General features: G+C 64.2%; 107 protein-coding genes, 1 tRNA gene and 2 riboswitches (2 of these 110 only partly in view). Of the genes, 61 read left to right on the top strand and 47 right to left on the bottom strand.

Going from position 1 to position 111,697, the window contains the following annotated elements; all coding sequences use genetic code 11:
• Window positions 1-182, top strand: partial view of a GNAT family N-acetyltransferase gene (locus tag ACSQ3E_RS16255; protein WP_436123500.1) — the end only. The gene continues 376 nt to the left of window position 1, outside the view; only the last 182 of its 558 coding nucleotides appear in the window; the start codon falls outside the window, past its left edge; its stop codon occupies window positions 180-182.
• Here the strand turns inward: ACSQ3E_RS16255 and ACSQ3E_RS16250 are convergent.
• A complete protein-coding gene (locus ACSQ3E_RS16250) occupies window positions 162-734 on the bottom strand; it encodes a transglutaminase-like cysteine peptidase (RefSeq protein WP_436123499.1) in 573 nt (190 codons plus the stop codon). The genes ACSQ3E_RS16255 and ACSQ3E_RS16250 overlap by 21 nt on opposite strands.
• A gap of 175 nt (window positions 735-909) precedes the next feature.
• On the opposite strand from ACSQ3E_RS16250, the gene ACSQ3E_RS16245 reads away from it, so the two are divergent.
• The 6 genes from ACSQ3E_RS16245 (at window position 910) to ACSQ3E_RS16220 (ending at window position 5,550) form a co-directional block, all read left to right on the top strand.
• Window positions 910-1,398: a hypothetical protein gene (locus ACSQ3E_RS16245; RefSeq protein WP_436123498.1), complete on the top strand. Its 489-nt coding sequence runs from the start codon at window positions 910-912 to the stop codon at window positions 1,396-1,398.
• 337 nt (window positions 1,399-1,735) lie between these two features.
• Window positions 1,736-2,407 carry an amino acid ABC transporter permease gene (locus tag ACSQ3E_RS16240; protein ID WP_436123497.1) on the top strand — a complete coding sequence of 224 codons (672 nt, stop codon included), beginning with the start codon at window positions 1,736-1,738 and terminating at the stop codon, window positions 2,405-2,407.
• Complete coding sequence (locus ACSQ3E_RS16235) at window positions 2,407-3,078, top strand: amino acid ABC transporter permease (protein WP_436123496.1); 672 nt, start codon at window positions 2,407-2,409, stop codon at window positions 3,076-3,078. Before ACSQ3E_RS16240 ends, ACSQ3E_RS16235 begins: the two co-directional genes overlap by 1 nt.
• Complete coding sequence (locus tag ACSQ3E_RS16230) at window positions 3,079-3,810, top strand: amino acid ABC transporter ATP-binding protein (protein ID WP_436123495.1); 732 nt, start codon at window positions 3,079-3,081, stop codon at window positions 3,808-3,810.
• A 1-nt stretch (window position 3,811) separates the two neighbouring features.
• Window positions 3,812-4,735, top strand: coding sequence for an isoaspartyl peptidase/L-asparaginase (locus ACSQ3E_RS16225; protein ID WP_436123494.1), 924 nt, complete (start codon window positions 3,812-3,814; stop codon window positions 4,733-4,735).
• A 17-nt stretch (window positions 4,736-4,752) separates the two neighbouring features.
• Window positions 4,753-5,550: a transporter substrate-binding domain-containing protein gene (locus tag ACSQ3E_RS16220; RefSeq protein WP_436123493.1), complete on the top strand. Its 798-nt coding sequence runs from the start codon at window positions 4,753-4,755 to the stop codon at window positions 5,548-5,550.
• Window positions 5,551-5,597: 47 nt separating this feature from the next.
• Here the strand turns inward: ACSQ3E_RS16220 and ACSQ3E_RS16215 are convergent, their stop codons facing one another.
• Window positions 5,598-6,596, bottom strand: coding sequence for a LacI family DNA-binding transcriptional regulator (locus ACSQ3E_RS16215; RefSeq protein ID WP_436123492.1), 999 nt, complete (start codon window positions 6,594-6,596; stop codon window positions 5,598-5,600).
• Between the two features lie 84 nt (window positions 6,597-6,680).
• Here ACSQ3E_RS16215 and ACSQ3E_RS16210 point away from each other — a divergent pair, with 84 nt between their 5' ends.
• Entirely contained in the window at window positions 6,681-7,595 is a 915-nt protein-coding gene (locus ACSQ3E_RS16210; RefSeq protein ID WP_310320087.1) for an ROK family protein, read from the top strand.
• Entirely contained in the window at window positions 7,588-8,313 is a 726-nt protein-coding gene (locus tag ACSQ3E_RS16205) for a copper homeostasis protein CutC (protein ID WP_436123491.1), read from the top strand. The genes ACSQ3E_RS16210 and ACSQ3E_RS16205 overlap by 8 nt, the downstream gene beginning before the upstream one ends.
• A 1-nt stretch (window position 8,314) precedes the next feature.
• Here the strand turns inward: ACSQ3E_RS16205 and ACSQ3E_RS16200 are convergent, their stop codons facing one another.
• Genes ACSQ3E_RS16200 through ACSQ3E_RS16190 form a run of 3 tightly spaced genes read right to left on the bottom strand, consistent with a single transcriptional unit; the run spans window position 8,315 to window position 13,169 of the window.
• Window positions 8,315-9,871, bottom strand: a complete 1,557-nt coding sequence (locus ACSQ3E_RS16200; protein WP_310320083.1) for a SpoVR family protein — start codon at window positions 9,869-9,871, stop codon at window positions 8,315-8,317.
• 9 nt (window positions 9,872-9,880) lie between these two features.
• Entirely contained in the window at window positions 9,881-11,197 is a 1,317-nt protein-coding gene (locus ACSQ3E_RS16195) for a YeaH/YhbH family protein (protein WP_436123490.1), read from the bottom strand.
• A 22-nt stretch (window positions 11,198-11,219) separates the two neighbouring features.
• A complete protein-coding gene (locus tag ACSQ3E_RS16190; protein WP_436123489.1) occupies window positions 11,220-13,169 on the bottom strand; it encodes a PrkA family serine protein kinase in 1,950 nt (649 codons plus the stop codon).
• Between the two features lie 403 nt (window positions 13,170-13,572).
• Between ACSQ3E_RS16190 and ACSQ3E_RS16185 the strand changes: the two genes are divergently transcribed.
• The 10 genes from ACSQ3E_RS16185 to ACSQ3E_RS16140 all read left to right on the top strand — a co-directional run bounded on the left by ACSQ3E_RS16185 (window position 13,573) and on the right by ACSQ3E_RS16140 (window position 24,226).
• Window positions 13,573-14,010 (top strand): OsmC family protein, encoded by a 438-nt coding sequence (locus ACSQ3E_RS16185; protein ID WP_436123488.1) that lies wholly within the window; start codon window positions 13,573-13,575, stop codon window positions 14,008-14,010.
• Between the two features lie 136 nt (window positions 14,011-14,146).
• Entirely contained in the window at window positions 14,147-15,097 is a 951-nt protein-coding gene (locus ACSQ3E_RS16180) for a sugar-binding transcriptional regulator (RefSeq protein WP_310320075.1), read from the top strand.
• Window positions 15,098-15,300: 203 nt separating this feature from the next.
• A complete protein-coding gene (locus ACSQ3E_RS16175) occupies window positions 15,301-16,611 on the top strand; it encodes an ABC transporter substrate-binding protein (RefSeq protein ID WP_154384584.1) in 1,311 nt (436 codons plus the stop codon).
• Window positions 16,612-16,704: 93 nt separating this feature from the next.
• A complete protein-coding gene (locus ACSQ3E_RS16170) occupies window positions 16,705-17,577 on the top strand; it encodes a carbohydrate ABC transporter permease (RefSeq protein ID WP_067965772.1) in 873 nt (290 codons plus the stop codon).
• Window positions 17,578-17,587: 10 nt separating this feature from the next.
• Window positions 17,588-18,412: a carbohydrate ABC transporter permease gene (locus ACSQ3E_RS16165; RefSeq protein ID WP_436123487.1), complete on the top strand. Its 825-nt coding sequence runs from the start codon at window positions 17,588-17,590 to the stop codon at window positions 18,410-18,412.
• A 21-nt stretch (window positions 18,413-18,433) separates the two neighbouring features.
• Window positions 18,434-19,432: an ABC transporter ATP-binding protein gene (locus tag ACSQ3E_RS16160; protein WP_436123486.1), complete on the top strand. Its 999-nt coding sequence runs from the start codon at window positions 18,434-18,436 to the stop codon at window positions 19,430-19,432.
• Window positions 19,429-20,205: an L-iditol 2-dehydrogenase gene (locus ACSQ3E_RS16155; RefSeq protein ID WP_436123485.1), complete on the top strand. Its 777-nt coding sequence runs from the start codon at window positions 19,429-19,431 to the stop codon at window positions 20,203-20,205. The genes ACSQ3E_RS16160 and ACSQ3E_RS16155 overlap by 4 nt, the downstream gene beginning before the upstream one ends.
• A 175-nt stretch (window positions 20,206-20,380) precedes the next feature.
• Window positions 20,381-21,859, top strand: coding sequence for a mannitol dehydrogenase family protein (locus ACSQ3E_RS16150; RefSeq protein WP_436123484.1), 1,479 nt, complete (start codon window positions 20,381-20,383; stop codon window positions 21,857-21,859).
• A gap of 157 nt (window positions 21,860-22,016) precedes the next feature.
• The gene (locus tag ACSQ3E_RS16145; RefSeq protein ID WP_436123483.1) at window positions 22,017-23,588 is read left to right on the top strand and encodes an FGGY-family carbohydrate kinase; all 1,572 of its coding nucleotides are present in this window, start codon (window positions 22,017-22,019) and stop codon (window positions 23,586-23,588) included.
• A 44-nt stretch (window positions 23,589-23,632) separates the two neighbouring features.
• A complete protein-coding gene (locus ACSQ3E_RS16140; RefSeq protein ID WP_436123482.1) occupies window positions 23,633-24,226 on the top strand; it encodes an isochorismatase family protein in 594 nt (197 codons plus the stop codon).
• Window positions 24,227-24,238: 12 nt separating this feature from the next.
• Here ACSQ3E_RS16140 and ACSQ3E_RS16135 read toward each other — a convergent pair whose 3' ends face one another.
• The 4 genes from ACSQ3E_RS16135 to ACSQ3E_RS16120 all read right to left on the bottom strand — a co-directional run bounded on the left by ACSQ3E_RS16135 (window position 24,239) and on the right by ACSQ3E_RS16120 (window position 27,011).
• A complete protein-coding gene (locus tag ACSQ3E_RS16135) occupies window positions 24,239-24,403 on the bottom strand; it encodes a hypothetical protein (RefSeq protein WP_436123481.1) in 165 nt (54 codons plus the stop codon).
• Between the two features lie 166 nt (window positions 24,404-24,569).
• Window positions 24,570-24,962: a hypothetical protein gene (locus tag ACSQ3E_RS16130; RefSeq protein WP_067954780.1), complete on the bottom strand. Its 393-nt coding sequence runs from the start codon at window positions 24,960-24,962 to the stop codon at window positions 24,570-24,572.
• 70 nt (window positions 24,963-25,032) lie between these two features.
• Window positions 25,033-26,658 carry a chaperonin GroEL gene (gene groL, locus ACSQ3E_RS16125; RefSeq protein WP_436123480.1) on the bottom strand — a complete coding sequence of 542 codons (1,626 nt, stop codon included), beginning with the start codon at window positions 26,656-26,658 and terminating at the stop codon, window positions 25,033-25,035.
• Window positions 26,659-26,696: 38 nt separating this feature from the next.
• Window positions 26,697-27,011, bottom strand: coding sequence for a co-chaperone GroES (locus tag ACSQ3E_RS16120; RefSeq protein WP_436123479.1), 315 nt, complete (start codon window positions 27,009-27,011; stop codon window positions 26,697-26,699).
• 260 nt (window positions 27,012-27,271) lie between these two features.
• On the opposite strand from ACSQ3E_RS16120, the gene ACSQ3E_RS16115 reads away from it, so the two are divergent.
• On the top strand, window positions 27,272-27,499 hold the full coding sequence (locus ACSQ3E_RS16115) for a hypothetical protein (RefSeq protein WP_436123652.1): 228 nt from the start codon (window positions 27,272-27,274) through the stop codon (window positions 27,497-27,499).
• 342 nt (window positions 27,500-27,841) lie between these two features.
• Here ACSQ3E_RS16115 and ACSQ3E_RS16110 read toward each other — a convergent pair whose 3' ends face one another.
• The 4 genes from ACSQ3E_RS16110 to ACSQ3E_RS16095 all read right to left on the bottom strand — a co-directional run bounded on the left by ACSQ3E_RS16110 (window position 27,842) and on the right by ACSQ3E_RS16095 (window position 33,533).
• A complete protein-coding gene (locus ACSQ3E_RS16110) occupies window positions 27,842-28,684 on the bottom strand; it encodes a ChaN family lipoprotein (protein ID WP_436123478.1) in 843 nt (280 codons plus the stop codon).
• A 5-nt stretch (window positions 28,685-28,689) separates the two neighbouring features.
• Window positions 28,690-29,415 carry a hypothetical protein gene (locus ACSQ3E_RS16105; protein ID WP_436123477.1) on the bottom strand — a complete coding sequence of 242 codons (726 nt, stop codon included), beginning with the start codon at window positions 29,413-29,415 and terminating at the stop codon, window positions 28,690-28,692.
• 9 nt (window positions 29,416-29,424) lie between these two features.
• On the bottom strand, window positions 29,425-31,161 hold the full coding sequence (locus tag ACSQ3E_RS16100) for an ABC transporter ATP-binding protein/permease (RefSeq protein ID WP_436123476.1): 1,737 nt from the start codon (window positions 31,159-31,161) through the stop codon (window positions 29,425-29,427).
• Window positions 31,162-31,226: 65 nt separating this feature from the next.
• Window positions 31,227-33,533 (bottom strand): TonB-dependent hemoglobin/transferrin/lactoferrin family receptor, encoded by a 2,307-nt coding sequence (locus ACSQ3E_RS16095; protein ID WP_436123475.1) that lies wholly within the window; start codon window positions 33,531-33,533, stop codon window positions 31,227-31,229.
• A gap of 386 nt (window positions 33,534-33,919) precedes the next feature.
• Between ACSQ3E_RS16095 and ACSQ3E_RS16090 the strand changes: the two genes are divergently transcribed.
• Window positions 33,920-35,653, top strand: coding sequence for a peptidase domain-containing ABC transporter (locus tag ACSQ3E_RS16090; RefSeq protein ID WP_436123474.1), 1,734 nt, complete (start codon window positions 33,920-33,922; stop codon window positions 35,651-35,653).
• Window positions 35,654-35,727: 74 nt separating this feature from the next.
• Window positions 35,728-35,940: riboswitch (cobalamin riboswitch) on the top strand.
• A 75-nt stretch (window positions 35,941-36,015) separates the two neighbouring features.
• Here the strand turns inward: ACSQ3E_RS16090 and ACSQ3E_RS16085 are convergent.
• Window positions 36,016-36,468 (bottom strand): hypothetical protein, encoded by a 453-nt coding sequence (locus tag ACSQ3E_RS16085; protein ID WP_436123473.1) that lies wholly within the window; start codon window positions 36,466-36,468, stop codon window positions 36,016-36,018.
• 145 nt (window positions 36,469-36,613) lie between these two features.
• On the opposite strand from ACSQ3E_RS16085, the gene metH reads away from it, so the two are divergent.
• From metH to ACSQ3E_RS16070, 3 genes are all read left to right on the top strand, one after another.
• Window positions 36,614-40,423 carry a methionine synthase gene (gene metH, locus ACSQ3E_RS16080; RefSeq protein ID WP_436123472.1) on the top strand — a complete coding sequence of 1,270 codons (3,810 nt, stop codon included), beginning with the start codon at window positions 36,614-36,616 and terminating at the stop codon, window positions 40,421-40,423.
• Window positions 40,424-40,510: 87 nt separating this feature from the next.
• Window positions 40,511-40,718: riboswitch (cobalamin riboswitch) on the top strand.
• A 117-nt stretch (window positions 40,719-40,835) separates the two neighbouring features.
• Window positions 40,836-42,083, top strand: coding sequence for an aromatic ring-hydroxylating oxygenase subunit alpha (locus tag ACSQ3E_RS16075; RefSeq protein WP_436123471.1), 1,248 nt, complete (start codon window positions 40,836-40,838; stop codon window positions 42,081-42,083).
• Window positions 42,084-42,105: 22 nt separating this feature from the next.
• Entirely contained in the window at window positions 42,106-43,203 is a 1,098-nt protein-coding gene (locus tag ACSQ3E_RS16070; RefSeq protein WP_436123651.1) for a 2Fe-2S iron-sulfur cluster-binding protein, read from the top strand.
• A gap of 50 nt (window positions 43,204-43,253) precedes the next feature.
• Here the strand turns inward: ACSQ3E_RS16070 and ACSQ3E_RS16065 are convergent, their stop codons facing one another.
• The 16 genes from ACSQ3E_RS16065 to exbB all read right to left on the bottom strand — a co-directional run bounded on the left by ACSQ3E_RS16065 (window position 43,254) and on the right by exbB (window position 61,188).
• Window positions 43,254-44,012 carry an iron ABC transporter ATP-binding protein gene (locus tag ACSQ3E_RS16065; RefSeq protein WP_436123470.1) on the bottom strand — a complete coding sequence of 253 codons (759 nt, stop codon included), beginning with the start codon at window positions 44,010-44,012 and terminating at the stop codon, window positions 43,254-43,256.
• Complete coding sequence (locus tag ACSQ3E_RS16060) at window positions 44,009-44,890, bottom strand: iron chelate uptake ABC transporter family permease subunit (protein WP_436123650.1); 882 nt, start codon at window positions 44,888-44,890, stop codon at window positions 44,009-44,011. The genes ACSQ3E_RS16065 and ACSQ3E_RS16060 overlap by 4 nt, the downstream gene beginning before the upstream one ends.
• Window positions 44,891-44,942: 52 nt before the next feature.
• Window positions 44,943-45,905 carry an ABC transporter permease gene (locus ACSQ3E_RS16055; protein ID WP_436123469.1) on the bottom strand — a complete coding sequence of 321 codons (963 nt, stop codon included), beginning with the start codon at window positions 45,903-45,905 and terminating at the stop codon, window positions 44,943-44,945.
• Window positions 45,905-46,810 carry a siderophore ABC transporter substrate-binding protein gene (locus ACSQ3E_RS16050; protein ID WP_436123468.1) on the bottom strand — a complete coding sequence of 302 codons (906 nt, stop codon included), beginning with the start codon at window positions 46,808-46,810 and terminating at the stop codon, window positions 45,905-45,907. Before ACSQ3E_RS16050 ends, ACSQ3E_RS16055 begins: the two co-directional genes overlap by 1 nt.
• A gap of 72 nt (window positions 46,811-46,882) precedes the next feature.
• Window positions 46,883-47,728: a sugar phosphate isomerase/epimerase family protein gene (locus ACSQ3E_RS16045; protein WP_436123467.1), complete on the bottom strand. Its 846-nt coding sequence runs from the start codon at window positions 47,726-47,728 to the stop codon at window positions 46,883-46,885.
• On the bottom strand, window positions 47,725-49,026 hold the full coding sequence (locus tag ACSQ3E_RS16040; protein ID WP_436123466.1) for a DUF6005 family protein: 1,302 nt from the start codon (window positions 49,024-49,026) through the stop codon (window positions 47,725-47,727). Before ACSQ3E_RS16040 ends, ACSQ3E_RS16045 begins: the two co-directional genes overlap by 4 nt.
• Window positions 49,026-50,294, bottom strand: a complete 1,269-nt coding sequence (locus ACSQ3E_RS16035; protein WP_436123465.1) for an AMP-binding protein — start codon at window positions 50,292-50,294, stop codon at window positions 49,026-49,028. The genes ACSQ3E_RS16040 and ACSQ3E_RS16035 overlap by 1 nt, the downstream gene beginning before the upstream one ends.
• 10 nt (window positions 50,295-50,304) lie before the next feature.
• A complete protein-coding gene (locus ACSQ3E_RS16030; protein ID WP_436123464.1) occupies window positions 50,305-52,017 on the bottom strand; it encodes an IucA/IucC family protein in 1,713 nt (570 codons plus the stop codon).
• Window positions 52,001-53,782 carry an IucA/IucC family protein gene (locus ACSQ3E_RS16025; protein ID WP_436123463.1) on the bottom strand — a complete coding sequence of 594 codons (1,782 nt, stop codon included), beginning with the start codon at window positions 53,780-53,782 and terminating at the stop codon, window positions 52,001-52,003. The genes ACSQ3E_RS16030 and ACSQ3E_RS16025 overlap by 17 nt, the downstream gene beginning before the upstream one ends.
• Window positions 53,783-53,874: 92 nt before the next feature.
• Window positions 53,875-54,159, bottom strand: a complete 285-nt coding sequence (locus tag ACSQ3E_RS16020; protein ID WP_310319988.1) for a DUF2218 domain-containing protein — start codon at window positions 54,157-54,159, stop codon at window positions 53,875-53,877.
• A 57-nt stretch (window positions 54,160-54,216) separates the two neighbouring features.
• Window positions 54,217-56,478, bottom strand: a complete 2,262-nt coding sequence (locus ACSQ3E_RS16015) for a TonB-dependent receptor (protein WP_436123462.1) — start codon at window positions 56,476-56,478, stop codon at window positions 54,217-54,219.
• Window positions 56,479-56,609: 131 nt separating this feature from the next.
• Window positions 56,610-57,581, bottom strand: coding sequence for a FecR family protein (locus ACSQ3E_RS16010; RefSeq protein ID WP_436123461.1), 972 nt, complete (start codon window positions 57,579-57,581; stop codon window positions 56,610-56,612).
• A 114-nt stretch (window positions 57,582-57,695) separates the two neighbouring features.
• Complete coding sequence (locus tag ACSQ3E_RS16005; protein ID WP_436123460.1) at window positions 57,696-58,199, bottom strand: RNA polymerase sigma factor; 504 nt, start codon at window positions 58,197-58,199, stop codon at window positions 57,696-57,698.
• Window positions 58,200-58,574: 375 nt separating this feature from the next.
• Window positions 58,575-59,486, bottom strand: coding sequence for a TonB family protein (locus tag ACSQ3E_RS16000; RefSeq protein ID WP_436123459.1), 912 nt, complete (start codon window positions 59,484-59,486; stop codon window positions 58,575-58,577).
• Complete coding sequence (exbD, locus tag ACSQ3E_RS15995; RefSeq protein WP_436123458.1) at window positions 59,483-59,944, bottom strand: TonB system transport protein ExbD; 462 nt, start codon at window positions 59,942-59,944, stop codon at window positions 59,483-59,485. The genes ACSQ3E_RS16000 and exbD overlap by 4 nt, the downstream gene beginning before the upstream one ends.
• An 11-nt stretch (window positions 59,945-59,955) precedes the next feature.
• Window positions 59,956-61,188 carry a tonB-system energizer ExbB gene (gene exbB / locus ACSQ3E_RS15990; protein WP_436123457.1) on the bottom strand — a complete coding sequence of 411 codons (1,233 nt, stop codon included), beginning with the start codon at window positions 61,186-61,188 and terminating at the stop codon, window positions 59,956-59,958.
• Window positions 61,189-61,536: 348 nt separating this feature from the next.
• Between exbB and ACSQ3E_RS15985 the strand changes: the two genes are divergently transcribed.
• The 7 genes from ACSQ3E_RS15985 to ACSQ3E_RS15955 all read left to right on the top strand — a co-directional run bounded on the left by ACSQ3E_RS15985 (window position 61,537) and on the right by ACSQ3E_RS15955 (window position 67,581).
• Window positions 61,537-61,932 (top strand): cupin domain-containing protein, encoded by a 396-nt coding sequence (locus ACSQ3E_RS15985; protein WP_436123456.1) that lies wholly within the window; start codon window positions 61,537-61,539, stop codon window positions 61,930-61,932.
• 29 nt (window positions 61,933-61,961) lie between these two features.
• Window positions 61,962-62,957: a hypothetical protein gene (locus ACSQ3E_RS15980; RefSeq protein WP_436123455.1), complete on the top strand. Its 996-nt coding sequence runs from the start codon at window positions 61,962-61,964 to the stop codon at window positions 62,955-62,957.
• A gap of 10 nt (window positions 62,958-62,967) precedes the next feature.
• A complete protein-coding gene (locus ACSQ3E_RS15975) occupies window positions 62,968-63,660 on the top strand; it encodes an HpcH/HpaI aldolase family protein (RefSeq protein ID WP_436123454.1) in 693 nt (230 codons plus the stop codon).
• On the top strand, window positions 63,657-64,007 hold the full coding sequence (locus ACSQ3E_RS15970; protein ID WP_310319964.1) for a RidA family protein: 351 nt from the start codon (window positions 63,657-63,659) through the stop codon (window positions 64,005-64,007). The genes ACSQ3E_RS15975 and ACSQ3E_RS15970 overlap by 4 nt, the downstream gene beginning before the upstream one ends.
• A 106-nt stretch (window positions 64,008-64,113) precedes the next feature.
• Window positions 64,114-65,274 (top strand): Gfo/Idh/MocA family protein, encoded by a 1,161-nt coding sequence (locus tag ACSQ3E_RS15965; RefSeq protein WP_436123453.1) that lies wholly within the window; start codon window positions 64,114-64,116, stop codon window positions 65,272-65,274.
• Window positions 65,271-66,098 carry a sugar phosphate isomerase/epimerase family protein gene (locus tag ACSQ3E_RS15960; RefSeq protein ID WP_310319961.1) on the top strand — a complete coding sequence of 276 codons (828 nt, stop codon included), beginning with the start codon at window positions 65,271-65,273 and terminating at the stop codon, window positions 66,096-66,098. Before ACSQ3E_RS15965 ends, ACSQ3E_RS15960 begins: the two co-directional genes overlap by 4 nt.
• A gap of 13 nt (window positions 66,099-66,111) precedes the next feature.
• Window positions 66,112-67,581: an amidase gene (locus tag ACSQ3E_RS15955; protein WP_436123452.1), complete on the top strand. Its 1,470-nt coding sequence runs from the start codon at window positions 66,112-66,114 to the stop codon at window positions 67,579-67,581.
• Window positions 67,582-67,584: 3 nt separating this feature from the next.
• Here the strand turns inward: ACSQ3E_RS15955 and ACSQ3E_RS15950 are convergent, their stop codons facing one another.
• From ACSQ3E_RS15950 to ACSQ3E_RS15930, 5 genes are all read right to left on the bottom strand, one after another.
• Window positions 67,585-69,288: a glycoside hydrolase family 3 N-terminal domain-containing protein gene (locus ACSQ3E_RS15950; RefSeq protein ID WP_436123451.1), complete on the bottom strand. Its 1,704-nt coding sequence runs from the start codon at window positions 69,286-69,288 to the stop codon at window positions 67,585-67,587.
• 122 nt (window positions 69,289-69,410) lie between these two features.
• Window positions 69,411-70,211 (bottom strand): ABC transporter permease, encoded by an 801-nt coding sequence (locus ACSQ3E_RS15945; RefSeq protein WP_436123450.1) that lies wholly within the window; start codon window positions 70,209-70,211, stop codon window positions 69,411-69,413.
• On the bottom strand, window positions 70,204-71,124 hold the full coding sequence (locus tag ACSQ3E_RS15940) for an ABC transporter permease (protein ID WP_436123449.1): 921 nt from the start codon (window positions 71,122-71,124) through the stop codon (window positions 70,204-70,206). Before ACSQ3E_RS15940 ends, ACSQ3E_RS15945 begins: the two co-directional genes overlap by 8 nt.
• Window positions 71,121-72,170, bottom strand: a complete 1,050-nt coding sequence (locus ACSQ3E_RS15935; RefSeq protein WP_436123448.1) for an ABC transporter ATP-binding protein — start codon at window positions 72,168-72,170, stop codon at window positions 71,121-71,123. Before ACSQ3E_RS15935 ends, ACSQ3E_RS15940 begins: the two co-directional genes overlap by 4 nt.
• Window positions 72,171-72,200: 30 nt before the next feature.
• Window positions 72,201-73,262 (bottom strand): ABC transporter substrate-binding protein, encoded by a 1,062-nt coding sequence (locus tag ACSQ3E_RS15930; protein WP_436123447.1) that lies wholly within the window; start codon window positions 73,260-73,262, stop codon window positions 72,201-72,203.
• A gap of 686 nt (window positions 73,263-73,948) precedes the next feature.
• On the opposite strand from ACSQ3E_RS15930, the gene ACSQ3E_RS15925 reads away from it, so the two are divergent.
• Entirely contained in the window at window positions 73,949-74,101 is a 153-nt protein-coding gene (locus ACSQ3E_RS15925; protein WP_310319940.1) for a hypothetical protein, read from the top strand.
• Between the two features lie 39 nt (window positions 74,102-74,140).
• Here the strand turns inward: ACSQ3E_RS15925 and ACSQ3E_RS15920 are convergent, their stop codons facing one another.
• Window positions 74,141-74,824, bottom strand: coding sequence for a TetR/AcrR family transcriptional regulator (locus tag ACSQ3E_RS15920; protein WP_436123446.1), 684 nt, complete (start codon window positions 74,822-74,824; stop codon window positions 74,141-74,143).
• Between the two features lie 355 nt (window positions 74,825-75,179).
• Between ACSQ3E_RS15920 and ACSQ3E_RS15915 the strand changes: the two genes are divergently transcribed.
• From ACSQ3E_RS15915 to ACSQ3E_RS15900, 4 genes are all read left to right on the top strand, one after another.
• Entirely contained in the window at window positions 75,180-75,668 is a 489-nt protein-coding gene (locus ACSQ3E_RS15915; protein ID WP_436123445.1) for a RidA family protein, read from the top strand.
• 324 nt (window positions 75,669-75,992) lie between these two features.
• On the top strand, window positions 75,993-76,202 hold the full coding sequence (locus ACSQ3E_RS15910) for a cold-shock protein (RefSeq protein ID WP_115729494.1): 210 nt from the start codon (window positions 75,993-75,995) through the stop codon (window positions 76,200-76,202).
• Window positions 76,203-76,337: 135 nt separating this feature from the next.
• On the top strand, window positions 76,338-76,556 hold the full coding sequence (locus ACSQ3E_RS15905) for a hypothetical protein (RefSeq protein WP_310319930.1): 219 nt from the start codon (window positions 76,338-76,340) through the stop codon (window positions 76,554-76,556).
• Window positions 76,557-76,760: 204 nt separating this feature from the next.
• Window positions 76,761-77,930, top strand: a complete 1,170-nt coding sequence (locus tag ACSQ3E_RS15900; RefSeq protein WP_436123444.1) for an aminotransferase class I/II-fold pyridoxal phosphate-dependent enzyme — start codon at window positions 76,761-76,763, stop codon at window positions 77,928-77,930.
• Window positions 77,931-77,971: 41 nt separating this feature from the next.
• Here ACSQ3E_RS15900 and ACSQ3E_RS15895 read toward each other — a convergent pair.
• A tRNA-Ser gene (locus ACSQ3E_RS15895) sits at window positions 77,972-78,061 on the bottom strand.
• A 350-nt stretch (window positions 78,062-78,411) separates the two neighbouring features.
• Here ACSQ3E_RS15895 and ACSQ3E_RS15890 point away from each other — a divergent pair.
• From ACSQ3E_RS15890 to ACSQ3E_RS15870, 5 genes are all read left to right on the top strand, one after another.
• Window positions 78,412-79,125 (top strand): hypothetical protein, encoded by a 714-nt coding sequence (locus tag ACSQ3E_RS15890; protein ID WP_310319925.1) that lies wholly within the window; start codon window positions 78,412-78,414, stop codon window positions 79,123-79,125.
• Window positions 79,126-79,195: 70 nt separating this feature from the next.
• Entirely contained in the window at window positions 79,196-79,516 is a 321-nt protein-coding gene (locus ACSQ3E_RS15885) for a hypothetical protein (RefSeq protein ID WP_310319922.1), read from the top strand.
• A gap of 53 nt (window positions 79,517-79,569) precedes the next feature.
• Window positions 79,570-80,235: a peptide-methionine (S)-S-oxide reductase MsrA gene (gene msrA, locus ACSQ3E_RS15880; protein ID WP_436123443.1), complete on the top strand. Its 666-nt coding sequence runs from the start codon at window positions 79,570-79,572 to the stop codon at window positions 80,233-80,235.
• Window positions 80,236-80,429: 194 nt separating this feature from the next.
• Complete coding sequence (locus ACSQ3E_RS15875; RefSeq protein WP_184770036.1) at window positions 80,430-81,419, top strand: BMP family lipoprotein; 990 nt, start codon at window positions 80,430-80,432, stop codon at window positions 81,417-81,419.
• Window positions 81,420-81,504: 85 nt separating this feature from the next.
• A complete protein-coding gene (locus ACSQ3E_RS15870) occupies window positions 81,505-81,876 on the top strand; it encodes a VOC family protein (RefSeq protein WP_436123442.1) in 372 nt (123 codons plus the stop codon).
• A 36-nt stretch (window positions 81,877-81,912) separates the two neighbouring features.
• Here the strand turns inward: ACSQ3E_RS15870 and ACSQ3E_RS15865 are convergent, their stop codons facing one another.
• Window positions 81,913-82,122 carry a SlyX family protein gene (locus tag ACSQ3E_RS15865; RefSeq protein ID WP_067954658.1) on the bottom strand — a complete coding sequence of 70 codons (210 nt, stop codon included), beginning with the start codon at window positions 82,120-82,122 and terminating at the stop codon, window positions 81,913-81,915.
• A 167-nt stretch (window positions 82,123-82,289) separates the two neighbouring features.
• Between ACSQ3E_RS15865 and ACSQ3E_RS15860 the strand changes: the two genes are divergently transcribed.
• From ACSQ3E_RS15860 to deoA, 6 genes are all read left to right on the top strand, one after another.
• Window positions 82,290-83,822 (top strand): ABC transporter ATP-binding protein, encoded by a 1,533-nt coding sequence (locus ACSQ3E_RS15860; RefSeq protein WP_310319904.1) that lies wholly within the window; start codon window positions 82,290-82,292, stop codon window positions 83,820-83,822.
• The gene (locus ACSQ3E_RS15855; protein ID WP_436123441.1) at window positions 83,819-84,961 is read left to right on the top strand and encodes an ABC transporter permease; all 1,143 of its coding nucleotides are present in this window, start codon (window positions 83,819-83,821) and stop codon (window positions 84,959-84,961) included. The genes ACSQ3E_RS15860 and ACSQ3E_RS15855 overlap by 4 nt, the downstream gene beginning before the upstream one ends.
• A gap of 1 nt (window position 84,962) precedes the next feature.
• Complete coding sequence (locus ACSQ3E_RS15850; RefSeq protein ID WP_214392146.1) at window positions 84,963-85,934, top strand: ABC transporter permease; 972 nt, start codon at window positions 84,963-84,965, stop codon at window positions 85,932-85,934.
• Between the two features lie 2 nt (window positions 85,935-85,936).
• Window positions 85,937-86,329, top strand: a complete 393-nt coding sequence (gene cdd, locus ACSQ3E_RS15845) for a cytidine deaminase (protein ID WP_436123440.1) — start codon at window positions 85,937-85,939, stop codon at window positions 86,327-86,329.
• Window positions 86,326-87,132 carry a purine-nucleoside phosphorylase gene (locus tag ACSQ3E_RS15840; RefSeq protein ID WP_310319893.1) on the top strand — a complete coding sequence of 269 codons (807 nt, stop codon included), beginning with the start codon at window positions 86,326-86,328 and terminating at the stop codon, window positions 87,130-87,132. Before cdd ends, ACSQ3E_RS15840 begins: the two co-directional genes overlap by 4 nt.
• Window positions 87,133-87,369: 237 nt before the next feature.
• A complete protein-coding gene (deoA, locus tag ACSQ3E_RS15835; protein WP_436123439.1) occupies window positions 87,370-88,689 on the top strand; it encodes a thymidine phosphorylase in 1,320 nt (439 codons plus the stop codon).
• A gap of 33 nt (window positions 88,690-88,722) precedes the next feature.
• Here deoA and ACSQ3E_RS15830 read toward each other — a convergent pair whose 3' ends face one another.
• Window positions 88,723-89,937: an MFS transporter gene (locus tag ACSQ3E_RS15830; RefSeq protein ID WP_436123438.1), complete on the bottom strand. Its 1,215-nt coding sequence runs from the start codon at window positions 89,935-89,937 to the stop codon at window positions 88,723-88,725.
• Between the two features lie 75 nt (window positions 89,938-90,012).
• Between ACSQ3E_RS15830 and ACSQ3E_RS15825 the strand changes: the two genes are divergently transcribed.
• Window positions 90,013-90,969: an AraC family transcriptional regulator gene (locus ACSQ3E_RS15825; protein ID WP_436123437.1), complete on the top strand. Its 957-nt coding sequence runs from the start codon at window positions 90,013-90,015 to the stop codon at window positions 90,967-90,969.
• Between the two features lie 3 nt (window positions 90,970-90,972).
• Here ACSQ3E_RS15825 and ACSQ3E_RS15820 read toward each other — a convergent pair whose 3' ends face one another.
• From ACSQ3E_RS15820 to ACSQ3E_RS15810, 3 genes are all read right to left on the bottom strand, one after another.
• The gene (locus ACSQ3E_RS15820; RefSeq protein ID WP_436123436.1) at window positions 90,973-91,515 is read right to left on the bottom strand and encodes a TIGR02281 family clan AA aspartic protease; all 543 of its coding nucleotides are present in this window, start codon (window positions 91,513-91,515) and stop codon (window positions 90,973-90,975) included.
• Window positions 91,516-91,615: 100 nt separating this feature from the next.
• Window positions 91,616-92,242 carry a uracil phosphoribosyltransferase gene (gene upp, locus ACSQ3E_RS15815; protein WP_067954623.1) on the bottom strand — a complete coding sequence of 209 codons (627 nt, stop codon included), beginning with the start codon at window positions 92,240-92,242 and terminating at the stop codon, window positions 91,616-91,618.
• A gap of 102 nt (window positions 92,243-92,344) precedes the next feature.
• The gene (locus tag ACSQ3E_RS15810; protein WP_436123435.1) at window positions 92,345-93,319 is read right to left on the bottom strand and encodes an adenosine deaminase; all 975 of its coding nucleotides are present in this window, start codon (window positions 93,317-93,319) and stop codon (window positions 92,345-92,347) included.
• A gap of 110 nt (window positions 93,320-93,429) precedes the next feature.
• On the opposite strand from ACSQ3E_RS15810, the gene ubiE reads away from it, so the two are divergent.
• From ubiE to gstA, 6 genes are all read left to right on the top strand, one after another.
• Window positions 93,430-94,206 carry a bifunctional demethylmenaquinone methyltransferase/2-methoxy-6-polyprenyl-1,4-benzoquinol methylase UbiE gene (gene ubiE / locus ACSQ3E_RS15805; RefSeq protein ID WP_436123434.1) on the top strand — a complete coding sequence of 259 codons (777 nt, stop codon included), beginning with the start codon at window positions 93,430-93,432 and terminating at the stop codon, window positions 94,204-94,206.
• Window positions 94,207-94,219: 13 nt separating this feature from the next.
• A complete protein-coding gene (ubiB, locus tag ACSQ3E_RS15800; protein ID WP_436123433.1) occupies window positions 94,220-95,794 on the top strand; it encodes a 2-polyprenylphenol 6-hydroxylase in 1,575 nt (524 codons plus the stop codon).
• 69 nt (window positions 95,795-95,863) lie between these two features.
• Window positions 95,864-96,139, top strand: coding sequence for a FitA-like ribbon-helix-helix domain-containing protein (locus tag ACSQ3E_RS15795; protein ID WP_436123432.1), 276 nt, complete (start codon window positions 95,864-95,866; stop codon window positions 96,137-96,139).
• A complete protein-coding gene (locus ACSQ3E_RS15790) occupies window positions 96,139-96,540 on the top strand; it encodes a type II toxin-antitoxin system VapC family toxin (RefSeq protein WP_436123431.1) in 402 nt (133 codons plus the stop codon). The genes ACSQ3E_RS15795 and ACSQ3E_RS15790 overlap by 1 nt, the downstream gene beginning before the upstream one ends.
• Before the next feature lie 9 nt (window positions 96,541-96,549).
• Window positions 96,550-97,767, top strand: coding sequence for a bifunctional phosphopantothenoylcysteine decarboxylase/phosphopantothenate--cysteine ligase CoaBC (gene coaBC / locus ACSQ3E_RS15785; protein WP_436123430.1), 1,218 nt, complete (start codon window positions 96,550-96,552; stop codon window positions 97,765-97,767).
• Between the two features lie 126 nt (window positions 97,768-97,893).
• Window positions 97,894-98,499 carry a glutathione transferase GstA gene (gene gstA / locus ACSQ3E_RS15780; RefSeq protein ID WP_310319856.1) on the top strand — a complete coding sequence of 202 codons (606 nt, stop codon included), beginning with the start codon at window positions 97,894-97,896 and terminating at the stop codon, window positions 98,497-98,499.
• A 60-nt stretch (window positions 98,500-98,559) separates the two neighbouring features.
• Here the strand turns inward: gstA and ACSQ3E_RS15775 are convergent, their stop codons facing one another.
• From ACSQ3E_RS15775 to ACSQ3E_RS15765, 3 genes are read right to left on the bottom strand one after another with little or no spacing between them, the layout of a single operon-like run.
• The gene (locus tag ACSQ3E_RS15775; RefSeq protein WP_436123429.1) at window positions 98,560-99,135 is read right to left on the bottom strand and encodes a TetR/AcrR family transcriptional regulator; all 576 of its coding nucleotides are present in this window, start codon (window positions 99,133-99,135) and stop codon (window positions 98,560-98,562) included.
• Window positions 99,132-99,770, bottom strand: a complete 639-nt coding sequence (locus tag ACSQ3E_RS15770; RefSeq protein WP_436123428.1) for a GNAT family N-acetyltransferase — start codon at window positions 99,768-99,770, stop codon at window positions 99,132-99,134. The genes ACSQ3E_RS15775 and ACSQ3E_RS15770 overlap by 4 nt, the downstream gene beginning before the upstream one ends.
• Window positions 99,767-100,318: a hypothetical protein gene (locus ACSQ3E_RS15765; RefSeq protein ID WP_436123427.1), complete on the bottom strand. Its 552-nt coding sequence runs from the start codon at window positions 100,316-100,318 to the stop codon at window positions 99,767-99,769. The genes ACSQ3E_RS15770 and ACSQ3E_RS15765 overlap by 4 nt, the downstream gene beginning before the upstream one ends.
• Window positions 100,319-100,389: 71 nt before the next feature.
• Here ACSQ3E_RS15765 and ACSQ3E_RS15760 point away from each other — a divergent pair, with 71 nt between their 5' ends.
• The 7 genes from ACSQ3E_RS15760 to ACSQ3E_RS15730 are packed head-to-tail and all read left to right on the top strand — an operon-like array spanning window position 100,390 to window position 108,704.
• Window positions 100,390-100,698, top strand: coding sequence for a hypothetical protein (locus ACSQ3E_RS15760; protein WP_436123426.1), 309 nt, complete (start codon window positions 100,390-100,392; stop codon window positions 100,696-100,698).
• 11 nt (window positions 100,699-100,709) lie between these two features.
• Window positions 100,710-100,799: a K(+)-transporting ATPase subunit F gene (gene kdpF / locus ACSQ3E_RS15755; RefSeq protein ID WP_067954606.1), complete on the top strand. Its 90-nt coding sequence runs from the start codon at window positions 100,710-100,712 to the stop codon at window positions 100,797-100,799.
• Window positions 100,800-100,830: 31 nt separating this feature from the next.
• Window positions 100,831-102,534 (top strand): potassium-transporting ATPase subunit KdpA, encoded by a 1,704-nt coding sequence (kdpA, locus tag ACSQ3E_RS15750; RefSeq protein WP_436123425.1) that lies wholly within the window; start codon window positions 100,831-100,833, stop codon window positions 102,532-102,534.
• 37 nt (window positions 102,535-102,571) lie between these two features.
• Window positions 102,572-104,644, top strand: coding sequence for a potassium-transporting ATPase subunit KdpB (gene kdpB / locus ACSQ3E_RS15745; protein ID WP_436123424.1), 2,073 nt, complete (start codon window positions 102,572-102,574; stop codon window positions 104,642-104,644).
• Window positions 104,645-104,656: 12 nt separating this feature from the next.
• The gene (gene kdpC, locus ACSQ3E_RS15740; RefSeq protein WP_436123423.1) at window positions 104,657-105,226 is read left to right on the top strand and encodes a potassium-transporting ATPase subunit KdpC; all 570 of its coding nucleotides are present in this window, start codon (window positions 104,657-104,659) and stop codon (window positions 105,224-105,226) included.
• Between the two features lie 56 nt (window positions 105,227-105,282).
• The gene (locus ACSQ3E_RS15735) at window positions 105,283-108,015 is read left to right on the top strand and encodes a DUF4118 domain-containing protein (protein WP_436123422.1); all 2,733 of its coding nucleotides are present in this window, start codon (window positions 105,283-105,285) and stop codon (window positions 108,013-108,015) included.
• Window positions 108,012-108,704 (top strand): response regulator transcription factor, encoded by a 693-nt coding sequence (locus ACSQ3E_RS15730; RefSeq protein WP_436123421.1) that lies wholly within the window; start codon window positions 108,012-108,014, stop codon window positions 108,702-108,704. Before ACSQ3E_RS15735 ends, ACSQ3E_RS15730 begins: the two co-directional genes overlap by 4 nt.
• Window positions 108,705-108,791: 87 nt before the next feature.
• On the opposite strand, the gene ACSQ3E_RS15725 is transcribed toward ACSQ3E_RS15730, so the two are convergent.
• A complete protein-coding gene (locus tag ACSQ3E_RS15725; RefSeq protein ID WP_436123420.1) occupies window positions 108,792-109,427 on the bottom strand; it encodes a Pr6Pr family membrane protein in 636 nt (211 codons plus the stop codon).
• 133 nt (window positions 109,428-109,560) lie between these two features.
• Window positions 109,561-111,697, bottom strand: the 3' portion of a protein-coding gene (gene gyrB, locus ACSQ3E_RS15720; protein ID WP_310319815.1) for a DNA topoisomerase (ATP-hydrolyzing) subunit B. It continues 311 nt past the right edge of the window; 2,137 of the gene's 2,448 nt are visible here — the last part of the coding sequence; the start codon falls outside the window, past its right edge — the gene reads right to left on this strand; its stop codon occupies window positions 109,561-109,563.

The raw sequence follows: 111,697 nt of genomic DNA, 5'->3' as shown, positions 1-111,697 counted from the left end.
TGCGCTGGGCCGATAGCCGATTTGTTGGCCACACTGTCTGCATCATCGATCCGGAAAACGGTGCATCACTGCGTGTCGCCGAGAAGAACGGCTACCGCGAGATCGGCCGGACCACCTATCATGGTCCGACCATCCTGCTCGAGCGGAAAGGCTCGGTCGGGTCAGCCGCCCACGGCGGTTGACGTGACCGGCTTGGCGCCACCGATGCGTTCCCAGCTTCGGCCGTTGCCCTGGGCCTGGCGGGCGAAGTAGTTGTAAGGCGTGCTGGACCAGTCGCGGATCGAGCTGGTCAGGTTGTCGAGGATCAGGTCGCCCTCGTTGGTGCGCACGGTAAGCACCGTGTGACCCTGGCCGCGATAACGCGCCACCGTCAAAAGCAGTGCCGAGGCTGGCCAGCCGCGCTTGAGCAGCTCGCGCTTCTTCAGGATGGCAAAATCCTCGCAATCGCCGGAGGAGACGGGCACGCGCCAGTCGTCGCCGGTGTCGTTGCGTTCCTTGATGCGCGAATTGACGGAGCGGTTGACCTGCTTGAGCTGTTCATGCAGCTCCGGCTGCAAGGTCACGACCTTTTTACCGCCCGATGTGCTGCACAGCCGAGGCTCGCGCGCACAGAACGGAGAGAAGGCGGGCGGCGCGAAAGCCGGTCCGGCGGTTGTCATCAGCGTACCGGCCTGAGCGGCAAAAGTGCAGGCAAACGACGCCGATAACGCGATCAGCGCGACAAAACGTTTCACAGTGATAGTCCCCGATGCGTGATTCTAAGGATGGGCTAATGCGGTTAATGAGCGGTTGCTAAAATGACGTCGGGGCCGAAAAGTGTCCAAATCCTTAACAAATTGTAACTTGAATACATAACATTTGAAGCAGTTAGATAATTGCGGTTGCGGCGCAGTCCCATGGAGACAGGCAATGTCTGCAATCCGGAAATCCGTAGCTGAAGCCTTGTTCGTAGTGCTTTCGCTGTCGACTTCTTCATTTTACTTGGCGGGGCATGCCCAAGCGGCGGTTCGACCGATGATGTCGGCCGCAAAATGCAGCCCGCTGACCGGTTCCAACTATCAAAGCTGTTGCATTGCTTTGAACAGGAGCCAGATCCTCACCCCTTACGAGCTTAATCAATGTCCGCCCCTGACGACGGCGGTCATCGGCGTGGCCAACAGCCCGTCCGGCGACGATGAGCGCTCGAGCGGCGATGGTAACCGTCCTTCGGGCGGGACCAGTGGCGGCGGTGATAATGGCGGCACCAGCGGCGGCGGCGACAACGGCGGTGGCGACAATGGCGGCGGTGACCACCATCACGACCACCACCATGATCACGACCACCACGGTGGTGGCGACGATCATCATGGCGGTGGCGATGATCACCACGAAGGCGGCGATCAGGGCCACAACAAGTAGGCTCGTTGCAGCCGGCTAGGGATCAATCAGTCATAGATGCGGACTAGTTCCGCAGCCCGCCGTTGGGCAACTGTTGAGCCGGCCTGTAGCGAGTGTCTTGCTTGAGGGGAGCGCTCTGCCGGGCGTCCGGTCACCCGAGGCAATTCGAGGAGCTTCGGTGGACGCCCGGTTGATCGTCTTCATGCTGGCCGGTCTGAACCCGCCAGTGATGTTGGGGCGCCCGTGCAGTGGCGCATTTCTTTCCCTGAAAAACTGATCGCATGGCCGTTCCAGGCGTTGACATCGTCTTGGCCGTTTTGCAGAGTGAAACCGGTTTCACTCTCTGGGAACGTGCCGCTTGAAGTTCGACCTGTCGATCCTCGCCAAGCATATCCCCTTCCTGCTGGAAGGGGCGTGGCTGACGTTGCAGGCCTGTGCGCTTGCCGTTGTCGGCTCGCTGGTGCTGGGTCTCGTTGTCGGCGCGATGCGCACCTCGGCCTCGCCGCTGCTCAACCGGCTGGCGGCCATCTACATCGACATTTTCCGCAACATCCCCTTCATCGTGCAGCTGTTCTTCTTCTATTTCGGCCTGCCCGAGATCGGCATCTACATCGACGCCTTCACCACGGGCGTTGTCGCGCTGTCGATCGCCGGCGGCGCCTTCACTTCTGACGTCATCCGCTCGGGCATCCTGGCAATCGACCCGGGCGTCATCGAGGCAGCGCAGGTCAGCGGTCTCAGGAAGATCACCATCTTCCGCAAGATCATTCTGCCGATTGCCCTGCGCGCCTCGGTGAGACCTTTGGGCTCGGTCTTCATCAACCTGATCCTGACCTCGTCGATCCTGTCGACGATCACGCTCAACGAGCTGACCGGCTCGGCCAAGATCGTGGCTTCCAACACCTTCCGTCCGTTCGAGGTCTATTTCGTCCTGCTCGTCGCCTACGCCGCGCTGACTTACGCCGTGTCGATCCTGATCGGCATGCTGCACCGCTACCTCAACCGTCACCAGGAAGAGGGAGCCGTCTGATGCGCTACGGGGATTTCACGCCGTTCGACATCGTCCTTTTGCTGCAAGGTCTTGGCGTTTCGCTGGCATTGTTCGTCTCGACCACGCTGATCGGCCTCGTCATCGGCACGGCGTGGGCGGTGATCCGCTTCTACCGCGTGCCGGTGCTGATGCAGCTCGTCACCTTCGTCGCCGAACTGCTCAAGAACTCGCCCGTCCTTGTGCAGCTGTTTCTGGTGTTCTTCGGCCTGCCTGCCTTCCTAAAGATCAACGTCACGCCAACCGAAGCCGCCGTCATCACGCTCTCGGGCAACAGTGCCGCCTTCATCTATGTCATCGCCGTCTCGGCCATCGAATCCGTCGGTCGCGACCAGATCGAGGCCGCGCGCGTCTTCGGCCTTACGCGCTGGCAGATCCTGCGCCGGGTGATCGCGCCGCAGGCAACGGCCTTTGCCATCGGGCCGCTGACAGGCCTGCTGGTAAACCAGTTGCAGGTCACCTCGCTGATTTCGGTCATCGGCGTCATGGACCTGACCAAGGTCGGCAACATCCTCAACCTGCGCACGCTCAAGCCGTTCCTCGTCTGGACTGCCGTCGGCTTGCTCTACTACCTCACCGCCAAGCTGGTGACCTATGCCGGCGCGCGCTTCGAGAAGCGGCTTCGCGCCCATACCGCCTGGAAGGGTCTGTAAATGATCAGCATCACCGGCCTGCGCAAAGCCTTCGGCGCCGCCACCGTCCTCAACGGCATCGACCTCGAGATCCGCCAGGGCGAAGTCGTCTCGGTGCTCGGCTCGTCCGGCTCGGGCAAGTCGACGCTGATCCGCTGCATCAACGGCCTGGAGAAGATCGACGCCGGCAAGATCACTGTCGATGGCTTCGATGTCTCCAAGCCGCGCGAGCTTTCGGAAGCGCGCAAGCGCTCGGGCACGGTGTTCCAGCTGTTCAACCTCTACCCGCACATGACGGCGGTGCAGAACGTGGCACTTGCCCCGATCGAGGTGCTGAAGGTGCCGCGCAAGCAGGCCGAGGCCGAGGCGCGCGAGCTGCTGCACTCCGTCGGGCTGACCGAGCGCGCCGACGCCTATCCCTCGCAGCTGTCCGGCGGCCAGCGCCAGCGCGTCGGCATCTGCCGGGCGCTCGCCATGAAGCCGAGCTATCTTTTGCTCGACGAGGTGACGAGCGCGCTCGACCCCGAGATGACGTCCGAGGTTCTGTCGATCCTGGCCAAACTCGCCAAGGGCGGCACGACGATGGTCTTCGTCACCCACGAGATCGAGTTCGCGCGCTCCATCTCGTCGCGCATCGCCTTCCTCGACAAGGGCCAGCTCATCGCCGACCTGCCGACCGAAGACTTCTTCTCCGCCACGGGCATGGCCCTGCCGCGCGTGGCCCAGTTCCTCTCCAAGATGCGTAAAGACTGAAATGATCCTGCTTGCCAATTCCGAGGCCTGGCCCGGCTTCTCCAAGAGCGTCGAACTCCTGAAAGGCGGCAGCCACGGCATCGATGCCATGGTCGCCGGCATCAGCGAGGTCGAGCGTGAAGTGAAGGTTCGCTCAGTCGGCTTCGGCGGCTGGCCGAACATGCTTGGCCGCATGGAGTTCGACGCCGGCGTGATGGACGGAACGACCCGCGAAGTGGGCTCGGTTGGTGCGGTGCCCGACACCATTCCGGTGGCAGCGCTTGCGCATGAGGTGATGAAGCGCCTGCCGCATGTCATGCTGACCGGCGACGGCGCCCGCCGCTTCGCCACCGAGATCGGCTTCCCCCATGACGAGACGCTCTATGAAGAGAGCAGGCGTGTCTGGTGGCAGCGGCTCGAAAAGGAGCTGACGCCTGAAGAACTGGCGAAGTTCCCCGACATCGCGCTCGCGCCGCTCAGCCGCACCATCACCGATCCCGAGCGGGTGCGCGACACCACCGTGTTCCTGTCCAAGGACAGCCTCGGCGGACTCAACGTCGTGACCTCGACCTCGGGCTGGGCCTGGAAGTATCCCGGCCGTCTCGGCGACTCGCCGATTCCCGGCGCCGGCTTCTATGCCGACAGCCGTTTCGGCGCCGCCGCCTGCACCCACACCGGCGAGATGACAATGCGCTGCGGCACCGCGCGCACCATCGTGCTGGCCATGCGTCTCGGCCATTCGCTGGAGCAGGCTATCGCCCTTGCCATCGAAGAGCTGCGCGAGCTGAAAAGTGGCTTCCTTGCTGGCGTCGTCATCCACGCGCTGGACGCCAAGGGCAACCACAAGGTCGTCAGCCTGAATTGCGAAGAACAGATCAAATACTGGTTCTGGGACACCGACTTGCCCGAGCCGGAACATCGCTTCGCCGAACCGTTCACATCCTAACAACCCGAGGAGGGAAAATGAAGAACCTGATCACGAAACTGGCCGGCATGGCGCTGGCCGTCGGCCTTGCTGCCACTGGCGCTGCCCAGGCCGGCAAGATCGACGAGATCCGCGAGCGCGGCACCGTGCGCATCGGCGTGTCGCTCGGTGGCGAGCCGATCGGCTTCCGCGATGCCCAGAACAACCCTGTCGGCTATGACGTCGACGTCGCCACCATGCTGGCCGAAAAGCTCGGCGTGCCGGTCGAGTTCGTCGACGTGTCGGGCGATGCCCGCATCTCGATGCTGGTGTCGGGCCAGATCGACATCGCCGTTGCCAACACCTCGGCGACGCTCGAGCGCGCCAAGTCGGTGGATTTCTCGATCCCCTACAACCGCGCCGGCCTGCGCATCATCGTCCAGAAGGACGCCGGCATCACCTCGCTCGAAGGCCTCGCCGGCAAGAAGATCGTCGTCGGCCGTGGCTCGACGGGCGAGACCTTCATCAAGAAGGCGGCACCGCAGGCCGAGCTCGTCTACACCGACAACTTCTCGCCGGAAGGTGTGCTGCTGCTGCAGCAGAAGCGCGTCGACGCGGCCATCGAGGACTCCTCGCTGCTCGACTATCTCGCCACCAAGAACGAAAACCTGGTGACGCTGCCGGGCTTGCATTCCAACGACCCGATCGGCATCGCTGTCGCCAAGGGTGACGAGGGCTTCGTCCGCTGGATCGACATGTTCGTGTCCGATTACATCCAGAGCGGCGCCTATGAGACCAACTACAAGAAGTGGTGGGGCGAAACCGCCAACCCGCCGGCACTGACTCCGCTCTGGTAAGACAGAGCCGAGGCAACGGGCAGGCGGGAAGCCTGCCCGTTTTGCATTCACGACGTCGCGCGTGGCACGAAGAAGGTCGGCACAGTCACCTCGGCGTGGCCATTGCCAAACTGCTCAGGCGTCGCAAGGAAGCGCAGGATCTCGCCGACATAGGTCTTCTTGTCATAGCCGATGGACGAGATCGGATAAGCCTCGAAATCCGTCAGCGACAGATTGTCGAAGCCGTAGAGCCGGAAGCGCTCAGGCCTGTTGCCGGGAAAGGCGTCACGGTGGACGTCCATGATGCCCATGGCCATCGCATCCGAGGTGCAGAACACCGCGTCGGTCACTGGCCATTCCGGCGACAGCGCGACGCTGCGGCCGCTCTGGTAGGAGTAGTCGCCGCGCAGTTCCGCAACCAGCCTGATGCCGCGCTTTGCCATCTCGGCCTTGTAGTTGGCGATGCGCTGCTGCTCGACCGGGGAAGACACGCGGCCGGTCACCAGTGCCGCTGTCGCAACACCCTTGCTGGCCGCGTCGGCGACAGCGCCGGCGATGCCAATTGCCTCGTCGGGCACGACTGAAGGAGACGAGCCGTCATGCATGCCGTTGAGCATCAGAACGTCGTCGCTGCGGAACATCTTGCGCACGCTTTCGGCGTCGGCGAAGTCGGAAAACACCAGTGCGGCATCGACGTGATAGGCAACGCCGTTGCGCAAAAACTCCTCGATGCGCTCGACCGATCCGACGCGCAGGAAGATCACCTGCTTGCCGATCGACTGGATGTCGCTGATCAAGAGATCGAACAGGTCGAGGTCGGAGAAGTCGTGGATGTGGTTGACGATGACGGCGATCAGGTTGACCGTCTTGGTGGTCAGGCTGCGCGCCAGAAGATTGGGCTTGAAGCCGAGCTTGTCTGCTGCTTCAAGCACACGCGCGCGCTTGTCGGCGGAGACGGGTCGGCTTTCGCTCGACAGCGCCCGCGAGGCGATCGCGCGCGACACGCCGGCCAGCTCGGCGACATCGGCGATGGTCGGCGAGGTGCGTCGTTTGCGCGAACTGTCCATAAGTGCCTTTGCGAGTTGTCGTCTTGAAATTCGGGCGCCGTGGCCAGACGTCCCGCAGCATTCATCCATCCGGGAACTGATTTCATGCTTACCTGCTTCGACATTGGCGGTTCAACGATAAAAAGCGCCCGCGCGCGCTCGGCCGGCGAAATCGAGATCATCGATCGGGTGAAGACGCCGCTCGACGACTTCACCGCCTTCGCTGCAGTCATTGCCGAGCGCGTGGCGCTTGACCGCGGTGTCACCCGGGGCGTTTCCATTTCGATCGCCGGTGTCGTCGATCCTGCCTCCGGCAGCCTGAAATGCGCCAACATCCCTTGCATCGACGGTCGCATCATTGCCGCCGATCTCGAAGCCAAAGTCGGCCTGCCGGTCTGGATTGCAAACGATGCCGACTGTTTTGCCGTGGCAGAAGCGACTGAAGGGGCAGGGCGCGGCCACCGCAATGTCTTCGGCATCATCCTGGGAACAGGCGTCGGCGGCGGCCTGGTCATCGACGGGCGCCTCGTCACGGGTGCTGGCGGCTATGCCGGCGAGTGGGGCCACGGCCAGGCGCTCGCCACGCGCGTTGGCACGCCGCCGGTCGACATCCCGCATTTCGCCTGCGGCTGCGGCCAGGCCGGCTGCGTCGACACGATTGGCGGCGCGCGCGGCGTCGAGAAGCTGCACCATTTCCTGTGCGGCGAGGTGCTGTCGAGCACCGACGTCATCGACCGCTGGCGCGACGGCGAGCTGAAGGCGCGCCGCACGATGGAGGTTTATCTCGAACTTGTCGGCGTGCCATTGGCGCTGACCATGAACATCATTGGCGCCTCCGTCGTTCCTGTCGGTGGTGGCCTGTCAAACGTGCCCGAACTGATCGAGGGGCTCGACAATCAGGTGCGCAGCCGCACGCTGCGGCGCTCGCAAAGCCCGCTGCTGGTCAAGGCAGCCTTGACCACTGAGCCGGGCCTCATCGGCGCGTCAGCTGTCGGATACCAGGAGCTCGCTCATGTCTGAAGATATCCATCTCGAAGTCTGCGTCGACAGCCCGCAAAGCCTGGCTGCGGCGATTGAAGGCGGCGCCGACCGCATCGAACTCTGCGCGGCACTCGAAACCGGCGGCCTCACGCCGTCGCCCGGCCTGATGGCGCTTGCCGCCAAGGCGCCGATCCCGGTCTATGCGATGATCCGCACGCGGCCCGGCGACTTCGTCTTCGACGATGCCGATGTCGCCACCCTGCTGGCCGACATCGACGCCGTGCGCGCAGCCGGCCTCGCAGGTGTCGTGCTCGGCGCCAACAGGCTCGATGGCTCGCTGGACCGCGACGTGCTCTCGCGCCTGGCCGGCCACGCCAAGGGGCTCGGCATGACGCTGCACCGCGCCTTCGACCTTGCCGGGCCCGATTTCGCTTCAGCGGTCGAGCTCGCCGTCGAGCTCGGCTTCGAGCGCATCCTGACCTCGGGCGGCGAAAGCACGGCGCTGAAGGGGCTCGACGCGCTGGCGGCGTGCTTCGACCAAGCCCAAGGCCGTGTCGTCATCATGCCGGGGTCGGGCGTCAATCTCGACACTGTCGCTGCGATCAAGGCACGGCTGCCGCTGCGCGAAATCCATTCATCCTGCTCGGTGGCATCAGATGCGCCCGACGGCAAGGCATTGGAACTCGGCTTTGTGGCGCCAAGGCCGAAGCACACCGATGCCGGCATCGTGCGCAGGATGAAGGCCGCATTCGTCTAGGTCAGGCCTTCTCGCCCAGCTCCTTGGACGAGACTTCGTAGAGCACCTTGTCTGTTTGGGCATCGACGCCGACAAGGCTGACCTCGTGGCCCCAGAGACGCTGGATGTAGCGTATCGTCTCGTTGCGCGTTTCCTCGACCAGCGTCGCGCCATTGTGCACCGTGTGCTTGAGACGCAGCTTGCGGTCGCCCTTGAGGTCGGCATCGACGGCCTGGATGTCAGGCTGGGTCATGCCGACATCGTAGCTGTTGGCGAGGCTCGAGCGCACGCGTTCGTAGCCGCGTTCGTCATGGATCGCCGTCACCTCGTAGTAGGGGTCGGAGGATTCTTCCTGCAGCGAGAAAAGCCGCATGTCGCGGATCAGCGCCGGGCTCAGGAACTGGCGGATGAAGGATTCGTCGCGGTGCGTCGCCCAGGCGTCGAGCAGCGTGCCGCACCAGTCGCCATTGCCGGCGAAATCGGGGAACCAGTCGCGGTCCTCCGCCGTCGGCTCGGTGCAGATGCGCTGGATGTCGCGCATCATGTTGAAGCCCAGCGTGTAGGGGTTCAGCCCGCCATAGCGCGGGTCGTCGAAATGGGGCTGGAACACCACGTTGGAATGGTTCTGCAGCACCTCCAGCATGGTGCCTTCGCTGATCTGGCCCTTGTCGTAGAGGCTGTTCATGATGGTGTAGTGGACGAATGTGGCGCAGCCCTCGTTCATCACCTTGGTCTGGCGCTGCGGGTAGAAATACTGCGCGATGACGCGAACAATGCGCAGGATCTCGCGCTGCCACTGCTTGAGCACCGGGCTGTTCTTTTCGAGGAAGTAGAGCAGGTTCTCCTCGGGGTATTCGATCACCGACTGCCGCTCCGACTTGTCGGTCTCGACCTCGCGCGGTGCCTCGGCCTCGGCTGCCTGCGGCAGCGTCCGCCACAGGTCGGAGAAGGTGCGCTCCTCATGCTCAAGCCGCTCGCGGATGCGCGCCTGCTCGCGCTCGACCGACAGGCGCGGGCGGCGGCGGTAGCGGAACACCGCTTGCGGCATCAGCGCGTGCGCGGCATCCAGCACGGCCTCGACGGCAGCCGGGCTGTAGCGCTCCTCGCAGCGGGCGATGAAGCTCTTGGCGAACTCCATATAGGCGAGGATCGCGCCGGCGTCGGTCCATTGCTGGAACAGGTAGTTGTTCTTGAAGAAGTGGTTATGGCCGAACGACGCATGCGCGATGACAAGCGTCTGCAGCGCCATGGTGTTCTCTTCCATGAGATAGGTGATGCAGGGATTGGAATTGATCACCAGCTCATAGGCGAGCCCCATCCGCCCCTTGCGGTAGAGGTTGGACTCGTGGACGAAATGCTTGCCGAAGGACCAGTGCTGGTACATCAGCGGCATGCCGATCGAGGAATAGGCATCGAGCATCTGCTCGGACGAGATCACCTCGATCTGGTTGGGATAGAAGTCGAGGCGAAGTTCGTTGACGGCGATCTCGCGGATCGCGTCATAGGCGCGCGACAGGTCGTCAAAGTTCCAGTCGGAACTCGTGAACAGCAGCGGCAACTGTTTCGAACGCTTTTCCAACTTGCATCCTCATCCGCGTTTTGCCGGGGCCGGCGCCTTGGCGAACAACTCATGAAAGACGGGATAGATGTCGGACGGCTTGGCGATGCGCGTCATCTCGAAATTCGGCCATTCGGCGCTGACCTCGCGATAGGCGTTCCACAGCGACGTGCCGTTGTCGGCGTGGCGGAACATCTCGCTTTCGCGCTCGTCGATGATCTCGACATAGGCGTAGTACTGGCAAAGCCGCATCAGCGTGCTGTCGAGCATGGACACACACTTTTCGGAATCGTTGGGAATGTTGTCGCCGTCGGAAGCCTGTGCGGCGTAGATGTTCCACTCCTTGGCGGGATAGCGTTCGCGGATGACGCGCAGCATCTCATCGAGTGCTGTGGACACGACCGTGCCGCCGCTCTGGGTGCTGTAGAAGAAGGTGTCCTCGTCGACCTCCGAAGCCTCATGCGTATGGCGGATGAAGACGATGTCGGTCTTGGCGTAGCGCCGCTTGAGGAACAGGTGCAGCAAGACGAAGAAGCGCTTGGCGAGATCCTTCTCGCGTTCGCCCATGGAGCCCGAGACGTCCATCAGGCAGAACATCACCGCATTGGCGTTCGGCACCGGCTGCGGCTCGAACCGGTTGAAGCGGATGTCGATAGGGTCGATGTAGGGGATCAGCTTTCGCCGCCGCGCGAGCGTTGCAAGCTCTTCGCGCAGGGCCGCGATGCGTTGGAGAATGGCGGCGCTTGGCCGCCTCTCACCCTCCAGCTTGGCGAGCTCCGCCGCAACCGCGTCGATCTCGGCCTGCTTGGGCCGTCTCAGCGCGATGCGCCTGCCGAAGCTGTTGAACATGGTGCGGCCGACGCTGATGCTCGTCGGATTGCCGCTCATCGTGAAGCCGGCCCGGCGTGGCCGGAACGTCACCACTTCCTTGAGATTGAGCTTGACCAGGTCGGGCAGCTCGAGGTCCTCGAAGAACAGGTCGAGGACTTCTTCGCGCGACAGCACGAACTGGAAATCGTCCTCGCCATCTCCAGACGACGAGGGGTCCGAGCCCTTGCCGCTGCCGGCCGCGGGACGCGGGATGCGGTCACCCGTGCCGAAGGTCTTGTTGCCGGGAAGGACCTCCTCCCGGCGGCCCGAATGCGGTGCGCGTTGGAACGTCGGCTCCCCGATCCCCTTGCGCGGGATCGGTATGACCTGGTCTTCTCCCACCGCATCGATCTTGCCGGACCGGACCCGGTCGTTGATCGCCCGTTTCAACTCGTCCCGGGCGCGCCTCAGAAAACGCTGCCTGTTGCCAAGGCTCTTGTCCTTGGGATTGAGGCGCCGATCGATGAAGTTCGGCATTTCGGTCCCCGCTCGCTCCCGGTCAGCCTGCCTTGTTGACCCGCATGTACCAATCGACGAGACGCCGCACCTGGCGCTGCGTGTAGCCGCGCTCGGTCATGCGCTCGACGAATTCGGCATGCTGCTTCTCGGTGGTGCTGTCGCGCTTGGCACCGAAGCTGATGACAGGCAAAAGGTCCTCGACCTGGCCGAACATCCGCTTCTCGATCACCTCGCGCAGCTTCTCGTAGCTCGTCCAGGATGGGTTGCGGCCATTGTTCTTGGCGCGCGCTCTGAGCGTGAACTTCACCACCTCGTTGCGGAAGTCCTTCGGGTTGGCGATGCCGGCCGGCTTCTCGATCTGCGACAGCTCGGAATCGAGGATGCCGCGGTTGAGGATCTGGCCGGTGTCGGGGTCCTTGTAGTCCTGGTCCTCGATCCAGGCATCGGCATAGGCGATGTAGCGGTCGAACAGGTTCTGGCCGTACTCGCTGTAGGATTCGAGATAGGCCTTCTGGATCTCGTGGCCGATGAACTCGGCATAGCGGGACGCGATCTCCGACTTGATGAAATCGAGGTAGGAGGATTCGATCTCGCCGGGGAACTGTTCGCGCTTGATCGCCTGTTCGAGCACATACATCAGATGCACCGGATCGGCGGCGATCTCCTTGGTGTCGTAGTTGAACGTCTCCGACAGCACCTTGAAGGCAAAGCGCGTGCTGACGCCGTTCATGCCTTCGTCGACGCCGGCGGCGTCGCGATACTCCTGCATCGACTTGGCCTTGGGGTCGACATCCTTCAGGTTCTCGCCGTCATAGACGCGCATCTTGGTGTAGAGCGGCGAGTTCTCGTGTTCGGACAGCCGCGTCGACACGGTGAAGCGGCTCAGTATGTCGAGCACCTCGGGTGCGCATGGATTGCTCACCAGCTCGCTCTCGCGCAGCAGCTTCTCGTAGATCTGGCGCTCTTCGGTGACACGCAGGCAGTAGGGCACCTTGACCACCAGGATGCGGTCGAGGAACGCCTCATTGTTCCTGTTGCTCTTGAACTGCAGCCACTCGGACTCGTTGGAGTGGGCCAGCACGATGCCCTGATAGGGGAAGGCGCCGAAGCTCTCGGTGCCGTTGTAGTTGCCTTCCTGTGTCGCGGTCAGCAGCGGGTGCAGCACCTTGATCGGTGCCTTGAACATCTCGACGAATTCGAGGAGCCCCTGCGTGGTTCGGTTGAGGCCGCCGCTGTAGGAGTAGGCGTCGGGGTCGGCCTGGCTGAAATTTTCGAGCTTGCGTATGTCGACCTTGCCGACAAGCGCCGACACGTCCTGGTTGTTCTCGTCGCCGGGCTCGGTCTTGGCGATGCAGATCTGGCGCAGCCGCGACGGCGTCAGCTTGACGACGGAGAACTTCGAAACGTCGCCACCGATTTCTTCGAGCCGCTTGGCAGCCCATGGCGAAATCAGACCGGTTAGCCGGCGCCGGGCGATGCCATATTTGTCTTCGAGAAGGCTGGCCATGCGTTCGGGATGGAACAGGCCGAGGGGTGATTCGAATATCGGGCTGAGCTCGCCGTTGATCTTGAGCGTGTAGATCGGCCGCTCCTCCATCAGCTTCTTCAGCCGCTCCGCAAGCGACGACTTACCGCCGCCGACGGGGCCGAGCAGGTAGAGGATCTGCTTGCGTTCCTCGAGCCCTTGCGCGGCGTAACGGAAGTAGCCGACGATGCGCTCGATCGTGTCTTCCATGCCGTAGAATTCGGCAAACGCCGGATAAACCTTGATTGTTCGGTTTGCGAAGATGCGGCCCATGCGCGGGTCGGCACTGGTGTCGATGAGCGTGGGCGCGCCGATCGCGTCGACCATTCGTTCGGCTGCCGTCGCGTACATGGCAGGCTGGTCGCGGCAGGCGAGCAGATATTGCTGGAGGCTCATCTCCTCGGTTGTCTGACTGCCGTAGATTTCCGAGAAGAGGTTGAAGACGTCGTTTTCACGTGTTTGCATGGCACCCTCACAATGCCGAAGACGGTGGGAGTGTAACACCACTTCGACCTTTTGCCTTCCTCTCAACTTCCCTGAACAGGCAAAGTTCCGCACAGAATGTCGTGATTGAAGATTTAGTTTGCATGCGTCGAATTGTGGCGCGGCGCGGGCTTCGATCTGCCTTGGCCGGGACCGGATTTCACGGGCACTCGATCGGGATTTCGTCTCAACTTTCGGCTGCACGGGAGGCCGTCTCTCGAACACACGGCTGCCATCGCAGATAAGTTTCGGATCGTGGTCCGCGACGATTTTTCCGGCTCAAAAAACCGTGCTTGCATGGCCGGGTACTCGACGCTCCCGCCGGCATCCGGCTATGAACGCTGACCGCAGTTGCGGAAGGTTTTTGCAGGGAAGGATTGCCGTCATGAAGGCACGCATCAAATGGGTTGAGGATCGCACCTTCGTCGGCCAGTCCGGCAGCGGGCACAAGATCGTGCTCGGCACCTCCAAGGAGCCGGGCGGCCAGACGCCGGGCCCGAGCCCGATGGAGCTGATGCTGATCGGCGCCGGCGGCTGCTCGGCCTATGACGTCGTCCACATCCTGGAGAAGGGCCGCGAGGCGATCGAGGACTGCTCCGTCGAGCTCGATGCTGACCGCGCCGAGACCGACCCCAAGGTGTTCACCCGCATCCACATGCATTTTGTCGTCAAGGGCCGCGGCCTGGCGCCAGCCAAGGTCGAGCGCGCGGTCAATTTGTCGATCGAGAAATACTGCTCGGCCTCGGCGATGCTCGCCAAGTCGGCGGTCATCACCCACGATTTCGAGGTCGTCGACACCTCCGCGCTGGCCAGCGCCGACTGACCCGCGCCGACAGGGCGCGGCCATGGCTGCCGCGCTCTGTCCAAAACCGATATCGAGCAAATGCGCGATTTCAGGGCAATTGCGCATTTCCGAAAACCCTGCGAAACTGCCTCGGCAGATTGAAGAGGCGTGACGCATGAGTTCCCGGAGCGAAAACCCAAGGCTCGACGAGGCCGCCCGCGCCGGCTGGCTCTATTATGTCGCCGGCAACACCCAGGACCAGATCGCAACCAAGCTCGGCGTCTCGCGCCAGACCGCGCAGCGGCTGGTCTCGCTTGCCATGTCGGAAGGCCTGATCAAGGTCAGGGTCGACCATCCGATCGCCAACTGCCTCGACCTCGCCGCCAAGCTCCGCTCGCGCTTTGCGCTCGATCTCGTCGAGGTCACGCCGAGCGACCCGGATTCGTCGTCAACGACGATCGGTATCGCCCAGGCCGCCGCCGCCGAGATCGAAAAGTGGCTGCGTTCGCCCGAGCCGATCGTCATGGCGATCGGCACCGGCCGCACGCTGAAGGCTGCGATCGAGCAACTGCCGCCGATGGAGTGCCCGCAGCACAAGGTGGTTTCGCTCACCGGCAACATCTCGCCGGACGGTTCGGCGGCCTTCTACAACGTCATCTTCACCATGGCCGACACCATTAAGGCGCGCAGTTTTCCTATGCCTTTGCCGGCAATCGCTTCGTCTTCCGACGAGCGCCGCATGCTGCACGGCCAGCCGTTGATCCAGCCGACGCTGGCGCTTGCCGCCCAGGCCGACGTCACCTTCGTCGGCGTCGGCGACATGGGCCCGCAGGCACCGCTCTATGAGGACGGCTTCATCACCGAGGCCGAGCTCAAGGCGCTGCAGAAGGCCGGTGCCGTCGGCGAGATCGTCGGCTGGGCCTTCGACCGCGACGGCAAGCTGATCGACGGCATCACCAACGACCGCGTCGCCTCCGCACCGCTGCCGTCGCGCGAGCGCTCGCTGGTGGTCGCGCTGGCCATGGGCGAGCGCAAGCTGCCCGGCATCCTGGCCGCCGTCACCCGCCGCCTCGTCAACGGCCTGATCACCGACGAACGCACCGCCGCGGCACTGCTCGCCGGGTAGTCCTTCCTTTTCCGAAATGCCCGGCACCGCGCATCAGCGCGGTGCGCCGTCGTGTGCAATTTCCCGGCACCTGCGCCTGCAAGCCGCTGCCAGACATGCGGTTGCACCGTCATGTCCAGATTCCCGCTTGACATAAATCACATCAGATGAATAATTGCCCACAGCCAAGGCAAATGCTCACTTTGGCTTTTGGGAGGAATTCGATGAAACTGAACACGCTCTTCCTGGGCTTGTGCGGAGCGAGCGCGCTTGCGTTTGCCGCTCATGCCGAGACCATCACCATCGCCACTGTCAACAATGGCGACATGGTCCGCATGCAGAAGCTGACGGACGACTTCACCGCCAAAAATCCTGACATCCAGCTCGAATGGGTCACGCTCGAAGAGAACGTGCTGCGCGAGCGCGTCACCACCGACATCGCCACCAAGGGCGGCCAGTATGACGTGATGACCATCGGCACCTACGAGGTTCCGATCTGGGCCAAGCAGCAGTGGCTCTTGCCGCTCGACAATCTTGGCGCCGACTATGACGCTGCCGACATCATCCCGGCCATCGCCGGTGGCCTTTCGGCTGATGGCAAGCTCTATGCCGCGCCCTTCTATGGCGAGAGCTCGTTCGTCATGTACCGCAAGGACCTGATGGAGAAGGCAGGGCTCACCATGCCCGATGCGCCGACCTGGGATTTCATCGCCGACGCGGCGCGCAAGATGACCGACCGCGCCGCCGACATCAACGGCATCTGCCTGCGCGGTAAGGCCGGCTGGGGCGAGAACATGGCCTTCCTGACCGCCATGTCCAACTCCTTCGGCGCACGCTGGTTCGATGAGAAGTGGCAGCCGCAGTTCGACCAGCCCGAATGGAAGAAGACGCTGCAGTTCTATGTCGACCTGATGAAGGATGCCGGTCCGTCCGGTGCTTCCTCAAACGGCTTCAACGAGAACCTGGCACTGTTCCAGCAGGGCAAGTGCGGCATGTGGATCGACGCCACCGTCGCTGCCTCCTTCGTCTCCAATCCGAAGGACTCGACGGTCGCCGACAAGGTCGGTTATGCGCTCGCTCCCGACACCGGTCTCGGCAAGCGCGGCAACTGGCTGTGGGCATGGTCGCTCGGCATTCCGGCCGGCACGCAGAAGGCAGAAGCCGCGCAGAAGTTCGTCTCATGGGCGACCGGCAAGGGCTATCTCGACCTCGTCGCCTCGAAGGAAGGCTGGGCCAACGTTCCGCCCGGCACGCGCACCTCGCTCTACAACAACCCCGAGTACCAGAAGGCCGCGCCCTTCGCCAAGATGACGCTCGACTCGATCAACTCGGCCGACCCGACCAAGCCCACCGTCAAGCCGGTGCCTTATGTCGGCGTCCAGTTCGTCGCTATTCCCGAGTTCCAGGGACTGGGCACAACCGTCGGCCAGCTGTTCTCGGCGGCACTCGCCGGCCAGTCGAGCGTCGATGACGCGCTTGCCGGAGCACAGACCGCAGCAGTCCGCGAGATGACCCGCGCCGGTTACATCAAATAGGCAGATCCTCCCTGCCTGGCCGTCCGGTCTCCCAGTCCGGACGGCCCCTTTCGGTGACCTGAAACCTTATCTGTCCGAACCGGGGTGATCGCCATGGCTACTCGACAGACCAGCTCGCTGGCGCGCCTGATGATGGCGCCCTCGGTGATCCTGCTTTTCATCTGGATGATTGTGCCGCTGGCGATGACCCTGTGGTTCTCGTTCCAGAACTACAATCTGCTCAATCCTGCCAATGTCAGCTTTGCCGGCCTGTTCAACTACAAGTTTTTCTACACCGACCCGGCCTTCTTCCAGTCGATCTGGAACACCTTGGTGCTGGTGGTCGGCGTGTTGTTGATCACGGTTGTCGGCGGCATCGCCTTGGCGCTTCTGCTCGACCAGCCGATGTTCGGCCAGGGCATTGTCCGCATCCTGGTGATCTCGCCCTTCTTCGTCATGCCGCCGGTGGCCGCACTGGTGTGGAAGAACATGATCATGCATCCGGGCTATGGCGTGTTCGCCGACATCGCCAAGTTCTTCGGCGCCCAGCCTGTCGACTGGTTTGCGCAATATCCGCTGTTTTCGATCATCATCATCGTCGCCTGGCAATGGCTGCCATTTGCGACGCTGATCCTGTTGACGGCGCTGCAGTCGCTCGACGGCGAGCAGAAGGAAGCCGCCGAGATGGACGGCGCCGGCTTCGTCAGCCGCTTCATCTACCTGACGATCCCGCATATCTCGCGCGCCGTGACCGTGGTCATCCTGATCCAGACCATCTTCTTGCTTGGCGTCTATGCCGAGATTCTAGTTACCACCAATGGCGGACCGGGCTACGCCTCCACCAACCTGCCGTTCCTGATCTACCGCACGGCACTGCTCGGCTACGACGTCGGCGGCGCCTCGGCCGGCGGCATCATCGCAGTCATCCTTGCCAACATCGTCGCCTTCTTCCTGATGCGCGCCGTCGGCAAGAACCTGGACAAGTGAGGAGGAGACGATGGCACGCGCAGTCTCGACACGACGCAAGATCGGCTTCACCGTGGCAGCCTGGGTGGTTGCCCTGCTGATCTTCTTCCCGATCCTCTACACCATCATCACCAGCTTCAAGTCCGAGACCGAGGCGATCGCCGGCTTCAGCCTGGTGCCGTCGGGCACGCTGGAGAGCTATGCCGAGGTCCAGGCGCAGAGCAACTATTTCAAGTTCTTCCTGAACTCGGTGATCATCGCCGTCGGCTCGACGATTCTGGCGCTGCTGGTGGCGATACCGGCGGCCTGGTCGATGGCGTTCTCGCCGACCAAGCGGACCAAGGACATCCTGATGTGGATGCTCTCCACCAAGATGATGCCGGCGGTCGCCGTGCTGGTGCCGATCTACCTGATCTTCCGCGACACCTACCTGCTCGATACCCGCATCGGCCTGACCGTCATGCTGATGCTGATCAACCTGCCGATCGTGGTGTGGATGCTCTACACCTACTTCCGCGAAATCCCCGGCGAGATTCTCGAAGCGGCACGCATGGACGGCGCCACTTTGTGGGGCGAGATCGTCCATGTGCTGACGCCGATGGCGGTTCCCGGTATCGCCTCGACCATGCTGCTCAACATCATCCTGGCGTGGAACGAGGCATTCTGGACGATCCGCCTGACCACCACCAACGCGGCCCCGCTGACCGCCTTCATCGCCTCCTTCTCCAGTCCGCAGGGGCTGTTCTGGGCGAAGCTGTCGGCAGCGTCGACGCTCGCCATCGCACCGATCCTGATCATGGGCTGGTTCTCCCAGCGCCAGCTCGTCCGCGGCCTGACTTTCGGCGCCGTGAAGTAGTCGACCCCGCGGGAGGAAACCATGGGAAACATCACGCTCAAGAAAGTGTCGAAGTCCTTCGGCGCAACGACAATCATCCCGGAGATTGACCTCCAGATCGAGGACGGCGAGTTCGTTGTCTTCGTCGGGCCGTCGGGCTGCGGCAAGTCGACCTTGCTCCGGCTGATCGCTGGGCTGGAAGACACCTCCGCCGGCACGATCAGCATCGACGGCCGTGACGTCACCGGCGAGGCGCCGGCCAAGCGCCGGCTGGCGATGGTGTTCCAGTCCTACGCGCTCTATCCGCACATGACCGTCTACAAGAACATCGCCTTCCCGCTGAAGATGGCGGGCGAGGATGCCACTGTCATCGACAAGAAGGTCAAGGACGCGGCGCGTGTGCTGAACCTGACCAACTATCTCGAGCGCCGGCCGGGCCAGCTCTCCGGCGGCCAGCGCCAGCGTGTCGCCATCGGCCGCGCCATCGTGCGCCAGCCTTCGGCCTTCCTGTTCGACGAGCCGCTGTCCAACCTCGACGCCGCGCTGCGCGGCACGATGCGGCTGGAGATCAGCGAACTGCACCACCAGCTCAAGACGACGATGATCTACGTCACCCACGACCAGGTCGAGGCGATGACCATGGCCGACAAGATCGTGGTGCTGAACGCCGGCAACATCGAGCAGGTCGGCTCGCCGATGGAACTCTACAAGACGCCGAAGAACCTGTTCGTCGCGGGCTTCATCGGCTCGCCCAAGATGAACCTGATCAATGGTGCCGCCGCCGCAAAGCATGGTGCAACGACGATCGGTGTCAGGCCTGAGCATCTGGGCATCTCGACAACCGCTGGCGAATGGAAGGCGACCGTCGGCGTTGCCGAACATCTCGGCTCCGACACCTTCCTGCATGTCCAGGCAGGCGATGTCGGCCCGCTCACGGTTCGGGCCGACGGCGAACTTGGCGTGCGCCACGGCGATACGATTTTCCTCACCCCCAGCCCGAACAAGATCCATCGCTTCGGCGCCGACGGGAGGGCCATGTGAGCGGTCGTCTCGAGGGCAAGTCGGCGCTGATAACCGGTGCCGCGCGCGGCATCGGCAGGGTGTTCGCCGAGGCATATATCCGCGAAGGGGCGGTGGTTGCTATCGGCGACATCAATCTCGACGCCGCGATGAAGACGGCTGCCGAGATCGGCCCGTCGGCCTATGCCGTCAGCCTCGACGTCACCAATCAGAGTTCCATCGAGGCGGCGATCAAGGTCGTCGAACAGAAGACTGGCGGGCTCGACATCCTGGTCAACAACGCCGCCCTGTTCGATCTCGCGCCGATCGTCGAGATTTCCAGGACGAGCTACGACCGGCTGTTTTCGGTCAATGTCGCCGGCACCTTGTTCACATTGCAGGCCGCCGCCCGCTCGATGATCGCGCGTGGCAAGGGCGGCAAGATCATCAACATGGCGAGCCAGGCCGGGCGCCGCGGTGAGGGCCTCGTTGCCGTCTACTGCGCCACCAAAGCGGCCGTCATCAGCCTGACCCAGTCGGCGGGGCTCGACCTGATCAAGCACGGCATCAACGTCAATGCCATCGCGCCCGGCGTGGTCGAGGGCGAGCATTGGGAACATGTCGACGAGCTGTTCGCCCGCTACGAGAACCGGCCCCGCGGCGAAAAGAAGCGCCTCGTCGGCGAGGCCGTTCCCTTCGGCCGCATGGGCACCGCCGAGGATCTGCTCGGCATGGCGATCTTCCTCGCCGGACAGGAAAGCCAATACGTCGTCGCCCAGACCTACAACGTCGATGGCGGCAACTGGATGAGTTGAATTCAGCGATCCTCTCCTCGTTCACGAGGAGAGGATGCCGGCAGGCAGGTGAGGGGCAGCGAGAACCTTCGAGATTTCGCTTAGCCCCTCATCCGGCCCTTCGGGCCACCTTCTCCCCGTAAACGGGGCGAAGGGATCGGAGGCGCTTGCGCCGAACAAGAGAAAGCGTCGAACCATGACCGTGAAGCTCTCCCTCGCCACGCTGCCGGATTTGCCCGCCAAGGTCGCGCGCCCGACATACGACCGCGCGTCGCTGAAAGCCGGCATCGTTCATTTCGGCGTCGGCAATTTCCATCGCTCGCATCAGGCGATCTATCTCGACGAGCTGTTCAACACTGGCACCGGCCATGACTGGGCAATCGTCGGCGCCGGCGTGTTCGAGGGCGAGAAGATCGGACAAACAAAGCTCGCCGGGCAGGACTGGCTGACTTCAGTCGTCGAGCAGGACAGCGGCCACATGAGCGCCCGCGTCACCTCGGTCATGATCGACTTCCTGACCCCAGGCGATGCTGCTGCCATCATCGAACGCCTCGCCGACCCGGCGATCCGCATCGTCTCGCTGACCATCACCGAGGGCGGCTATTTCATCGATCCGGCCTCCGGCATCTTCAACCCGACCCATCCCGACATCGTCGCCGACGCCAAGAACCAAGCGGCACCCAAAACCGTGTTCGGCATCATCCTTGCCGGCCTCCGGCGCCGGCGCCAGGACGGCATCGTGCCCTTCACGGTCATGTCCTGCGACAACATTCCCCATAATGGCCGGGTGACAGCCGATGCGGTGATCGGCCTGGCTCGGCTCGCCGACGAGAGCTTTGCCGACTGGGTTCGCGACAACGTCGCTTTCCCGAACTCCATGGTCGACCGCATCACGCCCGCAACAACCGACCGCGAGCGCGGCATTCTCGCCAGCGACTTCGGCGTCGAGGATAGCTGGCCAGTGTTCTGCGAACCGTTCAAGCAATGGGTGATGGAGGACCGTTTCACTGACGGGCGGCCGGCGTTGGAAAAGGTCGGCGTCCAGTTCGTCCACGACGTCGCCCCGTTCGAGTTGATGAAAATCCGTATCCTCAACGGCGGCCATGCCACCATCGCCTATCCCGCCGGGCTGATGGACATCCATTTCGTCCACGAGGCGATGGAAAATCCGCTGGTGCGCGCCTTCCTGGCCAAGCTCGAGCGCGAGGAGATCATGCCCACGGTGCCGCCGGTGCCGGGCGTCGTGCTGGAGGAATATTGCAAGCTCATCGAGCGCCGCTTCTCCAATCCCAAGATCGGTGACACAGTCCGCCGGCTGTGCCTTGACGGATCCAACCGGCAACCGAAATTCATCATCCCGACGATCGCTGATCGTCTGAAGGCGGGTGCGGGCATATCGGGGCTGGCGCTCGAATCGGCACTGTGGTGCCGCTACTGCTTCGGCGTGACCGATTCCGGTGCCGTCATCGAGCCCAACGACCCGAACTGGGATCGGCTGCAGCAGACCGCGCAGGCGGCGAAGAACGCGCATGCGGCCTGGCTCGCGATGGAGGACATCTACGGCGACGTCGGCAAGTCGGCACCCTTTGCTGCCGCCTTCGGCGACAGCCTCGACATGCTCTGGCAGCTGGGCACCAAGGAGACGTTGACGCGCTATCTCGGCGATCGCCTCTGAGCCAAATCCGAGGCGCCGTTGACCGCTGGAATTGGCCATGGCGCGCATATAGACTGCGCATCATGATGTTGATCCGCGCATTTCTGCCTCATCTGAAATTGCCGCCGGCAGGCTTCGGCCGCCGCGCAATCGCGCATTTTGGGGCGTCGTCGTTCTGATGGCGGCCTATCTGTGTGCGGTCGATGTCGGCACCGGCAGCGCGCGCGCTGGTATCTTCGATGCCGCGGGCAAGCTGCTCGGACGCGCCGAACACGCCATCGCCATGAACCGCTCGGCCTCCGGCCATTGCGAGCATGATTCCGAGCAGATCTGGTCGGCCGTCTGCGAAGCCGTGCGCGGTGCCCGCAAGGTAACCAACATCGGCCCGGCCGAAATCGTCGGCATCAGCTTCGACGCGACATGCTCGACGGTCTTCCGGGGCCGGGCGGGTGAGCAGGTCGGCGTTTCGAGCAATGGCGAGCAGCGCTGGGACACCATCGTCTGGCTCGATCATCGCGCCCTTGCCGAGGCCGACGAATGCACCGCCACCCGCCACGATGTGCTTGGTTATGCCGGTGGGGTGATGTCGCCCGAGATGGCGACGCCCAAGCTGATGTGGGTCAAGCGCCACCTGCCGCACAGCTGGGCACGGACCGGCCAGCTGTTCGATCTCGCCGACTTCCTCAGCCACAAGGCATCTGGTTCGCTTGCCCGCTCGCAATGCACGCTGACCGCCAAATGGACCTATCTCGCCCATGAGCGCGAGGCCTGGCGTCACGATTTCTTCGCTGCCGTCGGGCTCGCCGATATCTTCGAGCATGCCGCCTTGCCCGAGCGCGCCAGCCCGGTTGGTGCCGATCTCGGCCCGCTCACGTCGGCCGCCGCCGAAGCGCTCGGCCTGAGCACGGCCTGCCGTGTCGGTGCCGGCATGATAGACGCCTTTGCCGGTGCCATCGGCGTCATCGGCGGCCTGTCCGGCATCGAGCGTCACCTTGCGCTGATCGCCGGCACGTCGAGCTGCGTCATGGCGATGTCACCCGAGCCGCGAGCCTTTCCCGGCGTCTGGGGGCCGTATTTCGGCGCGGCACTGCCCGGCTTGTGGCTGAGCGAAGGCGGCCAGTCGGCGACGGGCGCGCTGCTCGACCACGTCATCCGCTGGCACGGCGCCGGCGGCGAACCCGACGCTGTGCTGCACCGGCGCATTACCGAGCGCATCATGGAACTGCGCGCCATCGAGGGCCTCGACCTCGCCGGCCGCCTTCATGTACTGCCCGACTTCCACGGCAACCGCTCGCCGCTCGCCGATCCGCATGCGCTTGGGGTGATCAGCGGGCTGACGCTCGATTCTTCCTTCGACAGCCTGTGCCGGCTCTACTGGCGCACCGCTGTCGCCATAGCGCTGGGGCTTCGCCACGTGCTCGATGCGCTCAACGCCAATGGCTACGGCATCGATACGCTGCACGTCACCGGCGGCCACACCCGCAATCCGTTGCTGATGGAGCTCTACGCCGACGCCACCGGCTGCACCGTTGTCGAGCCACTGGGCGGCGATGCCGTGCTGTTGGGGACGGCGATGGCGGCAGCTGCCGCGGCTGGGCTCTATCCAAGCCTCACCGGGGCCTGCACCGCGATGCGCCAGGAAGGCCGCGCGCGCCAGCCCAACCCCTTGGCGCGGCAACGCTTCGACCGCGATTATCGCGTGTTCCTGGAAATGCACCGCCAGCGCAAAGCGCTCGATGACATTGTCTGAGCCACTCCCCATATCCCGTGTTCATTCGGGCGAGGGGGGTATCCGTGCAGGCAAATCCGGAAGCCGACATAGACGAAACGCCGACCGCCGATGCCCTGATCGTCGTCGACGTCCAGAACGCGTTTGTATCAGGCACTGACGCGGTGCCTGGTCACGCGCGGCTCCTGGCTGCGGTGACGACGTTGCTTGAGAATGCGCGTGCCTCGGGTGTGCCCGTCATCTTCATCCAGAACGACGGCCCGGCAGGCGCCGTCGACGAGCCGCACACGCCAGGCTGGCAGCTGTATTTCACGCCTCGGCCAGGCGAGCATGTCGTGCGCAAGCAGGTCGACGACGGCTTTGACGGCACCGGCCTGAGCGACCTTTTGGCATCCGCCGGCGTCCAGACCATCGCCTTCTGCGGCATGCTGTCGGAGATGTGCCTGGCGGCGACAGCGCGAACCGCAATGGCGATCGGCTATGGCGCGATCCTGCCGCATGACGGCCACGCTACCTACGACGTGCCGCCCGGCCCGGGCGGCTCTGAGGGTGTTCCGGCACATCTCGCCGCGCGCGCCGCGGAGTGGTCGCTGGGCGATGAGGTGACGATCGTGGCTTCGGCGGGTGATATCAGCTTCGCCCGCCCCTCGGCGAGCTAGCTGCCCGGAAACTCATTCCGTCTGGTCGTCTTCGGTCGCTTGCGGATCACGCCGCCTGATATCATCGTCCGATTTCTTGTGCTGAGCGGCTGCCGTCTTGCGGATGAAATCAAACCGGTTTTCTTCGGCATTTGCCGGCTTCGGCGGCGTGCCGGTCTTGCTTGAAAATTTGATCATGGGCGAAATCCTATTCTGCTGAAGCCGAGGAGCCCGCCGGGAAATGTCCTGGCGGCGGCAGCACTAGTCTTTCGGGAAGAAAATCAGGCTGAGTTTGACAACTGGCAGAGCGCTAACTGTCCGCGCCGGTGTCTCCGGCGCGGACGCTAGGAAGTTTCGCCAGATATTAGGCTGCGAGCGCGGTAGCGCAACCAATGGAAGCGCGGCGATCGGGAGAGGTCTCGCCCGGCATGGTGGCCCAGCCGCCCGTCTCGACGAACTTCTGCCTGTCGTAGCCGACGGACTTGGCCTTCAGTTCGACCAGCTTTGCCGCAGCATCGGGTGCCGCATTGAACCGCTCAACGCAGATGGTCGAGGCGAGCTGACCGCGCGCCACGTCGCCGGCCGTCTGCGCAAGTGTCTGCGAAGTGCCGCCGGTGACCCAGCCGCCCCAGCTGAAGCCGATGATCATCGTGGCGACGGCGGTGCCGACGCATGTCCAGACAAGCGTTGATTTGGACGGTTGGTAGTTCTCCCAACGTGCGGCGAGGGACTGCTTCTGGTTGCTCTGCATAGCCATGGAAACGTTCCTTGTTGATAGTGGGAAGTCACCATCCAGCCGCATTGCGGCCGGATGGCTCAGGTGTCGCTTAGTAACCCATGCCGGCTGGGTTGCCGCCGTTGGAGGCTTCCTTCGCCGGAATGTCGGCGATCATGGCTTCGGCGGTGATCAGGAGGGCGGCGATCGAGCCGGCATCCTGTAGTGCGGTGCGAACGACCTTGGCGGGATCGACGATGCCAGCCTTGATCATGTCGACATAGGCTTCGGTCTGCGCATTGAAGCCCAGATTGGCATCCTTGCCTTCCATCAGCTTGCCCACGACGACGGAGCCCTCGACGCCGGCATTGTCTGCGATCTGCCGGATCGGCGCCTCGAGCGCCTTCAGCACGATCGAAATGCCGGCGGTGACGTCGGCGTTGGCGCCGGTGAGCGTCTCAAGTGCTGCCTTGGCGCGCAGCAGCGCCACGCCGCCGCCGGCAACGATGCCTTCTTCAACGGCCGCACGGGTGGCGTTGAGCGCATCGTCGATGCGGTCCTTCTTTTCCTTGACCTCGGTCTCGGTCGCCCCGCCGACGCGGATCACGGCAACACCGCCGGCAAGCTTGGCCAGGCGCTCCTGCAACTTTTCCTTGTCGTAGTCCGAGGTCGTTTCCTCGATCTGCATCTTCAACTGCGCGATCCGGGCCGTAATGCCGGCCTTGCCGCCCGAGCCGTCGATGATGGTTGTCGCGTCCTTGTCGATGAGCACGCGCTTGGCCCGGCCGAGCATGTCGATAGTGACGTTCTCGAGCTTGATGCCGAGATCTTCCGAGATCATCTGGCCGGCGGTCAGGACCGCGATGTCTTCCAGCATCGCCTTGCGGCGGTCGCCGAAGCCGGGCGCCTTGACGGCGGCGACCTTCAGGCCGCCACGCAGCTTGTTGACGACGAGCGTGGCCAAGGCCTCGCCTTCGACGTCTTCCGAGATGATGAGCAGCGGCTTGCCGCTCTGCACCACGGCTTCGAGGATCGGCAGCATCGCCTGCAGATTGCCGAGCTTCTTCTCGTGGATGAGGATGTAGGGGTCTTCAAGCTCGGCACGCATCTTGTCGGCATTGGTGACGAAGTAGGGGCTGAGGTAACCGCGATCAAACTGCATGCCCTCGACGACGTCGAGTTCGGTTTCGGCGGTCTTGGCTTCCTCGACGGTGATGACGCCTTCATTGCCGACCTTGTCCATCGCCTTGGCAATCATCGCACCGACGGTGGCATCGCCATTGGCGGCGATGGTGCCGACCTGGGCGATCTCGTCCGAAGACTTGACCTTCTTGGCCCGCGCCTTGATGTCCTTGACCACGGCAGCCACGGCAAGATCGATGCCGCGCTTGAGGTCCATCGGGTTCATGCCGGCGGCCACCAGCTTGGCCCCTTCGCGCAGGATGGATGCCGCGAGCACCGTTGCCGTCGTTGTGCCATCGCCGGCGAGGTCGTTGGTCTTCGAGGCCACTTCGCGCACCATCTGCGCGCCCATGTTCTCGAACTTGTCGGAAAGCTCGATCTCCTTAGCGACGGTGACGCCGTCCTTGGTGATGCGCGGAGCGCCATAGGCGCGGTCGATGATGACATTGCGGCCTTTCGGGCCAAGCGTCACCTTGACGGCATTGTTGAGCAGCTCGACGCCGCGCAACATGCGGTCGCGGGCATCGTTCGAAAATTTGATTTCCTTGGCAGACATGATTTTTCGTCCAGTTCGTTCTTGAGGCCGTAGCCGGGTCAGGCGGCTTTCTTGGCCGCTTCGCTCGTGTCGACGATGCCCATGATGTCGGCCTCCTTCATGATCAGGAGATCGGCGCCATCGATCTTGACCTCGGTGCCCGACCATTTGCCGAACAGCACGGTGTCACCGACCTTGACGTCGAGCGGGATCAGCTTGCCGCTGTCGTCGCGCGAGCCTGGGCCGACGCCAACGACTTCGCCTTGCTGGGGTTTTTCCTTGGCATTGTCGGGAATGATGATGCCGCCCTTGGATTTGATATCGCCCTCGGCGCGCCGAATGACGACGCGGTCGTGAAGTGGTCGGAATTTCATGAATGTTCTTTCTGCAGCCGGCGCATAGGGGACCGCATTTCCTATGTACGCCCTTTGGCACTCGAATGACAGGAGTGCCAAAAATTATTCCACCTGGTGCGAGAGTATTCAAAAATAACAAGATCGCGCGGTGGCCTAAAAATGCGATTCAGCGACAAATAGGCGGGAAATTTGAATTCCGGGCAGAGAAACCTTATTTAAGGCGCAGTGGAATTTTTATTTTCCGCGCACGAAGAGGATTTCAGATATTGGATGTAGTCATGGAAAATTTTCTGGAAAAAGCTCAGTCTCGCTCGATCGAGGCGCAGAAGAAAACAGCGGAGCGCAACAGCGCAATGGCCGAATATCAGTCGGAAGCAAAAGCCCGGGCCATCAAGACCGCAAAGTTGCGTGAGTTGCGCTTGGCCAAGGACGAGGCCGATCGCGCCGCTGAGGCCCTGAAACCCGTAGAACCCAAGAAGAAGCGCATGACGCGCGCTGCAAAGTAGCAAGCGGTACCTTTGCCTGGCCACCAAGGCTGCCACTCCTGCTCAGGCAGGATGGGTAGTCGGCTGATGCTTGTTCGATGGCGCCGGGCATGAACCGTCGGCAAGCCTATTGTTTTATCCGACCACCCTCCCCATATGCGGTCTATCGGCATTCCGCCGGGAGCGAGACGCTCATCGAGATACGATGGTGGGTTTTGCCGCGGGATGCTGCATTTGCCCTGATTGACAGCTGGCCGACCACGAATGTACCGGCGGCGTGCAAGTCTCAGGAGCCAGAGGGAAGCGGGCCTATGCCCGCTTTTTTCTTTTCTGGAGAGCTTTCCCGAAACCGTTGTGCCCGCTTCAGGCGGGTGGTCTGGCGTCCGCTTGGGGCTGTAGCCGGAACAGCGCCCGGGCAATTCCCTTGACCTTGCCCTGGTCGACCTGCGCCGTGTCGTTGGGCAGCAGCGTCGTCACCTTGTCGACACCGAGATCCGCAAGCTGGAACGGCGTGCCGTGGCCGAATTCGAGATGACCGCGGCCGATGATGCCGATCACCAGCGGCGGATCGTCGGTCGCCCGCGCCCTGGCGATGTTGCAGGCAAACGCCCGATCCCACGTCTGCTGCGCCCTGACGAAGCGGTCGAACTCCGGCGCTTGCGGCGACGTCACCTTGCGCGTCGGCGAGCCACCGCCGGTGATGTCGAACAGATATTGCCGGTAGGCCGGCGTCGCATCCGCCGAGGGCGTGAGCCCGTCGCGCTCGCCGAGTGGGATGGCGCCCCAACCTTCCTTGCCGACCCGCGTCACCAGTTCGCGGTAGCAGTTGAGCGCCAGCATCGGCACGCCAAACTCGCGGCAGAAATGAAAGATCGGCAGGTAGAGCTCGGCCGGGAAGCCCCAGACCTTACCCCACTCGGCGGCCTTCAGAAACTCGTCCCGCTCGAGATCGCCGGCGACCCATTGGTCGAGCACCGGCTGCAACCGGCGCGGAAACATTTCGAAGCCGATGGCGATGTCATTGCGCAGCGTTCGCATCGCCGTGCAGACATGCAGCTGCCAGCGGTGGATGTCATAGCGGTCATGCGTTTCGCCGAGCAGCAGCACGTGGCTCCGTGCAACCTCCCGCATCAGTGTGGGATGATCGAGCAGCGCGCCGCTGTCGGGATCGAGCCAGCTGGCGACAGGGTGGTTCCATTCAGTCATATCAGTCACCCGAAGCTGCCAATCGCGCCCGAAACGGTGAGCCCCGTCTCGGCGCCGTCGGTGGTCAGCGCAACGAAGCGCGCCTCGCTGGCATCGTCCTCGCGGCGCCAGCCGCCGACCGAACCGCCCTTGAGGTGCAGATGGAAGTCCGGCCGCATGACGTTGACGTAGCCCAAGACCGGCTTGACCGCCGGCATGTCGCCTTCCCAGGCCTGCCAGAAGGACGGCCGGCTGAACTCGATCCTGACGCGGCCACCGCTGCGCTCGGCAGCCGCGAACGGCTCGAGCCCGGCGTCGTCAGCGTCGAGCTCCTTGCGCTCGTCCAGGCTGCCACCAGTCCGTTCTTCGACAGCAAGCTCGGTGCCTTGCGGGAACTCGCCAAGCACGGCGTCGAACGGATCGAGACCCTCGAAGCCGGTGACGTTGGCGATGTTCTCGCCGTCGGCGCCGCGCAGTTCGATACGCGGATAGGATTTCTCACGCATGACCGGCGTGCGGTCGACGATGACGGTGGCGATCGCCGCCAGCTTGATACGGGAGTTGTGCTCGGCGCCTTCGCAGACCAGCCAGCCATCCTCGATGCGAACCTTTTCGACCGTGCCGATGCGCTCGTGGGTGGCGCCCAGGCGTTCCGAGTTGATCATCACCCGTCCGATCGCCGGCAGCCGCGCAAGCAGGGCGGCGGGGGCGACGTCGAGGCGTTCGCGTTTATGGGGCGTGCGGGTGGTCATGGGCATTTCCTATGCGAATTGCAGGACTGGATTTTCGTTCGCCGCTTCGGCTTTCGGCTCAAGATCGATGACACGCAAGGTCCCCAGCGCCTTGGGATTGCAGTGCGAGACGATGACGAATGTCGTTGTCGGCAGATGCTTCTTGAGCGTCGCGAAGAGGTCGGCCTCGGCTGCCTCGTCGAGCGCGCTTGTCGCTTCGTCGAGGAACAGCCAGTCCGGCTTGAGCACAAGCGCGCGGGCCAGCGCCAGGCGCTGCAGCTCGCCCCCGGAGAGGCCCGACAGCACCAGCGGATGGCCTTCCGCGGCATCTTCGAGCCGCAGCATGTCGCTGTCGCCGAAGCCGACGGCTTCGATGGCCTGGCGCAATTCCTGTCGCGTGAAGGCGTCGGCGGACGCGGGGTAGGCGACCGCACCGAAGACGTCGCCCTGCGGGAAGTAGACCTTCTGCGACAGGAACAGCTTGCTTGCCGAAGGCATCTCGATGCGTCCGTCGCCATGATCCCAGCCGCCGGCCATCGCCTTCAGAAGCGTGGTCTTGCCGAGCCCCGACTGGCCGCGCAGCCACACTGTTTCGCCAGGGCGGATATCGAGGCGCGGTATCGACAGCAGCGCGCGGCCCTCGGGTGTCCTGAGCTTCAGATCATGGAGATGCAGGCCGCCTGACGACGCCTCGACGACGATGCCGGAAGGCCGGCTGCGCACTGCCTCGGTCGCGGCAAGGAAGCCGTCGAGGCGGGACGATGCGGCGACGAGGTTCGACAGCGGCTTGTAGGAGAAGACGAACCACGACAGCGTGGTGACCACATTGGAAAACGCCATGGCGATCTGCATCAGGCCGCCAAGAGCGATGTTGCCGGCGAGGAAGCCGGGTAGGGCGACGAACAGCGGAATGCGCAGCACGGTGTGCGAATAGGGGAAGGTGAAGCAGCCGAGCAGGAACTCGCGGCCTGCCAGCTTGCGCCAGTTCTGGGCGATGCCGTCGAAGCGGCGGTCGAGCCCGGCGCGCTCGACATTCTCGCCGCCCATCAGCGCGATCTCGTCGGCCGACTGGCGGATGCGCGCCATCGAAAAGCGGAAATCGCCCTCGCGCTTCTGCTGCGTGTAAAACAGCGACTTCAGCGGCCGGCCGAGCAGGTGCGTCAGCCCGCTCGACAAAGCGACATAGATGAATGCCGCCCAGACCATGTAGCGCGGGATCGAGACGTCGAAACCGAACAGCGAGAAGCTGAGCGCGAAGGTCGACAGACCCCACAGCAGTGCGAGAAAGGAGAATATGCCGACGATCTTGGTGATCAGCTCGATGCCTTCGTCGAGGATACCCTTGACGAACAGGCCGCAATCGTCGGCGATACGCTGGTCGGGATTGTCGACGTCGCGCGGGCAGTCGCCCTGGGTCAGCCGCCAATAGGCGCGATCGGCGAACCACGAGCCGAGTGCTGCCTCGGTCAGTGATTGTCGCCACCTGATGTGCAACATTTTCTGCAGGTAATCTGCCGTTAGTGAGCGCACCGAGTTGGCCGCGACGATGCCGGCAAAAATCCAGATCTGCCAGACCGCCGCCTTGGCGTCGACCTTTTCCAGCGCGCCGTAGAATTCCGAGGTCCAGCTTACCAGTCTGATGGTGAAATAGATGCCAGCCAGCTGCAGCGCGATGACCGCGGCGAGATAGACGAGGCTCGTCTTGCCGCCCTTGCCGGCAATGCAGAGCTTGAGCAGGCGAACGAACTGCCTGAGGACGTTGGTCACCGCGATGGCCTTTCATGCAAGGACGCAGGACAACGTGCCCTGCGCCGGATCGCTGTCGATTTGGCTCAGAAGCGCACTGTCGCGCCGAGCTTGAAGGTGCGGCCTGGAGCCACCTGCATTTCCGGATTGTTGGCGTTGGCCACCGGTCCCGAGATCACGTTGGTGACGCCGGTGAGCGTGTTGGGGAAATAGCGGCGGTCGAAGATGTTCTGGATGCCGAAATCGACATCGACATTTGCCGTCGGCTTCCAGCGGGCATAGGCGTCGAACACCGCATAGCCGCCCGGCTTGAAGGCGTTGGGGTCGGCGCGTTCGGTGACGCCATGGGCGAAGGTGGCGACCAGCTCGGTTTCGAGATTCCAGTCGGGGATAAGATAACGCCCGCCCAGCACCGCGGTCAGTGGCACCGCGCCGTCGAACGCCGTTTCGGCGGGACTCGCCGAAATCCGCTGCGTGCCCTTCTGATAGGAGATCGAGCCGTTCAGGTAGAGGTTTTCGTAGACCTCGTATTCGCCGCCGAACTCGATGCCCCAGACCTTCACGTCCTCGACATTGTCTGACGTGTAGTGGTTCGGCCTGCCCGGCACTTCCTGCAGCGAGCGGATGAAATCCTTGTAGTCGGCGTAGAACGCGGTGAGGCTGAAGTAGCCCTTGTCGAGCTCGCCGCGAATGCCGGCTTCATAGCTGCGCACGGATTCAGGCTTCAAATTCGGATTGGGGATCAGGACGGATGGCGGAGACGTAAAAAGATTGTCTGACGACACGAACAACTGCTGCGACGTCGGCATCTTGAAGCCTTCGCCATAGCCGGCATAGAGCGTATAGGTGTCGTTCAGCTCGTACATCGCGCTGATGCGCTTGATCAGCTTGGTCTCGTCGATCTTCTTTGGCTCGAAGCCGGGCTTCGGCTTGTAGTCGGCGTCGCCGGTGGGATCGATCGAATAGTGCGCCAGGCGCGCGCCAGGTGTGATGGTCAGCCGGTCGTCGAACAGCTTGATCTCGTCCTGCAGGTAGATGTCGGCGCGGACGGTGTCGACCTTCGGGAAGTTGAAGCCCTGGTTGTTGGCCGTGGCCGAGGTGCCAGCCGTCAGGTTGTTGGTGATGTTGTAGCCGGAATAGCTGCTGTTGGTCAGGTCGCCGTCGAAGCCATAGGTCAGCTTGTGCGACAGGCCGCCCAGTTCGAAGGACGAGTTGGCCTGCACATCGGCCTCGAGGAAATCCTCGCCATAGTTGCGGACTTGGATGTTCTGCTGGAGGCGGGTTGGATAGGTACGCAGCTGGTTGCTGTAGGTGTCGCGCTTCTGTGGCGAGTATGAGATCTGCCACTTGATCTCATCGAGCCAGGGCGCGTCGACCTTCCAGTCATGCGATAGGGCCAGCCTGTAGCGCTCCATCTCCAGTTCGCGCTGCCAGCTGGTGTTGACGTACGTCGATCCCGCAGACGAGTCGTACATCTGCTGGATCGTCGTGTTGCGGTTGAACCATTCGCCGGTCAGCTTGACCTCGTGATCCTCGGTCGGGTTCCACTGCAGCTTCATCAGGCCGTTGAAGGCGTCGGTGTCGGCGGGGAAGGCCTTGTTGCAGGGCCAGATCGCCTGGCGCGGGCAGCCCCACTGGCCGCCATCGGCGCGGCTGTTGCTGAAATCGCCTTCCGACGCGCCGAGATGGCCGAAGCTGCCGAGGAACTTGAAGTCGCCGGATTCCGCGGCAGCGCTCACCTGCTTGCGGAATGAATCGTCGTAGCTGTCATAGGCGGTCTTCTTCTCGACCGCCCACGACTTCGAGCCGTCGAGCAGGTCGTCGGGGTCGAGCGTGCGGAAGGCAACCGCGCCACCGAGTGCGTCGGCGCCCTGGAGCACCGAGTTCGGGCCGCGCACGATCTCGGCGCTGCGCATGTTGAACGGGTCGACGAAGTCGCGGCTGCCGTCGATGATCTGCTCCTGGATGCGGCTGCCGTCGACGGTCATCTGGACGCGGTTGCCGCCCATGGCGCGGATGTTGAAGCCGGTGAGCTGGCCGAACGGGTTGGTCAGCGACGTCGTGCGCGAGACGGTGACGCCCGGCTCGTAGCGAACCATGTCCTGGATGTCGCGGACGACATGGCGCTGCAGCGTCTCGCGGTCGATGACCGAGACCGACATCGGAATGTCGAGCACCTTGCCGGTGGTGCGCGCCGAGGTGACAACGAGCCTGTCGAGCACGATGCGCTCTTCATTGCTCAGCAGTGGCTTTGCTTCTTCGACCTTCTTTGCCGGCACCGGCGTGGTTGCGGTCTGGGCGCTGGCGATGCCGGCCGATTGCAGCAACAGCAGCGAAACGCCGGCCAGAAGCATCTGCGACCGCGAACCGCGACCGGTGTGAACTTTAGACATGACAGCCCCCCAATCGAAAGTCTGGAAAAAGCTGGCTGTCCGCGAACGAAGGGCTGGCGTAAGTTAATATGAGTCTATGACTCAAGATTATGGATGGCTGTATAATCGGTCCTGCGGTGAGCGCAAGCCGGGGCCGGCCCGGCGCGACACCTGGCCTCACCCGCAACAGGTGCATTCCCGCGACGGCCAGCTACGGTTTGCGAGGACTTGGAAGACTTTTTACGCGTCGCTCCGACGTAACGGGCGATTTTACCGAAGCGTTCCATGAAAATATGACTAACATTGTCATATTATTTGACAGGAAAGCGCGAATGACCTAGCGAACCCGTCCCTGTTGTTCGAGCGGCGTCGGGTTGGCGATGAAATTTCGAGAGAAACTGAACGCCTTGCGCAAGATACCGCTTGGCGACTGGCGGATACTGATGCGGATCCTGGGCATCTACCGTCGAAAATTTTTCCTCGCCATCGCGCTTTCCCTGGCCGGAATCGTGCTTTCGGTGACGGTTCCGATCCTTTCGCAGAAGATCGTTGACAGCGTCATGGTGGGCAAGGACGGCTGGGCCGCGACCCAGTTCGCCGCCATCGCCATCGTGGCGGCGGTTATCAGGCACATGACGTCACGCTGGCACAATTCGCTGATCAACGACGTGGACGCCAGATTCACCGCCCGGCTGTCCAGGCGCATCTACTTCCGCCTCATGCGCATCCCCTATGAGAGCTCGGCATCCGCAGGCGGAAGCACGATCAACCTGCTCAACGAGTCCCAGCGTGTCGCCAGCTTCATGCTGAGCGCCGCGCCGAATTTCTTCCTGACGATTTTGGGTGCCGCCGTCTCGTTTGCCGTTGCGCTGTACTATGACTATCTCATCTGCCTGCTGGCCTTTGCTGTTGCGCTGGTCTTCGCTGTCTTTGCCCGCAAGACCAATGCGCAGCTGGGCGAGGCGAGCCGCAGCTCGTTTCGTCTCAATGGCGTCTTGCAAGGGGCGACCGCCGAGACGGTGGGCAACATCCGCGGCATCAAGTCGAATGCGGTGGAGCGCTTCTTCATCCGCCGCTGGGCAGCGAAATCGGCCGACGCCATCAAGGCGCGCTGGCGCATCCTGGACCTTTCGCACTCCTATTCGTTCACCCTTGGCCTGCTGAGCGAGATTCTGACACTGCTCGTCGTTCTTGTCGGCTGCTGGCGCATCCTGCGCGGCGACCTGACGATCGGTGGCCTGCTTGCGCTGCAGCTGCTCGTCACCCGGGCGACCATGCCGATGCTTACGAGCGCCGGCATCCTGATCCAGTTCCATTCGGTGAGTGCCACTGTCTCAGCCCTTGCGGCTTTCCTCAAGCGCCAGCCGGAGCGCGCCATCGTTGCCCCGGCGCTGCGTGCTGCCGATTTCGGTCCGATCAGCGTCGAGGACCTGACCTTCCGCTATCCCGAGGCGACCGCTGCTGCGCTTAACGATGTCAGCCTGGCGCTGCCGGCGACCGGTGTCGTTGCAATCGTCGGCCGCAACGGCTCCGGCAAGTCCAGCCTGCTGCGCGTGCTTCTGGGGCTCGAGCGCGACTATGATGGCAAGGTCGCGATCGGCGGCATAGACGTCCGTGCCTACAATCCGCGCTGGTTGCGTGGCCGCATCGGTGTCGTCGACCAGGAGACGTCGCTGTTTTCCGGCACCATCCGCGAGAATCTTCAGGCATCGCTGCCGCGTTCGCTTCGCGACGGCGAGATCGACAAGGCGCTGGCGTTTTCCTCAGCCGACAAGTTCACCGCAGGCTTGCCCAAGGGCATCGACACCGAGCTGGTGCAGGCGGGGCAGAACCTGTCCGGCGGACAGCGCCAGCGCCTGGCGATTTCGCGCGCCGTGCTGCGTGATCCGCACATCGCCGTCTTCGACGAGCCGACCTCGGCGCTCGACGCCGAATCGGCGATGTCGCTCGAGCGCGAGCTTCTGGCCTTCGGCCGCGACCGCCTCGTCATCATCGTCACGCACCATCTCTTCTCGGCGCGTTCGGCCGACATGATCGTCGTGCTCGACGAAGGCAGGATCGTCGGCACAGGCAGCCATGAGGACCTGAGCGCCGAGTGCTCCGTCTATCAGGCGCTCTGGCGCGACTACGTCAGGGATTGACCGTCATTGACGTAGCGGGTCGAACAGATGGAAATGATTTCTTTCCATCTGTTGACACGATACCCGTCACTCATACTACATGTAGATGTCGTGGTTCTTTCGAGTTGATTCCAGCTCGGGAGCTAAGAGGGAAGCCGGTGCGCGATTTCGCAATGCCGGCGCTGCCCCCGCAACTGTAAGCAGTGAGTTGCTGTCGCGTAGTGCCACTGGCGCCAATGGGCGCTGGGAAGGCCAGACAGCGGCAATGATCTGCGAGCCAGGAGACCTGCCGCGATAGATTTTTGAACGTCCACGGGCGGGGTGTCCGGTGGTGCGCTTGCGTTCTGCCGGCTTACGCCGGCCGAAATCCAGCACGCGTCCGCTCAAGGCCTCGCCCCCAAACCATCGGGGAAGATGATGCCGGCGACCTCTACTCTTCTATCAAGCGGAACCGACAGGATTCCGTCAGCCTTCAGCCAGGGTTCCGAGACCGTGTCCCTCTTCGAGACCCGGGTCAACGAATACCAGAACGGTGGAGCGCTGGCATGGGACTGAACTGGAACTGCCCCATCGTTGCGCCAGTTGTGCCCGAGCCAGAACAGGTGTTCCTGGCGTGGCTGGTCGCGCAGCCCGAAGGCGGCAATCTTCACGAGGCGGCCTCGCGACAGGCAAACCGCCTCGCCGAGTATGCTGGTGGGCATCCGGGGCCGCGCCAGCTCAGATTGTTGTTCCTGGATCTCGCCGCCGAGCTTGACTGCAGGGCCGGCCGGAGAAAGGCAATACAGTCGTGAAGTGGAGCGCATCCGCAAGGTGCGCGAGCAAACTGGCTGGATCATGGACACCTATCTGCTGAAGCAACCGGACTAGCTCGGAGGCTGTTCGTATTGCCCGTGGTCGCAAATGCGCTAACGACGCTCTCGACATATTGACATAAAGATGTCTTTATGTGACCTGACGGCTTTGTCGCCGAAAGGATGAAAAGTGTCGCAAAACGCCACCTCGCTCGACGCCCTGTTTGGGTCGGTTGCCGCCAAGCCTGACGGCTCGGAGGTGCTTGCGGCGCTGAAAGCTGCGGCGCGCGAGCGCATCCTGATCCTCGACGGCGCGATGGGCACCCAGATCCAGGGGCTCGGCTTCAACGAAGACCATTTCCGCGGCGACAAGTTCACCGGTTGCGCCTGCCATCAGCAGGGCAACAACGACCTTTTGATCCTGTCGCAGCCCAAGGCGATCGAGGAGATCCACTACAAATACGCCATCGCCGGCGCCGACATCATCGAGACCAACACGTTTTCGTCGACTTCCATCGCCCAGGCCGACTACGGCATGGAAGACATGGTCTACGAGCTCAACCGCGACGGCGCGCGGCTGGTCCGCCGCGCCGTCATCCGGGCGCAGCAGGAGGACGGCAAGCGCCGTTTCGTTGCGGGCGCGCTTGGGCCGACCAACCGCACCGCCTCGATCTCGCCCGACGTCAACAATCCCGGCTACCGGGCCGTCAGCTTCGACGATTTGCGCATCGCCTATGGCGAACAACTGCGAGGCCTGATCGACGGCGGCGCCGACATCATCCTCATCGAGACCATTTTCGACACGCTCAACGCCAAGGCGGCGATCTTTGCCTGCGACGAGATCTTCATCGAAAAGGGCGTGCGCCTGCCGGTGATGATTTCGGGCACCATCACCGACCTGTCCGGCCGCACGCTGTCCGGCCAGACGCCGTCGGCCTTCTGGAACTCGATCCGCCATGCCGACCCGTTCACGGTAGGCCTCAACTGCGCGCTGGGTGCTGCCGCCATGCGTCCGCATCTCGCCGAGCTGTCCGATGTCGCCGAGACCTTCATCTGCGCCTATCCCAATGCCGGCCTGCCCAACGCCTTCGGCCAGTATGACGAGAGCCCAGAATTCATGGCCGCCCAGGTTGAGGAGTTCGCGCGCGAGGGCTTCATCAACATCGTCGGCGGCTGCTGCGGCTCGACGCCGGAGCACATCCGCGCCATCGCCGAAGCGGTGGCAAAGTATCCGCCGCGCCAGGTGCCGGAACTCAGGCCGCAGATGCGCCTGTCGGGTCTCGAGCCGTTCACGCTCACCGACGAGATTCCCTTCGTCAATGTCGGCGAGCGCACCAATGTCACCGGCTCGGCCAAGTTCCGCAAGCTGGTCACCGCCGGCGACTATGCCGCTGCTCTCGACGTCGCCCGCGACCAGGTCGTCAATGGCGCCCAGATCATCGACATCAACATGGACGAGGGCCTGATCGACTCGAAGAAGGCTATGGTCGAGTACCTCAACCTGATCGCCGCCGAGCCTGACATCGCGCGTGTGCCTGTCATGATCGACAGCTCCAAATGGGAGGTGATCGAGGCGGGCCTGAAATGCGTCCAGGGCAAGCCGATCGTCAATTCGATCTCGATGAAGGAAGGCGAAGAGGCCTTCCTGCATCACGCCAGGCTCTGCCGCGCCTATGGTGCCGCCGTCGTCGTCATGGCCTTCGACGAGCAGGGCCAGGCCGACACCAAGGCGCGCAAGGTCGAGATCTGCACCCGCGCCTACAAGCTTCTGACCGAGCAGGCCGGCTTCGCGCCCGAAGACATCATCTTCGACCCCAATATCTTCGCTGTCGCCACCGGCATCGAGGAGCACGACAATTACGGCGTCGACTTCATCGAGGCCACGCGCGAGATCACCGAGACCCTGCCGCATGTCCATATCTCGGGCGGCGTGTCGAACCTGTCGTTCTCGTTCCGCGGCAATGAGCCGGTGCGCGAGGCCATGCACGCCGTGTTCCTGTATCACTGCATCCAGGCGGGCATGGACATGGGCATCGTCAATGCCGGCCAGCTCGCGGTCTATGAATCGATCGACCCGGAGCTGCGCGAGGCCTGCGAGGATGTCGTGCTCAACCGGGCGCCCAAGGCCGGCGGCACCGCCACCGAGCGGCTGCTGGATTTGGCCGAACGCTACAAGGGCACGGCCGGCAAGGAGGCCAAGGAGCGTGACCTCGCCTGGCGCGACTGGCCTGTCGAGCAGCGCATCAGCCACGCGCTGGTCAACGGCATCACCGAGTTCATCGACGCCGACACCGACGAGGCGCGGCTGAGGGCCGAGCGTCCGCTGCATGTCATCGAAGGCCCGCTGATGGCCGGCATGAATGTCGTCGGCGACCTGTTCGGCGCCGGCAAGATGTTTTTGCCGCAGGTCGTCAAGTCGGCCCGCGTCATGAAGCAGGCGGTCGCCGGTCTTTTGCCGCACATGGAGGCGGAGAAGGCAGCCAACGCCGCCAACGGCATCGACAATGGCGAGCGCCAGACCGCCGGCAAGATCCTGATGGCGACGGTGAAGGGCGACGTCCACGACATCGGCAAGAACATCGTCGGCGTCGTGCTCGCCTGCAACAATTACGAGATCATCGACCTCGGCGTCATGGTGCCGGCAACCAAGATCCTGCAGGTCGCGAAGGACGAGAAGGTCGACATCATCGGCCTCTCCGGCCTGATCACGCCGTCGCTCGACGAAATGGCGCATGTCGCCGCCGAAATGGAGCGCGACGGTTTCGACATCCCGCTGCTGATCGGCGGAGCCACCACCAGCCGCGTCCACACGGCGGTGAAGATCCATCCGCGCTACAGCGCCGGCCAGACCGTCTACGTCACCGACGCCAGCCGTGCGGTGGGCGTCGTGTCGAACCTTTTGTCCGCCGAGACCAAGGGCGGCTACGTCGAACAGGTGCAGGCCGAATACAAGAAGGTCGCCGACGCCCATGCCCGCTCGGAGGCCGACAAGCAACGGCTGCCGCTGGCCAAGGCCCGCGCCAATGCGCACAAGGTCGACTGGAGGTCCTACACGCCGCCGAAGCCGTCCTTCCTTGGCACCAAGGTATTCGAGAACTGGGACCTGGCCGAGCTCGCCCGCTACATCGACTGGACGCCGTTCTTCCAGACCTGGGAGCTCAAGGGCCGCTACCCCAAGATCCTCGAAGACGAAAAGCAGGGTGCCGCGGCGCGCCAGCTGTTCGAGGATGCGCAGGCGATGCTGAAGAAGATCATCGACGAGAAGTGGTTCGCACCCAAGGCCGTCATAGGCTTCTGGCCGGCCAATGCCGTCGGCGACGACGTCAGGCTGTTCACCGACGAGGCGCGCAAGCAGGAGCTTGGCACGTTCTTCACCTTGCGCCAGCAGCTGACCAAGCGCGACGGCAAGGCCAATGTCGCGCTGGCCGATTTCATCGCCCCTGCCGACAGCGGCAAGCCGGACTATCTCGGCGGCTTCGTCGTCACCGCCGGCATCGAGGAGGTAGCGATCGCCGAGCGCTTCGAACGCGCCAATGACGACTACTCCTCGATCATGGTCAAGGCTCTGGCCGACCGTTTCGCCGAGGCCTTCGCCGAACGCATGCACGAGAAGGTGCGCAAGGAGTTCTGGGGCTACGCGCCGGATGAAAATCTCGCGCCCGACGACCTGATCGGTGAGCCCTATCGCGGCATCCGTCCGGCGCCGGGCTATCCCGCCCAGCCCGACCACACCGAAAAGGTGACCTTGTTCCGCCTGCTCGATGCCGAGAAGAATGCCGGCGTCAGCCTCACCGAGAGCATGGCGATGTGGCCGGGCTCGTCGGTGTCGGGCATCTATCTTGCCCACCCCGAGAGCTACTATTTCGGCGTCGCCAAGGTCGAGCGCGACCAGGTCGAGGATTATGCGCGGCGCAAGGACATGACCATCGCCGAGGTCGAGCGCTGGCTCGGGCCGATCCTCAACTACGTGCCGGCCTCGTTCGCCGAAGCGGCCGAATAGCAACACACTGACTTCACACGGGCTCTGTCGCCTTTGCGCTGAGCCCGTGTCGTTTTCATGCTCGTGCCCGGCCACCGTTCCGTGGTCTGATCCGGTCATGTTCAAGGTGCTGCTTCGAGTTGTGAGACGAAGCGGAGAATTGGGAAGCCGGTGAGATACCGGCGCTGCCCCCGCAACGGTGGCGGAGTTATTGTTTCGACGGGAGACCACTGGGCCGGCCGGCCTGGGAAGGTGTCGAGACAGTCCGAAAGGACAGCTCCGGAGCCCGGAAACCAGCCTTGAACCTGAAACAACTCGACTGATCGCGGTGGGCGGTCAAGAGGCGGATCGTTGCTGCGCGGACCTTGCGTCCGTAGGGCAGTCGTTCTTCCCGACATCACCACCAGTTCAGTCCTTGGTGCGAGGACAGGACATGGACACGAAGAATGAGATGCTGAGCCTGCTGCGCGGCCGCCGCGACGGATTCAGCCTGGAACAGCCCTTTTACATCGACCCGGATTTCTTCCGGCTCGACATGGAGCTCATCTGGTATCGCGACTGGCTGTTTGTCGGCCATGACTGCGAACTGGCCAAGCCGGGCAGCTTCTTCACCGTCCAGGTCGGCGATTATCCTGTTGTGCTGGTCCGCGACCAGAGGGGCGAGCTTCGCGCCTTCCACAACTCCTGCCGCCACCGCGGCAGCCGGGTCTGCGCGACGGAAAAGGGCACGGCGGCCAAGCTCGTCTGCCCTTATCACCAGTGGACCTATGAGCTCGACGGCCGGTTGCTGTTCGCGCGCCAGATGGCGGAGGGTTTCGACAAGAGCCAGTTCGGCCTGAAGCCGGTCGCCTGTGAATCCGTCGGCGGTTACATCTTCATCTGCCTCGCTGACGAGCCGGCCGATTTCGCGCCGATGCGGGCGATGGTCGAGCCCTACCTGTTGCCGCACCGGTTGCGCGAGGCGAAGGTCGCCTTCGAAAGCACCATCGTCGAGAAGGGCAACTGGAAGCTGGTCTGGGAAAACAACCGCGAGTGCTACCACTGCGCGGGCAACCACCCTGAGCTCTGCAAGACCTTTCCCGAGGCGCCGAACGTTACCGGCGTCAACGGTGCTGAGAGCGATCCCGAGATGCTGGCGCACTGGGCAAAGTGCGAGGCTGCCGGGCTGCCGAGCAAGTTCCGTATCGATGCCGGCGGCCAGTACCGCGCAACGCGCGCGCCGCTGCTGCGCGACGCGGTGAGCTACACCATGTCTGGCAAGCGCGCCGTCAAGCGCAACCTTTCCGACAGCGTCTCGGCGGACAAGATCGGCACGCTGCTGCTCTATCACTATCCCACGACCTGGAACCACGTGCTCGGCGACCATGCCGTCACCTTCCGCGTGCTGCCGATCAGCGCCACGGAAACGGCCGTCACCACCAAATGGCTGGTTCACAAGGATGCCGTCGAAGGCGTCGACTACGACCTTGCCGAACTGACCCATGTCTGGACCGAGACCAACGACCAGGACCGGCGCATCGTCGAGGAAAATGCCTTTGGCATCAAATCGCCGGCCTATGAGCCCGGACCCTATTCGGAGGAACACGAGGGCGGCGTGATGCAGTTCATCGAGTGGTATGCCGGCTTCATCGAGCCGCGGCTGGCCGATGGCGGCAAGCCGGCCCTGCGCAACGTTGCCTGATCAGGAGGGAGCTGTGAACGCGATGTCCGATCTCGGCCTTTACCGCAACCTCGACGAAATGGTGCCCTGGAACGACAGGCTCCAGGTGCTGGAGGTCATCGGCGTCACCGACGAGGCGCCCGACGTCAAGACCTTCACCTTCCGCTCGGACAACCAGACCTGGTTCCGCTACAAGCCCGGCCAGTTCGTGACGCTCGAGCTTCCGGCCGAGCCGGCGCCCGTCATGCGCACCTACACACTGTCGTCCAGCCCATCGCGGCCGTTCTCCATCGCCGTCACGGTCAAGGCGCAAGCCGGCAGCATCGGCACACGCTGGATGTTCGACCATTTGAAGCCGGGCGTCCGCATCAAGGCCTATGGCCCGTCAGGCGACTTCTCGCTGCACCAGCACCCGGCGGCAAAATATCTGTTCGTCTCGGCCGGCTCCGGCATTACCCCGATGATGTCGATGCTGCGCTGGCTCAACGACTGCGCGCCGTGGACGGACGTTGCCTTCGTCAACTGCGCGCGCCGTCCGGAAGAGATCATCTTTCGCAAGGAACTTGAGCTCCTTGGCACCCACATGCCCGGCCTTTCGCTCGGCTTCATGATCGAGGAGCGGTCGAGCCGTGAAGGCTGGTTCGGCCATATGGGCCGCATCGATGCGGTGCGCCTGCCGCTGCTGTCGCCGGACTTCCGCGAGCGCGAGGTGTTCTGCTGCGGGCCCGATCCATTCATGCGCGCCGTGCGCGGCATGCTGGAGGCATCGGGCTTCGACATGTCCCGCTACCATCAGGAAAGTTTTGCTGCGCCTGTCGTCGAGGAGGTTCCTGCGCCGTTCTCGATGCCGGGCGAGGGCACTGAAACGGTGCCGGATGCCGTTCTGCCAGTCCGCTTCTCGCTGTCGGATGTCGACGCCGACTGCCTGTCGGGCCAGACAGTGCTGCAGACGGCACGCGCCTCGGGCGTGCGCATCCCGGCGGCCTGCGAATTCGGCCTGTGCGGCACCTGCAAGGTCAGGAAGCTCTCCGGCGAGGTCGAGATGAGCCACAATGGCGGCATCCTCGACCACGAGATCGACGACGGCTTCATCCTCGCCTGCTGCTCGAAGCCGCTGTCGGCGATCGAGGTCGAGGCGTAGGGCAATACCGGGGAAACCGTGCAGCGGTTTCCGTCTGGAGTTAGGAAAAATCAGCGGTGGTGCAGCACCAGCGGCGTGCCACCGACCTCGATGACGGCCATGTCATAGCCGAACACCCGGGCGAGCACGTCGGGCTGCAGCACCTCGGCTGGCGATCCGTCGGCGACGATGCGCCCCGATTTCATCGCCACGATGCGGTCGGCATAGACAGCGGCGTGGTTGATGTCGTGCAGCACCACGATGACGGTGCGCCTGTCTTTGTCGGCGGCCGCGCGCAGGTCTCGCATCAGCTGGCGGGCAAACAGCATGTCGAGATTGTTCAGCGGCTCGTCGAGCAGCATGTAGTCGGTGCCCTGGCAGAAGGCCATGGCGACCATGGCGCGCTGGCGCTGGCCGCCCGACAGATTGTCGAGGAAGCGGTCGGCCAGATCCATCAGGCCAAACTGCTGCAAGGCCGCCTCGATCAGCTTCAGGTCATTGGCGTCGATGCGCCCGCGCTGGTGCGGAAAGCGGCCGAAGCCGATGAGTTCGCGCACCTTGAGCCGGCTTGCCACCGCCGGGTCCTGGCGCAGGATGGCGAGCGTCTTGGCCAGCCGGTGGCTCGGTGTCGTGTCGACCGGCAGGCCGTCGACCGAGATGGCACCGCTCTGCAGCGGCTGCAGCCGGGCGATCAGCGACAACAGGCTCGACTTGCCGGCGCCGTTGGGGCCGACCAGCGCCGTCACTCCGCCCTTGGGCATGGTCAGCGACACATCCTCCAGGATTTGAGTGTCGCCGAGGCGCAGCGAAACATTCTTGATCTCGATCATCGCTTGCTCGTTGTGATCAGCATGGCCAGGAACACGATGCCCCCCACGAATTCGATGACGACGCCCAGCGTCGCGGCACCGCCCAGCACGTGCTGCAGCACCATCTGGCCGCCAAGCAGCACTATGACGGCCGTCAGCATCGCCGCCGGCAGCAGCAGGCGGTGGCGGCGGCTGTCGACGATGCGCTCGGCCAGCGCCACCACCAGAAGCCCGAAGAACGTCACCGGCCCGACCAGCGCCGTCGACACGGCCACAAGGGCCGCGACCAACAGCAGCAGGCCGGCCAGCGCTTTGGTCCACGAAATGCCAAGGCCGGTGGCGCTGTCGGCGCCAAGCGCGACGATGTCGAGCAGGTGGCGTTGGTGCCAGATGATGACGGCGGCAATTGTCGTCACCACCAGGCCGACGATGACGAGGTCCGGCCGCACGGTGTTGAAATCGGCGAAGCTTGACCCTTGTACGACGGCGAATTCGTTCGGGTCGATAAGCCGTGCGATCAACGAGGCGAGGCTGCGAAATAGCACGCCCAGCACCACGCCGGTCAGAAGCAGCAAGCCGATGTCGAAGCGCCGCCGCAGCATCGGCAGGAACAGCACCAGCGCCATCGCCATCATCAGGCCGGCCTCGCCAACGAATTTCAGGCGCGGGTCGAGCGCGACGTAGCCGACGCTGCCGAGCGCCAGCACCAGCGCCATCTGTCCGAACATGTAGAGCGCATCGAGGCCCATGATCTGCGGCGTCAGCACCCTGTTCGCCGTGACCGTCTGGAACACGACAGTCGAGATCGCGATCGCCACGCCGACCTGGATCAGGGTCACCAGCCGCACGGCGCGCAGTTCGAGCGCGAAGCCGATATTGCCACGCAGCCCGACGGTCATGAAGGTGACAGCCACCACCACTGCCAGGGCAGCGAGGATCAGGAGACGTTTGTCAGGCACGCTGGGTCCGCCCGAACAGAATCCACAAAAACAGCCCCGATCCGACGACGCCGAGCACGGTGCCGACGGGAATTTCATAGGGGTAGCGGATGAGGCGGCCGATGATGTCACAGGCGAGCAGCAGCACGGCACCTGTCACTGCCACCCAGGGCAGGACGCTCTTCAGATTGTCGCCCATCAGCCGGGACACGAGGTTCGGCACCACCAGCCCGACGAAGGGGATCATGCCGACAACGACGACGGCCAGCGACGAGATCACCGCCACCATGACCAGGCCGAGCTGGACGATGCGCTGGTAGTTGAGCCCGAGCCCGAGGCTGACCTCGCGGCCCATCGAGGCGATGGTCAGCCGGTCGGCGACCCACCAGGCCAGCGCCACCATCGCAGCGGTGATCCACAACAGTTCGTAGCGACCGCGCAGCACGCCGGAGAACTCGCCATTGGTCCAGACGTCGACATATTGCAGCAGGTCGGTCTGCCAGGCGATGAAGGTCACCGCAGCACCGATGACACCGCCATAGACGAGGCCGAACAGCGGAATGAGAAACGGCTGCGTCGGCGGCAGCCGATGCGCGATGCCAAGGAAGATCGAAGTCCCGGCCAATGCGGCCACGCTGGCACCCAGCGTCTTCATCGCGATCGAAGCTGTCGGAAACAGCAACGTCACGACAAGCACGCCAAGGGCGGCACTCTGGCCGGTGCCGGTGGTGATCGGCTCGACGAAGCGGTTGCGCACCAGGATCTGCAGCACCAGCCCGGCAATCGCCAGGCCGGCACCGGTCAGCACCACGGCCACGGTTCGCGGCAGGCGGCTGACCAAAAGAAGCTGCAGTGCGCCGGCATCGGTGAACACGCTGCCCATCGGCAGATCATCGACGCCGATGCACAGGCTCACGGCAAAAAGCCCGACGAGCCCGGCAGCGACGAGCAGCCGGGTGTGGGGCAACGCCGCCATCACTTGGCCTTGGCGAAGGCTTGCTCGATGGTCGACAGCACCCGGTGCGTCGACTGCACGCCACCAGCGGCGATGTAGAAGTCGGGCGACGGCAGGAAGATCACCTGGCCCTTCTTCCATGCGGTCGTCTGGGCCACCAGCTCATTGTCCAGCGTCGCCTTGGCGCCCTGGTCGTTCGAGCCGATCGCCGCGGCGCGGTCGAGAACCAGCAGCCAGTCCGGATTGGTCTTGCTGATGAATTCGAACGAGATCGCCTCGCCATGCGTTGCCGCCTCGACGTCGGCGACAGCGGGCTCGAGGTCGAGCGTCTTGTGCACCCAGCCGAAGCGCGAACCGGGGCCGTATGCGGTGATCTTCGGGCCGTTGGTCATCAGGATCAGCGCCTTGCCCTTGCCCTTGACGGCCTGCCTGGCGGCTTCGACGGCGGCATCCAGCTCCTTGGCAGCTGCGGCGGCTTCGTCCGGCTTGGCAAACAGCTCGCCATAGGCGGCGAGGCGCGCCTTGGCCTGCGTCACCAGGTCGTCGCCGTCCATGGTCATGTCGATGGTTGGCGCCACGCGCGACGTCGCCTCGACCTGCGTCGACGAGCGGCCGCCGACGATCACCAAGTCGGGTGCAAGCGCGTTCAGCGCCTCGAGGTCCGGCTCGAACAGCGTGCCGACGACTGTGGCGCCCTTGGCGACGCCGGCGAGTTCCGGCACGAACAGCTTGTCGGGGATGCCGGCCGGCTGGATGCCGAGGCGGGTCAGCGTGTCGATGGCGGCGATGTCGTACACGGCGACCTTGGCCGGCACCTTGTCGATGGTCTTGGGACCGGTTGCGGTGGTGATCTCGACGGCAAGGGCGGGTGTCGTGGCAATAGCCAGTGCCGCCGTAAGGTTGGCCAGCAGCCGAACAAACTTCATCTTTTGTCTCCGTCGTCGTGGATTTGCGCCGGTTGCTTAAAACCTTCGCAATATACTCTTCTTTTGCGCATATCAGAAGCTGCCGGTGCGCAGCAAGACTTCGTCTCGGCCCTTCAAGCGCTTTATTGCTTGGCGGTCGCTGCGCAGCACGTTGAAGCAATCATTGCCGAACCATTCGAGCGATGCCTCGACATTGGGGTCGTCGCGCAGTTCCGCGAGGAAGCGCCGGTAGTCGACCTTGCCGTCGAACAGCGGCGTCATGCCTTCGCGGCTTCCGGCTGCCGCATAGACGTTAGCCGGCTCGAAGACGCGGAGGTCAGCGCGCGAGCGCACGTTCTTGAGGTGGTAGTGGCGGATGTGCGGGCGCATCGCGGCATGTGCGGCGACAGGGTCGTCGCCGCCTTCCCAGACATGCAGTGTGTCGAAGTTGAGCTTGAAGGCGGGATGGTCGACCTCGGCAACCAGCCTGAGCGTCGAGGCGCCGCAATCGGCCAGCGTGCCGGGATGCGTCTCGGCCAGGAGTTCGAGGTCGAAATCCCCGGCGATCCCGGCCACCTCATGCAGCCGCGCGGTGATGATGCGCCTGACCTCGGCCGGGGTGTCGCGGCTGCCGCGGCTACCGGCAAAGGTGCGGATCTTGCCGGCGCGCCAGTGGCGGGCGAGGCGGCACAGGTCGATGGTCTTCTTGCGCAGCGTCTCGGCATCGCCGTCGAGCGGCAGGTAGTCGCTGACCATCGGCACATAGAGCCCTTGGTCGGCCAGCCAGTCGGCGTCGCATTGCGGCTGGTAGGCGAGGTTGCGCGCATGCGCGCCCCACAGCTCGATGCCCTGGAAGTCGTTGGCGCGAGCCCATCTCGCGATGTCTTCGAGCGAAACGAGATGATGGCGGAATGTGATGGTGCAGAGCGAGATCTTCATTCGGCTGCTCCGAGCAGTTCGGTGGGGATGGTATGGGGGATGCCCTTTGTCGAGCACCATGCCTGGAAGGCTTCGCCGAGCCTGGCCTTGATCCGCCGTTCGAGCCCGTCCAGCGTGTCAAGGCGACGGAAGACATCGTCGGCGAGGCTGCGGTCCTCGGTCTGGGCCAGCTTCATGACGGCGTAGTGCAGCGCCTTGAAGTCCTGGATCACCCGCTCGATCTCGTCACACCAGTGTTCGAAATCGGCGTTCGCTAGCTTCATCTCGCGCCAGAAGAAGGCGAAGCCGTGCTCGTAGGCATATTTGCGGATCGAGATGACCGGCACCTCGCGCAGTGCCGCGCCGAGATCGGCGAGCTTGACGTCACCCCTGCCTTCGAGATGGGCGGAAACGATGCGGCGCACCCCGTCGACAAGCGGATTGTGGTCGGGCTGGTAGCAGGCGAGGAAGAAGTCGCGCAGGTCGGTGGCGGCAGGCACGCGCGCCTCCAGCCGGTCGAAGATATAGCCGCCGCCGACGGTCGGCTGGCGGATGGCGTGGATGACCTTGTCGCGGGCGATCTGGCCTTCCCAGCGGAAGTCGGGATCGTTGACCTGCCAAATCTTCGGATCGTCGGTCTTTTCGATCATCAGATAGTGCGGGAAGGGGTTCTGGTTGAACTTGTTCTCCCGCTCCGGCAGGTGGAACAGGTCCAGCATCACCATCAGATATTCGCTGTCGCGCTTGCGCTCGAGCAGGTCGAGCATGACGACGATGTTCTGGTCCTTCGAGCGCGCCGGATCGTACCATTCATGCATGCCGACGCCGTAAAGGCGCTGGTACCAGGCGCGGAAGAAATCGTGGTTGATCGACTTGTCGTGATAGGCGAGCTGCCAGCGCTCGTTGATGGCAAAGCCAGCGTCCCAGACGCTGAAATAGAACGGCCGCTGGTCGATGCCCGAGCGCTTCAGCGCGTCGCAGACGCTGCTGACGAAGCAATGCACCTTGATGTCGATGTAGTCCTCGCCATGCACGCCCTCACCAGCCGTCTCGGGACGCGCTGCAACAGTGCTGGCCTCGCCGGTGAACAGCTGCGCCAGCTCTCGCACCGTCTCGATATCCTGGCGGTTGATCGCCTCCTCGGGCGCCGGCAGGCCGAACTCAAGCTCCAGGTTGAGGAAGATCTCGAGGATCAGCACCGAGTCGAGATAGAGGTCCTCGTTGAGCCGTGCGTCGGGGCGGAAACGGTCGAGATGGGCATGGTTCATGTGATCGCGCAGCACGGCGCCGATCGCTTCGATCATCTGTTCGGTGTTCATCACGCGACTTCCCTGGCCATTGCCGTGAACTGGCCCGCGGCATGTTGTGCCGCCACCTCGCGCCGGCTGATCTTGCCGTTGGCCTGGCGTGGTATGGCGTCGACCTGGACGATCTCCATCGGCAGCTGGTGGCTGGCGAGGTTCTGGGCGCACCATTGCCGTACCATAGGGCCCTCCAGCCGCTCGGTGGCGCTGAACAGCAAGCCGACCCGCTCGCCAGCGAGTGTGTCGGCCTTGCGGAAGGCGACGGCGTCGGTGACTGAAGGCATCGACATCACCACGTCCTCGACCTCGCGCGGATAGACGTTGAGGCCGGAGACATTGATGGTGTCGTCGAGGCGGGAGACGAACACCAGCATGCCGTCAGGCCTGTAATAGCCGAGGTCACGGGTGGCGACGTCGCCGTTCGGACCGCTGACGATCATCTCGGACGGTGCGACCGCGCTGTTGCTGCAGGTAACAGCGTGGTGCGGCAGCACGAAGCCCATGTCGGCGGCGTCGGTGACGTCAGGGTTGACGGCGATGCAGCCGGTTTCCGAACAGCCATATTGCTGGAACAGATGCGTCGTCCGCGCCCGGATGCGCGCGAACCACGGTTCGGGTAGCACCGTGCCCGAGGTCATCGCCGCATGGAGCTTCTCGCCCTCGGGCATCAGCCGGGCCAGCGTGTGCAGCACAGCCGGCGACGAATAGAGCAATGGCTGCTCGATGCCGCGCAGGATCCTGAGCAGATATTTCGGATTGCCGGCATCGACGATGACGGGTGTGCGACGGCGCCTCAGCGCGACGAGGATGCCGCAGATAAGGCCGTAGGAATGCGTCGTCGGGCAGGCGATGACGGGCGTCATCTCCTCCGGCTGGTGGAAGGTCGCGACATAGCTTGCTACCTCGGCGTCGATCTCGGCCCAGCTGCGGGCGATGCATTTCGGCGCGCCCGTCGTGCCGGAGCTCATCTGCAGCAGCTGGCCGGTGGCACCTAGCTCGATTTCGGTCGACAGCGTCTCCGCGTCGAGGCTGTTGAAGTAGAGCGCGTTGCAGCCTGCGGCGACCGCCAGGCGGCGAGCGGCGGCATGCGGCGTTGCCGGGTGGATCGGGAAGACGCTGGCGCCGATGTTGCGGATGGCGAAGAACAGCGCCAGCCAGGCGGCTGTGTCGCTGAAGCAGACGGCATAGCGTCCATTGGGGTTCAGTCCGGCCTGGTCGCCGCTTCGCACGACCATCTGCTCGAACTTCTGTCGGTCATAGTACCTGTCGTCGATCTGGAGCATCGATTTTCCTTCAGGCGTCGGGGGTGGAGAGGAGGTTGGGAACGGCGTGGCTGGAGCGGCCGGTGTTCAGCTTGCGCGCGAGCAGGGCTTCGGCCGTCAATGTCGGGCGGGCCAGCCCGAGCTGGTGCTGGCGTGCGCCAAGGCCGTGGATGGCGGCGTAGTCGGCGAGCATCCGTCGGACAGTTTTCCAGAAGTCGGCTTCCTGCAGCCCATAGAACGTCTGCAGCAGATGCGAGACCTCGGCCAGGTTGAAGACGAACAGTGCATCCGTCACCAGTTCGCCAAGCGTCTCGACATCCTCCATCCAGTAGTACTGGTCAGGCAGCGCGTCCCGATAGGCCGGGTCGAGCGCCAGGAAGTCGGGCGCCTTTTGTGGCTCACGCAGGAAGTCGGGCACATATTCGACACTGTCGTGGAAGTCGCGCAGTACCAGCCGCACCGGCCAGCCGTCGCGATGGACAAGTACCATGTTCTGGCCGTGCGCTTCGGTGGCGATGCCGTGCCCGACGAGCAGGTGCCAGACCGGCAGGATCGCTGTCTGCAGCAATTGCCCCAGCCAGTTGCGGAAGCCGTGCCGGCGCACCCACTCGTCGATGAACGGGCGCCCGTCGTGTTCGGTCGCCATCAACGCGTTGAACGGCACGGCCTGTTCGCCATCGGCGAGCGTCGAGGTCACGCTGCGGCGCCAAATCGCCGCAAGCTGGCCGGCCAGCGGTCCGTCGCGGCCGGCGATGATGCCGGCATATTCGTCGAGCAGGACAAGCGGATATGTCGTTGCAAACAGCGGGTCGCCGGCAACGATGTCGCCGAGCCAGCGCGAGATCACTGGTGCCGTGCACACCGAATGCGGCTCGATCGTCCTGAGCGACGACGAGTTGCTCATGTTCATCGTCAGCTTGACGTTCGCCGCCTCGGGCCGGTCGGCGTTGAGCAGCGTCCGGATCGACTGGCTCGCCGTGTAGCGGTCGCCAACGATGCCGGCGAAATGCGCCGTACCATTGGCGAGCCATGGCGCAAGCAGCGTTTCCCGCAACGACTGCCACTGCCAGGGGTGCAGGGGCAGCAGGCAATAGTCGTCCCAGGCAAGGCCCAGGCGTGCGCGCTCCCGGTCGAGCTGGGCAAAGACCTCCGCGCCAAGCTCGACGCTCCAGAACGCGCCTTCATTCGCCGGTAGCCGCTGGCTGACCTTGCTGCGCTTTACCAGCAGCCAGGCGAGTTGGAAGCTGTTGCCGGCTTCGGGACCGAAATCGCGATGGTCGCTTTCGCTGAACCCCGTCCGCGCCTTGAAGCAGGGGTGGTAGGCATGGCCTTCATGCAGCGCGCCTTCGAGGGCGGCGAAGCCGAGCTCGCGGCGCGACCCGTGGTCAAGATTGCGGTCGTTCCAGCTGCAATGCGCGACTGTGCTGAGCAGTTCACCCAACAGCCGACGCTTGTCTTCAGTCGATGCCGGCAGGCTCGCGACCAGTTCGTCGAGCGTCGCTGGCTGCCACGCCCCATCACGGCTCTCGCTCTCGACCGAGCCGGCCGCCAGGCGGATGCGGCCGAACGCGCCTTTCATGCCCACGCAGCGAAACCGCTTGGCGCCATCCGACCATGTGAAGGTGAGCTGGGCGCCGTCTCCGGTTACCGCCGCCTCGACGAGCCGTTCATACAGAACGGCCTCGACAAGCTGCCTGACCACGCGCTCGTCGGGGCGGCCGGGCAGGTCAAGAGGCAAGGGCACTGCCGTCTCCGTGGTAGAGGCCGGTCATGGCCGCGAAGAGCGGGTTGGGCTGGCGGGCGTAGAGCGAGCGCTCGTTGCTGGTCTGCAGCTCGTCGACGTCGAACAGCCGCGTCATCAGGTTGGCCTTGAAGGCCACCGTCGGGCGGTCGAGCACGCTGCGGACGAATTCGCGGCCGACGCCCGACGTCGTCCGCGACAGCACCTCCAGCCGGTCGCGCAGCATGTGCAGCAGGACCTCCTCGTCGATCAAACCGTCATGTCCCATGCGGGCGATGACCGAGAAGATCTGGTTGACGATCAGGTAGTAGGCGAAGCGGTCCTGGATATCGCGGTCGTCGTAATAGAGTGAGGCGATCTCAGCCGCCTCCGGCACATGCTGGCTGAGGCGGGCGCGATGACGTTTCGACAGGTAGAAACCCTGGTTGTCGCGATAGTAGCCTGTGGTGGGATAACCCTGGCTGACGTCGACAAGGCTGTTCTGCTGGTGTGCTTCGAGCGCCAGGCCGAAATCGTCATAGAGGCAGACCAGCGGGTCGAGCGCGCAGTCGAGATAACGCTGGAACCAGTACCGGCAGACCAGCTCGGGATGGGTGCCGTCCCTCAGGCAGATGCTGCGGATGATGCGTTCGAGCCGCGACTGTTCGCCCGGCAGCGGCTCGGCGGTCAGCGCGGCGATGGTGATCTTGCCTCGACCCTTGCAGGCGACGAACGGGTTTTCGCGCAGGATGACCTCGAAGCCGCTTTCGCTGCGGTCGGGCAAATCGAGCGTGATGTAAGCCGGGTCGGCGATGATCTTGAAGCGATCGCTGTCGTTGCCGATGCCCGTGCGTTGCACAAGCTTGGCCATGGCGACACCCGCCTCCAGCTCCTTGCGGCTGTTGACCCTGAGCGAATTGGTGATCCGCACCGGCAGCGAGAATTTCAGCATCCACGGCAGGTCCCTGTTGTAGACCGTGCGCACGGAGGACGTTGCGGTGAATGCCGGGCCGGCGGGGCCGATGAGACGCAGCTTGCCCGCTTTCTGCAGGCCACGGACGCCGTCGTCGAGCAGCAGCGCTTCGGCCTGCAGCGGATGCATCGGCAGCAGCGTCTCGCCGGGCCGCGTCTCGATCTTGCTGGGCCCCGCCAACGACGCGACGATCTCGGGTGCCGATTGGCTGGCGGCCGATTTGTGGCTGACGACGGAGGCATCGGCGGCGAAATAGACAAGCTGGAAGTTGCCGCGCAGCTCCGGCGCGTAGCTCGGCTCCTGCCACGAGCTCATGCCTTGCCGGCTCTTCGGCGTCGGGTGCAGCGAATGGCCGAACACCAGCGACTGTTCGGCCGCGATGAAGCTGTCGTGGTCTTCGCGGACGCGATGCGCCTCGATGTAGCGCAGCGTCTGCTGGTAGCTCTGCAGCGCCCGGCCGAGCAGTTCGAGTTCGCAGCCGCGCATCGCGTCGCCGCGCCCATCATGCAGCTGCCTGTAGGCCTCCTGCAGCAACAGCTGGAGGGCGGCGAAGGGCTCGGCATTGCGCCAGCCGCCTTCCGTCGCCCGACGCTGCCAGACCTGCCCAAAACGGTGCGGACCGCACAGCGAGTGCGACACAAGCTCGGCCCGCAGCACAAGCTGCTGTGCTGCCAGAACCAGTTCGATGCAGTCGACGGGGTCTTCCGATCCGGTCCTGTGTTGCGTCACCCTGCCGGGCGAGATTTCGCGGACATAGCAGTTCGCGAAATTCTGGAACGTCGCGTGTTCGGCAACCTGCCGCTGCGTGAGCTTCATCTGTCGTCACCACATGGTTTGACCGATAGAGTCCCTTGCAGCAGCTAGGTATCTGACGGATTTTCTCGGGAACGTGGGCGCTGCCTGACGCCTCAGGCACTCCACTCGATGCTGGGTTCCGGCTCGCGGAAGGCGAAGCGGACGAGGTGGTCGTCGATGACGGCCTTGGTCCGCGCCAGCTGATCGGCGTCGGCCGCATCCACCTCGATGGTCAGGGCGGTGGCGTCGGCGTTCATCACGGCATGGCCGAACGGGAAATGGCATTCGCCATGCCCGTCGCCGTGGCTCACCTCGATCTTGTGGGCAAAATGCTTGCACAGCTGGGTTAAGTACTTGGCGCCATGCTCGGTCTCGAACCGTCCCGTCGATTGAAACATGATCTCTCCGTCCATGCTTTCAGAAATGGCCACGGACAATGTCCGTGGCCATCATGCTCAGAACTTCGCCGTCGCGCTCAGCCGGAACGAGCGGCCGGGTTCCAGCAAGGGGTTCACGTTGGTGAATTCCTGTCCGTAGGTTGCACGGCTGGCATAGTCTTCATCGAACAGGTTCTTCACTTCGCCGCGGAAGGTCAGGTTCGGATGCGACTCCGGCTGGTATTCGGCGAAGATGTTGACGACCTCGTGCCCCTTGAGGAGCTTGTCCTCGAGCGCGATCTCGACGTCTCCGCCGACCTTCACGCCCCAGTCGTCGAACTGGTGGACGGCAGACAGAGTGATGATCTGTCCTACTGGCGTTACCAGATAGGTGCCGGTGTCAGAATCAGCAGGCTTGCCGTCGATGGTGACATCGATGTTGGCGTATTTGACGCTGACATTGCCTGCACCCCAGTCGTAACCGCCGGAGATGGTGAAGCCCTGCGAGCGGACGTCGCGAGTCTGGATGCCCAGTCCAACACCATAACGGGGTGTACGGGCATCGTAGATGTCAGTGCGGAAGATGCTGCCCTCGAGCGTGAAACCCTCATAGGTGGCGAGAAGGCCAGCCGTCAGGTTGTCCGATGTCACCGGCTTCGGGCCGGCGCCATAGTTCCAGTTCGGGTTCATGATGAAATTCTCGGCCAGCGGCACGCCGGCCCAGACATGCGAGTATCCGGCCTTTGCGGTCAGGAAGTCGGGAATGATGTCGTACTCACCCGAGATGTTGCCGCTCAGGCCGGCATTGGTCCACTTCTGGCCCTTGGTGCCTTCGAACCACTGATTGTCACCACGCGCGCCGAACGACAGGCGCGTCCGCTCCCAAGGTTCGAGACGAGCCTGGGCGTAGATACCGACATTGCTCGCATGCTCAGTCGACGTATCCGACTTCGCGTCGAGGTGAGCCTTGTCCTTGTAGAAGTCGAAGCCGGCGGTGACGGTACCGATATCAAAGGCGAAACGGTTTTCGGCCTTGCCGTTGAAACTCTCAGTTTTGCCGATACCCTGATAGGTGGGCGCTGGATAGATCGGGATCTCCACCCTGGCACTCGTGTAAGCGATTACCACCTTCGGATCCCACCAGCCTTCAGGGGATTCATCGGTGTAGGTGAAGACGGTGCTGCTGCGATCCAGCGTATAGTCGCGGATCGGAACCTCTCCCTTCTTCGGGTTCGTGATCGAGCCCATGTTGGCGCGGAACGGCCGCGGGGCGTCGTCGCGAAGCTGTTCGTGGCTCAGTTCGAAGCGATGACCGTTTTCAGCCTGGTAGGCCACCTTGCCGATGCCGCTCAAAAGATTGGCGCTGGTACCATCGATAACCTTGCCGTCACCGCCAGTGTAATTGTCGCCCTTGGCGAAGTTGAGATAGCCGAAGAACTCGAAGCCGTCCTTCATGCCATATGCTGACAGGCCGACGGTCGAGGTCTTGCTGTTGAAGTCGTAGGTGCCGGTGACCAGGCCGCCGAGGCTCTTGCCCGGCTCGAGCAGGTCGCGCGCATCCTTGGTCTCGTAGGCGATCGAGCCGCCGAGCGCGCCGGGGCCGGCATCGGCTGGTGCCACGCCGGCGTCGACGCTAACGGCCTTCAGCAGCGACGGGTCTATCAGGTTGGTGGTGTTATGGTGGAAGACCTTGTTGTTTTGGCGCGCGCCGTCGACCGTCACGGCAAGGTTGTTTTCCTCGATGCCCTGGACGTAGACCTTCTGCGACGACGAGGTCGAGCCGCCGACGGCGACCTTGGGTTCGTTGGCGAACACTTCCTGCAGGTCGGCAGGCGCCTTCTGTGCCAGGTCCTCGGCCGTGATCTGGACGTTGTTGACGCTGCCGCCAGAGCCCATCGTGGTCACGTCGATCGTGTCGAGAACCACCGCGCCATTGGCCGAAACGCTGAGCCCGCCCGTCGCGGCACTTGCAGCAGCCGACTGGACCGAAACGGTGTTGGGTCCGGTAAAGCGATAGTTCAGGCCACTGCCGGCGAGCAGGCTTTGCAGCGCCTGTTCCGGCGACAGGTTGCCGGAGACGGCCGGGGCGCTGGCCCCCCCGATTTCAGCCGTGCCGAAGGCGATCTGCAGGCCGGTCTGGGCCGCGAGCTGCTTCAGCGATTGGCCAAGCGGCTGCGCTGGCAGGTTGATGTTCTGCGCGCGCGTTGCCGACTGCGCATGGGCGACGCTCGTTGGCGCGGCGGCGGTCAGCATGCTCGCGCCGAGCGCCGTGCCCACCAGAAGCCGTGCCAGCAGGCGCCCCGACGCCTTGCCGCCAAAATCCATGTTGCTGTTGCCCATCGTGCAGTCCCCAAGAAAGTCTGGCGCACGCATCCACCGAGCGCCCTCGATGGTGTGACGCGCGACGGGGCCAACTGCCTAAAGGGCCAGTTGCGATTTTTCTGAAATAGATTGGGCCGCGTTCGTTGGGGTCAGGAGATGACGATGACGACGCCCGGAACCCGGTGCACGGTCATGCCTTGCGTCTGGGCTAGGGCCTCGATCGCGTCATGGGCGTCGCGTGTCAGGAACACCGCGCTGACCGGGCTCGCATCATGGGTGTGCGTGGCGATGACGAGGCGTTCGGGCACATAGCGGCCAAGCTCGCCGATGGCGCTGCCGAACGGCTTGCCTTCGAACACGACGCGGCCGCCGCGCCAGGCGAGTTCGCTTGCGAGGTTGACGTCGGCTGCCGCGAGCGGCGCTGCGCCGCTCAGGTAGCGCGTCTGCTGGCCGGGTGCGAGCGACACGGTGTTGGCAGCATCACCCTTGGCGCCGCCCGAGACGGTGATAGCGCCGGCCGACGCCGTGACCGTCACTTCGTCGGCGATTGCGCGCACCGCATAGCTGCCTTCCAGAGCATCGCTGTTGCCGCCGAGGGCTGCGACGCGGAATGGAGCACCGGTGTCGAGCCTGACCGAGAATTCCACTTCGCCCGAGAGCAGGTTCACCAGGCGCAGGCCCGGCTGGAAATCGACGTCGACGGCACTGTTGGTGTTGAGCAGCATCGTCGAGCCGTCGGGCAGGGTGGCCGTCGCCTGTTCGCCGGCGCCGGTCGTGAAGTCCGATCGCATCCAGGTAAGGACCCGTGGGGCAGCGGCAGCGGCGACAGATGCGGCCACAGCACCACCAACGAGGAACCTGCGCCGGCTGACGGCCGGCCGAGGCATTGGCGCAGCAACGGGAGCCACATCCAGGCCGCTGCCATCGACGTTCTGCAGCAGTTGCCAGAACTCCTTTTCGCGGGCGAATGCCTGTGCATGCTCCGGCGACTGGTCGCGCCAGGCGTGGAATCGGTCGAGATCCTGCCGGCTGACATTGCCGGCGCTCAATCGAACGATCCAGTCACGCGCATCAAGTGCGACGCCGCGGTCGATCTCGGATCCGTGTTGCCCTTTGCCCATCGCCAGTCACGCAAGCGGTGCCCATCTGTTCGGGCACACTAACCATCTTGCTATCATAGACACGCGAGATGGCACCACGCCTAAGCGTCACGGCAAAATAAATCTTGGAACAGGTCAGACGTTGCTGTCGCGCAGCTCGGCCAGGCGTTCGACCACGCGGCGGATATGGTAGTAGACGGCCTCGTCGCTGATGCCGAGCTGGCGCGCGATCTCGCGGTGCGAGATGCCGTTGACGCGGTTCATCAGGAAGATGCGCCGGCTTCTTTCCGGCATCGTCTTAAGTGCCTTGTCGACGGCGCGCAGCATGTCTCTGCCCATGACGATGCGTTCGGGCGAGATCTCGTCGACCGACGGCGACAGAAGTTCGTTGACCTCGGCGTCGATCTCGCTGCGCCGCTGCTGCTTGCGGAAGTGGCCGATCGCGGCATTCTTCGCCGCCTGCATGGTGAAGGCGGCATGGTTGTCGATGGCGTCGTCGTGACGGACGTTGGACAGGCGTATCCACGTATCCTGCACGATGTCCTCGGCGGTCGCGCTGCAGCCGACGCGTCCGCGCGTCAGCGCCTCGATGCGCGGACGCAACGTAGCAAAGCTGGTCATCAGCCTGGTGAGTGCCATTTTTCTCACTCTTGTTTTTGCACCAGTTCCGATCGCGCATGCCTGGGGGCGACAGCGACAGGGGTTCGATAGGCCATCAAAAAAGTGCCTGCAACCCCAACACCTTAGGGAAAAGCGCGGTGTTACCGGGGCTTCAACCTAAAACCTTCCTATTTTTATCATGTTTAGTGTTTGATTCTGCTGGACTAACTGCGGCTGCCGCTTGGCGGCCCGCATGGATTGTCGCAGCAAGAAAGTTTTACGGGTGTAGCAGAAACAACACAGGGCGCTTGCAGGGGGCGAAGCCAGTCACCAGCCGGCCTTGCCGGCCGGCAGTGAATCGCAATGTTTGCGATGACGCTTGCACCTGTCCCGCAATCCGCGGGGAGGCGGCTGCTAGCGCTTGAAGTCGATCGGAACCACGATCACCGACGGCACCGCCGGCGGCGGCGCCGGGATCGGTGACGACCGGCGCACAAGGCTGACCGCAGCTTCGTCGAGGGCCGGGTCGCAAGACGAATTGATAAGTCTGACCGACAGCACGTCGCCACCGGCATTGAACGAGAACTGCACGGCTGCGACGCCACGGTTGCGCACGTTGCGCGGCTTGTGCCTGTTCAGATGGGCAAAGACGCGCGACTGCCAGCGCGCCGGCGACATCGCCTTGCCGCCGCCCTGGCCAGGCGCAGGTGCACGCACGCTTTCGGAGTTCTGCGCCGACTTCTTCGCAGCTGAGCTAGCCTGTGCAGGCTTCTTCTCGACCTTGGCTTCCTTGGTCGGCTCCGGCTTCTTCTGCACCGGCTTCTTTTCGCGAACCGGCTTTTCCACCGGCTTCGGCTTCTTGATCTCGGGGCGCGGTTCGGGGATCGCCATCGCCACCTCGGGCAGCGGAGCCTCTACGAGATCGGGGATCACTTCCTCGATCGGCTCGGCCTCGGTGACCTCTTCCAGAGGCTCCGGCGTAAGTTCCACGACCTGCTCGACCGGTTCCACCGGCTCGGTCACCGGCTCGACGGGATCGGGTGGAATGGTCTCGGTCATTTCCTCGACGTTTTCGGCAGCAGCACTGTCGACCATGTCAGTCGCGTCCTGCTGCACGGCCTCCGGTGCCATAGCCATCGGCGCGAGGTCGATCATCACGGCGGACTGCGCCTGCATGTCTTCCATCATCATCGGCGGCTGCTGGTTGAGATACCAGGCGCCGGCCATGTGGACGGAGAGGATCACGGCCGCCGCCGTCGACCACAGCAAGGCTTCGCTACGGCTGATGCCGCCGAAGCTGAACTGGTCATGCGTCGCAGCACTCATTGCGCTTGCCCCTCGCTGGCAGCGGGCGGCGTGGCTCGCACCTGCTCCAGCCCGACAAGTGCGATCTTGAGATAGCCGGCACCGCGCATCAGGTTCATCACTTCCATCAGCTCGCCATAGTCGACGCCACGGTCGGCGCGCAGGAAGATGCGGGTTTCCTTGTCGGCCTTGGCGGCAGTGTCGAGCTGTTGCTGGAAAGCGGTGCGGGCGACAGTGTCCTGGCCGATCGAGATGCTGAGGTCTTCCTTTAGCGTCACGTAGAGCGGCTCTTCCGGGCGCGGCGTGGCGGTCGCGGTGGAAGCCGGCAGGTCGACATTGACGTCGACGGTGGCCAAGGGTGCTGCCACCATGAAGATGATCAGCAGCACCAGCATGACGTCGATGAACGGCGTCACGTTGATCTCGTGGTTTTCCTGGAGATCGTCTTCTTCAACCTGCTGTCTGATGCCGCCGGCCATGGCTCCGTCTCCTAGACCGCGACGGCGGGCGCGACGCGCCCGTTGCCGCGCATGGCTTCATTGGCCGGCAAGCGCTCGTTGCGCTGCGGCTGGCGGTCAAGGTCGCGGCTGACCAGGCGCTGCACGCCGGCGGCGGCGTCGGCCAGGCCTTGGCGGTAGCCAGTGATCGAGCGGGCGAAGACGTTGTAGATCACCACCGCCGGAATGGCGGCGATCAGGCCGACGGCGGTCGCCAGCAGCGCTTCGGCGATGCCGGGTGCGACGACCGCGAGGTTGGTGGTCTGCGATTCCGAGATACCGATGAACGAGTTCATGATGCCCCAGACGGTGCCGAACAGGCCGACGAAGGGTGCCGTCGAGCCGATCGTGGCGAGCACGCCGGTGCCGCGGCTGAGGCGGCGACCGGCCTGCGCCTGGATGCGCATCAGCCGCGACTCGACGCGCTCCTTGATGCCGGAGGCGTCGGCATGGCCGAATTCGTGGCCCGACATCTCGAACTCCTCGACGGCGGCGCGAACGAGCACGCTGCCGATCCCGGTGCGGTCACCGAGGGCCTGGGACGCGTCGGCGAGCCTGCGGGCGTGCAGAATGCCGCGCAGCGCCTTCTTCAGCCGCGCCTTGGAGGCGGCGATCTCGAGCGACTTGGCAAGCCAGACGGTCCAGGTGATCAGCGAGGCAAAGGCAAGGCCGATCATCACCGCTTTGACCACCCAGTCCGCGGCCATGAACATGCCCCATGGCGACAGGTCGTGTGGCAAAAGGCTCTTGGGAACGTCGGTACCGGCTGGCGCGCCGACGGTCGTGTCGATCGGCGTTGCTGCGGCAGGCTGTCCGGCTTCGGGTGTCGTGGCTGCGACCGGATCGCCGGCGGCCTGGCCCGGCTGTGCCGCGACATTCGCACCTGGCTGCGCCGCAGTGTTGCCGTCTGGCTGCTCTACAGCGTTGACACGTGGCTGCGTCGCTTCGGCTGCGCCGGCGCCGGAGCTGGTGGTGGAATTGGAAGTATCGGCGGGTGCTGCCTGCGGTGCGGGCTGGACTGCCGGCGTGGCGGCTGCTGGCTGATTTGCCGGAGCAACCGGCGCGGTCGTTGCGGGCTCTACCGTCGTCGGCGCGGCCTGCTGGGCGAATGCCGCGCCGGCGCTGAGCGTGATGCACAGCGCCGCTGCGATGATGCGTCCGGACCGATGCTGAGCTTGCGACCCGAAAGCCGTCCCGGTGCTTGTGATGCCCCAGATGCTTCTCATGTCCGCAGTCTCCGATCGCAACGCAAATGACTCAAAGGCAGGTGTTGTGTCGGGCCTCTAACATTGTTGACTTCTTTAATCAAGAAAAGCGCCAAAGAAACATGAGAGTGACACACCAGAATTCATGCGTCGAGGACGAAGCGCGACGGTATGGGCTCTTACGCCGGAAAATCGGAGGCTGCGATGACCGCCTTCGACGCTCGCCCGTGGGCCACACGGCTTATCAATAAAGTTGGCGATAACCCATTTCTGGCCAGACCAGGGGGGCGTTCGTAAGGTCCGATCCATCGCAGGGCCCGTGAGGCCCAGACAACAAGATCAGCATTGGCCGGCTAAAGGGGCGCTCCGATGGACATCCGCTCGAGCGATTTCACGCGACCGACACTCGAGCACCAGGGCACGACGCCGGTGTGGTGGCTGGTGCCGCCGCGCGAGATGCGGGACGAGACGCTGGGCGGCCACCTTGAGCTGATCAGCGAGTTCGAGATCCGCGCCGGCGGCGAGGTCAACACCCACCACCACCCGACCTACGAGTTCTATTTCATGCTCTCCGGCCGGGCGCTGATGACCATCGAGGAAGAGACCCGCGAAATCGGCCCCGGCGACCTGGTCAAGATCCCGCCCAATGCGCGGCACTCGATCAAGCCGGCGCATGAGCACAACGGCATCCGGGCCCTCGCCATGGCCTTCGGCGTCAAGGATGCGCCGGTCGTCGACTATTCGACCGACCCGGAAAGCTACTGATCCCTTTCATCCAGGCTGCGACCATGACAATGACCATCACCCTTTATGCGGGGCTAGCCGGCGACACCGATCCCGGCCGCTTCATGAGCTCAGGCCTGCTGCGCAGCCGCGATGGCGGCGCCTGGGAGCGCATCGAAACAGGCTTTCCCAATGTGCCGCAGACATTCGCACTGCTCGCCGAGCCCAGACGTCCGGGCGAAGTGTTCGCCGCCACGCAGGACGGCATTTTCCTCAGCGCCGACCATGGCGACAGCTGGACCCGGCTCGACGCGCCGAAGCCGGAGTTCGCGGTGTGGTCGCTCACCCGTCATCCGCATGAGCCGGACACGCTGTTCGCCGGCTACGAGCCCACGGCGATCTTCAAGTCGACCGACAATGGCCGCAGCTGGCGCAATCTCGACGTCTCGGTCGGCTACCCCGACATAACCGCCGGCATGCCACGGCGTATCACCCGCATCGCCATCGACTCCACCAATGCCGACAGGGTCTACGCCAGCATCGAGATCGGCGGCCTGATCATGTCGGAAGACGGCGGCCGCAGCTGGCGCCAGGCGCTCGACGGGCTTTATGTCGTCGAGGATGCCGTCGACCTGCATTCGGTGCTTGTCGATGGCGAGGGCAAGGTGTCGGTGACGACACGCGTCGGCGCCTTCCAGAGCAGCGACAATGGCCGCCGCTGGAGCAAGCTGCCGGTGCCGGCGCTGCGCGAAAAGGGCTCCTATTGCCGCATCCTCGGCCAGGGCCCGGCTGACACGATCTATCTCGGCGCCGGCAACGACTTTGACGGTGACCTCGGCGGCTTCTTCCGCTCGACCAATGGTGGCGCAAGCTTCCATTGCCTCGATCTCGGAGCGCCGCTTAAGAGCACCGTCTTTGCCATGGCCGTCGACCCGACCGACCCGAAGCGGCTCGTCTGCTCGGACAAGTTCGGCCACGTCTTCCTGAGCGACGATGCCGGCGACAGCTGGCGCGCGCATCCGCTTCCCCGTGGCATCGGCCATGTCTTTTCCATCGCCATCGGCTGAGGGGCACATCATGGCTAATCCGTTCAAAGAGCGTCTGCAGCGGGACGAACCCGTCGTCGTCGTCAATCCCGACCATCCGTCTGCGGCGCTGACCGAGTTTCTCGGCCGGCTTGGCGTCGACGGCGTGTTCATCGATTGCGAGCACGGCACAGCCTCGATCCAGACCGTGCAGGACATGTGCCGCGCCGCGCGTGCTGCCGGCCTGCAGTCCATCGTTCGACCCGAGGCCAATCTCGACCATCTGCTCACCCGCTATCTCGACGCCGGTGCCGGTGGCCTGATCGTGCCCCATGTCGACGATGCCGACAGCGCCCGCAGCATCGTTGCCGCCGTGCGCCGCGCCCGGCCGCAGAACCATGACGACACCGTGGTGGTGGCGATGATCGAGTCGCTCGAAGCGGTCGAGAACCTCGACGCCATTGTCGCCGTCGAAGGCATCGACGTGTTCTTCATGGGCCCCAACGACCTGTCGCATTCGATGGGCCTGAACGGCCAGACCCATCATCCCGACGTCAAGCGCCTCGTCCTCGACTGCGCCGCGAGGATCCGCGCCGCCGGCAAGGTGCCGGGTACGCTGGTGACGCGCGACACGGTCGCCACCTTCGTCAGTGGCGGATGCCGCTTTCTCTACGAGCACGCCAACAATTTCCTGATCACCGGAGCCAACGACTTCCGGCACATAATGAAAGAGAGCAACACATGAGCAAGATTGAACGGCTGCGCCAGGGCGAGCGGATGTCGCAGATCGTCATCCACGGCGACACGGTCTATCTCGCCGGCCAGACGGCCACCGATCCGGTACCGTCGGTCGCCGAGCAGACACGGCAGATCCTCGACAAGATCGACACCTATCTCGCCGAAGCCGGCACCGACAAGTCGAAGATCCTGTCGGCCAACATCTGGCTCACAGACGTCGCCACCTTCGAGGAGATGAACGCCGTCTGGGACACCTGGGTCGCCAAGGGCAACACGCCGGCCCGCGCGACCGTCGGCTCGCCGCTGGCACGGCCGAAGAACCTGGTCGAGATCGCCGTCATCGCGGCGCGCTGAGCGCAACGCCAAACCTCAACTGAAAGCCCGGTCCCGACCGGCATGCCTTGCTCGACCCATCGGGCGGGACTGCCGGCCTGCGGCCAGAGAAAGCGGAAGGACTGCCATGTCACGTCAATTGGGAGTGGGCCTCTACGGGGCCGGAAATATTGTCCACGACGGCCATGCGCCGGCCGTTGCGGCTGGTGCCTCCACCAGGCTCGCCGCAGTGTGCGACATCGACGAGGCCCGCGCCAGGACGCTGGCCGAGACCTATGGCGGCGCCAACATCTACACCAGCCTGGACAAGATGCTCGCCGATCCGTCCGTCGACATCATCATCATGGCGACGCCCAACAACCTGCATCGCCGCGATTTCGAGGCCTGCGCTCGCGCCGGCAAGCATGTGCTGTGCGAGAAGCCTCTGGCCGTCACCTATCCCGACGCGCTCGCCATGGCCAGGATCGCCGAGGAGCACAAGATCGTGCTCAAGACCGGCTTCAACCAGCGCTATCTCAACCAGATCCGCATGGCCAAGCTCGCCATCGACGCCGGCCTGATCGGTGAGGTGTTCTCCTTCCGCACCGTGTTCTCGGCCAAGTGGGACAACTGGGTCGACGGCACCAACTTCCGCTGGGATCTCGAGAAGTCGGGCGGGGCCACCACCAACGACAACCTGATCCACCGCTTCGACATGCTCCGCTACCTGCTCGCCGACGATTATGCCGAGGTCGTGGCCGATGTTAGCCACTGCGTCATCCCGCCGGTCGTCGACGACAACGTCCACCTCATGGTGCGCACCAACAAGGGCGCGCGCGGCTCCTTCATCGCCGACCGCTATTCCCCGGTGCTGGGCGACGCCACCGAGCTCTACGGCACCAAGGGCTCGCTGTTCGTCTGGACCAACGCCGGCTCGCCTTTCTTCGACGTGCCGCTCGCCATCAACACTACCGTGCCGATGAATGAGCTGCCGGAAGCGATCCGCAAGGCCGTCTATCCCACAGCTCGTTCCAAGCAGAACCGCCACGCCTGGGACGGCTGGCTGTCGATCTGGCCGCCGCGCAACGAGTGGGACACCTATACCGAGCAGCTCGCCGGCATGGCCGAGGAAATCCTCTCCGGCACCCGCGACGATATCGGCGCCACCGGTTTCGACGGCGCCCGCGCCACCGAACTGGTCCATGCCGCGTACAGCTCGCAGATCGCTCGCTCCTGGGTGTCGCTGCCGCTGGCCGACGACGCGCCCTTCGCATTTCCCGATTTCGAGGGGCAGGCGGGTCGGTCATGATCACGCCCGGCTTCTACAGCACCTTCCTGCACCAGCTGCCCGTCGCCGAGTTGGCGGGCAGGCTGTCGCAGGCTGGATACAAGTCGGTCGAGCTCAATGGCGATCTATGGAGCAACGGCTTCGTGCCGCATGTGACGCCGGCGCTCGACGCGGCCGGTCGGGTCGATGTCGCCCGTGCCATATCGGATGCCGGCATGAGCATCTCGGCATTGAGCGCCTGCCTGCATCTCGCCAAGGAGACGGCCGAGGAACGCCGCGCCGGCATCGACTATCTCAAGGCCTCCGTGGATCTGGCGCGCGACATCGGTGCGCCGATGGTCTGGGTCTTCACCGGCCGCGCCTTCGGCGGCATGGATATTGCCACCGCACGCAAGCATCTGGCCGCAGCACTGGAAGAGGTCTGCGACCACGCCAGGGACCGGGGCGTCAAATTCGGCATCGAGGGCTGCTCGATGCATATCGTCGCCAAGGCCGACGAGTATCTCGACCTGTTCAAGGCGATCCCCGGCTCCGATGTCCGCGTCGCTTTCGATCCGACCCACTTCCAGCTGCGCGGCGAGGATCCGGTCAGGGCGGCGGAGCAGCTGTTCGACCGCATCAGCAACTTCCACGTCAAGGATTCAGTCGGCCTCTATCCCGACTTCAAATGCGTGCCGCTCGGCACTGGTGAGGTCGACCTGAAGGCCGTCACTGAAACCTTGCGGCGGCTCGGTTACGCGGGTTCTGCCTCGGTCGAATATGAATCGCACCTGTTCGGCTGGGAGATCCCAGCTGACGACGTCATCCGCGACAGCCGCGCCTTCCTGCGCGGGCTTGGCATCTGAACGGGAGACGCCGATGTCGCGCTCGCCAATCGGTCCGTTCAAGGAGTTCGACGACTACGACGCGCTCGGCCTTGCCGATCTCGTGCGCCGTCGCGAGGTCAGCTCCCGCGAGCTTGTCGAGACGTCGATCGCCCGCATCGAGGCGCTCGACGGCACGCTCAATGCCGTCGTCATCCGCTGCTTCGAGCAGGCACTCGCCCTTGCCGAGACGACGCCGCCCGCCGGCCCGTTTGCCGGCGTGCCCTATCTCGCCAAGGACCTGCACACCTCCTGGGCCGGCGTTGCCTCGACCAACAGCATCTCGTCCTTTGCCGGCACCGTTTCCCATTCGGATTCGCTGATCACCCAGCGGACCAAGAACGCCGGTTTCATCCTGCTCGGCAAGACCAACGCGCCGGAATGGGGTTGGTCGCTGACCACCGAGTCGCCGATGCACGGCCCTGCGCGCAACCCCTGGGCCTTCGACCGGACACCAGGTGGTTCGAGCGGCGGGGCGGCGGTGGCAGTAGCGGCCGGATATCTTCCACTGGCCGACGCCGGCGACGGCGCCGGTTCCACCCGGGTGCCGGCTGCCATCAACGGGCTTGTCGGTCTTAAGCCGTCGCGCGGCCGCATCTCGCCGGGCCCGGAAGCGGCCGACTTCTGGTTCGGAGGCGGACAGTCCTCATGCGTGTCGAGGTCGGTGCGCGACAGCGCCGCCATGCTCGACGCCTTGCAGGGCGGCTATCCGGGCGAGCCTTATTACATCAGGGAGCGGCCCTCGTTCCTCGACAGCACAACTCCGGCCAACAGGCGCCTGCGCATCGGCTTCAGCCTCAACAATCCGCGCGGCGATGCCAACAGCGCGGTCGTCGACGAGGCCGTCTGTGATGCCGCGCGGCTCTGCGGTGCGTTTGGGCACGAGGTCGAGCCGTTCGATTTCGACTATGATTTCGAAGGCGTGTGGCGCGCCTATACCGGCATGATCCGGGTCCAGACGGCGGCGCAGTTCGACGATCACGCCAGGGCGCGGGGAATTCCCAACAAGCCGTCCGACATGTCGGCGACGATCTGGACAACCATCGAGCGCGGCCGCGCAACGAGCGCCATCCAGCACAGCCGCGACATCGAGGCGATGCGCCGGCATTCCCGCCACATCGCCACGCTGACCTCGCGCTACGATGTGGTCCTGCTGCCGGTCTTGCCGCAGGGCACCCGCCCGCTCGGCTATTACGACATGTCCAAGGACGTCGACGCCTATGACGCCTCGGCGATGGGCGAGGACACGGTCTACATGATGCCGTTCAACGTCTCGGGCCAGCCGGCACTGTCGCTGCCGCTCGGCATGGACCGCTCGGGCCTGCCGCTCGGTGTCCAGCTTGTCGCACCGCCCGCCGGCGAGGCCACGCTGATCGAACTCGCGGCGGCGCTCGAACGGGCACGCCCCTGGTACGACCGGCGCGCGCCCTTCCATGCCGCCAATGGAGCAAGTGGCAGGTTCTGACAGTCAGTGCCGGACGCCGTTCGCCATGTGATGGGCGAACGGCCGGTCGAAATGCGCCGCGCACAACTTGCCAAGGCGTTCGAGATCCTGCTCTTCCAGCGCCTTGACCATCTCGTCATGCTCGGCCAGCGCCGGTTCGACGAGGTTGTCGGCCATCAGGCTCGCGGCATCGATGCTGCGCATGCCGGCATCGCAATCATGGATCGAGCGGGCAATGAATTCGTTGCCGGTCGCCTCGAGCAGCAGGTCGTGGAAGGCACGGTCCTGAACATAAGCCAGCTCGAGATCGCCGACCGAAAGCGCCGAACGGTGGATCTGCCTGGCATGTTCGAGCTTGTTCATCAGCACCGGCGACACCGGCAGGCGGATGCGCTGCACGGCGGCGGCGATCAGAAGTTGGCGCACGTCGTGCAGCTTCACCAAATCGTCGGGCGACAGGTGGCGCACCACCGCGCCACGATAAGGTTCGAGCTTGACCAGCCCGGTGCGTGCCAGCTCCTGCAGCACGGCGCGCGCGACGTGGCGCTTGACGCCGAGGCCGTAGACCAGCTCGTCCTCCATGATCCGCTCCTTGGGCAGGATGCGGCCGAGCACGATGTCGCGTTCGATCTTCTTGGCGACATTGCCGACGATCTCCGACGAGCGTGTTGCGCCCGACTGGCGGGCCCGCGCCCCAAGCGGCTTGAGCAATTCCTCCAGCTTGCGTGCGGTTTCGGCGAGGTCTATCGCCGAGGGCCGGCGACGCATGCGCTCGGCGCGGTGCAGGCGTTCGACCGCATTCTCCGACAACGGCATGGCAGCATCGGCGACGCGCTGCATCTCGTCCATGTCGCCACTGCCATGCAGGATGACGTCGCAGCCCGCTTCCTGTGTCGCGCTGACCTGGGCATCGATCGGATGGGTGCGGCTGATATCGGAGACATCGTCGCTCATCAGCACGCCGTCGAAGCGGATCATGCCACGTATGATCTCGTCGATGACGGTGCGCGAGGCGGTGGCCGGCGCGTCGCGGTCGATGGCGCGGTAGATGACGTGTGCCGCCATGGCGCAGGGCATATCCTGCAGCGAACGGAACGGCACGAAGTCGGCCGACTGCATCTCGTCGAGCGAGGCGTTGACCACCAGCAGCGCCTCGGACTTGTCCTGCCGGGCACGGCCATGGCCGAGAATGTGCTTGATGACTGGCAGCACCCCGCCGGCGAGCAGGCCCTCGCAGGTGGCGCGGCCGAGAATGCTTGCCATCTCCGGCGTGTCGCCCAGCGCCCGGTCGCCGATCACCAGGTCGCCTTTGCCGATCGGCAGGTCGAGCACGGGGGCGATATTGATGTCGATGCCGAGATCGAACAGTTCGGCCGCCACGAGGCGCGCGTTGAGGCGCACGGCGTCGAGCGCGCGCTTGACGTCGGTGCGGGCGATCTGGGCGAACAGCGAGGCCGGCGGCGGCGCGCGCCAGTGCGGCGGCGCCAAGCGGGCGACACGGCCGCCCTCCTGGTCGATCAGCACACGCACGTCGCTGCGGCCGACGCTTTCGCGCAGCTCCGCCACCAATGTGCGAAGCTGCGCCGGGTCGGCGCAATTGCGCTTGTGCAGGATGAAGCCCCAAGGCTGGGCGGCGCGGAAGAAGCTGCGTTCTGCGGCATTCAGGCTGGTGCCCGAACAGCCGAACACCACGGCCTTCGGTTGGGTCCGGTCAATTGTCAGCGGCATGGTCTTCACACTCTTGGCGGACTGCACGAGACCGATTTGTCGCCGCCCGAACCATCAGCTTGGCAGAAAAGCTGCGGACGCGGAAGGGCATGGCGCCGGTGCAGGCGCCGGCCACCAGCCAGTCACGACTGCTCCTGCCGTTGGCGTCCGAACACTACCGTGACGACGATGGCGACAAGTACGATCCAGATCGTCGAGATCACCGCGGCCTGCGGATCAACGCGGTCACGCAGGCCGAGGAACATCACCTTGGTCAACGTCGTGTTGGCGCCGCCACCGACGAACATCGACACGATCACCTCGTCGAGCGACGTCAGGAAGGAAAGCAGAGCGGCCGACAGCAGCGAAAAACGCATCTGCGGGATGACGACTGAAATCATCGTCCGCCACCAGCCGGCGCCGAGGCTGCGCGATGCCTTTTCCTGGGTGAAGTCGAAGCGGGCAAAACCGGCGGACAGGATGACATAGGCGGTCGGAATGGCGATCACCGTATGCCCCAACCACAGGCCCGGGAACGAGCCTACAAGGTGCATGCGCGCCAGCACGAAGAACAGGCCGATGGCAACGAGGATCGGCGGCACCGTGGCCGGCATCAGGAGCACGCCATAGAGCGGCAGTTTTGCCCAGCCGAGCGACCGCGTCGTGGCGTAAGCCGCGGCAAAGGCGATCGGCACGGCGCCCACGGCGGTGACGGTGGCCAGAAGCAGGCTGGTCTTGGTCGCTGGCATCCACAGGTCGGACTGCCAGTACTGCTGCCACCAGCGTAGCGAAAATTCGGTCGGCGGGAACTGCAGCAGTTCGGATGCCGAGAATGACATCGGCACGACGATCAGCGAAGGCGCGAGCAGGAAGGTCGCCACCAGCGCGGTGAACAAGCCGATCGCCAGGCGCAGCGGCCACGAGACATCGAAACCGTCAAACATTGGCAGCTCCTCCCAGGGCCTTGATGCTGCGACGAAGCAGGAACGTGACCAGGAACACCAGCCCGACCGACAGCAGCAGCAGCACGCCGAGCGCGCTTGCCGCCGGCCAGTCGGACAGCACCGAGACGTTCTGCTCGATGCGGGTCGAGATCATCGGCACCCGGCCGCCGCCGAGGATGGCAGGCGTGACGTAGAAGCCGAGACTGAGCACGAACACCAGCACAGCGCCAGCAAAGATGCCGTTGGCGGCCAGTGGCAGGATCACCGCGCGCAGGGTCAGGAACTTGCTGGCGCCGAGGCTCGCCGCGGCACGGATGATGTTGTGGTCGATCTGCTTGATCGCCGCATAGACCGGCAGGATGAACAGCGGCAGCATCACATGGGTCATGCCGACGATGGTGCCGAAGAAATTGTTGATCAGCGGCAAGGGTTCGGAGACCAACCCAATGTCGATCAGGAAGCTGTTGACCAGCCCGTTGCGTTGCAGCAGCACCGAAAGCGCGTAGGTGCGGACCAGAAGGGCCGTCCAGAACGGCAGCATCACCACCAGCAGCAGGATCGAAGCGAGCCGCTGGCCGACGCTGGCCATGACCAGCGCGAACGGCGTGCCCAGCACAACGCAGGTCAGCACCGTCATGCCGCTGACCTGGAACGTCGTCAGCACCGAACGCGTATAGACCGGCGTGCTCAGGATCCTGAGATAGGTGTCGAGCGACACCGTACCATCTGGCCGGGCGATCGAAATCCAGAGCATCGCTGCCAGCGGCACGACGATGGCGATGGTGACGAGCAGCACCGCCGGCAAAGCGAGGCCGAAAAAGCCAATCTGCGCCAGCTTGCGGTCGCGCCTGAGTGCGGCCGAGTTGTCGAAGGCACCGGCCGCTGCCGGCAAGGTCATGGCCGGCGCGCTCATGCGTCGGTCACCGCGATCAGCGCATCGCGCCGTACATGCAGCTTGAGCGGGGCACCTTCGGTCAGCGCCTCGAGGTTGAAATTCGCCGCCTCGGCTGCGGCGATGCGCGCCGAGACGGCACCACCGTTCGCCAGATCGACGGAGATGAGCCAGCTGTCGCCCTGGAACACCGAGCGCGTCAGCACGCCATCCAGTGACACGTTGTCATGGCCGCTGGCATCGGAAAGCGAGAGCCTCTCGGCGCGGATCATCAGCTTGCGGCCCGGCCCGGCGGCATCCCGCGCGGGGGCTGCGAAATTTTCCACGGCATCGAGTTCGAGAATGTTGGCCTCGCCGAGGAACTCGGCGACGAAACGCGAGGTAGGCCGGTGGTACAGCGAAGCCGGCGTGCCGAGCTGGCGGATGACGCCGTCGCGCATCACGGCGATACGGTCCGACATCGTCAGCGCCTCGCGCTGGTCGTGGGTGACGTAGACGGTGGTCAGCCCGAGCCGGTCATGCAGCTTGCGGATTTCGTACTGCATCTGCTCGCGCAGGTTCTTGTCGAGCGCCGACAGCGGCTCGTCCATCAGCATCAGCCGGGGTTCGAACACCACGGCGCGAGCCAGCGCCACACGCTGCTTCTGCCCGCCCGACAGCGTTGCGATGTCACGCTCGGCCATGCTGGCGAGATCGACGATGTCGAGCGCCTTCCGGGCACGCTCGGAAGCCTCTGCGCGGCCGATGCCGCGGACGCGCAGGGGAAACATGACGTTGGCCACAACGTTCATGTGTGGAAACAGGGCGTAGTTCTGGAACACCACGCCGATGCCGCGCTTGTTGGCGGGCAGGCGGACAAGGTCGCGTCCATCGACGGAGATCTGTCCGCGATCCGGCCTGACGAACCCGGCAAGCGCCATCAGTAGCGTGGTCTTGCCGGAGCCCGACGGGCCGAGAATGCTCAGGAACTCGCCGCGCCCGACGTCGAGGCCGACGTCGTTGAGGGCGCGGAAGGATCCGTAGGCTTTCGAAAGATTGCGGATTTCGATGAACGCTGCACTTGTCATGTCGTTTGAGCCGACCCGTTCCTGCCGCGCTCAGCGCGACATCATTTCCTGGAAGCCGAGCTGGGCTTCGCCGACATGTTCGACCCACCATTCGTTGCGTTGGGCAAGCTGGTGCGCGGCGTTGTCGGGATAGGTCGGCAGCTTCTTCGAGACGTCGTCCGGGATGAGGCCGGTCTCATAGGCACGCTTGTTGGCAGCACCATATTTCACCCCGACCGAGAACTTCGCCTGGGCGTCCGGCTTGGACATCTCGTTGATCATCTTCATCGCTTCGGCGGCATGCGGGGCTCCGACTGGAACCGCCCAGCAATCCATGCTCATGACGCCTTGGTTGAAGGTGTAGTCGATCGCAGCACCGTCCTTTTTGGCGGCTTCGAAACGGGCGTTCCAGCCCACCGACATGTCCACTTCCTTGTCCTTCATCAACTGCGCGTGCTGGGCACCCGAATTCCACCACACCGCGATGTGCGGACGCAACTGCTCGATCTTGTCGAGCGCGCGCTGCATGCCGCCTTCCGATCCCAGCACCTCGTAGACCTTTTCCATCGGCACGCCGTCGGCGAGCAGCGCGATCTCGAGCTGCGCCTCGGCGTCGTTGCGCATGGCGCGGCGGCCGGGGAACTTCTCGACGTCCCAGAAGTCGGCCCAAGTCTGTGGCGCCTTGTCCTTGTAGGCGTCGGTGTTCCAGGCCATGACCCAGGAGAAGATCAGCGCAGAGATGCAATACTTCTGCGCTGTGCCCTCGATGAAGTCCTTGGAGTCGATGACGCTGTAGTCGAGCGGCATGAACAGGCCTTCGCGGCCGCCCTTTTCAGCCTGGAAGGCGTTGGTCTGGACGAGGTCGAAGGTCACCGCATTGGCCGCCGCCTGCAGCTTCACCGAGGCATAGGCGTCGTTGATGGTTTCCTCGCGCACGGTGTTGCCGAGCGTCTTGGCAGCCGGTCCCCACAGGGTCTCGCGGCCGACCTCCTGGATCACGCCGCCGCCGACGGCGACGGTCACCTCAGCCGCCTGGGCGGCCTGGCCTGCAATGCCCCACGCAGCAAGCAGCGCACAGGCTGAAAGAGAGTTCCTCACATTTTTCCGGATCATGGCAATTCCCCACGGGGCTGGTTTTCGTCCAGCGGTTTTATTTTCCCTGAACAGCACTGGAAGGCTTGGTTTGCCCGGTGTTCAGCGCCCTTGGCTGTGTCGCCAGGGCCAGGTCCAGAATTACCGTAGGGCATGTTGGGCAGGTATCCGCGATTTATCGATTGGCTTATCGATAATTTTGTTCTCGCTATTTCCCAAGTCCGAGAAGCCGCATCCGCACGGAGCGCCGACAGCGGTGTGACCAAGCGGCGGCGGCCGGGCACGACCTGAAAAAGCTCGCTACCCGACATAGCTGAGACGCGCGCGCACTGAAACAGCGAAGGCCTGCCGGGAGGGGGTCGCGGCAGGCCCCGCTGATAGAGCGAAAAGTGGTTCTGGATCTTCGCTCCACCACCTCAACCCGCTGGGCCGCCCAGAGTTCCTCCCCATGAGCAAATGGCGCCGGTAGCTGAGGCCCGTGGGAGACGACTGGAACACCTCGCTCGAAGTTCTGGGCATCACGCGGAGCAAGGGACGATGTCTTGCCCTCGGCTACAGCCCGAATTCACCATTCGTTAACCCAATCCTTGCTCAGCGCATAATTTTAGTGCTCACTAATGTTGATGGGGGATTTCTGGGAACGGCGGGGATTGCGTACAATGACGTATCGGGAAGTACAGGAACAGCTGCGGCTGGTTGGAATTCTCATGAGCAAGAGGGGCGGGAGCCATCGGGTCAACCATTTCGGTGGCGGCCCGGAGACTGCATACATCACGCCAGACCTCGACGAGGCCCTCCGTGCCGGCCTGTCCATGGCCAGACCAAAACATCTGCCCAAGAACTGGTGCATGCTGCGCTAGCAGGAAAGGCCCGCCGTATCGTCCGGGAATGGCGCCTGTTCACTGCCTCGGGACAAGGCCATAGAGCAGATAGTCGAGGCCTTTGCGGAAGGTGCCGTCCCAATCGCTGTCCAGCAGCAAGCGGGAGCGTTCGATCGTCGGGTAGTGTTCGCTTAGGCCGGTGAGGCGTTGCTGTGCTGCGGCCTTGTCTTCGTCCGACAGCTCGAAGCTCGCCCGGGTGATGGTCGAGCCCATCACGTGGTTCCACAGCGACCAGATCGCGACGTTCAGATCCGCATCCGCCACGCCGGCCCTGGACAAGGCCCTGGCGAGCAGTTCCAGGCGGCCGAGGATGTTCGGCCCTAGTGCCCGGCGCGGCAAAAGCGATGCCGACCAGGGATGGCGCAGCATGCTGGCGCGCCAGTCCTCGAGCACATGGAGGGCGTCTTCGCGCCAGTCCTGGGGCTTGGCCATTTCGGGCGACGCGCGGTATTCGAGCACCTTGTCGAGCGCGAGGTCGAAGACGTCCTCCTTGTTGTCGACATGCCAGTAGAGGCTCATCACGCCCGAGCCGAGGCGGTCGGCCAGCCGGCGCATCGTCAACCCGTCGATGCCCTGGCTGTCCAGCAACTCCACCGCGGTCGCCACGATCCGCTCCAGCGATAGTGCCGGCTCGCTGCGCGGCTCCCGCGCCGCCAATGTCTTGACCTGAGACCGCTTCTTGCCGCTGCGCTTGACTGCCATTCAATTTCCTCGCCGCCGCCGTGACTTTGAAGTCCGCCTCATCGCCGCTATCTGTGTTTCGGGCGAAAGTCGAAATAGAAACGACATTGCAATCAATAAGTTACCAGTACCCCGACGCTGAAATTCGCACCCGCCTGATGTCGAACCCCAGGCGATTTTCCAGAATCGAACCGCTGGCCGGGGCCTCGATTTTGGCAGGCTGCGTCAGCAATGTCGATGTTCGGCAGTTGACTAGTACACAGTACCATTTAAATAATCGCACATCGTACGAGTCATCCCGTCGACGGTGGGCCGAAGTTCGATGCCGGCTGCGAGCGCACGTTGCCCGCGGTCCGTGGAGCCAAAGAGAAAAATCATGTCACGCACAATCAAGCACCTGCTTGTCGGAGGCCTACTCACCATGACCATGGCAGTTCCCACCACGACGACGGCCAACGAGAGCGATCTCAAGCTGACTATCGTCAATCCTCAGAATCTCTACGACCCCACGCCGAACGGTTACAGCACAGCGGTTATCGTGCCCGCCGGCGCGCGGGTCGCCTACATCTCGGGGCAGGGTGGCCAGGACGCCACGGGCAGCCTGTCGCCCGACTTCGCGGTGCAGGTGAAGCAGGCCTACGCCAACCTGCGCAGCGCCCTCGACGCGCTTGACGCAAAGCCCGGCCAGGTCGCCAAGCTCACCGTGTACGTGGTCGACCACGACATGTCGAAGCTTGGCGTGCTGACCCAGAACGTCAAGGAGATGTTTGGCGACACGCTGCCGGCGCAGACTTTGATCCCCGTCCCCAAGCTCGCCGTCGCCCCCATGCTCTTCGAGGTCGAAGCCATCGTCATGCTGAAGTAGCGGTGGCTCGCTCGGCGTGACCAATGCGTCGCTCGGCATCGATGTTTGACCGTCAATCGGGATGCCGGCCTCGCCGGGATCGCGCATCCCGTTGGACCTGGAATTTCCAGCCGGAGAAACGTCGATCTTGGCGAGCAGAATAATAAAATTGACAGCGACGGCTAATAAATATAAATACCGGCTGTCGATATTTGCTTGTTCGATTTTTGTTATTGCGCAAAAACACTGTGCGCCAACGAACATCCCTTCAAATAAAATCGCGATGTGAAACAGCCGTGCATTCGCCTGGCTGTCGATGAATATTTGCCACGAAAGGGGTTTGTTATGACCACTGGCACAGTGAAATGGTTCAATGCTACCAAGGGCTTCGGCTTCATCCAGCCTGACAACGGCGGTCCGGACGTGTTCGTCCATATTTCCGCTGTAGAACGGGCCGGCATGCGTGAAATCGTCGAAGGCCAGAAGATCGCCTACGAGATGGAGCGCGACAACAAGTCGGGCAAGATGTCTGCCGGCCAGCTGCAGGCCGCCTGATCAAACTTTGCACCCTTCGGTGACCACGGATGTACTGGCACCGTTACAGGGCGCGAGCGACTACAAAAGCCAGGCAGTTTGCCTGGCTTTTTTGTTGCCAGCGCGCGGCCTCTTTTCGAAACTGTAGGAACAAGCATGACCGATTCCCAGAGCAAGGCACGAGAGCAAGCCGAGTCAGCCTTCGGCAAGACGCAGTCGCAATCTCTTGCCCGCAATCGGATCAACTCCGAGATCGACGCGGTCGTTCAGCAGCGCGAGGAAAAGACCTTGCGCTTGCGCGCGCTACGGCTGGAAAGGGAAGCCAGCGAGCTTGCTGCAATTTCGGCGCCCGCCCGCAAAGGCAAAGCTATTTAGAAATAACGACAAGATCAGCGGCTGGGCGGTCAGCAATGGCTGGCCTCGCCAGGGTCGCGCATCCCCTGGCGTCAGTCGTCCAGGCGCTCACCGTCGTCGAAATCTGAACCGCTTCCAGGCGAGCGGGTTGCCGGCTCACCTGAACGCCCCGTTTACTCTGGCGCTGCCCGAGCGCATGCTTTGCCGAGCACCGGGAGCGACCCTATGAGCATTCTGTCTGCGCGCGCGATCTCGTCGGCCGACGCCATCGACACGGTTTTCAGGTTCTTCAGCAGCTATCGCGACGGCGTCGACGACAAGGATGTGCGCGCCGATCTCACCTTCGGCAATCCGCACGAAATGCCGCTGCCTGCGATGGTGGCGGCGATCAAAGCTAGGACGGAGCCGAAACGCGCGAACTGGTTCGCTTACAAGACCAGCGAAGAGGAGCCGCGCACGGTGATTGCCGAGGCCCTTGGCGCCGAACTCGGGCTGCCATTCCACCCCGAGGACATCGCGATGACACAGGGCGCCTTCGGTGCGATCGCGCTCGCCTTTTCCCTGCTGCTTGACCCCGGCGACGAATGCGTCATCCCGCTGCCGGGCTGGTTCTGCTATGCCACCACACTGCGCGCCCGCAATGCTGTACCGGTTCCGGTCCCGCTCGCCGAAGGAACATTCGACCTCGACGTGGCCGCCATCGAGGCTGCGATCACGCCGCGCACGCGGATCGTTGTCGTCAACACCCCGCACAATCCGACGGGCGTCATCTACAGCCGGGAACGTCTGACCGAACTCGCCGCCATGCTCACCCGCAAGTCGGCTGAGTTTGGCCGCCCAATCTTCATCCTGTCCGACGAACCCTACCGCCGCATCCGCTTCGACGGCGTGCCCTTCACCAGCCCCGCCGCCGTCTACCCCCACACGCTCATCGACTACAGCTACGGCAAGATCCTGCTCGCGCCTGGCCTGCGCATCGGCTACCTCGCAATCTCCCCGTCCATGCCAGAAGCCGACAAGCAGGCCCTGCGCGCGGCGGCGTTGACTTCGCAGGTTGGTGGCGGCTGGAATTTTCCCGATGCGCCGCTGCAATATGCGGTCGGCGATCTTGAAAGGATGAGCATCGACATCGGCGCACTTCAGCGTAAACGCGACCGGCTGCACGGCGCGCTGACGCAATGGGGCTACAGCATGACCAAGCCAGAAGGCACATTCTATCTCTGGGGCCGCGCGCCGGGCGGCGAGTCGGTTGGCTTCACCCGCAGACTGGCGGATCAAGGTGTCTTCGTGATGCCGGGAACGCTCTTCGACCGGCCTACGGATTTCCGGATCAGCCTGACGGGCACTGCAGAGATGATCGAGGCGAGCCTTCCTGTCTTCGAGGTTGCAGCCTAACGCCGTTCAAATCGGGATGCAGGGGTTCGCAATTTGATAGCTGGCGGAGAGAGCGGGATTCGAACCCGCGTTACGGTCTCCCGTAAACACACTTTCCAGGCGTGCGCCTTCAACCACTCGGCCACCTCTCCGCATGCGCGCTTTGCGCCGGCTGGTTATGCCGGGCCGGTTGGGAGTGCACGCATCTCCTTGGCGTCGGCTCGTTGAGCCGTCATTCGGGTGCAGCCAACCTGCCGGGCACCCATCGCCTGCCGCCGAACACATTTGAGCGTCCGGCTGCGGGGCTCATCTAGTCGATCCTGCGCCGCTTGCCAAGCGCTGACGTGGCAAATGTTATCAGGCAAAATGATCCCGGTAGCATCCAGCGCCGGCAATGGGGCGGGTCGCGGCCACAGGGCGAGTTCCCGGCGCCGTCGTTGCCGTCCTTGCAAGTGCCTGGCTCTCTGTCACAAAGTGGTCCTCAGGGGCAGGGGGAGATTCGATGTCGTCCGAGAACGAACCGTCCGGCTGGGACATCTGGCGCTGGCTGCCGGTGGCCTGGTTGTGCCTTGTCATGGCGCTCAGCGCGCGCGGCATCGACGCCAGCTTTGCCATCATGCTCGATTTTTCGATGCCATCGGCAGTGCTGGGGCTGATCTATGCCTCGGTCGCCTTCAGCGCGGTGACGATTGCCTGGGGCATCTATCTGGTCGTGCTCGCCTACAATCGCGATGTTCGCTTCCCGCGCAACTTCACCATCTGGCAGTGGACGATCATCGCCTTCATCGTCCTCAAGCAGATCTATATTCTTGTCATGCCCAACTTTGCCTTCGGCCTTGAAGGTCTCGCCTGGGACGGCGGCGAGATCGCCATCGGCCTTGCCATGATCTGGCTGGTCGGCCGACAGGACCAGCCACAGGCCTTGTTGAGCAAAGCCCCGCACGAGCGGCCGCGGCTGCTGGTCTCTGTCGTTGCTGCCATCATCGGCGTCGTTGTCGGTGGGGCGCTGGGAACAGGTCTCGGGCTCGCGATTGGCACTGCCATTTCCGAAGCCACCGACATGAGCTGCTTCGAAGGCGCCTGCGGCTATTTCGTCGTGTTGATCGGCCTCGGCGGCCTGCTTGTCGGCGCGGTTGCGGGCGGCATCTTCGCCGTCTGGCGGGTCAATCGCCGCAAGCCGAAGCCGGCAGTCCCGCCGCAAACGCCTGTCAATTAGCCGTGTCTTCGATTGCACCCGCCGGCCACGCGGCCTATTTCTCGTTCATAATCGATATCCAGGACCACCGATGATCCGCTTCGTGTTCCGTCTTGCCGCCGCAATAGCGCTCTCGGTCGCCGTCATCATGGCCGTGCTCGACGCCACCCGCACCGTTGCCGTGTCACGGCTTGTCATGACCCCGCTCGACACCAGCTGGTCGACGGCCTCGCCCGATACCCTTGCCGCGACCGAGACATTCGTCCGCGAAAAGACCGGACCGGCCGTCTGGGACAGCTTCGTCGTGCCGGTGCTCAACCAGCCGGGCTTCGCGGTCTTCGCCGTGCTCGCCTTCCTGCTCTACGCGATTGGCCACCGGCGTCGTGCAGGCCGCTTCACCGGCGAGGTCTGAGGCCGCAGCCGAGGCGCGACAGGGTTCGGCGCAACGACAAGGAAAGAAGGCAGATGTTTTTCCTGAGCGACATGCTGAACAAGAAGCTCAAGCTGCCGACTTCGAGCGAAGCGCTGCCCGGCCGCGAGCGGGCCATCCCGACCGCCTCCAAGCATTACGTCTCCAAGCGCCCGCTCAAGGGGCCATATCCCGAAGGCTTCGAGCAGGCGCTTTTCGGCCTTGGCTGCTTCTGGGGTGCGGAGCGCCTGTTCTGGCAGACTCCAGGCGTGTGGGTGACCGCTGTCGGTCATGCCGGTGGGCTTACGCCCAATCCGACCTACCAGGAGACGTGCACGGGCCTGACCGGTCATGCCGAAGTCGTGTTGGTGATCTATGATCCGACGAAGGCCAGCTATGCCGAGTTGCTGAAGATCTTCTGGGAGAGCCACGACCCGACCCAGGGCATGCGCCAGGGCAACGATGTCGGCACCACCTACCGTTCGGCGCTCTACACCTTCTCGGATGCCCAGCTGGCCGAGGCGATTGCCTCGCGCGATGCCTATCAGTCAGCACTCAAGGCTGCCGGACGCGAAAAGATCACCACCGAGATTGGCACAGCACCCCAGTTCTATTTCGCCGAAGACGATCACCAGCAATACCTTGCCAAGAATCCCCATGGCTATTGTGGCCTCAAGGGCACCGGCGTTGCTTGCGCAATCCCTGAGAAGGCCGCCGTTTAGACATTCGTTTCACGCGCCATTTGCGATGCCTGTGCATTTTTCCAAAAGGTCAAGATTCCGCGTGAATTTTGTCTTGGCCCGTGCAAGATATGGCCATGCGCGGGGGGAGAGATCCTCGCCATAGGCCGTGCGGCAGCCGGAGGAACGGCTCGCGCGGCGATTGCAAAAAAGACAACCGACAGGGTGTTGATCACATGAAACGTATCGTCCTCGGCCTTCTGGCGGCTACCGCCATGTGCCTTCCGGCGCTCGCTGCTGATGTTCAGCCGGCGCTGCTCTACGATCTCGGTGGCAAGTTCGACAAGTCGTTCAACGAAGCGTCCTTCAACGGCGCCGAGAAGTTCAAGGCCGAGACCGGCATTGCTTATGTCGAGTTCGAAGTCTCCAACGCCTCGCAGCGCGACCAAGCCCTGCGCCGCTTCGCCGAGGATGGCCGCAACCCGATCGTCATGGCCGGCTTTGCCTGGTCCGAGGCGCTCGCCAAGGTCGCTGCCGACTATCCGGACCTCAAGTTCGCCATCATCGACATGGTCGTCGAGAAGCCAAACGTGAAGTCGATCGTGTTCAAGGAGCACGAAGGCTCCTACCTCGTGGGCGTCATGGCAGCCCTTGCCTCGCAGTCCAAGAAGGTCGGCTTCGTCGGCGGCATGGACGTTCCGCTGATCCGCAAGTTCGGCTGCGGTTATGTCGGCGGCGCCAAGGCTGCCGGTGCCACCGAAGTCATCCAGAACATGACCGGCGACACCCCTGCCGCCTGGAACGACCCGACCAAGGGCGGCGAAATCACCAAGACCCAGATTTCGCAGGGCGCTGACGTCATCTACGCAGCAGCCGGCGGCACCGGTGTCGGCGTGCTCCAAGCTGCTGCCGACGGCGGCAAGCTCGGCATCGGCGTCGACTCCAACCAGAACGGCCTGCAGCCGGGCAAGGTGCTGACCTCGATGCTCAAGCGCGTCGACGTCGCTGTCTACAACGCCTTCATGGATGCCAAGAACGACAAGTTCGAAGGTGGCATCAACAATCTCGGCCTCAAGGAAGGTGGCGTCGACTACGCCATGGACGACAACAACAAGGCGCTCGTCACCGACGAGATGAAGGCAGCGGTCGAAAAGGCCAAGGCCGACATCATCGCCGGCACGATCCAGGTGCATGACTACACCTCGGACGACAAGTGCCCCTATTGATCGGTTAGCCTGATCGAAATCCACGCCGCCGGGCAGCGTCCGGCGGCGTGGATCGTTGTGGCCCAGTCTTTTGGGACGGCAGTCAATGTTCACCGTGACCGGAATTGGCGGCTTCTTCTTTCGCGCCAATGATCCTCAAGCACTCGCTGCCTGGTACGAAAAGCACCTCGGCATCACGGACATTTCGCGCGCGGTCTGGAAACAACAGGCGGGGCCGACGATCCTTTCGCCCTTCAGCCGGGACACCGAATATTTCGGCCGTCCGGAGCAGCATTGGTTGATCAATTTGCGCGTCGATGACCTCGACGCGGCGATGTCCGACTTGAAGGCCGCAGGCATCGCGGTGGAAACGCGGGCGGAGTGGGACTCCGAGGTCGGACGGTTCTGCCGGATCCACGATCCCGAGGGCAATCCGATCGAGCTGTGGCAGCCATCCGACGCGGCCGGTCTGGCCTGAACCTTGGTCGGCCTGGATCGTGATCGGAAAGCTGGTTTACCAGTGGGGCGGCTTGGTCACCGGCGTGTCGGGTGCCGTCTGTTCCTCGAGCACCAGGAAACGCTCGGTGAGGGCGTCGAGCTTCTTCTGCATCCGCTCGATGGTCTTCCACTGTTCGGCGATCTGGCCGGAAAGCTCCTCGATCGTATGCTCCTGTTCGGCGGCGCGTATTTCCAGCGTCGTCAGCCGGTCATCGGGCGTGGTCATGGGCGATCCTCATTGGGCCGTCATATCGGTCGTCGCGTCGAAATTGGCCACGGTTCGGTCAATTCCTTGGGGGCACGGGGCGAGCCGATTGGCAGGGCAGTATCGGCGTGCTAGCTCTTTCGGCAAGCCATAACAAGAACATAAGAAACCTGAGGTGGGACGGTCGTATGGCGGAAGCAGCTATCGAACTGATCGGCATCAACAAGAGTTTTGGTGCTGTCCGCGCCAACCGCGACATCGCGCTCGAAATACCGCGTGGCACCATCCACGGCATCATCGGTGAAAACGGCGCCGGCAAGTCGACGCTGATGTCGATCCTCTACGGCTTCTACCAGGCCGACAGCGGTGAAATCCGCGTCAATGGCAAGCCGACGAACATCAAGACACCGAATGATGCCATCGCCGCAGGCATCGGCATGGTTCACCAGCACTTCATGCTGGTCGAGAATTTCTCGGTGCTGGAAAACGTCATCCTCGGCGCCGAAGGTGAGGCGCTGCTCAACAAGTCGATCTCCAAGGCGCGTTCCGAGCTGCGCCGGCTGGAGCAGGAATACGGCCTCGAGGTCGATCCCGATGCGATCATCGAGGAACTGCCCGTCGGCCTGCAGCAGCGCGTCGAAATCCTCAAGGCGCTCTATCGCGGCGCCGAAATCCTCATCCTCGACGAGCCCACCGGCGTGCTCACCCCGGCCGAGGCCGACCATCTGTTCCGCATCCTCCAGCAGCTGAAGGAGCAGGGCAAGACGGTGGTGCTGATCACGCACAAGCTGCGCGAGATCATGGCGATCACCGACAACGTTTCGGTCATGCGCCAAGGCACGATGGTGGCGACCCGCAAGACCAGCGAAACCACCGTCGAGGAACTAGCAGAGCTGATGGTTGGCCGCCGCGTGCTGCTACGTGTCGAAAAAGGCGAGGCCAAGCCCGGCGCCGTCAAGCTCGCGGTCAAGAACCTGACGGTCAAGGATTCGCGCGGCGTCACCATGGTCGACGACGTGTCCTTCGACATCCGCGCCGGCGAGATCGTCGGCATCGCCGGTGTCGCCGGCAACGGCCAGTCGGAGCTGATGGAAGCCGTGTCCGGCATCCGCAAGGCGGTTTCGGGCACGGTCATGCTCGACGGCAAGCCAATCGACCTGACCGGCCAGGCCGATCCCGGCGAATTGCGCGACCGCGGTCTCGCCCATGTGCCGGAAGACCGCCACCATGTCGGCCTCGTGCTCGCCTTCGACGAAAGCGAGAATTCGATCCTCGGCTATCACGACAAGCCGCAATATCTCAAAGGCCCGTTCCTCAATCTCGACGCGATCCAGAAGGACGCGCAGGAAAAGATCGAGAAATACGACATCCGCCCGGCCAATCCCCGGCTCAAGACAGCCAATTTCTCCGGTGGCAACCAGCAGAAGATCGTGCTCGCGCGTGAGATCGAGCAGGACCCCGGCGTGCTGATCGTCGGCCAGCCGACCCGCGGAGTCGACGTCGGCGCCATCGAATTCATCCACAAGCGCCTGATCGCGATGCGTGACCAGGGCAAGGCCGTGCTGCTGGTCTCGGTCGAGCTCGACGAGATCCGCTCGCTGTCCGACCGCATCCTGGTGATGTTCGCCGGCCGCGTCGTCGGCGAGCGCGGGCCCGAAACCAGCGAAGGCGAGCTTGGGCTTCTGATGGCAGGCGTCGAACACAAGGAGGCCGCCGAATGAGCACGCCTTACGCAAAACTCCCGGCCTGGGCTGACTACGGGCTCATTCCCCTCATCAACCTGCTCGTCGCCTTCGTCGTCGCCGGCCTTGTCGTACTGCTTGTCGGCGAAAACCCGCTGCGTGCCGCGGTCATCCTCGTCGAGGGCGCCTTCGGCAGCGGCCAGGGCCTCGCCTACACGCTGTTTTACGCCACCAACTTCATCTTCACCGGTCTGGCGGTCGCGGTCGCCTTCCATTGCGGCCTGTTCAACATCGGCGGCGAAGGCCAAGCCTATATCGCCGGCCTCGGCATCGCCGTCGTTGTGCTGGCCTTCGACAGTACGCTGCCCTGGTGGGTCGTCTTCCCTATGGCGATCATAGCTTCCGCGCTGTTCGGCGCGCTCTGGGCGCTGATCCCGGCCTATCTCCAGGCCAAGCGCGGCTCGCATATCGTCATCACCACCATCATGTTCAACTTCATCGCCGCGTCGGTGATGGTCTACATGCTGGTCAACGTGCTGAAGCCGGCCGGCTCGATGGCGCCGCAAACGCGTCAGTTCGTCGAGGGCGGGCAACTGCCCAAACTCGGCTGGCTTCTTGCCGAATTCGGCCTCACCGTCAGGCCGTCGGCGCCGCTCAACATCTCGTTCCTTTTGGCGCTGGTCATGGCCTTCCTGGTCTGGGTGCTGATCTGGCGCACCAAGCTCGGCTACGAGATCCGCACCTTCGGCTTCAGCTCGAAGGCCGCGCGCTACGCCGGCATTTCGGAAACCCGCATCATCATCGTCACCATGCTGATTTCGGGCGCGCTCGCCGGCATGATGGCGCTCAACCCGATCATGGGCGACCAGCACAACGTGCCGCTCGACTTCGTTTCCGGCGCCGGTTTCGTCGGCATCGCAGTGGCGCTGATGGGCCGCTCGCATCCGGCTGGCATCGTGCCGGCGGCGATCCTGTTCGGCATGCTCTACCAGGGCGGCGCCGAACTCGCCTTCGAGATGCCGAACATTTCCCGCGACATGATCGTCATCATCCAGGGCCTGGTGATCCTGTTCGCCGGTGCGCTGGAAAACATGTTCCGGCCGACGATCCAGGGCATCTTCGCCAGTGTCAGTCCACGATCGGTCGGCATCACGGCGACCAAAGGGGAGCGTGCCTGAAATGGAATTCGTCGACGCGCTCATCAACATCCTGAACTCGACAATCCGCGTTTCGGTGCCGCTGCTGCTCGCTTGCCTCGCCGGCCTCTATTCGGAACGTGCCGGCGTCTTCGACATCGGCCTTGAAGGCAAGATGCTGGCCGGTGCATTTGCCGGAGCGGCGGCTGCGGCTGTGTTCGCTTCGGCGTGGATCGGCCTGCTCGTCGCCGTGCTGGTTTCGGTCGGCATGGCGCTGGTCCACGGCTTTGCCTCCATCACCCATCGCGGCAACCAGATCGTCTCTGGCGTAGCCATCAACTTCATTGCCGCCGGGTCGACAATCATCCTCGGCCAGGCCTGGTTCCAGCAGGGTGGGCGCACGCCCTCGCTGCCGCCGGAAGGCCGCTTTGGGGAGATCAAGCTGCCCGGTGCCGACGCCCTGCGCGACGTGCCCGTCATCGGCCAGCTCTATTCCGGCCTGCTGTCGGGCCATTCGCTGTTGACCTACGTCGCCTTCCTCGCCGTGCCGTTCACCTGGTGGGTGCTGTTCCGCACCCGCTTCGGCCTGCGCCTGCGCGCCGTGGGCGAAAACCCGGCTGCAGTCGACACTGCGGGCATCTCGGTCGCCTGGCTGCGCTATCGCGCCGTCATTTGCACCGGCATCCTCACCGGCCTTGCCGGCTCCTACATGGCGCTCGCCCAGAACGCCGGCTTCGTCAAGGACATGACCGCCGGCCGCGGCTACATCGCGCTCGCCGCCCTGATCTTCGCCAAGTGGAAGCCGGTGCCGGCGATGTTCGCCTGCCTGCTGTTTGGGTTCCTCGACGCGCTGTCGATCCGCCTGCAGGGCACGCCGCTGCCGCTCATCGGCAAGGTGCCGGTCCAGCTGATGCAGGCGCTGCCCTACATCCTCACCGTCATCCTGCTCGCCGGCTTCATCGGCAAGGCCATCCCGCCCCGCGCAGGCGGCGTGCCTTATGTGAAGGAGCGCTGATCTTGTCCCATGATCTCTTCCAGGCGGCGACAGCCGCCATGGCCAAGGCCTACGCGCCCTATTCGAAATTCCCCGTCGGCGCGGCACTGCGCACCGAGGACGGCCGGGTCTTCGCCGGCGCCAATATCGAGGTCGCGTCCTATCCCGAGGGCTGGTGCGCCGAGACCACGGCGCTTGGCCACTACATCATGGGCGGCGGCGGCAAGATCACCGAGATCGCGGTCGTCGCCGAACGCATGGCCCGTATCACGCCCTGTGGCGGTTGCCGCCAGCGCCTCGCCGAATTCACCAGCCCGGACACCAAACTGTATCTCTGCGACGCTGCCGGCATCGTCGAAACGGTCACCATGGGCCAGATGCTGCCCTACGGTTTTGAAGGTGAGATCCTGAAATGAAGGAAGCCGTCGATCGCCTCGTCGAGCAACTCGACGGTCTCGCTCCAGCAACCGCCATGGTGCTGGGCTCCGGCCTCGGCGGCCTGGTCGACGAGGTCGAGAACGCCGTCCGCATCCCTTACGCCGCCTTGCCCGGTTTCCCCCGCAGCGGCGTGACCGGTCATGCCGGCGAGCTCGTTGCCGGCCTGTTTGGCGGCCAGCCTGTCATCATGATGGCCGGCCGCGCCCATTATTACGAGCATGGCGACGCCTCGGTCATGCGGCCGGCGCTCGAGACGCTTGCCGGCATCGGTGTCACCCAGCTCGTGCTGACCAATGCCGCCGGTTCCGTCGATCCTGAAATGCTGCCCGGCTCGATCATGCTGATCGAGGACCATATCAATTTCGCCGGCGCCAACCCGTTGTTCGGCGAGCCGACCGACCGCCGTTTCGTCGGCATGACCGAGGCCTATGACGCCGGTCTGCGCAAGGCGTTCGAAGCTGCCGCTGCAGCTGCCGCCATCGACCTGCACAAGGGCGTCTACATGTGGTTCTCCGGCCCGTCCTTCGAGACGCCGGCCGAAATCCGCATGGCCCGCATGTTCGGCGCCAATGCGGTCGGCATGTCGACCGTGCCGGAAGCGATCATTGCCCGCTTCCTCGGCCTCAAGGTGCTCGCCTGTTCGGTCATCACCAATCTCGCCGCCGGCATGACGGGGGCCGAGTTGTCGCATCGCGAGACCAAGGATATGGCCCCCATCGGTGGCGGCCGCCTCGCGACGGTTCTGCGCAAGATGTTCGAAAAGGGCCCGCTCGATGGCTGAGGACAGGGTGGCGACTGCGGAGAACATTTCGTTCCTTCGCGCCCCCCTCTGGCCTGCCGGCCATCTCCCCCTCAAGGGGGGAGATCAGCCTTCATCTCCACTTTCGCCAATCGCCAGCACCGCAATACGGGCAGCGAGGGTGCCACAGGCGATTTCCCCCCTTGAGGGGGAGATGGCGGGCAGGCCAGAGGGGGGCAACGTCGAGCGTCAGCCTTCCCGGATCGGGAGCATCATCTGATGCTCCCGCAGGAAATCATCCGCCGCAAGCGCGACGGCAAGGCGCTCGCCCCGGCTGAAATCGCCGCCTTTGTCCAGGGCATCACCTCGGGCGCTGTGTCAGAGGGCCAGATCGCGGCCTTCGGCATGGCCGTCTTCTTCAACGGCATGAGCCGCGACGAGGCGGTGGCGCTGACGTCAGCCATGCGCGATTCCGGCGACGTGCTCGACTGGTCGGACCTGCCCGGTCCCGCCACCGACAAGCATTCCACCGGTGGCGTCGGCGACAACGTCTCGCTGATGCTGGCGCCCATCGTCGCTGCCTGCGGGGCCTATGTGCCGATGATATCCGGCCGTGGCCTCGGCCACACCGGCGGCACGCTCGACAAGATGGATTCGATCCCGGGCTACGCCAGCCAGCCCGACCTTGCCCTGTTCCGCCGCACGGTGCGTGAAGCCGGCTGCGCCATCATCGGCCAGACATCAGACCTCGCCCCCGCCGACAAGCGCTTCTACGGCGTGCGCGACGTCACCGCGACGGTCGAATCGGTGCCGCTCATCACCGCTTCGATCCTGTCCAAGAAGCTCGCTGCCGGCCTCGGTTCGCTGGTGCTCGACGTCAAGATCGGCAATGGCGCCTTCATGGAAAGCGCGCGTGATGCGTCGGCACTCGCCACAAGCCTCGTCGAGGTCGCTAATGGCGCTGGCCTCAAGACCACCGCGCTGATCACCGGCATGAACGAGCCGCTGGCCTCCGCCGCCGGCAACGCCGTCGAGGTCCAGAACGCTGTCGATTTCCTCACCGGCCGCTTCCGCGATCCGCGCCTCGAAGAGGTGACGCTGGCGCTCGCCGCCGAGATGCTGTTGTCCGCTGGCCGGGCCAGCTCGCAGCGCGAGGGGCTTCAGCGGGCGCGCACCGCGCTCGCCGACGGCACTGCCGCCGACATCTTCGGCCGCATGGTCTCAGTCCTCGGCGGTCCGGCCGATTTTGTGGCGAACCCGGCAAAGTACCTGCCCAAGGCGGACGTGGAACTGGTGGTCAAAGCCCCGCGCAGCGGCTTTGTCTCAGCCATCGCCACCCGCGACATCGGCCTAACCGTCGTCGCGCTGGGCGGCGGCCGCACCCGGCCCGAGGACAAGGTCGACCACGCTGTCGGCATCACCGGGCTGCTGCCGGTCGGCACCGAGGTGCGGGCAGGCGACGCGCTCGCCCACGTCCATGGCCGCAGTCCGTTTGCGGCGGAAACTGCCGCCGCTTCGGTGCTTGCGGCCTACACGCTGGACGACTCAAAGCCCGCAGCGGCAAAAGTCATCGCCAGACGCATTGCGCCGCGCAGCTAGTTAGCCACGCGGCGCAACTCACGTCCGACAAGGTCAGCTTGCGTGCTTCCTACCGAAGCAGGCAACGGCGATTGCAGCCAGCAGCGTCGCTGCGCCGCTGTAGGCGAAGGCGCTGGCAACGCCTGAATTGTCGACCAGCAGGCCGCCGAACACGGCGCCCAGCGCGATCGCCACCTGGAAGGTCGCGACGAGCAGTCCGCCGGCACTTTCCGCCTGGTCGGGCGCAGCCCGCACCATCCATGTCTGCACGCCAACCGGCACGGCGCCGAAGGCAAAACCCCACGCCGCAACGGCGATGGCGGAGATAACAGGCGATGCACCCTGCAGCAGCAGTGCAACAGCTGAGACTGCAATCAGCAGCGGCGCAAGCATGACGGCTGCCTTGAGGTTACGCTCGGCGAGGAAGCCGCCGGCGAAATTGCCGAAGAAACCGCCGATGCCGAAGGCCAGCAGCACCAGCGAGACGTTTTCGATGGTGAGCACCGGTACCTGTTCCAGGAAGGCCCTGACATAGGTGAAGCCGGCGAAATGCCCGGAGGCAGTCAAAAGGACGACGAGCAGCACGACCCTGACCATCGGGTTCCTGGAGACGTCAAGCAGGCTGCGGAAGCTGGACACGCTCACCGGAGGCAGCTTGGGCAGGGTCGCGAACTGGACGATCAGCGTCACGACGCCGACTGCCGCGGCGAGCATGAAGGCGGTGCGCCATCCCCAGACGTCGCTGACATAGGCTCCGATCGGTGCGGCGCAGACGGTGGCGACGGAAACGCCGGTGAGGATGATGGACATCGCGCGCGGGAAGACGTCGCTTGGCACCAGTCGCATCGCGATGGCTGCCGACATCGACCAGAAGCCGCCGAGCGCCATGCCGAGCAGGACGCGCGCGAACAGCAGCGAGGGCAGTGACCAGGCCGTCGCCGCAAGCACGCTCGAGACGATCAGCAAAAGCGTCAGGCCGAGCATGACGTGCCGGCGGTCGATGCGCTTGGTGATGATCGACATGGTCGGCGCGGCGATGGCACCGATGACAGCCGTCGCCGTCACCGCCTGTCCGGCGGTGCCTTCGGTGATGCCGAGATCCTGCGCCAGAGGCGTCAGCAGGCTGGCCGGCAGGAACTCGGCCGTCACAAGGCCGAACACGCCGAGCGACAGCGACACCACAGCACCCCACAGGGGTTCCGCGCGCTCCTCGGCTTTCGCTTGCTGGATTGGGATACCGTCCAGCGTTGCGGTCGCGATATCGTTCATGGGGGAGGCTCTCCGATTGCAGTGCGGTGCAACATGGGGGTGGCGAATTGGCGTTTCCATGCTAGAAACGCCAGCATGAATGATCGTTCGTCCAAACTTGCCGCTGACCCGCTGACCGCCATCCTGCGCGGCTTGCGCCTGGAAGGTGTCGAATACGGTCGCTGGGAGCTGAAGGAGCCGTGGAACATCGAGTTTCCGGCCCAGGCCACGGCGCGCTTCTACTTCGTTGGCCAGAAGGCCTGCTGGCTGCGGCAGCCCAGCGGCGAGTGGGTCGAGCTTCGCTGCGGCGACGCCGTGCTGCTGCCGCGCGGCGTGGCGCATGCGATCGCCAGCGAACCGGGCGCCAAGTCGTCGCCGATCAACGGCTACGAGATCAAGCAGATCTGCGAGAAGGTGTTCTGCCTGTCGACCGAGGGCTGCCGGCCGGGCACGCTGCTGTTCTGCGGCAGCATGTATTTCAACCTCGATGGCCTGCACCCGCTGCTCGGCATGATGCCCGACGTCATGCGCACCACCGAACTCGAGGCGCATGATCCCGGCATCACCCACATGCTCGAAACCATGGCGCGCGAGGTCAAGCTCGAGCGCGTCGGTTCCGCTGGCATCGTCGCCCGGCTTGCCGACGTGCTCGCCGCCATCATCATCCGCTCATGGGTCGAGCGCGGCTGCGGCGATTCCAGCGGTTGGATCGCCGCCGTCAGGGATCCCAAGATCGGCAAGGTGCTGGCCGCGATCCATCTCGAACCGAGCCACAACTGGACGGTCGAGGCGCTGGCCCGGATGATGGGCGCCTCGCGCTCTGGTTTCGCCGACCGCTTCGCGGCCATCGTCGGCGAAACGCCGGCGCGCTACGTCACCCAGGTCAGGATGCATCAGGCACGGCAATGGCTCGTCCGCGATCGCCTGCGCATCTCGGTCGTTGCGTCTCGCCTGGGCTACGATTCGGAAGCTGCCTTCAGCCGCGCCTTCAAGCGTGTCATCGGCCAGCCTCCCGGCCATTTCAGGACGGCGGACCAGCAGAACGCGGCCTGAGGCTCACTGCACCAGAAGCAGCGCGCCGTTTTCGACCTGATACTTCTTGAGGCGCGACAGGAAGCTTATCCCGATCAGCGTGCCGTCGAGCGCCTTGTCCTCGAGCACCACCACCGGCACGTCGTCGACGCTGATCCGGCCGATCTGCAGCCTGTCGATGCGCGCAAGCGCTGCGCGTGCCGCACCGTTGGCGGTGTTGACCTGCTGGGTGAAGTCACCCGGTGCCACCTTCACCCCGGCCTTGCGCGCGGTCGAAAGGTTGATCGCCACGAGCGTCGCCCCAGTGTCGACCATCGCGTCGATCGAGCGCCCGTTGATCTTGAAGCTCGCCGTGAAATGGCCGCGCATGTCGGCGTTGATTGTCACGCTGCGGCCCGACGTGGAAGCGGTCGCTGCGCTAACCTCGATAGGCCGGGGTGCGGGTGCACTGTTGCCCGTCGCCATCTCGGTCAGCGCCTTGAACTTCTCGCCGTCCTTGTCCCAAAGCATCGGCACCGACGCGGATGCGCCAGCACAGACACCGAATATGATGAGCTTACGCAGCATGTGACGCCCTGATTTGAGGAGTCACGATAGTCCGGACAAGGTGATCGCGGCTTTAACGCCGCCCTCCCAATGTCAAAGGCGGTAAACCGTGGGTTAAGGCCTATTTGGTGCCGTACATGCGGTCGCCGGCATCGCCGAGGCCGGGGATGATGTAGCCCCGCTCGTTGAGCTCGCGGTCGATCGAGGCGGTGAACACCGGCACGTCCGGGTGCGCCTTGGTGAAGCGCTCGATGCCTTCGGGCGAGGCCAGCAGGCACAGGAAGCGCAGATTGGTGGCGCCGCGGCCCTTCAGCTTGTCGATCGCCGCAATCGCCGAATTGGCGGTTGCCAGCATCGGGTCGACGACGATCACCAGGCGGTCGCCGAGGTCGCTCGGCGCCTTGAAGAAATACTCCACCGCTTCCAGCGTCTCGTGGTCGCGATAAAGCCCGACGTGGGCGACGCGTGCCGCAGGCACCAGGTCGAGCAGGCCTTCGAGCAGGCCGTTGCCGGCGCGCAGCACGGAGGCGAACACCAACTTCTTGCCTTCGAGCGTCGGCGCTTCCATCGTCTCGATCGGCGTTTCGATCATCTTGGTGGTCAATTCGAGGTCGCGCGTCACCTCGTAGCCGAGCAACAGCGAGATCTCGCGCAGCAGCCGCCGGAAGCCGGCCGTCGAGGTTTCCTTGTCGCGCATGATGGTCAGCTTGTGTTGGACAAGCGGATGGTCGACGACGGTCACGGTCATGGCTTACGCTCCTGGAACTCGGATAATTCAGGCCATACTATCGGCTGGCGCGCCGCCGACCAATGTCGCGCCAGCCTTGAACCACAGTTTTGTCGGCCAAAATCAGCGTTTGTGGCCGTCCAGACGGGCAAGAAGGGCGGCTTTGGTCTTCCTATCGACGAAGGCGGCCTCGATCGCCGTCCGCGTCGTCGCCATCAGCGCCTTGTCGTCCATGCCGAAATGCTCGGTGGCAATGTCATATTCGCGCTTCAGGCTGGTCCAGAAATAGGGCGGATCGTCGGAGCTCAGCGTCACCTTGCAGCCAGCCGCCCGGAGCTTGGGGAAGGGGTGGTCGGCAAAGCTGTCGAACACTTTGAGCGCGATGTTCGAGCCCGGGCAGATCTCCAAAACGATGCCCTCGTCTGCGATGCGCTTGACCAAATCAGGGTTCTCGATGGCGCGCACGCCATGGCCGATGCGCGACGGCTTGATGTGGTCGAGGGCAGCGGCCACGCTCTCCCAGCCCAGCAATTCACCAGCATGGATCGTGATGCCGAGGCCTGCCTCGCGGGCGATCTCGAAGGCGCGCACATAATCCTCGAACTCGCCCATGCGCTCGTCGCCGGCGACGCCGAAACCGGTCACCAGCGGGTGGTTGCACTTGGCGGCAAAGCGCGCCGCGGCCTCGATCGATTCGACGCCGACATGGCGCACGCCGGTTACAATCATGCGGCCCTCGATGCCGGTCTTGGCCTTCGCACGCTGCATGCCTTCGCCGAGCGCGTCGGTATAGGCCTTGGGCGACAGTCCGGCCTTGATGGCGTGGTCGGGCGAGGTGAACACTTCCGAATAGATCGCGCCGTCGCGGGCGAGGCTTGTCAGGTAGTGTTCGGAAAGCCGGGCGTAGTCCTCTTCGGTGCGGAAAAGGTCGGCTGCGAAGTCGTAGGCCGCAAGGAACGAGGTGAAGTCGTTCCACACGAAGGAGCCGTTCTGGATGAAGGGTGAGACGTCCTTGCCGTATTTCTGCGCCTGGCGGACGACGAGTTCTGGTGCCGCCGCCCCTTCTATGTGGCAGTGCAGCTCGGCTTTCAAAGGCATTCGTTATTCCTTGTCTTGACGGCGCGGGCGCGGCCTAAAACCGCGCCTCAAACAATAGCGCCCGCTGGTGTGATCGGCTATGGTCCCGCCGGATTTGATTGGACAACAAAATGTCAGAACAACGGACGACGGCTGTCGGCGGCATGGAAACCTCTTACGGTTTCCGCAATGTCGGTGCTGGCGACAAGCAGGGCCTGGTCAACGATGTGTTCCACAAGGTCGCCAACCGCTACGACATGATGAACGACCTGATGTCGGGCGGCCTGCACCGGATCTGGAAGGACGCCATGGTTGCCTGGCTCAACCCGCCCCGGCGTCCGGGCTGGAAAGTGCTCGACGTGGCCGGCGGCACCGGCGACATCGCCTTCCGCATCGTCGATGCCTCGCATGGCAACGCGCATGCCACCGTGCTCGACATCAACGGCTCGATGCTTGGCGTCGGCCGTGAGCGTGCTGAAAAGCGCGGCCTCGCCGACAAGACGGATTTCGTCGAAGCCAACGCCGAAGAGCTGCCTTTCGCCGATGAGACCTTCGACGCCTACACGATCGCCTTCGGCATCCGCAACGTGCCGCGCATCGACGTGGCACTGTCGGAAGCCTACCGCGTGCTGAAGCCGGGCGGGCGGCTACTTGTCCTTGAATTCTCCGAGGTCGAGATGCCGTTGCTCGACAAGGTCTACGAAGCCTGGTCGTTCAATGCCATTCCGCGCATCGGCCAGGCCGTGACAGGCGACGGCGAGCCTTACGCCTATCTCGTCGAATCGATCCGCAAGTTCCCCAATCAGCAGAACTTTGCCGCGATGATCACCCGCGCCGGCTTCGATCGCGTCACCTTCCGCAACTACACCGGCGGCATCGCAGCACTTCATTCGGGCTGGAAGCTTTGACGGACGGCGCGCGATGAGCAGTCTCGGGGCGTCTTTCCGGCTCGCGCGCGCGGGCTGGGTGCTGGTGCGTGAAGGCGTGGTCGCGGCTTTGCCGGGCGACCAGCTCACCGGCCTGCCTAAGTTCGGCTGGCAGGTGGCCAAGCTGTTCACCCGCCGCCGCGCCCGCAAGAGCGTGCGCAGTGATCGCCTTGCCAATGCGGTCGCCCGCCTCGGCCCGTCCTACGTCAAGCTCGGCCAGTTCCTGGCGACGCGTCCCGACGTCGTCGGCGACGACATCGCGCTCGACCTGGCGCTGCTGCAGGACAGCATGGCGACCTTCCCGATGTCGGAAGCCGTCGAGGCCATCGAAGGCTCGCTCGGCCGCAAGGTCTCCGACCTTTACATGAGCATCGATGCGCCGATCGCTGCCGCGTCAATTGCCCAGGTCCACCCGGCCGAGGTCGCGACGCCGGAAGGTCCGCGCAAGGTCGCCGTCAAGGTCATCCGCCCCGGCGTGCGCCGCCGCTTCTTCCAGGATCTCGAAAGCTATTTCCTCGCCGCCCGCCTGCAGGAGCGCTTCGTCCCGTCGAGCCGCCGCCTGCGCCCGGTCGAAATCACCGAGACGATGGCCCAGACGACCAAGATCGAGATGGATTTCCGTCTCGAGGCGGCTGCCTATTCCGAGCTTGGCGAAAACACTAGGGACGACCCCGGTTTCCGCGTGCCGGCAGTCGACTGGGAACGCACCGGCCGCGACGTGCTCACCATGGAGTGGATCGACGGCGTCAAGCTCAACGACATCGAAGGGCTCCGCGCCGCCGGCTTCGATCTCAAGGCGATCGCCGCGACGCTCGTCCAGTCGTTCCTGCGCCACACACTGCGCGACGGCTTCTTCCATGCCGACATGCACCCCGGCAACATGTTCGTCGACGCCAATGGCGACATCGTCGCCGTCGATCTCGGCATCTCCGGCCGTCTCGGCAAGAAGGAACAGCGCTTCCTGGCCGAGATCCTCTACGGCTTCATCACCCGCAATTACATGCGCGTCGCCGAAGTGCATTTCGAGGCCGGCTACGTGCCGCGCCACCACAATGTCGCGGCCTTCGCCCAGGCCATCCGCGCCATCGGCGAGCCGATCCACGGCCAGCCGGCCGAGACCATCTCGATGGCCAAGCTGCTCACCCTGCTGTTCGAGGTCACCGAACTGTTCGACATGGAGACGCGGCCCGAACTGGTGCTGCTGCAGAAGACGATGGTCGTCGTCGAGGGCGTCGCCCGCACGCTCGACCCGGCCTTCAACATGTGGAAGACCGCCGAACCTGTGGTCGGCAACTGGATCGCTGGCAATCTCGGTCCGCGCGGCCTGATGATCGATGCCCGTGACGGTCTTGGCGCGCTGCTGTCGCTTGCCCGCCAGGCTCCTGACCTTTCCGCCCGCGCCGAGCGCCTGTCGCGCGAGATCGACGCCATGGCCGAAAACGGCCTGCGCTTCGACGAGGCCACCGCCCGCGCCATCGGCAAGGCCGAAGCCCGCCACACCCGCTCCGGCCGCATCGCGCTCTGGGTGATCGCGCTGACGCTGGCCTACATCGCCTGGCAGTTGCTCTGAAAGGCGCAGTTGTTTGACGCCAATGCTGTCAATGACTACATTGCAGTCAATGACAGCATGGAGGTGTCCATGGCTACCCTCACCATCAGGAACGTGCCGGAAGAAGTGAAGCAGGCCCTGCGCGTCAAGGCTGCGCAGGACGGCAACTCGCTTGAAGAGGCCCTGCGCCAGATTCTCTCGGATCAGGTTGTCACACAGGATGTCCCCGCATCCCGTATTAGCGCCGAAGAGATCATGCGGCGGGCCGCCGAGCTGGAGGCCGACGAGCCGACCGACAGCCGCTACAAATACTACTCGCAGAAAGAACTGAGCGACGCGCTCAGCGGCGAGTACGAGGGGATCTGATGGTCGTCGACACGTCGGCCATCGTTGCGATTGCGCGCCGTGAACCCGAGGCACTGGCCTTCAGCAAGATGCTGGCGGAAACGCCTGGCAAGCTGATGGCCGTTCCTACCTATCTCGAATGTGTCTTCGTGCTGGCCGGCGTCGCGCCGACCCGAGGGCTCGCATTCCTGCAAGGCGTCGTATCCGACACACTGATCACGCTTGTCCCGTTCGGCGAACAGGAGCTCGAAGCGGCGATAGAGGCGCGGGTGAAGTTCAGCCGAGGCTCCGGACATGCTGCAAAGCTCAACTTCGGCGACTGCTTCGCCTACGCGCTGGCAAAAACCCGAAATGTCCCGCTGCTTTTCAAGGGCGACGATTTCATCCATACCGACATCGAGCCGGCGCTGAAGCCGGCCTGAGGGCCAAGCATGTTCCTTTCCGGCAAGCGCATCCTGCTCATCATCGGCGGCGGCATCGCTGCCTACAAGTCGCTCGACCTGATCCGCCGGTTGCGCGAGCGCGGCGCTTCGGTCAGGGCGATCATGACATCTGCCGCTCAGGAGTTCATCACGCCGCTGTCGGTCGGCGCGCTTACCGCCGACCACGTGTTCACCGATCTCTTTGACCGCCAGGACGAGCAGGATGTGGGCCACATCAGGCTGGCGCGCGAGGCCGACCTGATCGTCGTCGCCCCGGCTACCGCCGACCTGATGGCCAAGCTCGCCAATGGCCATGCCTCGGACCTCGCTTCCGCCGTGCTGCTCGCCACCGACAAGAAGGTGCTGTTCGCGCCGGCCATGAACCCGCGCATGTGGGCTAACCCGGCGACGCGCCGCAACCACGCCACGCTCGAAGAAGATGGCATCCATTTCATCGGCCCGATGAAAGGCGAGATGGCCGAGAGCAACGAGGCTGGCGAGGGCCGCATGGCCGAGCCGCTGCAGATCGTCGGCGCCGTCGAGGAGCTGCTCGACGCTCGCCCCAAACCGCTGTCGGGCCGAAAGATCATCATCACCTCGGGTCCGACGCACGAGGCCATCGACCCTGTCCGCTATATCGCCAACCGCTCGTCGGGCAAGCAGGGCCATGCCCTTGCCGCCTCGCTCGCCCGGCTCGGCGCCGACGTTCGCCTCGTCTCAGGCCCGGTGACCATCCCAGATCCCGCCGGCGTGAAGACGGTCCATGTCGAGAGCGCACGCGAGATGCGCGACGCTGTCGAGCAACTGCTGCCGGCTGATGCAGCCGTCTTCGTCGCCGCCGTCGCCGACTGGCGCACCGCCGCCTCCGCTGACGAGAAGATCAAGAAGGTGGCGGGCGAGGGCCCGCCCGCGCTGCAGATGGTCGAGAACCCCGACATCCTCGCCGGCGTCGGCCATCACGCCAAGCGTCCCTACCTGGTCATTGGCTTCGCCGCCGAGACCCAGGACGTGCTCAAGAACGCCCAGGCCAAGCTTGCCAAGAAGGGCGCCGATTTCATCGTCGCCAACGATGTCAGCCACGAAGGTGGCGTCATGGGCGGTGACCGCAACCGGGTGAAGATCGTCAGCAAGAATGGCGTCGACGAATGGCCTGACTTGCCCAAGGAAGAGGTCGCCGAGCGCCTCGCCCAGTTGATCGCCGAGCGCCTGAAGACCGTCACGGTTTGACGTCCAGCGACGTCGCCGCCGCTTGTTTCGCGGCAGCGGCAACAGAGTGTTCACCGGATGGATGCTTGGACCCTTCGCCCGCGCATGCGAGGGGAGGGCCACCCACCATCTGGAGTTCTCTACGAAATGAAGCTTTTCTACATGCCCGGCGCCTGCTCGCTGGCCCCGCACATCGTCGCCAACGAAGTCGGCATCGACCTCGAGCTCGTCAAGGTCGACGGCAAGACCAAGACCACCGAAACCCAGCAGGACTTCCTCGCCACCAACCCCAACGGTTACGTGCCGGCGCTGGTGCTTGGCGACGGCGAGCTGATGACCGAATCCTCCGTGCTGGTGCAGTATCTCGCCGACCAGAAGCCCGAGAGCGGCCTGATGCCCAAGGCCGGCGACATGGCGCGCTACCGCGTCCAGCAGTGGCTGGCCTTCGTCGCCACCGAGCTGCACAAGGTTTTTGGCGCCTTCTTCAAGCCCAACACGCCCGAGGCCACCAAGGAGATCAACCGCGAGCTGCTCTCCAGGCGCCTGGCCTATGTCGACGGCAAGCTCGACGGCCGCGCCTATCTGATGGGCGAAACCTTCACCGCGGCTGATGCCTATCTCTGGACGATCCTCGGCTGGGCAAAGCATGTCGGCATCGACCTGTCCTCGTTCGCCAACATCCAGCGTTATCTCGGCACCGTTGCGGCACGCCCGGCCGTGCAGAAGGCTCTGCGCGCCGAAGGCCTGGCATAAGCCGCAAGAAGGGTTCCCTGACGACGAGGCCGGCGCATGCGCCGGCCTTTTCTTTGATAGCTATCGCAATAGGGCGATGTAAGGCGGGATCGTCCGCTGGAAAACCTCACGGATATCTGGTTTCCCCTGGAGAATGCACAGCAGCCCGCCGCCCTCGATCAGCGCCAGGCATTGGTCCGCGACCACGTCGGGGGAATGGGGGAGACCGATCCGCCCCGCCTGCTGTTCACGGCGGACGGCATCGGCGACCAACGCACGAGCACCCACGAGCTGCCCTTCGATGAAGGGCCGGACCTTCGGCAGTATCGCAAACAGGAAGCGATAATAGGCGGCCATGTCCGGCACCGTCGCCGACACCTCCTCGATCAGTCGCACATAGGAAACGCAAAGGCCGTCAAGCACCTGTTCCAGGTCCGCCTCCGGTACGATCTCAGTCTCTGCGCCGCCGAAGAAGCGCAGAAAAAAGTGCTCGATTGCCGCGTCGTGCAACGCGTCCTTGTCCCTGAAGTGATGGTAGACCGCGCCCTTGGACAGGCCCGTGGCCGCCACGAGGTCGGACATGCTCGCCCCCTCGTAACCGCGCTCCAGGAACAGGCGGAACGCCGCTTCGACAATCGCGGTCTTGGTGTCCTTCATGGGTGCTCCCCGGTGGGCCGGAACATGCAGTAGGCCGTCAGGCTGCCGATGTCGACGGTCTCGCGCATCTCGAATCCCCAGCGGCGGTAGAGCGCCGCATTCGCAGGGTTTTCCGTGTCGAGGGCCAGCCCCATGGAGCGCTGGTGGCACCGGCTTTGTTCGAGTGCGTCCTCGACCAGCCTGCGCCCTAGACCCTGACTTTGGCGTTCGGGCAGCACGCCTACAAGCGTGAGATAGTGGTGTGGCAAGCCGGGCGCCGCCGCGCGCGTCGCCTTCATGTAGTCGTTCAGCAGCACCGTCGTTCGCAACGGCAGCCGGATGGCTACAGGCAGGAACCGCAGCAGTGAGGCGAGGGGGCGGAATGTCTGCACAATGGGGTTCCCGGCTGGCGGCTCGACAAGGCTGCAGCCGGCGAGCTGTCCATCGACGAAGAGGCCGCGCGGCGCTCCTCCCATGATGCGGGTCATGCCGAACAGGAACGACAGGAAGACCTCAGTCGCTGCCTTTTTCCCAAGGCATCCAACGTCCTCCCCGAGGGCCGCAACAAACAGCGGGTCGCGGGCGAAGGCCTCGGCCATCAACGCAACGAACGCCGCCTTGTCGCTCGGCTGGAGATCGCGGATCGCTTCGCTCATGCGCGGCCCTGGCCATAATGGTCGACGGCGAAGCTGAAGATGACCTTCAGCATGAACAGCGCGCCGGTAACGGCCATGAAGGGCGAGAGATCTGGCCACAAAGGCAGCCAGCACAATCCCGTCGCCAGGAGCACTCCGCCGGCCACCGTCTGAAGCGGGCCGCCCTTCAGCAGGTTGACCGCGACCGCGGAGGCAATCGTGTATGCCCAGATCGCGATCGCCGCAGCGAGGTCGCTGCCGACCAGCAGGGCGACCGCGACCATATGGATATGCACGGCGATGAACGCCCACCGATTGCGCGGCCGCGCAGCGTAGAAGTCGTTGGTCGACCGCGTGAAGTTGGCGATGCTGCCGGCGGCGATGTCGAGCACCAGGAGCAAGGCGATGGCGCTCCGCCACAATGGCAGCGCGCCGAGCATGTCAGCCACGGTGGCCGCGAGCAGTGCCGGCACGCCCAGCCCGAACAGCAGCGTGACGGCCAGCCCCGGCACCGTCTGCCTTTCCCCGAACACGTCGTGCAACTGGCGATGAATGGCAATCGTGCGCAAGAAGCACCCCTTCAAGTAAAACCGACCGTTCGGTATGTTTGCTTGTAACGGTGCTGCAAGTCAACAGGCACATGGCCTCGGGCCGCCGTGGCACGCGCGCCAGAGGCCCGTTTTCTTTATGCAATTCCTATTTCTTTGGCCAGGCCGCTCTCTCGAACCTTAATGCGGTACAGAGCCATATTCCGTTCCGAAATCCAGACCCGGCCAGCGTCGTCAGAATGCCTGACGCCGTCGTTTGGCGCGTGGCCATGGTCCTTGTGCCCTCGGTGCAAGGTTTCAACGGAACAGGAGCCTCGAAGATGGACATCTTCGTTCTCGCCATAGGCGTCGTCTTCTTCGCCTTGTGCTTCGCCTACGTCAAAGCCTGCGACATTCTCTGAAGGGACGCCACATGTTGCTCGAATACATCCTCGGCGGCGCAGTGACCGTGTTCCTGCTTGCCTATCTGACCTACGCGCTCATCCGCCCCGAACGGTTCTGACCGCTCAGCGCCCGCACGGAAAGTTCTCAAAATGACCATCAATGGCTGGATACAGATCGCCGCATTCTGCGCGGTCATCATTCTGCTCGTGAAGCCGCTCGGCGGCTACATGACCCGCGTCTTCAACGGCGAGCGCACGTTCCTGTCGCCCGTGCTCGGACCCGTTGAGCGTGGGCTCTACCGGCTCGCGGGCACCAGCGAGCGCGAGGACCAGCATTGGACCGGCTATGCCGCCGCCATGCTGTCGTTCAACATCGCCGGCTTCCTGCTGCTCTATGCGATGCAGCGGTTCCAGGGCTCGCTGCCCTTCAACCCGGCGGCCATGGCTGCTGTGCCGCCAGAGCTCTCCTTCAACACCGCCGTCAGCTTCATGACCAACACCAACTGGCAGAACTACGGCGGCGAAAGCACCATGTCCTACCTGGTGCAGATGGCCGGCCTGACGGTGCAGAATTTCGTTTCGGCTGCCACCGGCATCGCCATCGGCATGGCGCTAATCCGCGGTTTCGCCCGCGCCTCGGGCAAGTCGATCGGCAATTTCTGGGTCGACTTGACCCGTTCCACGCTCTACGTGCTTTTGCCGCTCTGCATGGTGCTCACGCTCGCCTATGTCTGGCTCGGCGTGCCGCAGACGATCGGCGCTTACGTCGCGGCCACAACGGTCGAGGGCGCACAGCAGACCATCGCCGTTGGCCCGGTTGCCTCGCAGCTCGCCATCAAGATGCTCGGCACCAATGGTGGTGGCTTCTTCAACGCCAATTCGGCGCATCCGTTCGAAAATCCTGACGCCATCTCCAACTTCATCCAGATGGTTTCGATCTTCGCGCTCGGAGCAGCGCTGACCAACGTCTTCGGCCGCATGGTCGGCAACCAGCGCCAGGGCTGGGCGATCTTCGCCACCATGGGCATCCTGTTTGTCGCCGGCGTCGCCACCACCTACTGGGCCGAAGCCGCCGGCAATCCGCTGGTGCACGCGCTCGGCATCGATGGCGGCAACATGGAAGGCAAGGAAGTCCGCTTCGGCATTGTCTTGTCGTCGCTCTTCGCCGTCGTCACCACCGCTGCCTCCTGCGGCGCGGTCAACGCCATGCACGGCTCGTTCACGGCACTTGGCGGCATGATCCCGCTGATCAACATGGAGCTCGGTGAAGTCATCGTCGGCGGTGTCGGCGCCGGCTTCTACGGCATCCTGATGTTCGTCATCATCGCCATCTTCGTCGCTGGCCTGATGGTCGGCCGCACGCCGGAATATCTCGGCAAGAAGATCGAGGCCAAGGAAATCAAGATGGCCGTTCTCGCCATCCTGTGCCTGCCGCTCGCCATGCTCGGTTTCACGGCCATCGCCGTATTGATCCCCAGCGCCGTGGCGTCGGTCGGCACGCCAGGCCCGCACGGCTTCTCCGAGATCCTCTATGCCTACACCTCGGGTGCCGCCAATAACGGCTCGGCCTTCGGCGGTCTGACCGGCAACACGCCCTGGTACAACATCACCATTGGTCTCGCCATGCTGATGGGCCGCTTCCTGGTCATCATCCCGGCGCTGGCAATCGCCGGTTCGCTGGTCACCAAGAAGACGGTTCCTGCCTCGGCCGGCACCTTCCCGACCGACAGCCCGCTTTTCGTCGGCCTGCTTGCCGGCGTCATCCTGATCGTCGGCGGCCTGACCTTCTTCCCGGCACTCGCCGTCGGCCCGATCGTCGAGCACCTCGCCATGATCGTCGGCCAGACGTTCTGATGCAGCGCCGCAAAACCAAAGGACTGGAGTCTCTCACATGAGTGTCCACAAATCCGCGAGCCTGCTCGACGCTGGCATCCTCCTCCCCGCCATAGGCGACGCGTTCAGGAAGCTTGACCCGCGCAGCCTGGCCAAGAACCCCGTCATGTTCGTCGTCGCCGTCGTCACGGCGCTGACCACCGTGCTGTTCGTCAAGGACTTGGTCACAGGCGCGGGCGGCCTCGGCTTCTCGTTCCAGATCATCCTGTGGCTGTGGTTCACGGTGCTGTTCGCCAACTTCGCCGAGGCTGTCGCCGAAGGCCGCGGCAAGGCACAGGCCGACTCTCTGCGCAAGGCGCGTACCGAAACCCAGGCCAAGCTGCTAGAAGGTGAAAGCCGCACCGCCTACAAGATGGTGCCGGGCACCAGCCTCAAGGTCGGCCAGGTCGTCCTCGTCGAGGCCGGCGACATCATCCCCTCCGATGGCGAAATCATCGAAGGTGTCGCCTCGGTCAACGAAGCCGCGATAACTGGCGAGTCAGCCCCCGTCATCCGCGAATCCGGCGGCGACCGTTCGGCTGTAACAGGCGGCACCCAGGTGCTGTCCGACTGGATCCGCGTCCGCATCACCGCGGCTGCCGGCTCGACCTTCCTCGACCGCATGATTTCGCTGGTCGAGGGCGCCGAGCGCCAGAAGACGCCGAACGAAATCGCGCTCAACATCCTGCTTGCCGGCATGACGCTGATCTTCGTGTTCGCTGTCGCTACCATCCCGAGCTTCGCCACCTATGCCGGGGGCTACATCCCGGTCATCGTGCTGGTCGCGCTGTTCGTGACGCTGATCCCGACCACCATCGGCGCGCTGCTCTCGGCTATCGGCATCGCCGGCATGGACCGCCTCGTCCGCTTCAACGTGCTCGCCATGTCGGGTCGTGCCGTCGAGGCCGCCGGCGACGTCGACACGCTGCTGCTCGACAAGACCGGCACCATCACGCTCGGCAACCGCCAGGCCACCGAGTTCCGTCCGGTCAAGGGCGTCACCGAGCAGGAACTGGCCGATGCAGCCCAGCTCGCCTCGCTCGCAGATGAGACGCCGGAAGGCCGCTCGATCGTCGTGCTGGCCAAGGAACGTTATGGCATCCGTGCCCGCGACATGGGCTCGCTGCATGCCCATTTCGTGCCCTTCACCGCCCAGAGCCGGATGAGCGGCGTCGATTTCGACGGCTCGTCCATCCGCAAGGGTGCCGTCGACTCGGTGCTCAACCACGTCAAGTCGGGTGCCGCCTCTGCCTCGGGCGCGCGTGTCGATGCTGAAGCGGTGCGTGGCATCCAGGCCATCTCCGACGAGATCGCCAAGCTCGGCGGCACGCCGCTGGCGGTGGTTCGTGATGCGCGCCTGCTTGGCGTCATCTACCTCAAGGACATCGTCAAGGGCGGCATCAAGGAACGCTTCACCGAGCTCCGTCGCATGGGTATCCGCACCGTCATGATCACGGGCGACAACCCGATGACGGCCGCTGCCATCGCCGCCGAAGCCGGCGTCGACGACTTCCTCGCCCAGGCGACGCCTGAGAACAAGCTCAGCCTGATCCGCGAGGAACAGGCCAAGGGCAAGCTCGTCGCGATGTGCGGCGACGGCACCAACGACGCGCCCGCACTCGCCCAGGCCGACGTCGGTGTTGCCATGAACACCGGCACTGTCGCCGCCCGTGAGGCCGGCAACATGGTCGACCTCGACAGCGATCCGACCAAACTCATCGAGATCGTCGAGATCGGCAAGCAGCTGCTGATGACGCGTGGCGCGCTGACCACCTTCTCCATCGCCAACGACATCGCCAAGTATTTCGCCATCATCCCGGCGATGTTCCTGGCCTTCTATCCGCAGCTCGGCGCGCTCAACATCATGGGGCTTTCGACCCCGCAGAGCGCCATCCTGTCGGCGATCATCTTCAACGCGCTGATCATCGTCGCCCTCATCCCGCTGTCGCTGAAAGGCGTCAAATACCGGCCGATCGGCGCCGGCGCGCTGCTCCGCCGCAACCTGCTCGTCTACGGCCTCGGCGGCATCATCGTGCCCTTCATAGGCATCAAGGCCATCGACATGGCGATCAACGCCATCGGCCTCGTGTAAAGGACATCCATCATGTTGAAGCAACTGAGACCCGCGCTCGTCATGATCGCAGCACTCACCGTCATCACTGGCCTTGCCTATCCCCTCGGCATGACCGGCATCGCCCAGGTCCTGTTCCCGCACCAGGCCAACGGCAGCCTGATCGAGAAGGACGGCAAGGTCATCGGCTCCGAACTGATTGGCCAGGCCTTCACCGGCGAGCGCTACTTCCACGGCCGTCCGTCGGCCGCTGGCGATGGCTACAATGCCGCCGCGTCCTCGGGTTCCAACCTCGGCCCGACCAGCACCAAGCTGATCGACCGCATCAAGACCGAAGCGGACGCGCTCAAGGCAAGCGACCCCGGCGCCCCGGTGCCGATGGAACTTGTCACCACTTCGGGCAGTGGCCTTGATCCGCACCTGTCGCCCGAGGCCGCCTACTTCCAGGTGGCGCGTGTGGCCAAGGCCCGTGGCGCCGATGAGGCAGCCATCCGCAAGCTCGTCGACAGCCATGTCGAGGCACGCGAACTCGGCTTCATGGGCGAACCGCTGGTCAATGTGCTCAAGCTCAATTTGGCCCTCGACGCAGCGGTTGCGCCCTGACAAGGTCGCGCCGGAGTTCAAGCAGAACTCCGGCGCGCCAGACTGCAAAAGAACAGATGCCAGACGATATCAGGGACAAGGAAGGCAGGCCTTCGCCGGACGCGCTGCTTGACACAGCCGAGCGCGAGGGACGTGGCCGCCTGAAGATCTTCCTCGGCGCTGCCCCCGGCGTCGGCAAGACTTACGAAATGCTGATGTCGGGCCGCGCCCGGCTTGCCGACGGCACCGACGTCGTCATTGGCGTCGTCGAGACCCACGGCCGGCGCGAAACGCAGGCACTGGTCGAAGGCTTCGAGGTCGTGCCGCGCAAGGCGGTCGACTACAAGGGCCGCATCCTCGACGAGATGGATCTCGACGCCATCATCGCCCGCCGGCCGGCGCTGGCACTTGTCGACGAACTCGCCCACACCAATGCGCCCGGCAGCCGCCATCCCAAGCGTTATCTCGACGTCCAGGAGCTGCTGACCCAGGGCATCGACGTCTACACCACGCTCAACATCCAGCATGTCGAGAGCCTCAACGACATCGTTGCCCAGATCACGCGGGTCACAGTGCGCGAGACGGTGCCGGACTCGATCATCGACCGCGCCGACGACGTCGAGATCATCGACCTTACGCCCGACGACCTAATCAAGCGCCTGCACGAGGGCAAGGTCTATGTGCCGACCACGGCGCGCCGCGCCATCGAGAACTATTTCTCGCCCGGCAACCTGACCGCCCTGCGGGAACTGGCGCTGCGCCGCACCGCCCAGCGCGTCGACGAGCAACTGCTCACCCATATGCAGGCCCACGCCATCGAAGGGCCGTGGGCTGCCGGCGACCGGGTGCTTGTGGCCGTCGACGAGCATCCGCGCGGCGCGTCGCTGGTTCGTTATGCCCGCCGCCAGGCCGACCGCCTGCGTTGCCCATGGGCGGCACTCCACGTCGAGACCTCGCGCTCTGCCAATCTGCCCGACGCCGACAAGGACCGGCTTGCCGCCACCATGCGGCTGGCCGAGCAGCTTGGCGGCGAGGCGGTCACCATTCCCGGCCAGTCGGTGGCCGAAGACATCGTCCGCCACGCCGGCACCCACAACTTCACCCATATCGTCGTCGGCAAGCCGGCCAAGTCGCGCTGGCGCGAATATTTCGAGGGCTCTGTCACCCACGACCTGATCCGCCAGGCCGGCAACATCTCAGTCCATGTCACCTCGGGCACCGAGCAGGATGCAGCACCCGCTTCGCAAGGGGTGAAGACGGCGCCAGCTCGGCGGCGCTTCGACCCATGGCCCTATCTCACCGCGGGGCTGCATGTCGTCGGCGCGCTCGTCGTCGGCATGGCGCTGCAGCAGTTCCTCGACGTCCGCAACATCGCCCTGGTCTTCCTGATGGCGGTGTTGAGCTCGGCGGTCACGCTTGGCCTGTGGCCGGCGCTGTTTGCCTCGCTGATCAGTGCTGCCGCCTACAATTTCTTCTTCCTGCCGCCGCTCTACACGCTCGACATTTCCGACCCTGAGAGCGTTGTCGCGCTGCTGTTTTTCCTCATCGTTGCGGTCATCGCCTCGAACCTCACCGGCCGCGTCCAGCGCCAGGCCGCCGCCGCCCGCGAGCGCGCCCGCCTGACCGAGGACCTCTATCTCTTCGCCAAGAAGCTCGCCGGCACCGGCACGCTCGACGACGTTCTGTGGGCCACCGCCTTCCAGATCGCCTCGATGCTCAAGGTCCGCGTTGTGCTGCTCCTGCCCGAGGATGGCATCATCGTCGTCAAGGCCGGCTATCCGCCCGACGACACGCTCGTCGACGCCGACATTGCCGCCGCCAAATGGGCCTGGGAGCACAACCGCGCTGCCGGCCGTGGCGCCGACACTCTGCCCGGCGCCAAGCGCCTTTATCTGCCGCTGCGCACCGGCCGAATGGCCGTCGGTGTCGTCGGTCTCGACAACGACCGCCAGGGCCCGCTTCTGACGCCCGAGCAGCAGCGCCTGTTCGACGCGCTGGCCGACCAGGCCGCGGTGGCCATCGAGCGCATCCAACTCGTCGCCGATGTCGACCGTGCCAAGCTTGCCGTCGAGGCCGACAGGCTGCGCTCGGCGCTGCTCACCTCGATCTCGCACGACCTCAAGACCCCGCTCGCCAGCATCATGGGCGCGGCGGGCGCGCTGCGCGAGTTCGGCGTCTCGCTGCCGGAGGAGGGTAGGGCGGAGCTCGTCTCGACCGTGCTAGACGAATCCGAACGCCTCAACCGCTTCATCGCCAACCTGCTGGACATGACCAAGATCGAGTCGGGTGCAATGGAGCCCAATTCGGCGCTGCATTATGTCGGCGACATTGTCGGCTCAGCACTGCGCCGCGCGGCCAAGATCACCGCGCAACATAAGACCGAGCTCGACATGCCGGCCGACCTGCCGATGCTGAAGCTCGACCCGGTGCTGTTCGAGCAGGTGCTGTTCAACCTACTCGACAACGCCGCGAAATATGCCCCCCAGGGCTCGACGATCCGCATTCGCGGCTGGGCCGACGGTGCGACAGTAGCGATCCAGCTGATGGACGAAGGCCCTGGCATTCCGCAGGCCGATCTGGAACGGGTCTTCGATACGTTCTATCGCGTCCGCAAGGGCGACCATGTCCGTGCCGGCACCGGCCTTGGCCTGTCGATCTGCCGTGGTTTCGTCGAGGCGATGGGCGGCACTGTCATAGCCTCCAACCGGGCCGACCGGCCTGGCGCGGTCTTCACCATCACCATGCCGGTGCCGGCCGAGCGGCCAAATCTTGGCGGACCAAACGGACCAAACCTGGACGAAATTGCATGACCAACGCGTCGGTGAAGATCCTGATCGTCGATGACGAGCCGCCGATCCGCAAGCTGCTGCGGGTCGGGCTCTCCACCCAGGGCTACGCCATCTCCGAGGCGCCGGCGGCCAAGCCGGCGATCGCCATGGTCAAGGCCGAGAAGCCCGATCTCATCCTGCTCGATCTCGGCCTGCCCGACATGGGTGGCCATGACCTTCTCGCGGTGTGGCGGCAGGAGGGCCTTCAGGTGCCGGTCATCATCCTGTCCAGCCGCACCGACGAGGCTGGCATCGTCAAGGCGCTCGAACTCGGCGCCGACGACTACGTGACAAAACCCTTCGGCATGAACGAGCTCGCCGCGCGCATCCGCACAGCACTTCGACACCGGCTGCAGCAGCAGGGCGAAAAGCCGGTATTCCAGACCGGCGAGCTGTCGGTCGATCTGGTCAAGCGCATCGTCAGGCTTGGCGGCCAGGAAGTGAAGCTGTCGCCCAAGGAATACGACATCCTGCGCGTTCTGGTGCAGCACGCCGGCAAGGTGCTCACCCACCGCTTCCTGCTCGAGCATGTCTGGGGTGGGTCTGCAGACGTGCAATATCTCCGCGTCTATGTCCGCCAGCTCAGGCAAAAGATCGAAAAGACCCCCGACGAGCCGCACTACATCACCACCGAAACCGGCGTCGGCTACAGGCTGCGCGAACCCGACTAGGACGCTACGAAACGCATGTAGCGGTTTGCTATCCGGGATTGCGTGAAGAGCGCGACGAGATGGTGCCTTCGAAGTGAAAATGAGCCCCTAGGCAGCCCTTGCCACGCCGCTGCGGCCTGCCAGCAGGCGGTCGATGCCAACGAGCGTCACGGCTATGACGAGGAAGGCCGCGGTCAGCAGCACGATGCTGGCCGAAAGCTGCTTGAGGTTCAGCGCTTCCGGGTTGAGGAACCAGTAGGCGTACCAGCCGTCGGCAGCACCCCTTGCAAAGGCATAGCCGCAATAGGCCAGCGGCGGCACCGCCGCCCACAGCGCATCGCGCCATCGCAGCCCGCCGTGATCCCAGGCGAGCCAGGTCAGGAAGAACAGCACCGGTGTCGCGTCATGCAGCGCATGGTCGGCGACGGCCTGCCAGCCGGTCGGCTGCCAGATCGCCCGCAGCAGCGCGGAGTAGACCAGCCCGCCGAACACGATCGCCGCAGCCGTCACCAGCCGCGAACGCGACCCGGCGAGCGCACTGCCGGGGCTCAGCGCCAAGGCGCTGGCCACCACTGCGGCCATCAGATTCATGATGATGGTGAAGAAGCCAAAGAACCGCCACACCGCCTCGATGACCGACGCGCCGTCAGCGGTCATCTGTCCGACCAGCAGCACGAGCTGCAGCCCAAGTGCTGCCCAGGCGGCAATTGCGGTGATGAAGGCCAGACTGCGGCGAAGGGGCAAGGTGGTTTTCCTGAGTGATTTCAGCCGCCAAGCTACATCAACAGGCGATCAGCGCAAATGCGCCCCCCGAAACGAAAATCGCCCCCTCCGCTGAGCAAAGGGGGCGAAACATCAAGCGTAGAACCCGCAGGGATCAGACGTCCAAGTTTGCCACGCTCAGCGCGTTTTCCTGGATGAAGTCGCGGCGCGGCTCCACTTCGTCGCCCATCAGGCGGGCAAACAGCGCGTCGGCGTCGGTGGCGTCGTTGACCTTGACCTGCAGCAGCGAGCGCACGTTCGGGTCGAGCGTCGTTTCCCACAGCTGCTCGGCGTTCATTTCGCCAAGGCCCTTGTAGCGCTGCATGGTCAGGCCCTTGCGGCCCGAGGCAAACACCGCGCCCAGCAGCGCCAGCGGACCTGCCAGTGTCTCGGAATTATCCTTGCGGCGCAGCACCGGCGGCTGGGCATAAAGCTCGGTCAGGCGGCCGGCATAACGGTCGAGTGCTCGCGCGTCCGCCGAGTTGATCAGCGCCATGTCGAGATGGATGCTTTCCTTGACGCTGCGCAGTGTGCGCTCGAACACATAGCCGCCCGAGCCGTCATTGCTGGTCGCGATCTCCCCGGTCCAGCCGCGCTCGATGTCCTCGGAGATCAGGTCGAGGCGTTGGGCGATGGTTTCGGCCATCGCCTTGGCGCGACCGAGATCGTTGAAGATGTCGGGATTGAGCGCGCCGGCGATTGCCGCCTGCTCGACCACCGGCCGCGAATAGCGTGTATGCAGGCCGTCGATCAGCGTGCGCACGCCAAGCGCGTCGGCGATTGCTGCGCGCAGGTCCTGCCCGGTCCGCACCTCGCCCGACGCCAGCGTCAGCGAGGCCTCGTCGAGACCGACGTCGACGAGGTACGCCTCGAAAGCGCTCTCGTCCTTGAGGTATTGCGAGCTCTTGCCGCGCATAACCTTGTAGAGCGGCGGCTGGGCGATATAGAGGTGCCCGCGCTCGATCAGCTCCGGCATCTGGCGGAAGAAGAACGTCAACAGCAGCGTACGGATGTGGGCGCCGTCGACGTCGGCGTCGGTCATGATGATGATCTTGTGGTAGCGCAGCTTGTCGGCGTTGAACTCGTCCTTGCCGATCGACGTGCCTAGCGCCGTAATCAGCGTGCCGATCATGTCGGACGACAGCATGCGGTCGAAGCGCGCGCGCTCGACGTTCAGGATCTTGCCGCGCAACGGCAGGATCGCCTGGTTCTGGCGCGAGCGCCCGCTCTTGGCGGAGCCACCTGCCGAGTCACCCTCGACGATGAAGATTTCAGATTTCGCCGGGTCGCGCTCCTGGCAGTCGGCCAGCTTGCCGGGCAAGGACGTGATGTCGAGCACGCCCTTGCGGCGGGTCAGCTCGCGCGCCTTGCGTGCTGCTTCGCGCGCGGCTGCGGCTTCCACCACCTTGGCGATCAGCGTCTTGGCCTCGGAGGGATGCTCCTCAAGCCAGGTTCCGAGTGCTTCGTTGACCAGGCTTTCCACCACCGGGCGGACTTCCGAGGAAACCAGCTTGTCCTTGGTCTGCGACGAGAATTTTGGATCGGGAACCTTGACCGAAAGCACAGCCGTCAGGCCCTCGCGGGTGTCGTCGGCGGTGATCGAGACCTTTTCCTTCTTGGAAATGCCCGAGGTTTCGGCGTAGCCGGTCACCTGGCGCGTCAGCGCGCCGCGGAAGCCGGCAAGGTGCGTGCCGCCGTCGCGCTGCGGGATGTTGTTGGTGAAGGCCAGCACGTTCTCGTGGTAGCTGTCGTTCCACCACATCGCCACTTCGACAGTGATGCCGTCGCGTTCCGCCTTGATGGCGATCGGAGCCGCGATCAGCGGTTTCTTGGCGCGGTCGAGATACTTGACGAATTCGATCAGGCCACCATCATAGAGCAGCTCCTGCACCTTCACGTCGGCATGGCGCTTGTCGGACAGAACGATGCGCACGCCCGAGTTCAGGAAGGCCAGCTCGCGCAGGCGGTGTTCCAGCGTGCCGTAGTCGAAATCCACCATGGTGAAGGTGTCGGACGAGGGCAGGAAGGTCACTTCCGTGCCGGTCTCGTCGCCGGCCTCGCCAACCACCTTCAGCGGCGCAACCGCGTTGCCGTGGTTGAAGGTCATCTCGTGGATCTGGCCCTTGCGGCGGATCCTGAGCTTCAGCCACACCGACAGCGCGTTGACGACGGACACGCCAACGCCGTGCAGGCCGCCCGAAACCTTGTAGGAGTTCTGGTCGAACTTACCGCCGGCATGCAGCTGCGTCATG

The organism is Aminobacter sp. LjRoot7 (assembly GCF_964252895.1).
GTDB classification, from domain to species: domain Bacteria; phylum Pseudomonadota; class Alphaproteobacteria; order Rhizobiales; family Rhizobiaceae; genus Aminobacter; species Aminobacter aminovorans_B.
The sequence above is the reverse complement of the archived record's forward strand: the minus strand, read 5'-3'. Positions and strand labels throughout refer to the sequence as shown.

Bases quoted from the DNA above. Each gene is read 5' to 3' on its own strand.
- ACSQ3E_RS16245 (WP_436123498.1), top strand. From the start codon at position 910: ATGTCTGCAATCCGGAAATCCGTAGCTGAAGCCTTGTTCGTAGTGCTT.
- ACSQ3E_RS16235 (WP_436123496.1), top strand. From the start codon at position 2,407: ATGCGCTACGGGGATTTCACGCCGTTCGACATCGTCCTTTTGCTGCAA.
- ACSQ3E_RS16230 (WP_436123495.1), top strand. From the start codon at position 3,079: ATGATCAGCATCACCGGCCTGCGCAAAGCCTTCGGCGCCGCCACCGTC.
- ACSQ3E_RS16225 (WP_436123494.1), top strand. From the start codon at position 3,812: ATGATCCTGCTTGCCAATTCCGAGGCCTGGCCCGGCTTCTCCAAGAGC.
- ACSQ3E_RS16220 (WP_436123493.1), top strand. From the start codon at position 4,753: ATGAAGAACCTGATCACGAAACTGGCCGGCATGGCGCTGGCCGTCGGC.
- ACSQ3E_RS16215 (WP_436123492.1), bottom strand. From the start codon at position 6,596: ATGGACAGTTCGCGCAAACGACGCACCTCGCCGACCATCGCCGATGTC.
- ACSQ3E_RS16210 (WP_310320087.1), top strand. From the start codon at position 6,681: ATGCTTACCTGCTTCGACATTGGCGGTTCAACGATAAAAAGCGCCCGC.
- ACSQ3E_RS16205 (WP_436123491.1), top strand. From the start codon at position 7,588: ATGTCTGAAGATATCCATCTCGAAGTCTGCGTCGACAGCCCGCAAAGC.
- ACSQ3E_RS16195 (WP_436123490.1), bottom strand. From the start codon at position 11,197: ATGCCGAACTTCATCGATCGGCGCCTCAATCCCAAGGACAAGAGCCTT.
- ACSQ3E_RS16190 (WP_436123489.1), bottom strand. From the start codon at position 13,169: ATGCAAACACGTGAAAACGACGTCTTCAACCTCTTCTCGGAAATCTAC.
- ACSQ3E_RS16185 (WP_436123488.1), top strand. From the start codon at position 13,573: ATGAAGGCACGCATCAAATGGGTTGAGGATCGCACCTTCGTCGGCCAG.
- ACSQ3E_RS16180 (WP_310320075.1), top strand. From the start codon at position 14,147: ATGAGTTCCCGGAGCGAAAACCCAAGGCTCGACGAGGCCGCCCGCGCC.
- ACSQ3E_RS16175 (WP_154384584.1), top strand. From the start codon at position 15,301: ATGAAACTGAACACGCTCTTCCTGGGCTTGTGCGGAGCGAGCGCGCTT.
- ACSQ3E_RS16170 (WP_067965772.1), top strand. From the start codon at position 16,705: ATGGCTACTCGACAGACCAGCTCGCTGGCGCGCCTGATGATGGCGCCC.
- ACSQ3E_RS16165 (WP_436123487.1), top strand. From the start codon at position 17,588: ATGGCACGCGCAGTCTCGACACGACGCAAGATCGGCTTCACCGTGGCA.
- ACSQ3E_RS16160 (WP_436123486.1), top strand. From the start codon at position 18,434: ATGGGAAACATCACGCTCAAGAAAGTGTCGAAGTCCTTCGGCGCAACG.
- ACSQ3E_RS16150 (WP_436123484.1), top strand. From the start codon at position 20,381: ATGACCGTGAAGCTCTCCCTCGCCACGCTGCCGGATTTGCCCGCCAAG.
- ACSQ3E_RS16145 (WP_436123483.1), top strand. From the start codon at position 22,017: ATGGCGGCCTATCTGTGTGCGGTCGATGTCGGCACCGGCAGCGCGCGC.
- ACSQ3E_RS16135 (WP_436123481.1), bottom strand. From the start codon at position 24,403: ATGATCAAATTTTCAAGCAAGACCGGCACGCCGCCGAAGCCGGCAAAT.
- ACSQ3E_RS16130 (WP_067954780.1), bottom strand. From the start codon at position 24,962: ATGGCTATGCAGAGCAACCAGAAGCAGTCCCTCGCCGCACGTTGGGAG.
- groL (WP_436123480.1), bottom strand. From the start codon at position 26,658: ATGTCTGCCAAGGAAATCAAATTTTCGAACGATGCCCGCGACCGCATG.
- ACSQ3E_RS16120 (WP_436123479.1), bottom strand. From the start codon at position 27,011: ATGAAATTCCGACCACTTCACGACCGCGTCGTCATTCGGCGCGCCGAG.
- ACSQ3E_RS16115 (WP_436123652.1), top strand. From the start codon at position 27,272: ATGGAAAATTTTCTGGAAAAAGCTCAGTCTCGCTCGATCGAGGCGCAG.
- ACSQ3E_RS16110 (WP_436123478.1), bottom strand. From the start codon at position 28,684: ATGACTGAATGGAACCACCCTGTCGCCAGCTGGCTCGATCCCGACAGC.
- ACSQ3E_RS16105 (WP_436123477.1), bottom strand. From the start codon at position 29,415: ATGACCACCCGCACGCCCCATAAACGCGAACGCCTCGACGTCGCCCCC.
- ACSQ3E_RS16095 (WP_436123475.1), bottom strand. From the start codon at position 33,533: ATGTCTAAAGTTCACACCGGTCGCGGTTCGCGGTCGCAGATGCTTCTG.
- ACSQ3E_RS16085 (WP_436123473.1), bottom strand. From the start codon at position 36,468: ATGATCCAGCCAGTTTGCTCGCGCACCTTGCGGATGCGCTCCACTTCA.
- ACSQ3E_RS16075 (WP_436123471.1), top strand. From the start codon at position 40,836: ATGGACACGAAGAATGAGATGCTGAGCCTGCTGCGCGGCCGCCGCGAC.
- ACSQ3E_RS16070 (WP_436123651.1), top strand. From the start codon at position 42,106: ATGTCCGATCTCGGCCTTTACCGCAACCTCGACGAAATGGTGCCCTGG.
- ACSQ3E_RS16065 (WP_436123470.1), bottom strand. From the start codon at position 44,012: ATGATCGAGATCAAGAATGTTTCGCTGCGCCTCGGCGACACTCAAATC.
- ACSQ3E_RS16060 (WP_436123650.1), bottom strand. From the start codon at position 44,890: ATGACCGTCGGGCTGCGTGGCAATATCGGCTTCGCGCTCGAACTGCGC.
- ACSQ3E_RS16055 (WP_436123469.1), bottom strand. From the start codon at position 45,905: ATGGCGGCGTTGCCCCACACCCGGCTGCTCGTCGCTGCCGGGCTCGTC.
- ACSQ3E_RS16050 (WP_436123468.1), bottom strand. From the start codon at position 46,810: ATGAAGTTTGTTCGGCTGCTGGCCAACCTTACGGCGGCACTGGCTATT.
- ACSQ3E_RS16045 (WP_436123467.1), bottom strand. From the start codon at position 47,728: ATGAAGATCTCGCTCTGCACCATCACATTCCGCCATCATCTCGTTTCG.
- ACSQ3E_RS16040 (WP_436123466.1), bottom strand. From the start codon at position 49,026: ATGAACACCGAACAGATGATCGAAGCGATCGGCGCCGTGCTGCGCGAT.
- ACSQ3E_RS16035 (WP_436123465.1), bottom strand. From the start codon at position 50,294: ATGCTCCAGATCGACGACAGGTACTATGACCGACAGAAGTTCGAGCAG.
- ACSQ3E_RS16025 (WP_436123463.1), bottom strand. From the start codon at position 53,782: ATGAAGCTCACGCAGCGGCAGGTTGCCGAACACGCGACGTTCCAGAAT.
- ACSQ3E_RS16020 (WP_310319988.1), bottom strand. From the start codon at position 54,159: ATGTTTCAATCGACGGGACGGTTCGAGACCGAGCATGGCGCCAAGTAC.
- ACSQ3E_RS16015 (WP_436123462.1), bottom strand. From the start codon at position 56,478: ATGGGCAACAGCAACATGGATTTTGGCGGCAAGGCGTCGGGGCGCCTG.
- ACSQ3E_RS16010 (WP_436123461.1), bottom strand. From the start codon at position 57,581: ATGGGCAAAGGGCAACACGGATCCGAGATCGACCGCGGCGTCGCACTT.
- ACSQ3E_RS16005 (WP_436123460.1), bottom strand. From the start codon at position 58,199: ATGGCACTCACCAGGCTGATGACCAGCTTTGCTACGTTGCGTCCGCGC.
- ACSQ3E_RS16000 (WP_436123459.1), bottom strand. From the start codon at position 59,486: ATGAGTGCTGCGACGCATGACCAGTTCAGCTTCGGCGGCATCAGCCGT.
- exbD (WP_436123458.1), bottom strand. From the start codon at position 59,944: ATGGCCGGCGGCATCAGACAGCAGGTTGAAGAAGACGATCTCCAGGAA.
- exbB (WP_436123457.1), bottom strand. From the start codon at position 61,188: ATGAGAAGCATCTGGGGCATCACAAGCACCGGGACGGCTTTCGGGTCG.
- ACSQ3E_RS15985 (WP_436123456.1), top strand. From the start codon at position 61,537: ATGGACATCCGCTCGAGCGATTTCACGCGACCGACACTCGAGCACCAG.
- ACSQ3E_RS15980 (WP_436123455.1), top strand. From the start codon at position 61,962: ATGACCATCACCCTTTATGCGGGGCTAGCCGGCGACACCGATCCCGGC.
- ACSQ3E_RS15975 (WP_436123454.1), top strand. From the start codon at position 62,968: ATGGCTAATCCGTTCAAAGAGCGTCTGCAGCGGGACGAACCCGTCGTC.
- ACSQ3E_RS15970 (WP_310319964.1), top strand. From the start codon at position 63,657: ATGAGCAAGATTGAACGGCTGCGCCAGGGCGAGCGGATGTCGCAGATC.
- ACSQ3E_RS15965 (WP_436123453.1), top strand. From the start codon at position 64,114: ATGTCACGTCAATTGGGAGTGGGCCTCTACGGGGCCGGAAATATTGTC.
- ACSQ3E_RS15960 (WP_310319961.1), top strand. From the start codon at position 65,271: ATGATCACGCCCGGCTTCTACAGCACCTTCCTGCACCAGCTGCCCGTC.
- ACSQ3E_RS15955 (WP_436123452.1), top strand. From the start codon at position 66,112: ATGTCGCGCTCGCCAATCGGTCCGTTCAAGGAGTTCGACGACTACGAC.
- ACSQ3E_RS15950 (WP_436123451.1), bottom strand. From the start codon at position 69,288: ATGCCGCTGACAATTGACCGGACCCAACCGAAGGCCGTGGTGTTCGGC.
- ACSQ3E_RS15945 (WP_436123450.1), bottom strand. From the start codon at position 70,211: ATGTTTGACGGTTTCGATGTCTCGTGGCCGCTGCGCCTGGCGATCGGC.
- ACSQ3E_RS15940 (WP_436123449.1), bottom strand. From the start codon at position 71,124: ATGAGCGCGCCGGCCATGACCTTGCCGGCAGCGGCCGGTGCCTTCGAC.
- ACSQ3E_RS15935 (WP_436123448.1), bottom strand. From the start codon at position 72,170: ATGACAAGTGCAGCGTTCATCGAAATCCGCAATCTTTCGAAAGCCTAC.
- ACSQ3E_RS15930 (WP_436123447.1), bottom strand. From the start codon at position 73,262: ATGATCCGGAAAAATGTGAGGAACTCTCTTTCAGCCTGTGCGCTGCTT.
- ACSQ3E_RS15925 (WP_310319940.1), top strand. From the start codon at position 73,949: ATGAGCAAGAGGGGCGGGAGCCATCGGGTCAACCATTTCGGTGGCGGC.
- ACSQ3E_RS15920 (WP_436123446.1), bottom strand. From the start codon at position 74,824: ATGGCAGTCAAGCGCAGCGGCAAGAAGCGGTCTCAGGTCAAGACATTG.
- ACSQ3E_RS15915 (WP_436123445.1), top strand. From the start codon at position 75,180: ATGTCACGCACAATCAAGCACCTGCTTGTCGGAGGCCTACTCACCATG.
- ACSQ3E_RS15910 (WP_115729494.1), top strand. From the start codon at position 75,993: ATGACCACTGGCACAGTGAAATGGTTCAATGCTACCAAGGGCTTCGGC.
- ACSQ3E_RS15905 (WP_310319930.1), top strand. From the start codon at position 76,338: ATGACCGATTCCCAGAGCAAGGCACGAGAGCAAGCCGAGTCAGCCTTC.
- ACSQ3E_RS15900 (WP_436123444.1), top strand. From the start codon at position 76,761: ATGAGCATTCTGTCTGCGCGCGCGATCTCGTCGGCCGACGCCATCGAC.
- ACSQ3E_RS15890 (WP_310319925.1), top strand. From the start codon at position 78,412: ATGTCGTCCGAGAACGAACCGTCCGGCTGGGACATCTGGCGCTGGCTG.
- ACSQ3E_RS15885 (WP_310319922.1), top strand. From the start codon at position 79,196: ATGATCCGCTTCGTGTTCCGTCTTGCCGCCGCAATAGCGCTCTCGGTC.
- msrA (WP_436123443.1), top strand. From the start codon at position 79,570: ATGTTTTTCCTGAGCGACATGCTGAACAAGAAGCTCAAGCTGCCGACT.
- ACSQ3E_RS15875 (WP_184770036.1), top strand. From the start codon at position 80,430: ATGAAACGTATCGTCCTCGGCCTTCTGGCGGCTACCGCCATGTGCCTT.
- ACSQ3E_RS15870 (WP_436123442.1), top strand. From the start codon at position 81,505: ATGTTCACCGTGACCGGAATTGGCGGCTTCTTCTTTCGCGCCAATGAT.
- ACSQ3E_RS15865 (WP_067954658.1), bottom strand. From the start codon at position 82,122: ATGACCACGCCCGATGACCGGCTGACGACGCTGGAAATACGCGCCGCC.
- ACSQ3E_RS15860 (WP_310319904.1), top strand. From the start codon at position 82,290: ATGGCGGAAGCAGCTATCGAACTGATCGGCATCAACAAGAGTTTTGGT.
- ACSQ3E_RS15855 (WP_436123441.1), top strand. From the start codon at position 83,819: ATGAGCACGCCTTACGCAAAACTCCCGGCCTGGGCTGACTACGGGCTC.
- ACSQ3E_RS15850 (WP_214392146.1), top strand. From the start codon at position 84,963: ATGGAATTCGTCGACGCGCTCATCAACATCCTGAACTCGACAATCCGC.
- ACSQ3E_RS15840 (WP_310319893.1), top strand. From the start codon at position 86,326: ATGAAGGAAGCCGTCGATCGCCTCGTCGAGCAACTCGACGGTCTCGCT.
- deoA (WP_436123439.1), top strand. From the start codon at position 87,370: ATGCTCCCGCAGGAAATCATCCGCCGCAAGCGCGACGGCAAGGCGCTC.
- ACSQ3E_RS15830 (WP_436123438.1), bottom strand. From the start codon at position 89,937: ATGAACGATATCGCGACCGCAACGCTGGACGGTATCCCAATCCAGCAA.
- ACSQ3E_RS15825 (WP_436123437.1), top strand. From the start codon at position 90,013: ATGAATGATCGTTCGTCCAAACTTGCCGCTGACCCGCTGACCGCCATC.
- ACSQ3E_RS15820 (WP_436123436.1), bottom strand. From the start codon at position 91,515: ATGCTGCGTAAGCTCATCATATTCGGTGTCTGTGCTGGCGCATCCGCG.
- upp (WP_067954623.1), bottom strand. From the start codon at position 92,242: ATGACCGTGACCGTCGTCGACCATCCGCTTGTCCAACACAAGCTGACC.
- ACSQ3E_RS15810 (WP_436123435.1), bottom strand. From the start codon at position 93,319: ATGCCTTTGAAAGCCGAGCTGCACTGCCACATAGAAGGGGCGGCGGCA.
- ubiE (WP_436123434.1), top strand. From the start codon at position 93,430: ATGTCAGAACAACGGACGACGGCTGTCGGCGGCATGGAAACCTCTTAC.
- ubiB (WP_436123433.1), top strand. From the start codon at position 94,220: ATGAGCAGTCTCGGGGCGTCTTTCCGGCTCGCGCGCGCGGGCTGGGTG.
- ACSQ3E_RS15795 (WP_436123432.1), top strand. From the start codon at position 95,864: ATGGCTACCCTCACCATCAGGAACGTGCCGGAAGAAGTGAAGCAGGCC.
- ACSQ3E_RS15790 (WP_436123431.1), top strand. From the start codon at position 96,139: ATGGTCGTCGACACGTCGGCCATCGTTGCGATTGCGCGCCGTGAACCC.
- coaBC (WP_436123430.1), top strand. From the start codon at position 96,550: ATGTTCCTTTCCGGCAAGCGCATCCTGCTCATCATCGGCGGCGGCATC.
- gstA (WP_310319856.1), top strand. From the start codon at position 97,894: ATGAAGCTTTTCTACATGCCCGGCGCCTGCTCGCTGGCCCCGCACATC.
- ACSQ3E_RS15775 (WP_436123429.1), bottom strand. From the start codon at position 99,135: ATGAAGGACACCAAGACCGCGATTGTCGAAGCGGCGTTCCGCCTGTTC.
- ACSQ3E_RS15770 (WP_436123428.1), bottom strand. From the start codon at position 99,770: ATGAGCGAAGCGATCCGCGATCTCCAGCCGAGCGACAAGGCGGCGTTC.
- ACSQ3E_RS15760 (WP_436123426.1), top strand. From the start codon at position 100,390: ATGGCCTCGGGCCGCCGTGGCACGCGCGCCAGAGGCCCGTTTTCTTTA.
- kdpF (WP_067954606.1), top strand. From the start codon at position 100,710: ATGTTGCTCGAATACATCCTCGGCGGCGCAGTGACCGTGTTCCTGCTT.
- kdpA (WP_436123425.1), top strand. From the start codon at position 100,831: ATGACCATCAATGGCTGGATACAGATCGCCGCATTCTGCGCGGTCATC.
- kdpB (WP_436123424.1), top strand. From the start codon at position 102,572: ATGAGTGTCCACAAATCCGCGAGCCTGCTCGACGCTGGCATCCTCCTC.
- kdpC (WP_436123423.1), top strand. From the start codon at position 104,657: ATGTTGAAGCAACTGAGACCCGCGCTCGTCATGATCGCAGCACTCACC.
- ACSQ3E_RS15735 (WP_436123422.1), top strand. From the start codon at position 105,283: ATGCCAGACGATATCAGGGACAAGGAAGGCAGGCCTTCGCCGGACGCG.
- ACSQ3E_RS15730 (WP_436123421.1), top strand. From the start codon at position 108,012: ATGACCAACGCGTCGGTGAAGATCCTGATCGTCGATGACGAGCCGCCG.